The organism is Nocardia sp. NPDC052112, from assembly GCF_040680135.1.
GTDB lineage: Bacteria > Actinomycetota > Actinomycetes > Mycobacteriales > Mycobacteriaceae > Nocardia.
The window spans coordinates 1-95,972 of record NZ_JBFAWD010000023.1 but is presented as its reverse complement, the minus strand read 5'-3'; the positions used below and the strand labels follow the sequence as shown (position 1 = coordinate 95,972).

99 protein-coding genes and 2 tRNA genes are annotated in these 95,972 nt (G+C 65.6%); 67 read left to right on the top strand and 34 right to left on the bottom strand.

Annotated features, from left to right (window positions below; all coding sequences use genetic code 11):
* Positions 1–522 precede the first annotated feature (522 nt).
* Positions 523–1,338, top strand: a complete 816-nt coding sequence (locus AB0L58_RS33900) for a DUF4352 domain-containing protein (RefSeq protein ID WP_364393410.1) — start codon at positions 523–525, stop codon at positions 1,336–1,338.
* On the opposite strand, the gene AB0L58_RS33895 is transcribed toward AB0L58_RS33900, so the two are convergent.
* The 3 genes from AB0L58_RS33895 to AB0L58_RS33885 form a co-directional block, all read right to left on the bottom strand.
* Positions 1,291–2,259, bottom strand: a complete 969-nt coding sequence (locus AB0L58_RS33895) for a patatin family protein (RefSeq protein ID WP_364393408.1) — start codon at positions 2,257–2,259, stop codon at positions 1,291–1,293. The genes AB0L58_RS33900 and AB0L58_RS33895 overlap by 48 nt on opposite strands.
* 74 nt (positions 2,260–2,333) lie before the next feature.
* On the bottom strand, positions 2,334–4,139 hold the full coding sequence (locus AB0L58_RS33890; protein WP_364393406.1) for an acetyl/propionyl/methylcrotonyl-CoA carboxylase subunit alpha: 1,806 nt from the start codon (positions 4,137–4,139) through the stop codon (positions 2,334–2,336).
* Between the two features lie 237 nt (positions 4,140–4,376).
* A complete protein-coding gene (locus AB0L58_RS33885; RefSeq protein WP_364393404.1) occupies positions 4,377–5,288 on the bottom strand; it encodes a sulfurtransferase in 912 nt (303 codons plus the stop codon).
* A gap of 167 nt (positions 5,289–5,455) precedes the next feature.
* Here AB0L58_RS33885 and AB0L58_RS33880 point away from each other — a divergent pair, with 167 nt between their 5' ends.
* Entirely contained in the window at positions 5,456–6,241 is a 786-nt protein-coding gene (locus AB0L58_RS33880) for a transcriptional regulator (RefSeq protein ID WP_364393402.1), read from the top strand.
* On the opposite strand, the gene AB0L58_RS33875 is transcribed toward AB0L58_RS33880, so the two are convergent.
* The 3 genes from AB0L58_RS33875 to AB0L58_RS33865 form a co-directional block, all read right to left on the bottom strand.
* On the bottom strand, positions 6,167–6,802 hold the full coding sequence (locus AB0L58_RS33875) for a nucleoside triphosphate pyrophosphatase (RefSeq protein WP_364393399.1): 636 nt from the start codon (positions 6,800–6,802) through the stop codon (positions 6,167–6,169). The two genes, AB0L58_RS33880 and AB0L58_RS33875, sit on opposite strands and share 75 nt — an antisense overlap.
* 4 nt (positions 6,803–6,806) lie before the next feature.
* Positions 6,807–7,136, bottom strand: a complete 330-nt coding sequence (locus AB0L58_RS33870) for an acyl-CoA carboxylase subunit epsilon (protein WP_364393397.1) — start codon at positions 7,134–7,136, stop codon at positions 6,807–6,809.
* Between the two features lie 137 nt (positions 7,137–7,273).
* Positions 7,274–8,914 carry an acyl-CoA carboxylase subunit beta gene (locus AB0L58_RS33865; protein WP_364393395.1) on the bottom strand — a complete coding sequence of 547 codons (1,641 nt, stop codon included), beginning with the start codon at positions 8,912–8,914 and terminating at the stop codon, positions 7,274–7,276.
* Between the two features lie 304 nt (positions 8,915–9,218).
* Here AB0L58_RS33865 and AB0L58_RS33860 point away from each other — a divergent pair, with 304 nt between their 5' ends.
* Both AB0L58_RS33860 and AB0L58_RS33855 read left to right on the top strand, forming a co-directional pair.
* The gene (locus AB0L58_RS33860; protein ID WP_364393393.1) at positions 9,219–9,404 is read left to right on the top strand and encodes a hypothetical protein; all 186 of its coding nucleotides are present in this window, start codon (positions 9,219–9,221) and stop codon (positions 9,402–9,404) included.
* An 81-nt stretch (positions 9,405–9,485) separates the two neighbouring features.
* Positions 9,486–10,286, top strand: a complete 801-nt coding sequence (locus AB0L58_RS33855; protein ID WP_364393391.1) for a biotin--[acetyl-CoA-carboxylase] ligase — start codon at positions 9,486–9,488, stop codon at positions 10,284–10,286.
* Positions 10,287–10,370: 84 nt separating this feature from the next.
* On the opposite strand, the gene AB0L58_RS33850 is transcribed toward AB0L58_RS33855, so the two are convergent.
* A complete protein-coding gene (locus AB0L58_RS33850; protein WP_364393388.1) occupies positions 10,371–11,324 on the bottom strand; it encodes an acyl-ACP desaturase in 954 nt (317 codons plus the stop codon).
* A gap of 260 nt (positions 11,325–11,584) precedes the next feature.
* Here AB0L58_RS33850 and AB0L58_RS33845 point away from each other — a divergent pair, with 260 nt between their 5' ends.
* From AB0L58_RS33845 to AB0L58_RS33835, 3 genes are read left to right on the top strand one after another with little or no spacing between them, the layout of a single operon-like run.
* Positions 11,585–12,136: a PH domain-containing protein gene (locus AB0L58_RS33845; RefSeq protein WP_364393386.1), complete on the top strand. Its 552-nt coding sequence runs from the start codon at positions 11,585–11,587 to the stop codon at positions 12,134–12,136.
* A gap of 37 nt (positions 12,137–12,173) precedes the next feature.
* Positions 12,174–12,851: a response regulator transcription factor gene (locus tag AB0L58_RS33840; RefSeq protein WP_040686995.1), complete on the top strand. Its 678-nt coding sequence runs from the start codon at positions 12,174–12,176 to the stop codon at positions 12,849–12,851.
* 18 nt (positions 12,852–12,869) lie between these two features.
* Positions 12,870–14,183, top strand: a complete 1,314-nt coding sequence (locus AB0L58_RS33835; protein ID WP_364393383.1) for a HAMP domain-containing sensor histidine kinase — start codon at positions 12,870–12,872, stop codon at positions 14,181–14,183.
* On the opposite strand, the gene AB0L58_RS33830 is transcribed toward AB0L58_RS33835, so the two are convergent.
* Positions 14,180–14,722, bottom strand: coding sequence for a GtrA family protein (locus AB0L58_RS33830; protein ID WP_364393381.1), 543 nt, complete (start codon positions 14,720–14,722; stop codon positions 14,180–14,182). The two genes, AB0L58_RS33835 and AB0L58_RS33830, sit on opposite strands and share 4 nt — an antisense overlap.
* A gap of 167 nt (positions 14,723–14,889) precedes the next feature.
* Between AB0L58_RS33830 and AB0L58_RS33825 the strand changes: the two genes are divergently transcribed.
* The 5 genes from AB0L58_RS33825 (at position 14,890) to AB0L58_RS33805 (ending at position 18,983) form a co-directional block, all read left to right on the top strand.
* Positions 14,890–16,065 carry a 5-(carboxyamino)imidazole ribonucleotide synthase gene (locus AB0L58_RS33825; protein ID WP_364393486.1) on the top strand — a complete coding sequence of 392 codons (1,176 nt, stop codon included), beginning with the start codon at positions 14,890–14,892 and terminating at the stop codon, positions 16,063–16,065.
* Positions 16,049–16,558 carry a 5-(carboxyamino)imidazole ribonucleotide mutase gene (gene purE / locus AB0L58_RS33820; RefSeq protein ID WP_364393484.1) on the top strand — a complete coding sequence of 170 codons (510 nt, stop codon included), beginning with the start codon at positions 16,049–16,051 and terminating at the stop codon, positions 16,556–16,558. The genes AB0L58_RS33825 and purE overlap by 17 nt, the downstream gene beginning before the upstream one ends.
* A gap of 71 nt (positions 16,559–16,629) precedes the next feature.
* Positions 16,630–17,310, top strand: coding sequence for a TetR family transcriptional regulator (locus AB0L58_RS33815; protein WP_364393379.1), 681 nt, complete (start codon positions 16,630–16,632; stop codon positions 17,308–17,310).
* A 160-nt stretch (positions 17,311–17,470) separates the two neighbouring features.
* On the top strand, positions 17,471–18,631 hold the full coding sequence (locus AB0L58_RS33810) for an acyl-CoA dehydrogenase (RefSeq protein ID WP_364393377.1): 1,161 nt from the start codon (positions 17,471–17,473) through the stop codon (positions 18,629–18,631).
* 157 nt (positions 18,632–18,788) lie between these two features.
* Positions 18,789–18,983, top strand: a complete 195-nt coding sequence (locus AB0L58_RS33805) for a hypothetical protein (protein WP_364393375.1) — start codon at positions 18,789–18,791, stop codon at positions 18,981–18,983.
* On the opposite strand, the gene AB0L58_RS33800 is transcribed toward AB0L58_RS33805, so the two are convergent.
* Both AB0L58_RS33800 and AB0L58_RS33795 read right to left on the bottom strand, forming a co-directional pair.
* The gene (locus AB0L58_RS33800; protein WP_364393373.1) at positions 18,980–19,306 is read right to left on the bottom strand and encodes a GNAT family N-acetyltransferase; all 327 of its coding nucleotides are present in this window, start codon (positions 19,304–19,306) and stop codon (positions 18,980–18,982) included. The genes AB0L58_RS33805 and AB0L58_RS33800 overlap by 4 nt on opposite strands.
* Before the next feature lie 38 nt (positions 19,307–19,344).
* Positions 19,345–20,703 carry an FAD-linked oxidase C-terminal domain-containing protein gene (locus AB0L58_RS33795; protein ID WP_364393371.1) on the bottom strand — a complete coding sequence of 453 codons (1,359 nt, stop codon included), beginning with the start codon at positions 20,701–20,703 and terminating at the stop codon, positions 19,345–19,347.
* A gap of 217 nt (positions 20,704–20,920) precedes the next feature.
* On the opposite strand from AB0L58_RS33795, the gene AB0L58_RS33790 reads away from it, so the two are divergent.
* Both AB0L58_RS33790 and AB0L58_RS33785 read left to right on the top strand, forming a co-directional pair.
* On the top strand, positions 20,921–21,232 hold the full coding sequence (locus AB0L58_RS33790) for a hypothetical protein (protein ID WP_364393369.1): 312 nt from the start codon (positions 20,921–20,923) through the stop codon (positions 21,230–21,232).
* Between the two features lie 46 nt (positions 21,233–21,278).
* Positions 21,279–21,797, top strand: a complete 519-nt coding sequence (locus AB0L58_RS33785) for a GtrA family protein (protein ID WP_364393367.1) — start codon at positions 21,279–21,281, stop codon at positions 21,795–21,797.
* Here the strand turns inward: AB0L58_RS33785 and AB0L58_RS33780 are convergent.
* From AB0L58_RS33780 to AB0L58_RS33765, 4 genes are all read right to left on the bottom strand, one after another.
* Complete coding sequence (locus AB0L58_RS33780) at positions 21,778–22,431, bottom strand: class I SAM-dependent methyltransferase (RefSeq protein ID WP_364393364.1); 654 nt, start codon at positions 22,429–22,431, stop codon at positions 21,778–21,780. The genes AB0L58_RS33785 and AB0L58_RS33780 overlap by 20 nt on opposite strands.
* A 92-nt stretch (positions 22,432–22,523) precedes the next feature.
* Complete coding sequence (locus AB0L58_RS33775; RefSeq protein WP_364393362.1) at positions 22,524–23,162, bottom strand: Type 1 glutamine amidotransferase-like domain-containing protein; 639 nt, start codon at positions 23,160–23,162, stop codon at positions 22,524–22,526.
* Positions 23,163–23,168: 6 nt separating this feature from the next.
* Positions 23,169–24,008: a maleylpyruvate isomerase family mycothiol-dependent enzyme gene (locus tag AB0L58_RS33770; RefSeq protein ID WP_364393360.1), complete on the bottom strand. Its 840-nt coding sequence runs from the start codon at positions 24,006–24,008 to the stop codon at positions 23,169–23,171.
* The gene (locus tag AB0L58_RS33765) at positions 24,005–24,469 is read right to left on the bottom strand and encodes an HIT family protein (RefSeq protein WP_364393358.1); all 465 of its coding nucleotides are present in this window, start codon (positions 24,467–24,469) and stop codon (positions 24,005–24,007) included. Before AB0L58_RS33765 ends, AB0L58_RS33770 begins: the two co-directional genes overlap by 4 nt.
* Positions 24,470–24,785: 316 nt before the next feature.
* Here AB0L58_RS33765 and AB0L58_RS33760 point away from each other — a divergent pair, with 316 nt between their 5' ends.
* The 3 genes from AB0L58_RS33760 to AB0L58_RS33750 are packed head-to-tail and all read left to right on the top strand — an operon-like array spanning position 24,786 to position 27,795.
* Positions 24,786–26,027, top strand: a complete 1,242-nt coding sequence (locus AB0L58_RS33760; protein WP_364393356.1) for a Re/Si-specific NAD(P)(+) transhydrogenase subunit alpha — start codon at positions 24,786–24,788, stop codon at positions 26,025–26,027.
* A complete protein-coding gene (locus AB0L58_RS33755) occupies positions 26,027–26,365 on the top strand; it encodes an NAD(P) transhydrogenase subunit alpha (RefSeq protein WP_364393354.1) in 339 nt (112 codons plus the stop codon). Before AB0L58_RS33760 ends, AB0L58_RS33755 begins: the two co-directional genes overlap by 1 nt.
* A complete protein-coding gene (locus AB0L58_RS33750) occupies positions 26,365–27,795 on the top strand; it encodes an NAD(P)(+) transhydrogenase (Re/Si-specific) subunit beta (protein ID WP_364393352.1) in 1,431 nt (476 codons plus the stop codon). Before AB0L58_RS33755 ends, AB0L58_RS33750 begins: the two co-directional genes overlap by 1 nt.
* 61 nt (positions 27,796–27,856) lie before the next feature.
* On the opposite strand, the gene AB0L58_RS33745 is transcribed toward AB0L58_RS33750, so the two are convergent.
* Positions 27,857–28,096: a hypothetical protein gene (locus AB0L58_RS33745; RefSeq protein WP_364393349.1), complete on the bottom strand. Its 240-nt coding sequence runs from the start codon at positions 28,094–28,096 to the stop codon at positions 27,857–27,859.
* 119 nt (positions 28,097–28,215) lie between these two features.
* Here AB0L58_RS33745 and AB0L58_RS33740 point away from each other — a divergent pair, with 119 nt between their 5' ends.
* Positions 28,216–28,734, top strand: a complete 519-nt coding sequence (locus AB0L58_RS33740; RefSeq protein WP_364393347.1) for a DUF5753 domain-containing protein — start codon at positions 28,216–28,218, stop codon at positions 28,732–28,734.
* Positions 28,724–28,921 carry a DUF397 domain-containing protein gene (locus tag AB0L58_RS33735; protein ID WP_364393345.1) on the top strand — a complete coding sequence of 66 codons (198 nt, stop codon included), beginning with the start codon at positions 28,724–28,726 and terminating at the stop codon, positions 28,919–28,921. Before AB0L58_RS33740 ends, AB0L58_RS33735 begins: the two co-directional genes overlap by 11 nt.
* 141 nt (positions 28,922–29,062) lie before the next feature.
* Here the strand turns inward: AB0L58_RS33735 and AB0L58_RS33730 are convergent, their stop codons facing one another.
* Positions 29,063–30,412 (bottom strand): MFS transporter, encoded by a 1,350-nt coding sequence (locus AB0L58_RS33730; RefSeq protein WP_364393481.1) that lies wholly within the window; start codon positions 30,410–30,412, stop codon positions 29,063–29,065.
* A gap of 99 nt (positions 30,413–30,511) precedes the next feature.
* Positions 30,512–31,360: an NAD(P)H-binding protein gene (locus tag AB0L58_RS33725; RefSeq protein WP_364393343.1), complete on the bottom strand. Its 849-nt coding sequence runs from the start codon at positions 31,358–31,360 to the stop codon at positions 30,512–30,514.
* A gap of 81 nt (positions 31,361–31,441) precedes the next feature.
* Here AB0L58_RS33725 and AB0L58_RS33720 point away from each other — a divergent pair, with 81 nt between their 5' ends.
* The 3 genes from AB0L58_RS33720 to AB0L58_RS33710 all read left to right on the top strand — a co-directional run bounded on the left by AB0L58_RS33720 (position 31,442) and on the right by AB0L58_RS33710 (position 33,068).
* Complete coding sequence (locus tag AB0L58_RS33720) at positions 31,442–32,401, top strand: AraC family transcriptional regulator (RefSeq protein ID WP_364393341.1); 960 nt, start codon at positions 31,442–31,444, stop codon at positions 32,399–32,401.
* Between the two features lie 26 nt (positions 32,402–32,427).
* Positions 32,428–32,820, top strand: coding sequence for a thioesterase family protein (locus AB0L58_RS33715; RefSeq protein ID WP_364393479.1), 393 nt, complete (start codon positions 32,428–32,430; stop codon positions 32,818–32,820).
* Positions 32,821–32,897: 77 nt separating this feature from the next.
* A complete protein-coding gene (locus tag AB0L58_RS33710) occupies positions 32,898–33,068 on the top strand; it encodes a hypothetical protein (protein WP_364393339.1) in 171 nt (56 codons plus the stop codon).
* Positions 33,069–33,157: 89 nt separating this feature from the next.
* Here the strand turns inward: AB0L58_RS33710 and AB0L58_RS33705 are convergent, their stop codons facing one another.
* Complete coding sequence (locus AB0L58_RS33705) at positions 33,158–33,670, bottom strand: Lrp/AsnC family transcriptional regulator (protein ID WP_364393336.1); 513 nt, start codon at positions 33,668–33,670, stop codon at positions 33,158–33,160.
* A gap of 145 nt (positions 33,671–33,815) precedes the next feature.
* On the opposite strand from AB0L58_RS33705, the gene pdhA reads away from it, so the two are divergent.
* From pdhA to AB0L58_RS33690, 3 genes are read left to right on the top strand one after another with little or no spacing between them, the layout of a single operon-like run.
* Entirely contained in the window at positions 33,816–34,928 is a 1,113-nt protein-coding gene (gene pdhA / locus AB0L58_RS33700; protein WP_364393334.1) for a pyruvate dehydrogenase (acetyl-transferring) E1 component subunit alpha, read from the top strand.
* Positions 34,925–35,896 (top strand): alpha-ketoacid dehydrogenase subunit beta, encoded by a 972-nt coding sequence (locus tag AB0L58_RS33695; RefSeq protein ID WP_364393331.1) that lies wholly within the window; start codon positions 34,925–34,927, stop codon positions 35,894–35,896. Before pdhA ends, AB0L58_RS33695 begins: the two co-directional genes overlap by 4 nt.
* 21 nt (positions 35,897–35,917) lie before the next feature.
* Positions 35,918–37,276 carry a dihydrolipoamide acetyltransferase family protein gene (locus AB0L58_RS33690; RefSeq protein ID WP_364393328.1) on the top strand — a complete coding sequence of 453 codons (1,359 nt, stop codon included), beginning with the start codon at positions 35,918–35,920 and terminating at the stop codon, positions 37,274–37,276.
* On the opposite strand, the gene AB0L58_RS33685 is transcribed toward AB0L58_RS33690, so the two are convergent.
* On the bottom strand, positions 37,277–37,960 hold the full coding sequence (locus tag AB0L58_RS33685; protein WP_364393325.1) for a DUF899 family protein: 684 nt from the start codon (positions 37,958–37,960) through the stop codon (positions 37,277–37,279).
* A gap of 260 nt (positions 37,961–38,220) precedes the next feature.
* Between AB0L58_RS33685 and AB0L58_RS33680 the strand changes: the two genes are divergently transcribed.
* On the top strand, positions 38,221–38,583 hold the full coding sequence (locus tag AB0L58_RS33680; RefSeq protein WP_364393323.1) for a hypothetical protein: 363 nt from the start codon (positions 38,221–38,223) through the stop codon (positions 38,581–38,583).
* Positions 38,584–38,770: 187 nt separating this feature from the next.
* Positions 38,771–39,403, top strand: coding sequence for an HNH endonuclease family protein (locus tag AB0L58_RS33675; RefSeq protein WP_364393477.1), 633 nt, complete (start codon positions 38,771–38,773; stop codon positions 39,401–39,403).
* Between the two features lie 5 nt (positions 39,404–39,408).
* Here AB0L58_RS33675 and AB0L58_RS33670 read toward each other — a convergent pair whose 3' ends face one another.
* Positions 39,409–40,215, bottom strand: coding sequence for a sulfurtransferase (locus AB0L58_RS33670; protein WP_364393475.1), 807 nt, complete (start codon positions 40,213–40,215; stop codon positions 39,409–39,411).
* Positions 40,216–40,474: 259 nt separating this feature from the next.
* Between AB0L58_RS33670 and AB0L58_RS33665 the strand changes: the two genes are divergently transcribed.
* From AB0L58_RS33665 to AB0L58_RS33640, 6 genes are all read left to right on the top strand, one after another.
* A complete protein-coding gene (locus AB0L58_RS33665) occupies positions 40,475–41,692 on the top strand; it encodes a benzoate/H(+) symporter BenE family transporter (RefSeq protein ID WP_364393321.1) in 1,218 nt (405 codons plus the stop codon).
* Positions 41,693–41,726: 34 nt separating this feature from the next.
* Positions 41,727–42,134 carry a DUF3224 domain-containing protein gene (locus AB0L58_RS33660; protein WP_364393319.1) on the top strand — a complete coding sequence of 136 codons (408 nt, stop codon included), beginning with the start codon at positions 41,727–41,729 and terminating at the stop codon, positions 42,132–42,134.
* A 66-nt stretch (positions 42,135–42,200) separates the two neighbouring features.
* Positions 42,201–45,014, top strand: a complete 2,814-nt coding sequence (locus AB0L58_RS33655) for a DEAD/DEAH box helicase (RefSeq protein WP_364393317.1) — start codon at positions 42,201–42,203, stop codon at positions 45,012–45,014.
* A complete protein-coding gene (locus tag AB0L58_RS33650; protein WP_364393315.1) occupies positions 45,011–45,778 on the top strand; it encodes an SWIM zinc finger family protein in 768 nt (255 codons plus the stop codon). The genes AB0L58_RS33655 and AB0L58_RS33650 overlap by 4 nt, the downstream gene beginning before the upstream one ends.
* The gene (locus AB0L58_RS33645) at positions 45,778–46,098 is read left to right on the top strand and encodes a hypothetical protein (RefSeq protein WP_364393312.1); all 321 of its coding nucleotides are present in this window, start codon (positions 45,778–45,780) and stop codon (positions 46,096–46,098) included. The genes AB0L58_RS33650 and AB0L58_RS33645 overlap by 1 nt, the downstream gene beginning before the upstream one ends.
* Positions 46,095–46,856 carry a helical backbone metal receptor gene (locus AB0L58_RS33640; RefSeq protein WP_364393310.1) on the top strand — a complete coding sequence of 254 codons (762 nt, stop codon included), beginning with the start codon at positions 46,095–46,097 and terminating at the stop codon, positions 46,854–46,856. The genes AB0L58_RS33645 and AB0L58_RS33640 overlap by 4 nt, the downstream gene beginning before the upstream one ends.
* Positions 46,857–46,887: 31 nt before the next feature.
* Here AB0L58_RS33640 and AB0L58_RS33635 read toward each other — a convergent pair whose 3' ends face one another.
* On the bottom strand, positions 46,888–47,961 hold the full coding sequence (locus AB0L58_RS33635) for an amidohydrolase family protein (protein WP_364393308.1): 1,074 nt from the start codon (positions 47,959–47,961) through the stop codon (positions 46,888–46,890).
* A gap of 73 nt (positions 47,962–48,034) precedes the next feature.
* Positions 48,035–48,664 carry a TetR/AcrR family transcriptional regulator gene (locus tag AB0L58_RS33630; protein ID WP_364393305.1) on the bottom strand — a complete coding sequence of 210 codons (630 nt, stop codon included), beginning with the start codon at positions 48,662–48,664 and terminating at the stop codon, positions 48,035–48,037.
* Positions 48,665–48,775: 111 nt separating this feature from the next.
* Between AB0L58_RS33630 and AB0L58_RS33625 the strand changes: the two genes are divergently transcribed.
* Positions 48,776–49,177, top strand: a complete 402-nt coding sequence (locus AB0L58_RS33625) for a Dabb family protein (RefSeq protein ID WP_364393303.1) — start codon at positions 48,776–48,778, stop codon at positions 49,175–49,177.
* Between the two features lie 14 nt (positions 49,178–49,191).
* Here AB0L58_RS33625 and icmF read toward each other — a convergent pair whose 3' ends face one another.
* A complete protein-coding gene (gene icmF, locus AB0L58_RS33620) occupies positions 49,192–52,410 on the bottom strand; it encodes a fused isobutyryl-CoA mutase/GTPase IcmF (protein ID WP_364393301.1) in 3,219 nt (1,072 codons plus the stop codon).
* A 285-nt stretch (positions 52,411–52,695) separates the two neighbouring features.
* Between icmF and AB0L58_RS33615 the strand changes: the two genes are divergently transcribed.
* From AB0L58_RS33615 to AB0L58_RS33590, 6 genes are all read left to right on the top strand, one after another.
* Positions 52,696–53,661, top strand: coding sequence for a DUF2157 domain-containing protein (locus AB0L58_RS33615; protein ID WP_364393298.1), 966 nt, complete (start codon positions 52,696–52,698; stop codon positions 53,659–53,661).
* Positions 53,662–53,784: 123 nt separating this feature from the next.
* The gene (locus tag AB0L58_RS33610; protein WP_364393296.1) at positions 53,785–55,308 is read left to right on the top strand and encodes a CoA-acylating methylmalonate-semialdehyde dehydrogenase; all 1,524 of its coding nucleotides are present in this window, start codon (positions 53,785–53,787) and stop codon (positions 55,306–55,308) included.
* A 28-nt stretch (positions 55,309–55,336) separates the two neighbouring features.
* Entirely contained in the window at positions 55,337–56,476 is a 1,140-nt protein-coding gene (locus tag AB0L58_RS33605) for an acyl-CoA dehydrogenase family protein (RefSeq protein ID WP_364393294.1), read from the top strand.
* Entirely contained in the window at positions 56,473–57,543 is a 1,071-nt protein-coding gene (locus AB0L58_RS33600) for an enoyl-CoA hydratase/isomerase family protein (protein WP_364393292.1), read from the top strand. The genes AB0L58_RS33605 and AB0L58_RS33600 overlap by 4 nt, the downstream gene beginning before the upstream one ends.
* Positions 57,540–58,436, top strand: a complete 897-nt coding sequence (mmsB, locus tag AB0L58_RS33595; protein ID WP_364393290.1) for a 3-hydroxyisobutyrate dehydrogenase — start codon at positions 57,540–57,542, stop codon at positions 58,434–58,436. The genes AB0L58_RS33600 and mmsB overlap by 4 nt, the downstream gene beginning before the upstream one ends.
* 1 nt (position 58,437) lies before the next feature.
* On the top strand, positions 58,438–59,265 hold the full coding sequence (locus tag AB0L58_RS33590) for an enoyl-CoA hydratase (RefSeq protein WP_364393288.1): 828 nt from the start codon (positions 58,438–58,440) through the stop codon (positions 59,263–59,265).
* A 94-nt stretch (positions 59,266–59,359) separates the two neighbouring features.
* Here the strand turns inward: AB0L58_RS33590 and AB0L58_RS33585 are convergent, their stop codons facing one another.
* The 3 genes from AB0L58_RS33585 to AB0L58_RS33575 form a co-directional block, all read right to left on the bottom strand.
* Entirely contained in the window at positions 59,360–59,587 is a 228-nt protein-coding gene (locus AB0L58_RS33585; RefSeq protein ID WP_364393286.1) for a hypothetical protein, read from the bottom strand.
* 47 nt (positions 59,588–59,634) lie between these two features.
* Positions 59,635–60,693, bottom strand: a complete 1,059-nt coding sequence (locus AB0L58_RS33580) for an Hsp70 family protein (protein ID WP_364393284.1) — start codon at positions 60,691–60,693, stop codon at positions 59,635–59,637.
* Positions 60,694–60,821: 128 nt separating this feature from the next.
* Positions 60,822–61,370 (bottom strand): MarR family transcriptional regulator, encoded by a 549-nt coding sequence (locus AB0L58_RS33575; RefSeq protein ID WP_364393282.1) that lies wholly within the window; start codon positions 61,368–61,370, stop codon positions 60,822–60,824.
* 170 nt (positions 61,371–61,540) lie between these two features.
* Between AB0L58_RS33575 and AB0L58_RS33570 the strand changes: the two genes are divergently transcribed.
* Positions 61,541–61,612 (top strand) — tRNA-Cys (locus AB0L58_RS33570).
* 70 nt (positions 61,613–61,682) lie between these two features.
* Here the strand turns inward: AB0L58_RS33570 and AB0L58_RS33565 are convergent.
* The 5 genes from AB0L58_RS33565 to AB0L58_RS33545 form a co-directional block, all read right to left on the bottom strand.
* Entirely contained in the window at positions 61,683–62,732 is a 1,050-nt protein-coding gene (locus AB0L58_RS33565) for an ABC transporter ATP-binding protein (RefSeq protein ID WP_364393279.1), read from the bottom strand.
* Positions 62,729–64,282 carry an iron ABC transporter permease gene (locus AB0L58_RS33560; RefSeq protein WP_364393277.1) on the bottom strand — a complete coding sequence of 518 codons (1,554 nt, stop codon included), beginning with the start codon at positions 64,280–64,282 and terminating at the stop codon, positions 62,729–62,731. The genes AB0L58_RS33565 and AB0L58_RS33560 overlap by 4 nt, the downstream gene beginning before the upstream one ends.
* A gap of 2 nt (positions 64,283–64,284) precedes the next feature.
* The gene (locus AB0L58_RS33555) at positions 64,285–65,304 is read right to left on the bottom strand and encodes an iron ABC transporter substrate-binding protein (protein WP_364393275.1); all 1,020 of its coding nucleotides are present in this window, start codon (positions 65,302–65,304) and stop codon (positions 64,285–64,287) included.
* A 126-nt stretch (positions 65,305–65,430) separates the two neighbouring features.
* Positions 65,431–66,831: a metallophosphoesterase gene (locus tag AB0L58_RS33550; RefSeq protein ID WP_364393273.1), complete on the bottom strand. Its 1,401-nt coding sequence runs from the start codon at positions 66,829–66,831 to the stop codon at positions 65,431–65,433.
* A gap of 15 nt (positions 66,832–66,846) precedes the next feature.
* Positions 66,847–67,560 (bottom strand): hypothetical protein, encoded by a 714-nt coding sequence (locus AB0L58_RS33545; RefSeq protein ID WP_364393271.1) that lies wholly within the window; start codon positions 67,558–67,560, stop codon positions 66,847–66,849.
* 200 nt (positions 67,561–67,760) lie between these two features.
* On the opposite strand from AB0L58_RS33545, the gene AB0L58_RS33540 reads away from it, so the two are divergent.
* Positions 67,761–68,189, top strand: a complete 429-nt coding sequence (locus tag AB0L58_RS33540) for an ester cyclase (protein WP_364393269.1) — start codon at positions 67,761–67,763, stop codon at positions 68,187–68,189.
* A gap of 69 nt (positions 68,190–68,258) precedes the next feature.
* Entirely contained in the window at positions 68,259–68,795 is a 537-nt protein-coding gene (locus tag AB0L58_RS33535) for a DUF4231 domain-containing protein (protein ID WP_364393267.1), read from the top strand.
* 143 nt (positions 68,796–68,938) lie between these two features.
* Here the strand turns inward: AB0L58_RS33535 and AB0L58_RS33530 are convergent.
* The 3 genes from AB0L58_RS33530 to AB0L58_RS33520 form a co-directional block, all read right to left on the bottom strand.
* Positions 68,939–69,011, bottom strand: a tRNA-Arg gene (locus AB0L58_RS33530).
* A 127-nt stretch (positions 69,012–69,138) separates the two neighbouring features.
* A complete protein-coding gene (locus AB0L58_RS33525) occupies positions 69,139–69,861 on the bottom strand; it encodes a DUF305 domain-containing protein (protein WP_364393264.1) in 723 nt (240 codons plus the stop codon).
* Positions 69,862–70,770: a DUF3105 domain-containing protein gene (locus AB0L58_RS33520; RefSeq protein WP_364393261.1), complete on the bottom strand. Its 909-nt coding sequence runs from the start codon at positions 70,768–70,770 to the stop codon at positions 69,862–69,864.
* A gap of 112 nt (positions 70,771–70,882) precedes the next feature.
* Between AB0L58_RS33520 and argS the strand changes: the two genes are divergently transcribed.
* The 24 genes from argS (at position 70,883) to murA (ending at position 95,579) form a co-directional block, all read left to right on the top strand.
* Positions 70,883–72,541 (top strand): arginine--tRNA ligase, encoded by a 1,659-nt coding sequence (gene argS, locus AB0L58_RS33515; protein ID WP_364393259.1) that lies wholly within the window; start codon positions 70,883–70,885, stop codon positions 72,539–72,541.
* On the top strand, positions 72,541–73,959 hold the full coding sequence (gene lysA / locus AB0L58_RS33510; RefSeq protein WP_364393256.1) for a diaminopimelate decarboxylase: 1,419 nt from the start codon (positions 72,541–72,543) through the stop codon (positions 73,957–73,959). Before argS ends, lysA begins: the two co-directional genes overlap by 1 nt.
* Positions 73,956–75,365 carry a homoserine dehydrogenase gene (locus AB0L58_RS33505; protein WP_364393254.1) on the top strand — a complete coding sequence of 470 codons (1,410 nt, stop codon included), beginning with the start codon at positions 73,956–73,958 and terminating at the stop codon, positions 75,363–75,365. Before lysA ends, AB0L58_RS33505 begins: the two co-directional genes overlap by 4 nt.
* A 23-nt stretch (positions 75,366–75,388) precedes the next feature.
* Positions 75,389–76,510: a threonine synthase gene (gene thrC / locus AB0L58_RS33500; RefSeq protein WP_364393473.1), complete on the top strand. Its 1,122-nt coding sequence runs from the start codon at positions 75,389–75,391 to the stop codon at positions 76,508–76,510.
* Positions 76,511–76,535: 25 nt separating this feature from the next.
* Positions 76,536–77,492, top strand: a complete 957-nt coding sequence (gene thrB / locus AB0L58_RS33495) for a homoserine kinase (RefSeq protein ID WP_364393252.1) — start codon at positions 76,536–76,538, stop codon at positions 77,490–77,492.
* Between the two features lie 431 nt (positions 77,493–77,923).
* Positions 77,924–79,855 (top strand): transcription termination factor Rho, encoded by a 1,932-nt coding sequence (rho, locus tag AB0L58_RS33490; RefSeq protein WP_364393250.1) that lies wholly within the window; start codon positions 77,924–77,926, stop codon positions 79,853–79,855.
* A 121-nt stretch (positions 79,856–79,976) separates the two neighbouring features.
* Positions 79,977–80,099 carry a hypothetical protein gene (locus AB0L58_RS33485; protein WP_364393248.1) on the top strand — a complete coding sequence of 41 codons (123 nt, stop codon included), beginning with the start codon at positions 79,977–79,979 and terminating at the stop codon, positions 80,097–80,099.
* A 429-nt stretch (positions 80,100–80,528) separates the two neighbouring features.
* Positions 80,529–80,759 carry a 50S ribosomal protein L31 gene (gene rpmE, locus AB0L58_RS33480; protein WP_062982643.1) on the top strand — a complete coding sequence of 77 codons (231 nt, stop codon included), beginning with the start codon at positions 80,529–80,531 and terminating at the stop codon, positions 80,757–80,759.
* Between the two features lie 84 nt (positions 80,760–80,843).
* Positions 80,844–81,914, top strand: a complete 1,071-nt coding sequence (gene prfA / locus AB0L58_RS33475) for a peptide chain release factor 1 (protein ID WP_364393244.1) — start codon at positions 80,844–80,846, stop codon at positions 81,912–81,914.
* Positions 81,915–81,923: 9 nt separating this feature from the next.
* Entirely contained in the window at positions 81,924–82,796 is an 873-nt protein-coding gene (gene prmC / locus AB0L58_RS33470) for a peptide chain release factor N(5)-glutamine methyltransferase (protein ID WP_364393241.1), read from the top strand.
* 82 nt (positions 82,797–82,878) lie between these two features.
* Positions 82,879–83,544 (top strand): L-threonylcarbamoyladenylate synthase, encoded by a 666-nt coding sequence (locus AB0L58_RS33465; RefSeq protein ID WP_364393239.1) that lies wholly within the window; start codon positions 82,879–82,881, stop codon positions 83,542–83,544.
* A 40-nt stretch (positions 83,545–83,584) separates the two neighbouring features.
* Positions 83,585–84,727, top strand: a complete 1,143-nt coding sequence (locus tag AB0L58_RS33460; RefSeq protein WP_040687108.1) for an MraY family glycosyltransferase — start codon at positions 83,585–83,587, stop codon at positions 84,725–84,727.
* A gap of 25 nt (positions 84,728–84,752) precedes the next feature.
* Entirely contained in the window at positions 84,753–85,208 is a 456-nt protein-coding gene (locus AB0L58_RS33455; RefSeq protein ID WP_364393237.1) for a hypothetical protein, read from the top strand.
* Between the two features lie 244 nt (positions 85,209–85,452).
* Positions 85,453–86,301, top strand: coding sequence for a F0F1 ATP synthase subunit A (gene atpB, locus AB0L58_RS33450; protein WP_354961200.1), 849 nt, complete (start codon positions 85,453–85,455; stop codon positions 86,299–86,301).
* Between the two features lie 72 nt (positions 86,302–86,373).
* Complete coding sequence (locus tag AB0L58_RS33445; protein ID WP_063047767.1) at positions 86,374–86,622, top strand: ATP synthase F0 subunit C; 249 nt, start codon at positions 86,374–86,376, stop codon at positions 86,620–86,622.
* Between the two features lie 7 nt (positions 86,623–86,629).
* Positions 86,630–87,190 (top strand): F0F1 ATP synthase subunit B, encoded by a 561-nt coding sequence (locus AB0L58_RS33440; RefSeq protein ID WP_364393234.1) that lies wholly within the window; start codon positions 86,630–86,632, stop codon positions 87,188–87,190.
* Positions 87,191–87,209: 19 nt separating this feature from the next.
* A complete protein-coding gene (locus tag AB0L58_RS33435; RefSeq protein WP_364393232.1) occupies positions 87,210–88,016 on the top strand; it encodes a F0F1 ATP synthase subunit delta in 807 nt (268 codons plus the stop codon).
* Positions 88,017–88,066: 50 nt separating this feature from the next.
* Entirely contained in the window at positions 88,067–89,704 is a 1,638-nt protein-coding gene (atpA, locus tag AB0L58_RS33430) for a F0F1 ATP synthase subunit alpha (RefSeq protein WP_364393230.1), read from the top strand.
* 131 nt (positions 89,705–89,835) lie between these two features.
* A complete protein-coding gene (locus tag AB0L58_RS33425; protein WP_364393226.1) occupies positions 89,836–90,807 on the top strand; it encodes a F0F1 ATP synthase subunit gamma in 972 nt (323 codons plus the stop codon).
* A gap of 18 nt (positions 90,808–90,825) precedes the next feature.
* Complete coding sequence (atpD, locus tag AB0L58_RS33420) at positions 90,826–92,268, top strand: F0F1 ATP synthase subunit beta (protein ID WP_364393223.1); 1,443 nt, start codon at positions 90,826–90,828, stop codon at positions 92,266–92,268.
* A 6-nt stretch (positions 92,269–92,274) separates the two neighbouring features.
* On the top strand, positions 92,275–92,649 hold the full coding sequence (locus tag AB0L58_RS33415) for a F0F1 ATP synthase subunit epsilon (RefSeq protein ID WP_040687139.1): 375 nt from the start codon (positions 92,275–92,277) through the stop codon (positions 92,647–92,649).
* Between the two features lie 274 nt (positions 92,650–92,923).
* On the top strand, positions 92,924–93,346 hold the full coding sequence (locus AB0L58_RS33410; protein WP_040687141.1) for a DUF2550 domain-containing protein: 423 nt from the start codon (positions 92,924–92,926) through the stop codon (positions 93,344–93,346).
* A gap of 160 nt (positions 93,347–93,506) precedes the next feature.
* Positions 93,507–94,088 (top strand): cob(I)yrinic acid a,c-diamide adenosyltransferase, encoded by a 582-nt coding sequence (locus AB0L58_RS33405; RefSeq protein ID WP_364393220.1) that lies wholly within the window; start codon positions 93,507–93,509, stop codon positions 94,086–94,088.
* A gap of 231 nt (positions 94,089–94,319) precedes the next feature.
* Positions 94,320–95,579 (top strand): UDP-N-acetylglucosamine 1-carboxyvinyltransferase, encoded by a 1,260-nt coding sequence (gene murA, locus AB0L58_RS33400; RefSeq protein ID WP_364393218.1) that lies wholly within the window; start codon positions 94,320–94,322, stop codon positions 95,577–95,579.
* Positions 95,580–95,972 lie beyond the last annotated feature (393 nt).

The window sequence follows — 95,972 nt, the reverse complement described above, 5'->3', positions numbered from 1 at the left end:
GCGCAGGCGCATGCCTCGACCAGGGTCGGCCATCCGGCTCCGGCAGGGGCTGAAACGCGTGCTCCGGCTGGGGCGGTGACGGATGCTTCGGCTGGGGCAGAGATGCTCGTGCCGACGCGGATAGCGACGCAGCTGCCGACCTCGGGGGAGAGGCTTACTCCGGCAGGTGCGGAGATTCATGCTTCGGCTGGGGCGGTGACGCCTGCTCCGGCTGGCGTAGAGAGGCTCGCGCCGACGCGGGCAGAGACGCATGCTCCGCTAGGGGCGCAGGCGCATGCCTCGACCAGGGTCGGCCATCCGGCTCCGGCAGGGGCTGAAACGCGTGCTCCGGCTGGGGCGGTGACGGATGCTTCGGCTGGGGCCGAGAGGCTCGCGCCGACAAGGGCAGAGCTGCCTGTCTCGGCACAGGTACAGACACCTGCACGCACTCCATCGGCAGAATCACCAGCGCCACTGGTCAAGTCGCCGACGCCGCTCAATCCCACCAAGGTTCTCCCCGAGCCCGGTCCAACCCCGACGCTCGTGGCAACCCGACTGGCACCGGGCCCGGTCACACCGCCACAGCATTCACCGTGGTCGCCGCATCATGTTGCGGTCCAACCGACTCCGGTTGTCCGGCCGCGCACTCCGGCAAAACGAGTTGCACCACAACCGAAGCGGGCACGATGGCGCGCGCCGGTCGCGCCCCGCTGGACGGTCTCACAGCGTCGCCCATGGATCGCACCACCGCCACGCAAGCTTCCGCGTCGGCGCCGTAAGTCCTTCCTGTCCAGGCTGATCGGCGCACTCGTCGTCCTATTCCTGACCCCGTTCATGCTGGCGGCGGGCTGTGCCGCGCTGATCGCCTTCGGCAATACCGGCAGTGGTGGCGGCTCGCGCACGGCCGATCCGTCGGTCGCGGTGCGCGACGGCGATACCGCGCAATCGGCCGAGCCGCCCGCGCCGGTACCGGCCGGCCTGAACAGTCCGGTGCGTGATGGCAAGTTCGAATTCGTGGTCACCTCGGTGGATTCCGGTGTCCCGCGGATCGGATTGCAGAACGCCAGCGGCTCCTATTCCGTCGTCACCGTGGCTGTGCGCAATATCTCCGATGAGTCGAAATGGTTCCTGCCCGTCGGCCAACGTCTGGTGGACACCCAGGGCCGCCAGATCGACCACAATGCGATCGCGACCATGTGGCAGACCACCCAGCGCCGCTACGGCTACTCGTTCGAGCTCCAGCCCGGACAGTCGGCCACCACCCAGCTGGTCTTCGATGTCCCGCCGGACGCCACCCCGAGCCGACTCGAACTACACGACTTCATGCTCTCCAACGGCGCCACCGTCGAGCTCAACTAGCGCGGCCAGGGATGTGAGCACGGCTTGCCGCCCGATCGTCAACGCCTCGGAGAGCAGCACGGTGTCGCGCGCGGCGCTGTCGACATCCGGGGAGCCGAGAGGCGGGTGGATCTGCAGCGCCGCAGCGCCGAGGCCCGCCAGGATGCTGTCCTCGACATCCTGTTGATACGGCCGTTGCAGCCAGGCGCGGTAGGCCCCTGGTGCCCGGACGCGCAGATAACTACCCCCGACGATCTGGTGCAGCCGTGGCGCGGGCGGGCGTCGTTCATCGGTGCGTCGGGTGCGCAGCACCAAGGCATGCGTCGCACCGTCGCGCACCGCGGTGCGGATCGGCACAGTTTCGGACAGCCCGCCGTCGAGATATTCGGCACCGCCGAGCGGCACCGGCGGACCCGCGAGAATCGGCAGTCCGGCCGAGGCCCGCAGTGCGGTCATCAGCGTGGGCTTATCGACGATGTGGCGGTGCAGGTCGACGGCGTGCCCGGTGCGGGTATCGGTGCCGATCGGATGAAAGGTGGTGGTATTGGCCAGAATCGCCGGAAAATCCATCGGCACGATGCCGTCGTAGACCTGGTGCACCAGGTAGTCCAGATCGAAGGCGGGCCGACCGCGCAGCAGCCGGGCCGGATCGACCGCGCGTCGCATGATCACCGGATCGGTCCAGGATCGCATGCCCGACAGCGCACGCCCACACAAGAACCACGCGGCGTTGATCGCACCCGCCGAAGTGCCGTACACGGCATCGAAGATCGAGGCGAGGCCGAGTTCCTCCAGCGCCTGCACCATCCCGCTGGAGTAGACGCCACGGCTGCCACCGCCCTCGATGATCAAGGCGAGGCGATATCCGTCGGCGCGGCTGGCTGATTCACGTCGGTCGCGGATAACCTCCGCGACGGTGGGCACGACGGCAGAGCTGGTCACCGGACCACGATACGACAGAGCGGGCGCGGACGTGGGGGTCCAGCGCCCGCTCCGAGACGGTCTTCGCCAGCTGTTTACTTGATCTCTGCCAGCACGGTGCCCTGGGTGATGGCCGCGCCCGCCTCCACGGACAGTCCGGTGACCACACCGGCCTTGTGCGCGTTGACCGGGTTCTCCATCTTCATGGCCTCGAGCACCACGATCAGATCGCCCGGCTCGACCGACTGGCCCTCTTCGACCGCGACCTTCACCACGGTGCCCTGCATCGGCGCGGTGACCGCGTCACCGGAGGCCGCGCCGCCACCGGCGCCGCCACGCTTGCGCGGCTTGGGCTTCTTGCGGATCACCCCGGCGCCATTGCTGCCCGCACCCGCGGCGCCGGCGCCGACGGTGAAGTTGCCCGGCAGCGACACCTCGACCCGACGCCCACCGACCTCGACGACGACCTTCTGCCGCGGCTGCTCCTCGTCCTCGTCAGCGGCGGCACCGGCCGGGGTGTACGGCTCGACGTTGTTGACCCACTCGGTCTCGATCCACTTGGTGTAGACGTCGAACTTCTCGCCGTCACCGATGAATGCCGGATCCTCGACGATCGCGCGGTGGAACGGGATGACCGTCGCCAGCCCCTCGACGTGGAATTCGGCCAGCGCGCGCCGGGCCCGCTGCAGTGCCTGCTCCCGGTTCTCGCCGGTGACGATCAGCTTGGCCAGCATCGAGTCGAACTGCCCGCCGATCACACTGCCCTGCACCACACCGGAATCGACACGCACACCGGGGCCGCTGGGCTCCTCGTACACCGAAACCGGACCCGGTGCGGGCAGGAAGCCGCGGCCGGCGTCCTCACCGTTGATGCGGAACTCGAATGCGTGACCGCGCGGCGTGGGATCCTCGGTGATCTCCAGCTCATGGCCTTCGGCGATGCGGAACTGCTGACGCACCAGGTCGATACCCGCGGTCTCCTCGGTGACCGGGTGCTCGACCTGCAGGCGGGTGTTCACCTCGAGGAAGGACACGGTGTCGCCCTGCACCAGGTACTCCACGGTGCCGGCGCCGTAGTACCCGGCCTCCCTGCAGATGGCCTTGGCCGAAGCGTGGATCCGCGCGCGCTGATCATCGGTAAGGAACGGCGCGGGCGCCTCCTCGACCAGCTTCTGGAACCGGCGCTGCAGCGAGCAGTCGCGGGTGCCGGCGACCACCACGTTGCCGTGCTTGTCCGCGATGACCTGCGCCTCGACGTGGCGGGCCTTGTCCAGGTACTGCTCGACGAAGCATTCACCGCGACCGAAGGCCGCGGTGGCCTCGCGGACGGCGGAGTCGAACAGCTCCGGAATCTCCTCGATGGAGTGCGCGACCTTCATACCGCGACCGCCACCACCGAAGGCGGCCTTGATCGCGACAGGCACGCCGTACTGTTCGGCGAACGCGACCACCTCGGCCGCGTTCTTGACCGGATCCTTGGTGCCGGCCGCCATCGGCGCCTTCGCGCGCTCGGCAATGTGGCGCGCGGTGACTTTGTCACCGAGGTCGCGAATCGACTGCGGGGAGGGACCGATCCAGATCAGCCCGGCGTCGATGACGGCCTGGGCGAAGTCGGCGTTCTCGGAGAGGAATCCGTAGCCGGGGTGGACGGCGTCGGCGCCGGACTTGGCCGCGGCATCGAGAATCTTGTCGAAGACGAGGTATGACTCGGCCGAGGTCTGGCCGCCAAGGGCGAACGCCTCGTCGGCGAGCTTCACGAAGGGGGCATCGGCATCCGGCTCCGCGTACACCGCGACACTGCCGATACCGGCATCCTTGGCCGCCCGGATCACGCGAACGGCGATTTCGCCTCGGTTAGCTACGAGTACCTTCGATATCCGCGCGCTGGCATGGCTGGGCACTGAGCCTCCTGTTAGCAATCTTCTTGGTCGCCCCGTGGTCGACATACTTCCGTCTCGGGGGAGTGTAGGCAGTCTGCCAACAACCGCCGCACTCGGATAGGCCTACTCCACAGTAGGTCACGGATCACACGCGCGGCGTTACCGTCAGGCCCGGCGGCCGCGGCCTGCGTGTCCAGGTTGGACTGGGAAGGCCGCGATCGGATACCGCGGTCGGCTGTGATGCGCCCCTGATCACGCCTATCGGGCTCGCGCCTTGCGGGTACCGGCCGTCCGCGCCGCACCCGGTTCATACCCCTTGGCAATCGGCATGCGAACCGAGTTGCCCCATTCGGTCCAGGACCCGTCGTAATTGCGCACGCTGTCGAAGCCGAGCAGATAGGTCAGCACGAACCAGGTGTGGCTGGATCGCTCGCCGACTCGGCTGTAGACGACCAGATCGTCCGCCGTCGAGAGTGCGCCATAGATATCGTCCAATTCGGCGCGGGAACGGAAGCGGCCGTCACTGCGGCAGGCCTCGGTCCACGGAATGTTCGCCGCGGTCGGAATGTGCCCGCCGCGCAGCGCTGCGTCCTCGGGATCGACCGGTGGTCGGATCAGTTCACCGGAGTACTCTTCGGGGGAGCGCACATCGATCAGCGGCCTGCCGAGATGGGCGAGCACATCTTCCCGGAACGCCCGCACCGAACCGTCGTCGCGCCGAACCGTCGGATATTTGCTGCGCGACAGGTACGGCAGATCGAAGGTGGTATCGCGCACGGAGATCCACGCATCCCGTCCGCCGTCGAGTAGTCGGACATCCGGATGCCCGAACAGGGTGAACACCCAGAACGTGTGCGCGGCCTGCGCGTTGCCGCGATCACCGTAGATCACCACGGTATCGTCGCGCGCGATTCCCTTGGCGCGCATCAACTCCGTGAACCGTGCACCATCGATATAGTCACGCGTAACCGGATCGTTGAGGTCGCCCCGCCAATCGATCTTGGTGGCGCCGGGAACGTGACCGATGTCATAGAGCAGGATGTCCTGGTTGGACTCGATGATTTTGAGTCCCGGCGTGCCGATGTTTGCCGACAGCCACTCTGTGGTTACTAGTCGGTGAGGATGTGCGTACGCACCGAAAGCACGATGAGGGTCCGGGGCAACGGGCACGATATGAGTCCTTCACACGAGGTAGACGGGTGGTAACAGCGGTTCGGGTCTCACGCCGATGTTGGGTGTGAGGCGTTAGTGAAACTCGTTTCAGATCACAAATCGGCTGAATGGGCGAATAAATCGCACCCTCATCCGATAAAGTCTCCCGGGAGGAGGGGTGAGCTATGTCCGATTCTTGGCCGAGGCGTCGACTGCTCGCGATCCTACGTGGCGCCAGCGAACCTCTCGACGCCCAAGAACTGGCCAGAATCACCGGACAGCACGTCACCACTGTTCGGTTCCATCTGGATGTGCTTACCAGGGAATCGCTGGTAAGGCAGTTCCAACAGCCGCCGCGCGGCCGTGGGCGCCCACGCATCGGTTACAGCGCGGTCCAGCGATCGGTTGGTTATCAGGAACTGGCCCAGGTACTCGCCGACCAGCTGGGCCCCGATCCCCGGCGTCGCTCCGAGGCGGCCATTGCCGCCGGACGCGCCTGGGGCGCCAAACTCGACGCGGGTGACCACGCGGTCGAATCATTGGAGGACGCCAGAGACGTCACCATGACGCTGATGTCCGAGCTCGGTTTCGCACCCGAGCGCGATGTCGCCGCCGAGACCGATGATCAGGTCCTGATCCGGCTCACCGCCTGCCCGCTGCGCGAACTGGCGCGCACCCATTCCGAGGTGGTGTGCGGCGTGCACCTGGGCCTGATCAAAGAGGTGCTCGACCGCAATGGCGTGCGCGGCGAGGCGAACGTCCGGCTGCAACCCTTCGTCGAGCCGGAGCTCTGCGTGGTCCGATTGGAACTCATGGCACGGCGGGAGCCGGAGCGCGATACGACACCGGTGCCGATCGGTGCGGAGGCCGGTGCGGAGTCGCGGATCGCGCCGCCGTCAGCTGGGCGAGTGGCGCCACAGTTGCGCAATGCCGACCCCAACGTCGCCAAGCAGTCGGCGCAGCAGTGGTAGTCCGATCCCGATAACACTCGATGGATCGCCATCGATGCGATCGACGAACCAGCCACCCATGCCATCGAGGGTGAAAGCCCCGGCGACCTGCAAGGGCTCGCCGCTGGCGATATAGGCGTCCAGCTCTTCGGATTCGGGCTTGGCGAAATGCACTGTGGTGGAACTGCAGTCGACGGATTCGGCGACGATTTCGCCGTCTCGCATGCGCAACACGCAATGGCCAGTTATGAGATCCGCACTGCGCCCCGCCATCGCGGACCAGCGGGCCCGCGCTACCTCGGGAGTATGCGGCTTGCCCTGTAGTTCGCCGTCGACGAGCAGCATCGAATCACAGCCGACCACAACGCAATCGGCGGCGAAGTCCGGAATCGTGGCGGCCACCGACCGCGCCTTCGCCCGCGCGAGCTCGACCACGACGACTTCGGGTGCCGTACCTGGTGGCAGTGCCGCGGCAACGGCGTCCTCGTCGACATCGGAGATCCGGACGACCGGCTCGATGCCTGCCGAGCGCAATACCGCGCGGCGGGCGGGCGACGCGGAGGCGAGAACGAGTCTCGTCATCCGATCAGTCGCGCAGGTGTGACAGTTGCGGGAAGGCGTACGGAGAGAACGGCGAGGTGCCGCGGTGCATCAGGGTCGGGCGACCCCAGAAGTCGGACGGACCGACCGGCCCGCTGTGCACGGCGCTGTTCGCGGCCGCCGACAGCACACATACCAGCGCCGCGATTTCCTCATCGGACGGCGCACCCTTGATGACTTGGATGAACGGCTGCTCGGCCACCGCTGGTGCCGGGGCTGCCGCCGGTGTGGCCGCCTCGACCGCGTTCGCGATCGGGTCGACTGTGAGATCCAGTTCGACGGCGGTCAACACATCTTCATCTGCCACGGTCGTCACAGTGCCAGATCCTCTCTCTATTTCGATCGAGCCCATGCCCGACTCGAAGACATATGGATCACAAGATCATCATCCTCGAATCGACTCATTGCGTCTCTGCAAACCAGTGTGCGCGGCCCAACGAGGTTATCGCTTGATCACAATGGAATGTTGCCGTGTTTCTTCGGCGGCAGGGTGACCATCTTGCGCTCGAGCAGACGCAGCGCCGAGACGATCTGGCCGCGGGTGTGCGAGGGCGGGATGACCGCGTCGACGTACCCGCGCTCGGCGGCCACGTAGGGGTTCACGAGGGTGTCCTCGTACTCGTTCTGGAGCTCGAGGCGCAGTGCGTCGACATCGTTTCCGCTCTTCGCGGCCTCTTGCAGCTGCTTGCGGTAGACGAAACCGACGGCGCCCGAGGCGCCCATCACCGCGATCTGGGCGCTCGGCCAGGCGAGGTTCACGTCGGCGCCCATATGCTTGGAACCCATGACGTCGTAGGCGCCGCCGTAGGCCTTGCGAGTGATGATCGTGATTTTGCCCACAGTGGCCTCACCGTAGGCGTAGAGCAGCTTCGCACCACGCCGGATGATGCCGTTGTATTCCTGCCCGGTGCCCGGCAGGAAGCCGGGAACGTCGACCAGAGTGATGATCGGGATATTGAAGGCATCGCAGGTGCGCACGAAGCGCGCGGCCTTCTCCGAAGCGTCGATATCGAGGCAGCCCGCGAACTGGGTGGGCTGGTTGGCGACGATGCCGACGCTGCGGCCGTCGATCCGGCCGAAGCCGACGATGATGTTCATCGCGCGCTCGGCCTGCACCTCGAGGAATTCGTCGTCGTCGAGCAGACGACGGATGACCTCGTGCATGTCATAGGGCTGGTTCGGCGAATCCGGGATGATCGTGTCCAGCTCGAGGTCCTCGTCGGTGAGTGAGTCCTCGATGGCCCCGGTGATCGGGTCGGTGGCCGGGAAGCGGGGGGCCTCGGCGCGGTTGTTGCTCGGTAGGTAGCTCAGCAGATCCTTGACGTAGTCCAGCGCGTCCTGCTCGCCGGAGGCGACGTAGTGCGCGACACCGGATTTCGTCATGTGGGTGTGCGCGCCGCCGAGGTCCTCCATGGTGACGTCCTCACCGGTGACCGTCTTGATGACATCCGGTCCGGTGACGAACATCTGGCTGGTGCCGTCGACCATGACGACGAAGTCGGTCAGCGCGGGCGAGTAGACGTGCCCACCGGCGGCCGGGCCCATGATCAGCGAGATCTGCGGGATCACGCCGGAGGCCTGGATATTGCGGTGGAAGATCTCGCCGTAGAGGCCCAGCGAGACGACGCCCTCCTGGATGCGCGCGCCCGCGCCCTCGTTGATGCCGATCAGTGGGCGGCCGGTCTTGAGCGCCAGATCCATCACCTTGACGATCTTCTCGCCGTAGACCTCGCCGAGGCTGCCGCCGAAGACGGTGACGTCCTGGCTGAAGATGCACACGTCGCGGCCGTCGATGGTGCCGTAGCCGGTCACCACGCCGTCGCCGAGCGGCCGGTTGTTCTCCAGGCCGAAGTTCACGCTGCGGTGCCGAGCCAGCGCGTCCAGTTCCACGAAGGAGCCCTCGTCCAGCAGTGCGAGGATGCGCTCACGGGCGGTCATCTTGCCCTTGGCGTGCACCTTGTCGGCCGCGGCCTCACCCATCGGGTGCTTGGCCTCTTCCAACCGATTCCGCAGATCAGCCAGCTTCCCAGCGGTGGTGTGGATATCGGGGGCGCCCGCCGATTCCGATGCGGGCTGGTGCTGGACACTCGTCATGGCTCCGGAGTGTAACCAGTGCCAGTGCTTCTCGGTAACCGAGTGTCGCTTACCGGTCAGTAAAAAACCGCAGCTAGATCATGTTCCAACATGCGAATGGCGGCAAACTTCCTGGTCGATTACCGAACCGCGGCGGGGGCCGCGCGCCGTTCGTCGCCGGGAAAATCGGTGGTGTCTGCCGGGCGGGCCCAGATAGCCTGGGAGCGTCAGTAATTCGATCGAGGGGAGGTCGGCGGAAATGTCGGATCGGAATCGAGTAGCCGCGTACTGAGCACCGCCGAGCGCATCGAGGGGAGGGAAACACATGTGGGAATGGAGTCGTAGCACCGCCGAACGTGCCTCGGCGGCGGCCTGGACCGGCTGGCAGCCGGTGCGGACCGAGCCGACCGTGGTAGAGCCGGAGTCCTGGACCGCTGAAGCAGCCGAGTCCACCACGGCGGAGCAGAGCTCCGGCGCGGTGGCACCCATCGAGTACGACCTCGTCGGATAGCTCCGAGCGCACCGACCTGCCACGGCAACGACCGCGTCGACCTGCCGCGGTAGGTCGATGAGCACCGAGTAGCCTGCCGGTGTGCACAGGCCACCGTTGGATGCAGAGCAGTTGCGGCGCAGTCTCATCGAGTCGCCCGAGCTGTCGTTCTTCTCCCACATCGATGTGGTGGAGTCGACCGGGTCCACCAACGCGGACCTGATCGCTCGGGCCGGTGCGGCCGACGCCGATCACGCGGTACTGCTGGCCGAAACCCAGGAGCACGGCCGGGGTCGGCATGCTCGGACCTGGATCAGCCCGCCGCGCGCACAGATAGCGATGTCGCTGTTGGTGCGGCTGCGCGGCATCGAACCGGCCGCGCTCGGCTGGCTGCCGCTGCTCACCGGTGTCGCCGTGGTGGACGCACTGCGTGCGACCGCCGGTGTGGACGCGAATCTGAAGTGGCCCAACGATGTGCTGATCGATGGCCGCAAGGTGGCGGGCATCCTGGCCGAAGTCGCCTCCGGTGGTGGGGCACCCGCCGTCGTCGTCGGGGTCGGTCTGAACGTCAGTCTCACCGAGGCGGAACTGCCGGTGCCGCATGCCACTTCGCTCACGCTGGCGGGGGCGAAGGTTACCGACCGCACCGAGCTCGTGCGGTCGCTGCTGGCCGAATTCGCCCGCCGCTTCATCGCGTGGCGTGACGCCGGTTGGGATGCCACCGACCTGATCGGCGTCTACCGCGACCGCTGCGCCACTCTGGGTGCAGCCGTCCGCGCCGAACTACCCGGTGGCCAGACCCTCGAGGGCATTGCCACCGATGTCGACATCGCGGGCCGCCTGCGCATCGGCGAGCATATCGTCTCCGCCGCCGATGTAACCCACCTGCGCGCCGACCACTGACCCCGGCCCGGAATCCGCTTGCCGGGACCCGGCGGGGTGCGGATCCCGGCAAGGGATGCTGTTGTGCGGCAACGACATCGGGGATCAGACCGGTTGCATGACACCCCGCGCCGCCTCGCGGGCGAGCAGTCGGTCGCGTTGTTCTTCGAACTTGAGGACGTCCTTCTCCAGCTTCTCCAGGAATTCGGCGAGTTCCTGCCGCGCCTGTTCGCCGTTCGGGCCGAAGTCGTTGCGTTCGAATACATTCCACTTCTTCAGCACCGGCTGCACCACCTCTTCGAGGTGCTGGCGCAGATCGTAGATGCCGTGCTTGGCCATCAGTGCGCCGTTGCGGCGGAAGTTGGGCATGCCGAAGCCGGGCATGATGAAGTTGGTGAGGATCTGGGTGATCGCCGCCATGGCCTGGTCGGGGACCAGATCCAGGCCCGCGCCGCACATGTTGCGGTAGAAGATCATGTGCAGGTTCTCGTCGGCGGCGACGCGCTGCAGCATGCGGTCGGCGATCGGGTCGTTGCAGACCTTGCCGGTATTGCGGTGGCTGACCCGGGTGGCCAGCTCCTGGAAGGTCACGTACGCGACATTGACCAGGAATCCGCCCCAGTCCTTGGGCGAGGGTACGCCGCGGGTCATGTGGATCATGCGCGCCTGTTCGAGCGCGACCGGATCGACGCCACGGGTCACCACGAGGTAGTCGCGCATGACGATGCCGTGGCGGTTCTCCTCGGCGGTCCAGCGTCCCACCCAGGTGCCCCACGCGCCGTTCTGGGAGAAGTGCTCGGCGATCAGTCGGTGGTAGGAGGGCAGGTTGTCCTCGGTGAGCAGGTTGGTGATCATGGCGGCCTTGGCGACCTCGTTCAGCTTGGACTGCTCCGGCGCCCAGTCCGTCCCGCCCATCGCGGCGAAGTTGCGACCCTCGTCCCACGGGACGAAGTCGTGGGGATGCCAGTCCTTGGCCATCGACAGGTGGCGGTTGAGATTCTGTTCGGCCACCGGTTGGAGTTCGGTCAAAATCTGCAGCTGGGTCAGTTCTGTGGTCACACACGCCTCCACTGTTCGTTTTCGACGTCTTGTCAAGCCGGACTTGTCTTTTCACAGGCAGAGCATTGAGCAGAACAAAACGAGAGCTAGTCGAACGACAGAGCCGGGTCGAGCGGTTGCCGTCGGCTCGAGGCCGGGTAGCGATCCTGTGCGGAATCTCGAGGGTACTCGAGGTGGCGACGGCGCAAGGTGCCGATTGTGCAGCACGGCACGCGTCGCTGTCCACGCTTTCCGGCATGTTCTCGCGGTAGGGTTCCGGCATGGGTTATCCGGAGGAGGTGCTCGCCCCGGACGAGCAGTTGATACTCCATCGTCATCCGCACTGGAAAATGCTGTTCTGGCCGATCGTGACGCTCATCGTCGCGACGGCACTGGCCGGATTCGCCGGGGGGCTGATCTGGCGCAGGACCGAGGGCACGACCCGATCGGTACTGCTGATCGTGGTGCTGGTCGTCTGGCTCGGCATCATCGTATGGCGTTGTGTCGCACGGATTATCAGCTGGAAGTCGACGCATTTCATCGTGACCGACCGCCGGGTGCTCATCCGACAGGGCGTGATCACCCACACCGGCATCGATATCCCGATGAGCCGGATTTCGAGTGTGCAGTTCCGGCACGGGCTGTTCGACCGCATGCTCGGCACCGGCACCCTGATCATCGGATCCTCCTCGGACGAACCACTCGAATACGACGACATCCCGCAGGTGCAGAAGGTGCACGCACTGCTGTACCGCCAGGTGTTCGAGGAATCCAGGGACGACGATTCGCGCTGGGACGACCGCGGCCGTAGCGGCACACACGGGGGGCGGTAACCGGTGATCTGTCGGCACGGGTCCGTAATCTGAGCATATGACCGCCGTACTGCTGGCCGAGGACGATGAGGCCATAGCCGCACCGCTGTCGCGTGCGCTCGGACGCGAGGGCTATTCGGTGACTGTGGAACGCTTCGGGCCCGCGGTGCTCGAGCGCGCACTGGAGGGCGATCATGATCTGCTCATCCTCGATCTGGGCCTACCCGGTATGGACGGGCTCGAGGTGTGCCGCCAGGTGCGCGCCCGCGGTGCCGACCTGGCCGTGCTGATGCTCACCGCGCGCACCGATGAGGTGGATTTCGTCGTCGGGTTGGACGCGGGCGCCGATGACTATGTCGGCAAACCGTTCCGGCTGGCCGAGTTGCTCGCCAGGGTGCGAGCGCTGTTGCGGCGCAGCGGAATCGGTGACGAGGCGGTCGAGGTCGGCGGTATCCGGCTGGAGCCCGCGGCGCGGCGGGTGCTGGTGAACGGTGTCGAAGTCGGTTTGGCCAATAAGGAATACGAGCTGCTCAAGGTCTTGATCGATCGGGCGGGCCAGGTAGTGCCGCGCGAGACGATCCTGCGCGAAGTGTGGGGCGACGCCGAGCTGCGTGGTTCGAAGACCTTGGATATGCACATGTCCTGGCTGCGCCGCAAGATCGGCGACGAGGGCCCGATGGCCGAGCGACGCATCGTCACCGTGCGCGGTGTCGGCTTCCGGCTGAACACCGATTGATGGTGTGGCACAGCTGATATGAGACGCAGAATTCTGCGATCGATCCTCACCGTGCTGACCATCACCACGGTGGTGCTCGGCGTCCCGCTGATCTACACCGCGTGGCTCTGGGTCGAGGACATCACCCGCAACGATCTGGAGAACCGGCTGGAGCGGATCGCCGCGGAGATCATCGCCCAGGAACACGGCGACGGCATGGTGCTCGGCGAACTCGACACCCGCCTGGTGCGCCCGCTGATCCCCAAGGACGGCAAGCTCACGATCATCTATCCGGCGCCGCAGGACAATGCCTCCCGGCTCGATATCGGCGCGGAGCAGGTCCACGATCCCGTGGTGGAATCGCTGGCGATGGGCACCGAGGGGTCGCTGCGCCTCGAGGTGCCGTCGGGTCCGATGCATACGCGGCAGATCCAGGCCGTCTCGGTGGTGGCCTTCGCAGTGCTCGCGTCACTGGGCGCGGCGGTGTCGGTGGCGATGATCACCGCGCGCCGGGTCGCCGATCCACTGCGTGACGTGGCGGCCCGCGCCGCCAGACTGGCCATGGGTGACTTCCGGCCGGATCCGCGCCGGCACGGGATTTCCGAACTGGACCGGGTTTCCGATGTGCTCGATTCGGCGACCGTCGAGATCGCCGGGCGGTTGCAGCGTGAGCATGCGCTGGTCGCGGATGTGTCCCATCAGCTGCGCAGTCGCCTGACCGCGGTGCGACTGCGGCTGGACGAGTTGTCGGAGCATGCCGATCCGGCCGTGGTGCACGAGGCCGAGGAGGCGATGGCACAGGTAGACCGGCTGACCGATGCGATCGATGATCTGGTCCGGGCCTCCCGCGACGAGGACGCCGCCGATCGCGATCCGGTGCCGGTCATGGACGAACTGCGCGGCGTCGTCGAGGAATGGTCGCATCCGTTCACCGAGGCGGGCCGGATCCTGCGGCTGATCGGTGACGAATCGCTGCGCGCGCCGATCACCGGTTCCCGGCTGCGTGAAGCACTCGCGGTGCTGGTCGACAATGCGCTGATGCACGGCGGCGGCACCTGCACGGTATCGGTGCGCACGGTGCGCACGGTCAGCGATCGCGAGCCCTTGGTGGTGGTGGAGGTCGCCGACGAGGGTGATGGCATTCGTGACGAACTCGCGCCGCACATCTTCGACCGTGGCTTCTCCGCCGGCGGCTCGACCGGCGTGGGGCTGGCCCTCGCCAGGGCGCTCATCGAGGCCGATGGCGGGCGGTTGGAATTGCAGCGCCGCCGTCCCGCGCTGTTCGCGATGTTCCTGGGATCGAGCGCGTCGCAGCGGACGCCCAACGGCGCGCAGGTACCCGAGCCGCGTTAGCTGCGGCCGAGTTGTTCTTCCTCGAGCAGATCCTCGATTTCCTCGACGAGCTCGCTGATTTCGTCCGGGAACACCCAGCGGCGCATGGCCCAGAAGCGGAACGCCATCTGCAGCAGATTGCCGATGATGAAGGCGCTGATGAAGTCCGCGATGTTCTCGACGGTGAAGCTCACATCGGGTTGGCGGAGGTCGAAGACGTAGCTGGAGATCCACAGCGGCATGAAGCTCAGCACGACGCCGACGCCGCTGACGCCGAAGAACAGCAGTGCCTCATGGTGCTTCTCGCGGCCGCCGCGGTTCTTGAACGACCATTCGCGGTTGAGGATGTAGGAGCAGATGACCGCGATCACACCGGAGATGATCTTCGCGGTGACCGGCTTGGTCTCCAGCACGGTCCACTTGAGCACGTAGAAGATGCCCGAGTCGATGATGAAGGTGGTGGCGCCGACGATGGCGAATTTGATGAGTTCGTGGTGGCGGTAAGCAATCTCCCGCAGGGGCTTGGGGAGGACGTTGACCACGTCGTCGACGAAAGACACAAGGCCCGAGTGTACCGGTAGGGATCCCGGCACTCGGACATGACAAGATTGCACGACGTGAGGGAGCGTAGCGAGCGAACCATCAACACAGCCCCCATGGTGGGGACGCCGGAGCCGAGCGTCAGCGAGGTGGAGGCGTGACCCGCCGTTCATTCGATCCTGCCGCCATGCCCACCGTCACCATGATCGGTGGTGGCCAGCTCGCGCGCATGACGCATCAGGCCGCCATCGCGCTGGGGCAGCGGCTGCGGGTGCTGGCAGAGAAACCGGATGACCCGGCCGCGCAGGTGAGCCCCGAGGTCGTACTCGGCAGCCACACCGATCTGACCGCGCTGCGCAAGGCCGCCGTCGGCTCGCACGCGCTCACCTTCGATCACGAGCATGTGCCGACCGAACATCTGGAGGCGCTGGTCGCCGAGGGCGTGAATGTGCAGCCGCCGCCGCGTGCGCTGGTTTACGCGCAGGACAAATTGGCCATGCGGACCAAGCTGTCCGAGCTCGGGTTGCCGGTGCCCGCCTTCGTGCCCGTGACGGCGGTGGCCGATGCGGTGCGATTCGGTGACGAGCACGACTGGCGGATTGTGCTGAAGGCGGTGCGCGGCGGTTACGACGGGCGCGGTGTCTGGATGCCGGAGTCGGCGGCTGCGGCCGCGGCGATCGTCGCCGATCAGCTGGCGCACGGTGTGCAGTTGCTCGCCGAGGCCAAGGTGGATCTGAAGCGTGAGCTGTCGGCGATGGTGGCACGCTCGCCGTTCGGGCAGGCCGCGACCTGGCCGGTGGTGGAGACGGTGCAGCGCAACGGCCAGTGCGCCGTGGTGATCGCGCCCGCGCCGGATCTGAGCGAAGAATTGGCCGCGCAGGCCGAGACGCTCGCGTTGAACCTGGCCGGGGAACTCGGTGTGGTCGGTGCGATGGCGGTGGAACTCTTCGAGACCAACGACGGCGCCATCCTGATCAACGAACTGGCCATGCGGCCACACAACTCCGGTCACTGGGGTATGGACGGCGCGTGCACCGGCCAGTTCGAACAGCATCTGCGCGCGGTGCTCGACTATCCGCTCGGCGACACCAGTCCGCTGGCGCCGGTCACGGTGATGGCGAATATTCTCGGCGCGGCCGAGGCGCCGGCCATGTCGATGGACGAGCGGCTGCACCACCTCTTCGCGAGATTGCCGCAGGCGAAGGTGCACCTGTACGGCAAGGGCGAACGCCCGGATCGCAAGATCGGGCATGTCAACGTGCTGGGCGACGATGTCGCCGTGGTGCGCGAGCAGGCCGAGCGCGCGGCGCATTGGATGTCGCACGCGATGTGGACCGACGGATGGGATCCCCACGGTGAGTAATGCGCAAGTTGGCCTGATCATGGGCAGCGACTCCGACTGGCCGACCATGGAGGCCGCCGCGATCGCCTTGGCGGAGTTCGATATTCGCTTCGAGGTCGGTGTGGTCTCGGCCCACCGCACGCCGCAGCGCATGCTCGACTATGCCCGTGAGGCGGCGGGTCGGGGGCTGAAGGTCATCATCGCGGGCGCGGGCGGTGCCGCCCACCTGCCCGGCATGGTCGCCTCCGCCACCCCGCTCCCGGTCATCGGCGTTCCCGTCCCACTGAAATATCTCGACGGCATGGACTCGTTGCTGTCCATCGTCCAGATGCCTGCGGGCGTTCCGGTCGCCACCGTCTCCATCGGCGGCGCCCGCAACGCGGGTCTGCTCGCCGTCCGGATCCTCGCCGGTAACGACGTCGCGCTGCGCACCCGCATGGAACAGTTCCAGGCCGGTCTGGAAGCCATGGTCCTGGAGAAGGACGAAGCCCTCCGCACCAAACTCCTCGGCTGACCAACCGCGATTTCGGCATCGATATTCAGCCATGCCGATCCCGCATCGGCCGGGCTCAGTACGGTGATGCGGTGGCGATTGAGGAAACTGTTCGGGGGCGTGCCGGCGACGATGCGGCAAGGTTTCGGCTGACCGTAGTGGATCATGCGCTGCGGTTGTTCGCCGAGCAGGGGTATGAGGCGACGACCGTGGATGAGATCGCGGACGCGGCGGGGATTTCGCGGCGGACGTTCTTTCGGCAGTTCCGGTCGAAGGAGGATGTGATCTTCGCCGATCACGAGTCGCAGTTGGCGCAGGCGGCGGAGTTCTTGATGGCGGCGCAGGGAGATCCGTGGGAGGCGGTCTCTGCCGCGGTGGTGCAGGTGTTCGAGCGGTTCACCCAGTGGCGCGAAATCGCCGAGCGGCGGTATCGGGTGGTGCGGAAGGTGCCCGCGCTGCGCGAGCGCGAGATCGTGACCGTATTCCGGTACGAGCGGTTGTTCACCGACTATCTGCGCGAGCGGCTGCCGGAGGTGCCGGATCTGGCGCGGGTGCAGTTCACGGCGGCGGTGACGGCCACGCACAACTACCTGCTGCGGCGCATGGTGCGCGGCGAATCGGATGCGGGCGCGGCGGATCTGCGCGAGGAGTTGGCGGCGATCCCGCGTGGGCGCGGATCGGGGTCGGCGGAGATGGTGGTTGCGGTGTTTCCGAGGGATATGCCGCCGCGGCAGGTCGCCGATCTGGTCACGCGGCAGCTCGGTAGTCTGTGACGAGAGTCACAATATGCAGTATCTGACACTCAGTGCCAAACTCATAACCCCACTTGATGTCCCATTCTGGGCGTACACTTGATCGGAACGTGGCACTGAGTGCCGAGTGCTGGAACTGTGATCCGGCAAATCACGACCGACAAAACCAGGAGTGTGTCCCATGGCGGGGAACCCCGACTTCAATCTCTTCCAGCTCGAGGACTTCCACGACGAACTGCGTGCGGCCATCCGCGGACTGGCGGAGAAGGAAATCGCTCCGTACGCCAAGGATGTCGACGGCAACGCCCGCTTCCCGGAGGAGGCGCTCACCGCGCTGAACGCCGCGGGCTTCAATGCGGTGCACGTGCCCGAGGCCTACGGCGGCCAGGGTGCGGACTCGGTCGCTACCTGCATCGTGATCGAAGAGGTCGCCCGCGTCTGCGGTTCGTCCTCGCTGATTCCGGCGGTCAACAAGCTCGGCACCATGGGGCTGATCCTCAACGGCGCCGAGGAGCTCAAGCAGAAGGTGCTGCCGGATATCGTCAACGGCGAGATGGCCTCCTATGCGCTGTCCGAGCGTGAGGCGGGCTCCGACGCCGCCGGTATGCGCACCCGCGCCAAGCGGGACGGTGACGACTGGATCATCAACGGCTCCAAGTGCTGGATCACCAACGGCGGCAAGTCCTCCTGGTACACCGTCATGGCCGTGACCGATGCGGAGAAGGGCGCCAACGGCATCTCCGCGTTCATGGTGCACAAGGACGACGCGGGCTTCGTGGTCGGCCCGCTCGAGCACAAGCTCGGCATCAAGGGATCGCCGACCGCCGAACTGTACTTCGAGAACTGCCGGGTGCCGGGCGACCGCATCATCGGCGAGCCGGGCACCGGTTTCAAGACCGCGCTGCAGACCCTCGACCACACCCGCCCGACCATCGGCGCGCAGGCCGTCGGTATCGCGCAGGGCGCACTGGACGCCGCGATCGCGTACACCAAGGACCGCAAGCAGTTCGGCACCGCGATCGCCGACTTCCAGAACACCCAGTTCATGCTCGCCGATATGGCGATGAAGATCGAGGCCGCCCGCCTCATGGTGTACACCTCCGCGGCGCGCGCCGAGCGCGGCGAGAAGAACCTCGGCTTCATCTCCGCGGCCGCCAAGTGCTTCGCCTCCGATGTGGCCATGGAGGTCACCACCAATGCCGTGCAGCTCTTCGGCGGCGCGGGCTACACCACCGACTTCCCGGTGGAGCGGATGATGCGTGACGCCAAGATCACCCAGATCTACGAGGGCACCAACCAGATCCAGCGCGTCGTCATGTCGCGCGCGCTGCTGCGGGGCTGATTACGCATACGACCGGGTGTTCACGCCGCTGCGGTGTGAACACCCGGTCTTTTTTGTGCCATGAATCCACCAATTATTCGGGCGTAGGAGACCGAGATTCTCCTGGTAGGGCGCATAAAATGGCGCCGCGATCGCCATCGACTGCGGTGCAAAGAATGTGGCTTTCGTAAGTGCGGCGCTGTTCTTCAGCAGCACCAACGGTCGACCCGGCTATATCCCCAATGCCGAAACCTGGCGGCCGTATGTCACGGGAACCGTTGCCGACCACCAGGTAGGGCACGAACACAACAAACTCACCAGCTCGCAAGCCCTCGCGGTGATCGGTCCGATCCTCGCGGACTACCTACGCTAGGCGACCAGATCGGCGTATTCGCGGTGTTCGGCGATGTACTTCTCGACGTACCAGCAGGTCGGGACGATGGCGAAGCCCGCGGCGCGCGAATCCCGCAGCGCGTATTCGACCACCTGCGCGGCCACGCCGCGGCCACGGAACTCCGGGAAGGTCATGGTGTGGTGGAAGTCTCTTATCTTCGGGGGATGGCTGTCGGCGGAGCCGACGGGGCGGGTGCGGTCGGCATCGTCGTGTTCGGCGTAGTCGGCGTACCCGGCGAGGGTGTCGTCGATATAGATCTCGAATCGGGTATCGGCGACATTGTGCTCGAGCCTGGTGGTCATGATCGGATGAAACTCCTCAGCGTTCGGGAATGTTCCGTCTACAGAATCGCGCCTGGGTTGAGAATGCCATGCGGATCGAGCGCATCCTTGATCCGGCGGGTGAGTGCCATCACATCGGGACCGAGTTGATCGGGCAGCCACGCCTTCTTCAACCGGCCGACGCCGTGTTCGCCGGTGATGGTGCCGCCGAGTTCGATAGCCAGCTCCATGATCTCGCCGAAGGCGCGGTGCGCGCGCTCGGTCATGTCCGCGTCGGCCGGGTCGTGCACGATGAGCGGATGGGTATTGCCGTCCCCGGCGTGCGCGATCACCGAAACCAGCACGTCGTTGCGTGCCCCGATGTCGGCGATACCGTTGACCAGATCGGCGAGTCGCGGCAGTGGAACACCGACATCCTCGAGCAGCAGCGGCCCGATCTTCTCCACCGCCGGAATGGCGAAACGCCGTGCGGCGGTGAAGGCTTCGCCTTCCTCCGGATCCTCGGTGTGGAAAACCTCGGTGGCACCGGCTTTTTCACAGATGCCTGCCATGATTTCGGCTTCGTGCCTGGCGAATTCGCCCGGCGCGTCGGATCGGGCGACCAGCAGTGCGGCGGCCTCGCGATCAAGTCCCATCCGCATCTCGTCCTCGACCGCATTGATCGCGACGGCATCCATGAACTCGAGCATGGCCGGCCGCAGGGTGCCGGTGATGCCGAGGATGGCCTCGGTGGCGGCGGTCAGCGTCGCGAAGGTCGCGACCACGGTGGACTGCGGCGGTTGTGCGGGCAGCAGCCGCAGGGTGAGTTCGGTGATCACCCCGAGCGTGCCCTCGCTGCCGACGAACATCTTGGTCAGCGACAGGCCCGCCGAATCCTTGAGCCGAGGACCGCCGAGCCGCACCACCGTGCCATCGGCGAGCACCACTTCCATGCCGAGCACGTAATCGGTGGTTACGCCGTATTTGACACAGCACAGGCCGCCCGCGTTGGTGGCCGCATTGCCGCCGATCGAGCAGATTTCGAAGGAGGACGGGTCCGGCGGGTACCACAGGCCGTGCTCGGCGACCGCACGTTTGACCTCCGCATTGAGCAGGCCGGGTTGGACCACCGCGGTCCGGGTGACCGGGTCGACGGTGATCGCGCGCATGCGCTCGGTGCTGAGCACGATGCCGCCGTCGACGGCCGTCGCGCCGCCGGACAGTCCGGATCCGGCCCCGCGCGGCACCACCGCGACCTGGTGTTCGTGCGCCCACCGCAACGTCGCCGCGACATCATCGGTGCCGGTCGCGCGGACCACGGCCAGCGGTGTGCCCGCGCCCGGATCGCGCGCCCAGTCCTGTCGATAGCCTGCCAGCAGGTCGGAATCGGTGAGTGTCGCACCGTCGGGCAGGCGGGAGATCAGGTCATGCAGGTCCACACGGTTCACGCTATACGGCGGGTGCGGGCCAGGGTGAGCGCCTGACTGTAACACCCCGCGCGTCCGGTTCTCCCTGGAGGTTTGCTACAACGCCGAGGCCGACGCGATGTGGGTCGATCCAGTGGTGCCGGGTCCGTGCGCCGATAAGAATTCCGGGCAAGCGCCCGTTGGGGCGTTGTCCATTCCGTTAGGTACGCAGGCGTGCCGAGGAGGTCATATGCAGGTCGTGTCGCCGGATTACCGTGATCTGGTCGCCGCCGTCTTCTCCTACGAAGTCGTCGACGGGGGCATCGACCCGGATTCGATGCGCCGCATCCATGCGGGCGAGGTCACCGAGTGGATCACCGCACTGGATCGCTCGGGCATGTTCGGCAAGACCGCCATCACCACCCTGTCCGACCAGTGGCAGCGCAATCCCCGTTTACTGCTCGATGCGCTCCTCGACGAGGTCGACGACGTCACCCGCCGTCGCTGCCTCGTCGCGTGGTCCGCTCTGGACAGCCGTCCGTCCCTCACTCAGATCGGCTGATCGAGATTCGGATTCCACCTGATCTTGTTTCCTGGACGATCACCTGATGGACACCTGCCGCTGGCATGCTGGCGGCGTGACTAGCACCGAGTCCCTGGTGGCGGACTTCTCGCGCTGGTGCGAAGCGGTTGTCGCGCGGCTGCCCCTGGGGCTGAATCGCCTTGTCGCCCCGACGTTTCTGGGCTTCGCGCTGATCAACGGTTTCACCTTCGCTGTCGATCTGGCGCTGCTCACGGTGCTGCACGGCTGGTTGGGGCTGCCCGTTTGGCTGTCGGTGACGGTGGCCTATATCTGCGCGTTCGGACTCAGCTTCGTGCTCAATCGCACGTTCAACTTCCACTCGCACGCACCGGTCGGCAGGCAGGCCGTGGTGTATGTGGTGGTCGTCGTGATCAACTACCTCGCCTTCATCCTCGGTGTCGGCGGCGGATTGGCCGCGCTGGGTGTGGAATACCACGTGTCGCGGCTGCTGGCGGGGGCCTGCGAGGCGATCTACATGTACAGCGCGATGCGCTGGGTGGTGTTTCGCGGCCGCGACAGCGTCGTCATGTCCCGGTCGTCCTGATCTGTCGCACTTGGTCGGCGGCTACCGTGGCCCGGCCGATGAGGAAGGTCGAAATCGGGCCCGGCACGGGCAGCACACCAGCACCGAGCATGTCGGTATCGAAACCGGCATCCAGCAGTGCGGCCCTGGTGCGGCGGTTGGGGCGGCAGCCGTCGGTGAATGCGCTCCACGGCCCGGCGACGAAGTCCTGGAATTTGCCGTAGCCGGTGTTGTCGGGGGCGCGAACATGTTCCAGCACCAGCAGTTCGCCGCCCGGCCGCAATACCCGTCTGATCTGCGCCAGCGAAGCGGATACGTCGCGGACCGAGCACAATACGACCGAAGTCAGCACGGTGTCGAAACTGTCGTCGGGGAACGGCAGCGACTCGGCCACGCTGTCGATGATTTCCACTGCTGTGTCGAGTCTTTCGGCGCGCCGCAGGGCCACCGCGCGCATCGCCGGGTTCGGTTCCACGGCGGTTACCGAGGTGACACCGGGCGGGATATGCCGTAGGTCGTGGCCAGGGCCGAGGCCAACGATGAGTAGGTCACCGCGCGCGGAGGCGAGCAGTATCGTCCGCAGTGGCCGAATCAGGGTCGGTTCGGTGACGATCATCGCGGCGCTGTACCAGGCGGCGAAAATGCGGCTGCACACGCTCCGGTCTCCCTTCGAAGAATTCGCAGCCAGCGTCCTCGATCGGCGCGGTCGGCAGAACCCCTATTCGCGCCCCCTACTCTTCGTGTCGCCTACCGCAAGATCTCGATATCGTCGCCGTCGACCACGACGACATCGTCGTCGGTGAGCGCCCAGTGCGGGATGCCTTCGGCTCGGTAGCGGGCGGCCAATACCGTGGACGCACCGTCCGGGTCGGTCGCGGAATCCAGATGCGGGACGATGCGATGGTCGACCAGACCCAATCCGTCCCACAGTGGTGTGATACCGCATGCCGGTTCGACCTCGGCCGGGTCATCGGTGGACTCCAGACCGCGCAGGTCCGGAGTCAGCAGACAGGCGCCCGCGCTGTATCCGGCGTATACCAGCGCATCGGCGGCCAGCAGCTTTGGCAGTACGAAATCAGCTCCACTGCGGGCGAATTGGGCGCGCAGTACGAAGGTATTGCCGCCGCGTACCCACACCAGTGGATATTTCGCCAGGGTGTCTTCCAGTTCGGTTGCGCGCCCGACGAATTCGCGCAGATCCAACACGTCGGGGGAGTAGCCGAGTCGGCGCAACGGGGTCACGTCACTGGTGACGGCACCCGCCCAGGCCGCGGGCCAGGCGTCACATGCGTTGGGAATCACCGCGACTCGGCCCGGCTCGCCGACAAGCGCGGCGAGCCGGTCGTAGTGTGCGCCGAATCGGTAGCTGGACAGGAAAAGTCGCACCGCGGCTCAGATGGTGAAGGCCAGGCTGCGCACCAGTCGGTTGCCGAGTTCGGTGTCGCCGGAGATGGTGAACTCGCCCTCGTGCGCATCCGCCGTGGTGCGTCCGCCGCGCAGCCGGGCGAACAGGCAGGAGTCCATCCGAACCACCACGGTGGCGGGCGCATCGAGTTCCTCGACGATATTGGCGCGGCCGTCCACCGCGATGTGCAGCGTCAGCGGTAGTGGGCCGGTCAGTTCGAAGGTGATGCGTGATCCGTCCGGTGCGTGCGCACCCTTCGCCACGGCCCGCCCGATGGAGGCCGTGAGTTCGCCGAATGCCCGCGCGGCCCGCGGGCCGCCCTCGTCGACGGAAACGCCGAGCCCGTCGGCGATATCCAGTTCATGCATCCAGCAGTCGAACAGTCGCACCCGCATGAACCGGCCATAGCTGACCTTGCCGATCGGCGATACGGTCTCGGCCTGCCATTGCGCATCGTCGCACGATGCGAGGGCCGCGCGCCTGCGCTCGATGACCTCGCGGTACAGCTCGAGCAGTCGCTTACCCGACAGCGGCCGCAGCCGGTCGACCCAGATCTCGTTGAGTACACCGGTCTCGTTGCGCACGTGCGGCAGCGTGGTCACATCGGTTTTGGGCCGGATCGGATCGTGCGCCGGCGGGCGCTCGCCGAGCAGCCAGGATTCGGTGCCGACGACGTGTGCGACCACATCGAACAGCGACCAGCCCGGCAGCGGAGATGGTGTGCGCCAATGCTCTTCGTCGAGATCGCCGACCAGGGCCGCGATCGCTTCCCATTGCTCGGACAGCAGGTTGGTCATTTCGGTCCGGTCCTGGGTCGGGTCGGTCATCCTTGCGATCCTTCCTCGGCGCTGGTCTCGTCCGACTGTCCCAATGCCGATATTCCGGCACGGATGGCGGCCGCGGTGGTCTGCGGGTCGTGCGGGCGTCGCAGCAGCAGTCCGGCGGCGAAGCTCAGTTTGTCGCCGTGCCGACGCGGAATCACGTGCAGGTGGACGTGCGGGACGGTCTGGAAGGCCGCGGTGCCGTCGTTGAGCACCAGATTCGCACCGTCCGCGGCCAGGTCGCTGCGTCTGATCGCCAATGCGAGTCGGTGTCCGGCCCGGAAGATGTGCGCGCCCAACTCGGCGTCCAGATCCTCCAGTTGGGATGCGTGTCGCTTCGGGATGACCAGGGTGTGACCGCGGGCGATGGGGCGTATGTCCAGGAACGCGCACAGGGTGTCGTCCTCGTAGACCTTGGTCGCCGGGGCCTGTCCCGCCGCGATGCGGCAGAAGACGCAGTCGTTCACACCGCCGACCATACGGCGTACGACTCTTGGGCAACAGACTCGGGCATGATGCACGTCACTATGGGAAGGTATTGCGCCGCACCGACCAGGATTCGAACCTTGGAGTGGCCGCGAATCCGACATAACGGCGGAATCCGGCCGCAACTTGTGACCGCCATCTCAGCTACGCTCGCCGCTAGCGATTGCTTGCCAGGTCGCTCGAGAGGATCAGCGAGCCGGGTACAGTTGCGTGGATTTGGACGAACTTACTCACAAGTAACATCGTCCGGCCGTCGACCGGTTGCTTGAAGCTCAGCCAGAGAAGGAAGTCTGACCAGTGGAGACAACGCAGAGCGTAGGCGACGAGTCGCCGCGCGGAGCGCGTGTCGGAGTCGTTCGCGAGTCAAACGCGGGCGAGCGGCGTGTCGCTTTGGTGCCGAAGATCATTCCGAGCCTGTTGAAGCAGGGTGTAGAGGTGGTGGTCGAGGCGGGTGCCGGGCTCGGCGCGCTCATTCCGGACGCGGCCTATGCAGATGCGGGTGCGACCATCGGTGATCCGTGGTCGGCCGATGTGATTGTGAAGGTTGCCGCGCCCAGTGACGCCGAGGTGGGCAAGCTGACCAGCGGGCAGACGCTGATCGGTTTCCTGGCCCCGCGCAATGCCGAGAACCAGATTTCGGCGTTGAAGTCGGCCGGCGTGCAGGCCTTCGCCGTGGAGGCGATTCCGCGGATTTCGCGGGCTCAGGTGATGGATGCGTTGTCCTCGCAGGCCAATGTCGCCGGTTATAAGGCGGTGCTGCTGGCCGCGTCGGAATCCACGCGTTTCTTCCCGATGCTGACCACCGCGGCGGGCACGGTGAAGCCGGCGACCGTGCTGGTGCTCGGTGTGGGTGTGGCGGGGTTGCAGGCGTTGGCGACGGCGAAGCGGCTGGGTGGGCGCACCACCGGTTACGACGTGCGGCCCGAGGTGGCCGATCAGGTGCGGTCGGTGGGTGCACAGTGGCTGGATCTGGGTATCGATGCCGCCGGTGAGGGTGGGTATGCCCGCGAGCTCACCGATGAGGAGAAGGCGAAGCAGCAGCAGGCTTTGGAGGATGCGATCAAGGGCTTCGACGTGGTGATCACCACCGCGTTGGTGCCGGGTCGTCCCGCGCCGCGCCTGGTGACCGCCGCGGCGGTGGAGGGGATGAAGCCGGGCAGTGTGATCGTGGATCTGGCCGGTGAGACCGGTGGCAACTGCGAGCTGACCGAACCGGGTGAGACCGTGGTGCGCCATGAGGTGACCATCTGCTCGCCGTTGAATCTGCCCGCGACCATGCCCGAGCACGCCTCGGAGTTGTACTCGAAGAACATCGCGGCGTTGCTGGAGTTGATGCTGGTCGATGGGAAACTCGCGCCGGACTTCTCCGATCAGGTGCTCGCCGATTCCTGCGTCACCCGTGATTCGACCGAATCGGCCGACGCGACCGAATCGGCCGACGCGATAGAGGCGGTGGAGTCGACGGAGACTGCGGAGGCCGCTGACGTGGCGGAGTCCGGCGAGGCGGCGGAGACGACCGAGGCGAAGGTGAAGAACTGATGTATACCGAACTGCTGGCGAATATCGCGATCCTGGTGCTATCCGGGTTCGTCGGGTTCGCTGTCATCTCCAAAGTCCCTAATACCCTGCACACGCCGTTGATGTCGGGTACCAACGCCATTCACGGCATCGTCGTGTTGGGTGCGTTGGTAACCCTTGGCAACGTGGCCGATCCCTCGATCCTGACCCAGATCATTCTGTTCGTCGCGGTCGTGTTCGGAACCCTGAACGTGATCGGTGGTTTCGTGGTGACCGACCGGATGCTTGGGATGTTCAAGGGCAAGAAGGCCGCACCCGTGAAGGCTGCCGCCGCGGAGCGGTCAGAGGGAGCAGCGTGATGCATACCTTCGACAATGTGACCTATCTCGTCAACGGGCTCTACATCATCGCCTTCGGCATGTTCATCTACGGTCTGATGGGTCTGACCGGGCCGAAGACCGCGGTGCGCGGCAATCTGATCGCCGCGGCGGGCATGGTGATCGCTGTGGTGGCCACCTTGATCTCGATCCGCCACACCTCGAACTGGATCCTGATCGTCGCTGGTTTGGTCGTGGGTGTGGTCTTGGGTGTGCCGCCCGCGAAATACACCAAGATGACCGCGATGCCGCAGCTGGTGGCCGCGTTCAACGGTGTCGGTGGCGGCACCGTCGCGTTGATCGCGTGGTCGGAATTCATCAACTCCCAGGGGTTTTCGCATTTCGATGAAGAACCCACCGTGCACATCGTGATCGGTTCGCTGTTCGCGGCGATCATCGGGTCGGTGTCGTTCTGGGGATCTTTGATCGCGTTCGGCAAACTGCAGGAGATCCTGCCGGGTAAGCCGATCGGGATCGGCAAACTCCAGCAGCCGTTGAACCTGCTGCTGCTGGTCGGCGCGATCGCGGCCGCGGTGGTGATCGGTATCGGCGCCACCAAAGACGGTGTGCCCCAGATCTGGATGATCGCGGTACTCGTACTCGCCGGTGTGCTCGGGCTGATGGTCGTGCTACCCATCGGCGGCGCGGACATGCCAGTGGTCATTTCGCTGCTGAACGCGTTGACCGGTTTGTCCGCTGCCGCAGCGGGTTTGGCGTTGAACAACACCGCCATGATCGTGGCGGGCATGATTGTCGGCGCGTCCGGTTCGATCCTGACCAATTTGATGGCCAAGGCCATGAACCGCTCCATCCCCGCGATCGTCGCGGGTGGATTCGGTGGCGGTGGCACCGCCCCGGGTGCTTCCGGTGGTGAGCAGAAACAGGCCAAGGCCACCTCCGCCGCGGATGCCGCGATCCAGATGGCGTATGCCAACCAGGTCATCGTGGTCCCCGGCTACGGTATGGCCGTCGCTCAGGCCCAGCACGCGGTGAAGGAAATGGCGTCGTTGTTGGAAGCCAAGGGTGTGGAGGTCAAATACGCCATCCATCCCGTCGCCGGTCGTATGCCCGGCCACATGAACGTGCTGCTCGCGGAAGCGGAAGTCTCTTATGACGCCATGAAGGAAATGGACGACATCAACGGCGAATTCGGCCGCACCGATGTCGCCCTGGTCATCGGAGCCAACGACGTCACCAACCCGGCCGCCCGCGAGGACTCCTCCTCGCCGATCTACGGCATGCCGGTGCTGAACGTCGACCAAGCCAAGAGCGTGATCGTGCTCAAGCGTTCGATGAACTCCGGCTTCGCCGGTATCGACAACCCATTGTTCTACGCCGACACCACCTCCATGCTGTTCGGCGACGCCAAGAAATCCGTCGGTGCGGTCACCGAAGAACTCAAGGCGCTGTAATACCCGCCTTATCGGAACGGCCTCCTGTTCGAACGGGGGGCCGTTTCCTATTCGTCGGTCGTCACAGGACCCGGCGTTCCCTGGCCTCGACTGCGTCCTTGGCCTCCTTCAGGCTCGCAGCCGGATTGAGCTCGCGATAGCTCTTGATGGCCTGAATCTTCTTGCCCTGCCGGATGAGTTCATCGATCTCGCCGTACACGGAGTTCAGCGAGGGATCGACAATGCCGAGATGTTTGATGATCAGGTCGAGTTTGCGTTCGAGCCGATCGATCTTGCGCTCGAGTCTTTGGTTGCCGAACATTCCACCAACGTACTTGCGGGTGCTCCAGGGACGAGGTACAAGCGCTCATTGGGGAGCCGCGGTAGCCCGGTAGTGTCGCCGGGGAGCACATTTGCCGCGTCGACGTAGTGGCGTGCCCGATGCTCGAGGACTACGCACGCGCATTGATCGGCGACCTCCTCCACGACGGCACTCCCGATGAGATCGAACGGCGCGTCGAGGTCCGGCTCGAGCGGCAGGTGGTTGTCACCCGCAAGGCCAGTCCACTTGCGCTGGAACTGTTCCTCGATGAGTCGGCCCTGCACCGGATGGTCGGCGGGCCACGTGTGATGGCGGCGCAACTCCGACAGCTCGCCGAGGTCAGCAAGCTCGATAATGTGACCCTCCGCATCCACCCGCACACGGCTGGCTTCACCCGTGGCATCTTGCACGGCTCGTTCGTCATCCTGGACTTCGGCACCGACAGCAAGGGCAAGCCGGTGGAACCTCCGGTCGTCTATCTGGACGGCGGGATGAGCAGCGATCTCTACATGGACAAGCCGGAGTTGGTGCAGCGATACGCTGGAATGGCTGACGATATCCGGCGTACGACGCTGGATGAGAAGAGCACGAGAGACCTGCTGCGACAGGTGGCGAAGGAGAAGTACAGTGACCGTTGACCTGTCCGGAGCCCGCTGGTTCAAGAGCAGTCGCAGCGCGTCCAATGGTCAGTGTGTCGAGGTCGCGTTCCTCGATGGGGGCATGTTCGGTGTTCGTGACTCGAAGCCCGATGAGTGGGATGCGTTCGCCGTCGATGTGTACGACGGTGAGTTCGAGCGCCGGTGCGCTGATCGCGAGCGTGCCTGAGGGGCAACGCCCGACGGATGTGGGGGCCGATCGTGTGTGTCTGCAGATGCTCACCACTGATCCGACGGACTTGCCACTGCCGCAATGGCGTGAGCTTGCCACGGCGTTCGTCATTCGGCCGGCCGCAATCGGATAGGTGCGCTACTTCTGTTGTGGGGCAACCGCGCCCGCATAGCGACAGCAGAGCAGAACGGCGATGAGCGGAACGAACATGGCGGTGGTGAGTGGGACCAGGGCGGTCAGCCAGCCGATGATCGAGGGTCCGGCGAGCAGGCCGAGGTAACCGAGGCTGAATACCCGCGACATGTCGGTGGCCGCCGTGGTCGAGCCGAGATTGCCCGCAGCGGTGAAGATTTGCGGGATGCCACCGGAGAGTCCGAGGCCGCACATCGCCCAGCCGAGCAGCGTCAGCGGCACCCAGCCCGACGCCATGATCAGAACCAATCCGAAGGCGGCGAGCAAGGTGCCGTAGCGGACGACAGCGACGCGGCCGAAGGCGCCCGCAACACGGTCGGCGGTGAACCGGCCCGCGGTCATGGTGCAGGAGAATGCGCCGAATGCCAGTGCGGCGGTGGCGTCGTCGACATCGAGGTGGTCGCGGACCTGCAGGGCGCTCCAGTCGGCGGCGACGCCCTCGGTGAGGAGGAGGGCGAAAGCGATTGCGGCCAGCGCCAGGACTTTTCGAGAGCGGTTGCGCGCGGTTGCCGATCGGGCTGTTCCGGCATCGTGCGATGCGGTTGCTCTTGCGGGTGTTTCGGACGCACGATCCGGGCTCGGCGGGACCGGGTCCGCGGTTGTGCCCTCCGGAATGTGGTTCTGCGCTTGCGGCCCGATGTTGTTCGAAGTCGGGGCATCCGAATTCGCTTCGCGCGATCCCGTATCACTCAGCAGACGCGGCACGAGCGCCGCAGTGATCGCCAACCCGGCCACCGCCGCGAGCGACAAACTCAGGCGCACATCCCATTCCGCGCCCTGGGCGGCCGCGCCGAGCAGCGAGCCGAGGAATCCACCACCGGAGAACAACGCGTGGAACGCCGACATGATCGGCCGGTCATAAACCCGTTCGACATGCACCGCCTGGGTATTCATCGAAACGTCCAGGGCACCGTTGCCGAAACCGAAGCAGGCCAATGCGATTGCCAGGCCGACCGGCCCGGTCGCGAGTCCGGGCCCGAGCACGGATACCGAGGTGATCGCGGCGGCGGCCGCAACCACGGTCCGGCTGCCCAATCGGTCGGCGAGCGGGCCCGCGATGCGCATGCCGACAATGCCCGCACCGGCAAGCATGAGAATGAACATGCCGAGCGTGGAATGCGCGATCCCGGTCCGGTCGGTAATGGCCGGGATGTGTACAACCCACATGGCGAGCAGGAAACCGTTCAGCGCGAACACCACGAAAACCGCGGCGCGTGCTACCCGGGTCTGCGGATCGATCGTCGTGGTCGCCACCGATTCGACGGTACCGCCTCGAGGTCGATCTCGTGGCCGCACGGGGAGCCGGTCCGGGACATCGTCGGCCGAAGGCCCGGCTCCGCGGATCTCGCCATTGAGATCGGCGTCCATGCGGCGGTCTTATTCCTCTACAACCATCTACTCGCCTGAGATGTTCCACACACCCGCGGCTGCCGTCTCGTCGGCGTAATCGCGGAAATCTCTCGGTTCCCGGCCGAGAGCACGCCGGACGCCGTCCGCGGTCTTGGAGTTCCTGCCGTCCAATACCCTGCCGAACAGGTAGTCGAGCAGGCTGACGACGTCGGCGGGCAGCTGGTACTCGGTCAGTGCCGCAACGAAATCCGTGCGGGAGATGGGGATAAAGGCGATTTCGCGTCCGGCCGCGGTGGCGATCTCGGCGACGGCCTCGGCGAATGTCAACGACCTGGGTCCGGTCAGTTCGTAGAGTTCGCCGCTGTGCCCGTCCTCGGTCAACGCGGCGACCGCGACATCGGCGATATCGTCGGTGTGCACGAACGGTTCCGGCACATCGCCATTGGGCAACGCCACCGCACCCGCGAGCACATACTCCAGGAATGCGCCCTCGCTGAAGTTCTGTGCGAAGAAGCTGCAGCGCACAATGGTCCAATCCAGACCCGAGCCCTGCACGATCTGCTCACACGCCACAGCCTCCGATTCACCGCGCCCGGACAGCAGCACGAGCTTGCGCACACCGTTGACCTTGGCCGCATTGGTGAAGGCGCGGATGGTCGCGGATGCACCCGGCACCGCCAGATCCGGCTGGTAGGCGATGTACACCGCGTCCACACCGAACAGCGCCGGTGTCCACGTACTGCGGTCGGCCCAGTCGAAGGGGATCTCGGCCGCGCGGGAACCGATCCGGATCGGATGACCGGCCCGCCGGAGCCGGGTCGCGATCCGGCCGCCGGTCTTGCCCGTACCGCCGGTGACGAGGACGAGGCGCTGGTGGGAGGTGCTGTTTGTCATGTATCCAGTACATCGGCGCAGCCGGCGGCGAAACATAGTTCAGCGACTCGTGATCATGCGTCAGCGTCTACTGTTTGTGATGTGGATGCGCTCGCCAGTCTGCTCGAAGGCCCACGCGCCCGTGGTGCGTTCGTCATGTGTTCGCTGCTCGATCCGCCGTGGTCGCTGCGCATCCAGGACCGGGCGCCGCTGACGGTGGTATCGATGGTCTGCGGCACGGCCTGGATCATGACCGATGCGGCGGGCAGCAAGCCACGGCAGGTCGGCGCGGGCGATATCGCGATCTTCCGCGGACCCGATCCGTATACGGTCGCCGACGATCCGGCCACCGCACCGCAGATCTTCATCGATCCGGGCAATGTCACCAAGACCGCCGACGGTGAAATCCTCTGTGAGACATTGAGTCTCGGTGTGCGTCAGTGGGGGACCGATGCGGACGGCGCCACCGTGATGGTGACCGGCACCTATGAGTCGGCGGGCGCGGCAAGCCAGCGGCTGCTGCGGGCCCTGCCGCCCGTGATCATCTTGCGGCGCGGCGATTTCGACACCCGGCTGCTCGACATCCTGGTCGACGAGGCCACCAAGGACGAGCCCGCACAGGGCGTCGTGCTGGACCGGCTGCTCGATATGGTGCTGATCGCGGCGTTGCGCGCCTGGTTCGCGCGCAATGACGCGCCCGCCTGGTACCACGCCTACAGTGATCCGCTCGTCGGCAAGGCACTGCGGCTGTTGCAGCACAACCCGGCGCACGGCTGGACGGTCGCCAGCCTGGCGGAGGCGGTCGGGGTTTCGCGTGCGGCGCTGGCCCGCCGGTTCACCGATCTGGTCGGCGAGCCGCCGATGGCGTTCCTCACCGAATGGCGCCTGGCCCTGGCCGCCGATCTGCTGCAGGAATCCGATGCCACCATCGAATCCATTGCCCGCCAGGTCGGCTACGGCAGTGCGTTCGCACTGAGCACGGCATTCAAACGACACTTCGGTGTGAGTCCACGCGACCACCGGCAGGGCAGCACCCCGGCTGAGCTATCGTCGGCCGGGTGACGCAGCAGTATCCGGTCCTCTGGCCGATGCCGACCCGCTGGGCCGATAACGACCACTACGGCCACGTGAACAACGTGACGTATTACTCGTACTTCGACACCGCCGTCAATGCCTGGCTCATGCACGCCACCGGCACGGATATCCGCGAACTGCCCGCCCTCGGCGTGGTCGCCCAGACCTCCTGCCAGTATCACGGCTCCCTGAGCTTCCCCGACCAACTCCAGGTGGGCCTGCGCATCTCCCGCCTCGGCCGCTCCAGCATCACCTACGACCTGGCCATCTTCCGCGAAGCCGATGATGCTCTCGAACTAGCCGCCACCGGCACCTTCGTCCACGTCTACGTGGACAACGAAACCCGCAAACCCGTAGCGATCCCCGAAATAATCCGCACCGCCGCCACCGCGCTGATCACCGACTGAACATGCCGGGCGATGTCGGCCCAGAACACATTGTGCGACACTGCATCCATGGCTGATCAGCGGTATTGACGGCTGCGGTGCGGAGGGAAGAGGACTGGTATGTCGCGCAGTGTCTCGAGGTCGATGTAGCCAGTCAGGGCCAGACGATCGAGGAGGCGCTGTCCAATCTCCGCGAAGCGGTCGCGCTCTATCTCGCCGAGGCGCCCGAGCCCCAGCTGACCGCCACGCCATTGGTGAAGGCGGAATGACAGCCACCGAGTTCCTCAACCTGCTGTAGGTCCCTCAGCCTTCGGTGGTCCAGACTCCGATTGCACTCGAGGTCAAGAGAATTCGCGGATCAGGCCCGCAGCGAGCGATCGGCGGATCCGGCCAGCCGATCCAGCAGCGGGGCCGTGCGCGGTCCGACGAATTGCTGCATCACCAACGCCATATTGGTGCGTTCCACTCCGGGAATCTTCAATATCTGCCCGGCGATCCGGTACAGATCGTCCGCATCCTGCGCCACCACCCGCACGGTGAGATCGGTCAGTCCGGTCATGCCGCACACTTCGGTCACCTCCGGCACCCGGGCGAGTTCGCCGACCACCGAATCCAAGCGGTGCTGATCGACGACGACAGCGACGAAAGCCGCCAGCGGGTAGCCCAGCGCCTGTGGTTGCACTCGACGTTCGAAGCTGGCGAGCACGCCGCTCGCCTCCCAGCGCGACAGCCGCGCCTGCACGGTATTGCGGGACAACCCGAGCCGGGTCGCCAGCTCGACGCCGGTCGCGCGTGGGTTGGCGACCAGCTCGAGCAATAGCCGCGCGTCGGTGGCGTCCAGGGTCGCGTCGGCGGGTTCTCTACTGGTCATACAACGCAGTATGACATCAATTCGCCGGTCGGATTTGGGCATCCTGCTTACTCGCGTGTCGATCACTTGCGCACTTCGCCTCCTCGTGGATGCTATGTGATATAGGGCACACCAGCCCTGCATCATGGTCAGGAGGCGATCCCGAATGACGAACAAATCCGACTATCCGGTTCAGTTGGTACAACCCGACGGTCGCCGCGTATTCGACCGAGAACACGCGGCCCTGATCGCCGATATCGGGCCCGCACAGCTGCGGGCGATGTACACGGACCTGGTTGTCACCCGCCGGATCGACACCGAGGCAACCGCCCTGCAACGCCAGGGCCAGCTGGGACTCTGGGCGCCGATGCTCGGGCAGGAGGCCGCCCAGGTCGGCTCGGCATACGCGTTGCGCCCCGACGACTATGTCTTCTGCAGCTACCGCGAGCATGCCGTTGCCTATTGTCGTGGCGTCCATCCCACCGAGCTCACCCGGATGTGGCGCGGGGTCGCGCACTCCTGCTGGGATCCCGACGCGGTCAATATGACCAACCCGAATATCATCGTCGGCTCGCAGGGCCTGCACGCGACCGGTTACGCCTACGCCGCCCACCTGGACGGCGCGGAGATCGCGACCATCGCCTACTTCGGTGACGGTGCCTCGAGTCAGGGTGATCTTGCCGAGGCCTTGGGCTTCGCCGCGAGTTGGAGCGCTCCGGTCGTATTCTTCTGCCAGAACAACCACTGGGCGATCAGTTCCCCCGTCCGGATCCAGAGCGCGACCCCGATCGCGCGGCGCGCCTACGGCTATGGAATTCCCGGGCTTCAGGTCGACGGCAACGATGTGCTCGCCGTTCTCGCGGTCACCAGGCAGGCCGCCGCCCGTGCCCGCACCGGAGGCGGACCGTCGTTCATCGAGGCGCTGACCTACCGAATGGGGCCGCACACCACCGCCGACGATCCGACCCGCTACCGCTCCGCCGCCGAGACCGAGGAGTGGGCGCGCCGCGATCCGATCGCGCGGCTGCGCAAGCTGCTGGAACGAGAGGAGCTGTGGGATACGGCATTCGCGCGTCACGTCGATGCGCGCGCCGATGAAGTCGCGCACCAGGTGCGCACCGCGACCATCGATATGCCGGATCCGGCACCGACCCAGCTTTTCGATCACGTCTATGCCACCCCGCATCCGCTGATCAGCCAGGAGCGGAGCGAGTACGCGGCGTATCTGGCCGGCGATCCCGGTGAGATCACCGCGCGACCGGAAGGAGTCCCCACATGATCACGACCTTCGCCGCAGCGCTCAATGCCGGGCTGCGACGGGCCATGGACGACGATCCGAAAGTCGTACTGATGGGTGAGGATATCGGTCGTCTCGGCGGAGTCTTCCGGGTAACCGATACGCTGCAGAAGGATTTCGGGAACAACCGCGTCATCGATACGCCGCTGGCCGAATCCGGCATTGTCGGAACGGCTTTCGGTATGGCGCTGCGCGGTTACCGGCCGGTCTGCGAGATTCAATTCGACGGTTTCGTCTATCCGGCCTTCGACCAGATCGTTTCGCATGTCGCCAAGATCCACTACCGGACGCAGGGAAAGGTGATCGCGCCCATTACGATTCGCATTCCGTTCGGCGGCGGAATCGGTTCGGTGGAGCACCACTCGGAATCGCCGGAGGCATATTTCGCACATACCGCGGGACTGCGCGTCGTAACGCCGAGCAACCCCGCCGACGCGTATTTCATGATCCGCCAGGCGATCGCGCTGGATGATCCGGTGATCTTCTTCGAACCCAAGCGGCGCTACTGGGATAAGGCCGAGGTCGATTTCGATGCCGAGGCCATGCCGCTGGACCGGGCCCGCGTCTGCGTCAGCGGTACCGATGCCACCATCGTCGCCTACGGCGGCACTGTGGCATCGGCCATCGCCGCCGCGAAAATCGCCGCCGAGGAAGGTCATTCGCTCGAGGTGGTCGATCTGCGCAGTTTGTCGCCGATCGATGTCGACACGATCGAGGCTTCGGTGGCCAAGACCGGCAGGTTGATCGTGACGCATGAGGCGCCGGTCTTCGGCGGGCTCGGCGCCGAGATCGCCGCGCGGATCACCGAACGATGCTTCTACTACCTGGAGGCGCCGGTACTGCGCGTCGGTGGCTTCGACATCCCCTATCCCCCGGCTAAGCTCGAAAAGCACCACCTGCCCGATCCGGACCGCATCCTCGCCGCGGTCGATCGCTCACTCGCCGCCTGACCGCTCACTGAGAGGTGCCCAGTGGAAGATCGTGCCCCCGAGGAAGATCAGGGCAATATCCTGGAATTCCGGCTACCCGATCTCGGCGAGGGACTGGCCGATGCGGAGTTGGTGTCGTGGTCGGTGGGTGTCGGCGATACGGTGCAGCTGAATCAGACGATCGCCGATGTGGAGACGGCCAAGGCGGTGGTGTCGCTGCCGTCGCCGTTCTCGGGCACGGTGGTCGAATTGCTGGCTCAGCCCGGCGAGACGGTTGCGGTGGGGGCGCCGCTGATCCGGGTGCGCAATGATCTGTCGGTCCCGTCCGCACCGGAAAGTGCGAACGGACGGACTTCGGTGCTGGTCGGCTATGGCCCCGAAGGGGAGACGGTGTCCAGGCGGCGGCGACCCGTGCCGACGGAACCGACCGCGCCGCAGCCGAGTTCGACTGCCGGGCCGGTCGAGCAGGGAGCGGGCCGCGCCGCGGCGACCCCGGGGGCGCGCAAACTCGCCAAGGAACTCGGCATCGACCTCTGGTACGTCGCGGGTTCCGGCCCCGACGGTGCGGTGACGGTCGAGGATGTGCGCGCCGCGGTGCCGGTATCGCAGCCGCGCGCCGTGCCGACTCCCACCGACGGCTCGACCGCACCACCGACACCAGCGGTCACCGATCCGGATGGGGGCATCAGCCGCCCCGCATCCCGCGAGGAACGCACGCCGATCAGCGGTATCCGCAAACGCACCGCGGCCGCCATGGTCGCGAGCGCGCGCACCATCCCGCAGGCCAGCACCTTCGTCACCATCGACTGCACCGCATCGATGGAACTGCTCGACCACCTGCGCACCACCAAATCCTTCGAGGGACTGGTACTGACACCGCTGGCCCTGGTCGCCAGATCGGTACTCGCCGCCCTCGCGGAATATCCCGGCATCAACGCCGGCTGGGACGAGGCGCATCAGGAGATCGTCACCAAGCACTATGTGAATCTCGGCATCGCGGTCGCCACCGAACGCGGTCTGCTGGTGCCCAATCTCAAGGAAGCCCAGGCACTGAGCCTGCGCGACCTGTGCCGGGAAATCGGCTGGCTCGCCGAAACGGCGCGTTCGGGCGGCGCCACCCCGACCGACCTGCGCGGCGGCACCTTCACCATCACCAATGTCGGCGTTTTCGGTGTCGACGCAGGTGTTCCGCTGGTCAATCCGGGCGAGGCGGCCATCCTGTGTCTGGGCTCGATTCGCAAGCGCCCGTGGGTATTCCGTGACGAACTCGCCGTCCGGTGGGTCACCACCCTCGGCATCAGTTTCGACCACCGGATGATCGACGGTGAACTGGCATCGCGCTTCCTCGCGACCGTCGCCGGATTGCTCGAGGATCCGCTCACACTATTGAGCCGGATGTAGTCACGCCTCCGGGTCGCCGTAGGCCGCGGCGATGTCCTGGGAGCCGCCCCATCGGCTGTAGGTGGGCGACTGTGGCCACCCCTCGGGCGAGTCCTGCCATACCTCCTGCCGCCCGTACGGCAACACGTCGATCAGCGCGAAGCTGTGACTGAGCTGCTCGGTGCCACGGCCGTTGGTGTGCCAGGTGCGATACACCGTATCGCCGTCGCGCAGGAATATGTTGACCGCGAATCCCCCGCCGGGCGGCGCGCCGACATCGGTGCCGAAGGGACTGTTCGCCGTGGAGTACCAGGTCATTTTGTTTCCGACCCGCCGCTTGTACGCGAGTGCCTCCTCGATCGGCCCCTGGGTGACGATGACGAACCGGGCATCGTAGTTGTCCAGGAATCCCAACCGGGTGAATTGCGAGGTGAACCCGGTACAACCACCGCACTGCCACTGCTCGCCCGGGAACCACATGTGGTTGTAGACGATCAGCTGTGACTTACCGTCGAAGATCTCCGCCAGCCGGACCGGTCCGTTCTCGCCCTCGAGGGTGTATTCGGGCATTTCGACCATCGGCAGGCGGCGCCGCTGCGCGGCGATCGCATCGAGTTCTCGGGTCGCTGCCTTCTCCCGGATGCGCAGCTCGTCGAGTTGGCGCTGCCAGGTATCGGCATCGACTACGGGTGGCAGCGCGGTCATGACTGCGCCTCGCTCGTCCTCGGCGCTGTGTCGATTCCTCGCTCGTTGCGCTCGCTCATCGAGATCCTCCCTGATCATGTGACGTTTGCAGATATAGACGCCGCCCGGCGGACGAACTCATCGGTCGCCGGAAAAGTCCCGGAACTCGCCGAGATGGACCAGTTACTACCCCTTGGCACCCTTTTCGGAACATACTGGTATATCCGCTGGTCATCGCATGAGAACCGCAGTTGGGCGTCAACGGAAGCGGAGGGAAAAGCATGACGATTCTGCTCCAGGTACTCGAGCAGAGCTTCACGCCGACCACGCCGTGGGAACGGCGCAAATTCACCTTTGTCAATGCCGCCAAGATCGTCGGCATGCGACTGGACGGACAGTCCGGCGTCTGGCTGGACCTGTCGCGCCCCGGTGAATCACAGCGCCTGGCCCGAACCCTGGACCCACGTGAAGCGGTCACGTTCCTGCTCAATACCTTCGCGAAGATCGCCGAGTGCGAGGAGCGCGGTGGTTCCTGGCTGATCGGGCACGATGGCGCGCACCCGGAGTCCATCTCGGCCACCAGATTCCCGCCGCGGGCGAGTGAAGTCGCCAATGACGATCTGCTGGCTCGCGCCTGGCTGTGAGTCCTGACCGGCTCCATTTCCAGGGCGGTTCAGCGGGGGTCTTCGAATGTCGGTCCATCCGGGTACAGCTATGGCCGTGCCTGCCGACATCCGACGATGGTTGCCTGCCCTGCTCGCGGCGGCGTTGTTCGCACTGCCCGGATGCATCGAGCCGGGCGGCGGATCGGTTACGCCCGCACCACGGAGGATGGCAGGCGACAGGGTGGGTGAACGCGGCACTCCAACCCGTTCTCAGCTCGAACAATTGCTCGCGGAGGTTCGGGTCGTCGCGGCGCGCGGCCATCCCGGCGGTTACGAGCGCGGTTGCCGGGATGGACAGCGGTGCGTATTCGGGCCGTCGTGGACCGACGACTACGACGGTCCCGGCGGACACGACGGCTGCGATACCCGCAACAACGTGTTGAGCGCGCAGCTGACCGGAGTGAGCTTGCGGCCGGGTACCCACGATTGTGTGGTCACCGCGGGCACGCTCGACGATCCGTACACCGGTGCGCGGATCACCTTCGGCAAGGCCGATGCGGGCGATATCCAGATCGATCACGTCTATCCGCTGGCCGCGGCCTGGGATATGGGTGCGGTGCATTGGCCACTCGAGCGGCGGGTGCGTTTCGCCAACGATATCGGTGTGAATCTGCTGGCCACCGCGGCCGACGCCAATCAGGACAAGGGCGACAGCACACCGTCCGAGTGGCTGCCGCCCGCACGCCCGAACCATTGTTTCTATGCGGGCAAATACCTGACGGCGGCGATCCGATACGACCTACCGGTGACCGCCGCCGACAGTGCCGTGCTGCACGATATTGCCCGCTCGTGCCCGTAGCGCGGCTATGCCCCGGTGGCGACCGGGCGTTTCGGGTCGTTCGACCATTGCGACCACGAGCCCGGATACAGGGCCGCCTCGATACCCGCGGCAGCGAGTGCGGCGACCTGGTGTGCCGCGGTCACACCGGATCCGCAGTAGACCGCGACCGGTTCGGACCCGAATGCGGCGAAGCGATCGCGCAAAGCGTCCACACTGCGGAACCGTCCGTCGGAGTCGAGGTTCTCCGTGGTCGGTGCGCTGATCGCGCCAGGAATGTGGCCTGCCTGCGGATCGACCGGCTCCACCTCGCCGCGGTAGCGCTCGCCCGCACGCGCGTCGAGCAGGATGCCGGACCATTTGGCGGCCGCATCGGCATCGATGACCGGCAGCTGACCCGGATTCACCTCGATATCACCGAGTTCGGGATCGGCCTCCTCGCCGGTGGCGATCGCACCGCCGGAACTGGTCCACGCGGGCAGACCGCCGTCGAGAATCCGCACATCCGCGATTCCGGCCCAGCGCAGCAGCCACCAGGCCCGTGCGGCCGCCATGCCGCCGGTCGCGTCGTAGACGACCACCGGATCACCGGAGCGCAAACCCCAACTGCGCGCGCACTTTTCGAGCTGCGTGGGGTCGGGCAGCGGATGCCGCCCGCGCGCTGGGGACGGCGGCGCGGCCAGTTCGGTCTCCAGATCGACGAAGACCGCGCCCGGAATATGTCCGTCCAGATAATGCTGTGGCCCGTCCGGATCACCGAGTGCCCATCGCACGTCGAGTAGATGAACCCGCTTGTCCGCCAATACGTCCCGAAGCTCATCCGCCGAGATCAGTACTGTGCTCAACAAAGCTCTGTTCCGCCTCTCCGAGTATTCAGGCCATATTAGTAAGAGCCACCATGTCTGGGGACAGGTCCTACATCATGGTGGGCGTACCCGGTGAGCTACCGATGTACTCGCCGAATCAGATAGCACATCCGCGTTCGGATGGATGCGGGTTCGGCGATCACCATAGCTGGATGCTGCGCAATTCAGTCCAGTTTCCGGCGACTGGCTGTGACAACTGGACTGATGACCGGGGAGGATTCCAGAAATGTCCAGGCTTTCCCCGACGCTCGTCGATACTTCAGCACCGGTCCGTAGTGAGGTGCGGCTCGCGCAGCCGGTCGGGGCAGGTGTTGTCACCGCGCTGGTCGGTTTCACCAGCTCATTCGCGGTGGTGCTGAGCGGTTTGACGGCGGTCGGGGCCTCCTCGGCGCAGGCGGCGTCGGGACTGCTCGCGCTCTGCGTCACCCAGGCCGTCGGGATGCTGCTGCTGAGTTATCGGTACCGAATGCCGATCACACTGGCCTGGTCGACGCCGGGTGCGGCACTGCTCGCCAGCACCGGCGCGGTCGCCGGTGGCTGGGCCGCGGCCGTCGGGGCGTTCGCGGTTACCGGTGTGCTGATCGTGATCACCGGACTGTGGCAGCGGCTCGGCAATCTGGTGGCCGCGATTCCGGTGGAGATCGCGCAGGCCATGCTCGCCGGCGTGCTGCTGCCGCTGTGTCTCGCACCGGTGAAAGCCGTGCAGGCCAGTCCGGCGGTGGTGGTCCCGGTGATCGTGGTGTGGCTGGTGCTGCAGCGCTTCGCCAAGCGCTGGGCCGTGATCGCGGCCTTCGCGACCGCGGCGATAGGGGCGGCCATCAGTATCGCGGTACAGCACAAGCATCTCGACCTCGCGGCGATGCGCCCCTCGCTCGAACTGACCGTGCCGCATTGGAGCTGGCAGGCGCTGATCGGTATCGCCATTCCGCTCTACATCGTCACCATGGCGTCCCAGAACATTCCGGGCACCGCCGTGATGAAGTCCTTCGATTACCAAGTCCCTTGGCGCGCTGCGATGTCCGTCACGGGTATCGGCACCGTTTTCGGCGCACCGGCGGGTGGGCACGCCATCAATCTGGCCGCGATCAGCGCCGCGCTCTCGGCCGCCCCGCCCGCGCATCCGGATCCGAAGCGCCGCTGGATCGCGGCCTTCACCACGGGTGGCGCCTATCTGATCCTCGCCCTCGGCTCGGCGGCACTGGTCACCCTGATCGCCACCGCGCCCAAGGGCACGCTGGAAACCGTTGCGGGCCTTGCGCTGCTGGCCACCCTCGCGGCCGCCCTCACCGGTGCCCTGAAATCCGAACAGCACCGCGAGGCGGGTGTTGTCACCTTCCTGATCGCCGCGTCCGGTGTCGGGTTCCTCGGCATCGGTGCCGCCTTTTGGGCATTGGTCGCGGGTCTTGTCGTGCGCAAGGTCCTCGCCCATCGCCAAAACTCGTGAGTAGTTGTCGGTACCCATCGTTACGCTGCGCCGCATGAAAGCAATCGGCACGTTCGCCGTCGCCTCCTTCACCCCAACCGATGTCGTGCCGGATCCGGCCATCACCACCGCGCTGCCGGTCGGCATCGCGCAGATCGAGAAGGAGTTCGCGGGCGAGATCACCGGACGGTCCGCGACCCTGTTCACCGCTGCTTTCGACCAGGCGACGGGCGCCGGGACGTATGTCGCGATGGAGTCCTTCGAAGGCGCACTGCACAATCGCACGGGGAGTTTCAACTTCGCGCATTCGGCGACCACCCAGGGCACCGACCGCACCGCCGAATTCTTCACCATCGTGCCGACCAGCGGCACCGGTGAGCTGACCGGTATCACCGGCACCGGCGGTCTCACCGTCGACACCGACGGTGTGCACCACATCTGGTTCGATTACGAACTCGACTGAGCGTCCCGCGATCACTGGCCGAGGATGGCCGCAGCGGCTGTCGGACCCGCCTGATTGGATGGGGTGATGCTGCACGGTCTGTGGTCGCCGGGATCGGGCTTGCTGCTCTGGCAGGAGGCCCCGGTCGCGCTACCCGAACCGTTGGGCGGGGTGCTGGCGGCGTCGAAGTTCCGGCATCGGGCGCACGTGCTGGTCAGCGGGTCGCAGGAGGAGACCGAGCAGGTCAGGGCGCATGCGATGGTGCCCGCGGCGGCCGCGGTCGCACTGCGACAGCGGCTGCCGGTCGACACCGTTTCGGGGGATCTGCGGTTTCTCGCGCATGTGGCGCACGGTATCGAGCGGTGGGTGCGGGCCGGACGGGTGGCGCCCGAACTGCGCCGCGACGACGGGCAGTGGTGGGTGCGCTGGCGGTTGGTCGGTGGTGAGCGGCAGCGGGCCTGGCTGGCGGAATTGGCGGTGGCCATGCCGCCCGCGCTGCGCGTCGCGGGGAAGCCGGGGATGCTGCTCGAGGATATGGTCACCGAACTCGCCGATCCGATCGTCCGGGAGTTGCTGGATCCACCGCCGTCCGCGCATCCGCTGGTGGCCGCACTCATCGATGACGTCGCCCTGGATGGCGGCAGCCATCAGCTGGCCGAGGTGTTGGAACGCTGGCGGGCGAGTCTGACCGGGGACGAGCCCGAGTTGGTGCTGCGGCTGCTGGAGCCCGAGGGTGATATCGCACTCGGCGAGGCCGATACCGATGTCGATGACGTGGTGGCGCTGTGGCGCCTGCAGGTCTGTCTGCGTGCCGCTGGTGAAGCACCGAATCCGGTTCCGCTGCTGGGTGATCCGGTGCTGGTCCGCACCGCGATCGAGAAGTTGGGGGAGGCGACGCGGGCGTATCCGCGCCTGCGCGACCTGCCGAACGATCCGCAGTCGATGGATCTGCTGCTGCCGACCGAGGTGGTCGCGGATCTGGTGGAACACGGCGCGCACGCCCTACAGGCGGCCGGGGTGCGGTTGCTGCTGCCGCGAGCCTGGAATATCAGCGCCCCGACCATGCGGCTACGCGTGGAGAGCGCCGTACCCGCCGCCGAGAGCACGGTGGGCATGCGCGGACTCGTCTCCTACCGTTGGGAACTCGCCCTCGGCGATACCGTACTGACCAAGGCCGAAATGGCACGGTTGGTCCGCTCGAAATCGGATCTGGTGCAGTTGCGCGGCGAATGGGTGCAGGCCGACCACAAGGTGCTGGCCGCCGCCGCCCGCTACGTCGCCGCTCATCTCGACGACAGCGAAATCACCTTCGCCGATCTGGTCGGCGAACTCGTTACCGGACATGTCGAGAAGGTTCCGATCACCGAGGTCAGCGCAACCGGCTGGGCCGCAGACCTTTTGGACCGGACCCGAGAGCCGGTACCGGTGACCGCGCCGGTCGGGCTGAAGGCGCAGTTGCGGCCGTATCAGGAGCGTGGGTTGGCCTGGCTCGCCACCATGAGCCGCTACGGCGTCGGCGGAATCCTGGCCGATGACATGGGGCTGGGTAAAACCGTGCAGGTACTGGCTCTGCTCGTGCACGAGCGCGAGGGCGCCGGAGCCGACGGCGCTGTGCCGACGCTGCTCGTGTGCCCGATGTCGGTCGTCGGCAACTGGCAGCGCGAGGCGGCGCGGTTCGCCCCTGATCTGCGGGTATTGGTGCACCACGGTGTCGGCCGCAAGTCCGGCACGGAACTGGACGAAGCCGTCGCGGCTGCGGATCTGGTGATCACCACATACTCGCTCTTGGCGAGGGACGCAGCCGAATTGGCACGCCAGCAGTGGGATCGGGTGGTGCTCGACGAGGCGCAGCACATCAAGAATGCGGGGACCAGACAGGCGAAGGCGGCACGGGCACTGCCTGCCCGGCATCGGTTGGCACTCACCGGAACTCCGGTGGAGAACCGTCTCGAAGAATTGCGCTCGATTCTGGACTTCACGATGCCGAGGGTGCTCGGTAGCGCACAGACTTTCCGTGCCCGCTTCGCCGTGCCGATCGAACGTGATCGGGACGAGAATGCCATCAGCCGACTGCACACGGTCACGCAGCCGTTCGTGCTGCGGCGGGTGAAAACCGATCCCGCCGTGATCAGCGACCTGCCGGAGAAGCTGGAGATGACGGTGCGCGCCAATCTGACCGTCGAGCAGGCGGCGCTGTACCAGGCGGTCGTCGACGACATGATGGCCAAACTGAAGGATGCGAAGGGCATGGCTCGCAAGGGCGCCGTACTCGGCGCGCTGACCCGGCTCAAACAGGTCTGCAACCATCCCGCGCATTTCCTCGGCGACGGTTCCGGCGTGCTGCACCGCGGCGGCCACCGCTCCGGCAAGCTCGCCCTGGTGGAGGACGTACTCGAGGCGGTACTTGCCGACGGTGAGAAGGCATTGCTGTTCACCCAGTTCCGCGAATTCGGCGATCTCATCACGCCCTATCTGACCGAGCGCTTCGGCGCGGCGATCCCGTTCCTGCACGGTGGCGTGCCGAAGAAGCAGCGCGACAGCATGGTCGAGCGGTTCGGGACACCGGATGGCCCACCGCTGATGTTGCTATCGCTCAAGGCCGGTGGCACCGGCTTGAATCTGACGGCCGCCAACCATGTCGTGCACCTGGACCGTTGGTGGAATCCCGCGGTCGAGAACCAGGCCACCGACCGCGCCTACCGAATCGGTCAGCAGCGCAATGTGCAGGTGCGCAAACTGATCTGCGTCGACACCATCGAGGAGAAGATCGACGAAATGATCAGCGGTAAACGTCAACTCGCCGATCTGGCCATCGGTGCGGGCGAAAACTGGATCACCGAATTGAGCACGGACGAACTGCACCGGCTGTTCGCCCTCGGCGCGGAGGCGGTCGGCGATTGAGTCCCTTCGACGACTACAGCAAGTACGGCAAGCGCCGCCCGGTACGCGGCGGGGTCGAGGCACGCAGCCGCCGTGGCGGATTCGGGCGCACCTGGTGGGGTAAGGCCCTGATCGATGCGGTCGAGCAGATGGCCGAACCCGGTCGGCTCGCCCGCGGCCGCACCTACGCCAGGGCCGGACAGGTCGTGAGCTATCGGATCGAGCCTGGTGCGGTCACCGCGGAAGTGCAAGGGAGCCAGCCGCGTCCGTTCACCTCGGTTTTCGCCATTCGGCCACTGCGCGACGAGGAGCTCGAACTGCTCATCGAGACCATCCGGGCCACGCCGGGTGTACTGGCCGAAATCGCCTCCGGCGCATTGCCGACGAGTCTCGGCGAGCATCTGCTTCCGACCACGGCCGCGGATCTCGACTTCTCCTGCACCTGTCCGGATCCCGGCTGGCCGTGCAAACATGTGGCCGCGGTCTGTTATTTGCTGGCCGAACGTCTCGATGAGCGCCCCCGCGAAATCCTCACCCTGCGCGGCCTCGATCTGGACACCCTCATTGTCGGTATCGAACGTGATGCGACCCCAGCGGTTTCCGACGATCCCTACGGCGACCGCGGCCAACTGCCCGACCTGCCGAAGCTCGAATTCCGCCCCGCCATCGATGACCTCGACCCAACCCTGCTCCGCCGCGCACTGCGCATGAGCGCCGAGGACGAACCGATGGCCGCGGCCGGAATGCGCGATATCCGCGCACTCTACGAAGGCATGGATCGCTGATGATGCGCGGCACGGTCCGGCCGATCGGACGCACGATCGACGAACCGGTTACGGCGACCGGACTCGGCACCCGCTCCTGCTACCACCACTTTTCCGACATGCCCGGCTACAAAACCGCGCTGCTCGCCAACTTCGAGGAGATACACACTACGGAGTACCCGCGCGAGATCGAAGCCGCCGACCTCGATCCGCACGATCGGCTCGATCTGCTCATCGACCTGGTGCTCGAGGATGACGAGCCCGCCAGCATCGAAGTGGCCGTGCGGGCCTGGGCGCTGGACGACCCGATTGCCGCCGCGGCCGAGGCGGTTCTGTCATGACCGACGATCTGGGCGCCTCCGTGCCCATCGACCGCCCGGTGCGTCGGGTGGTGTCGCTGGTGCCTTCGCTGACCGAGGCCGTCGCGGTGAGTCGCCCCGAAGTCCTTGTCGCGGCGACGGATTGGTGCACCCATCCCGCAGACCTGGACCTTGAGCGGGTTCGTGGCACCAAGAATCCGAATGTGCGCCGAATCATCGAGCTAGCACCGGATCTGGTGCTGTGCAATCAGGAAGAGAATCGCCGCATCGATGTGGAGCGGTTGCGGGATGCGGGGATCCCGGTGTGGGTCACCAGCATCGAAACGTTGGCGGACGGCTTCGCCTCGCTGCGCCGACTTTTCACCGAGGCGCTGGACGGTTCGGTGCCGGCTTGGCTCATCGAGGCCGAAATAGCCTGGGCTGCACCGTCTCCCGCATCGCCGCGCAATGTGGTAATCCCGATCTGGCGCAATCCTTGGATGGTGGTCGGGCACAACACCTTCACCGGTGACCTGGCGGCGCGCCTCGGTCTGCGGCTCGTGCACGCCGACCGCGCCGAGCGCTATCCACACGTCTCCGAGGACGAGTTGACTCGCGATGTCGAGCTCGTCCTGCTCCCCGACGAACCGTACGTATTCACCAGATCCGATGGCCCCGATGCCTTCCCGGGCTTGCCGGTCGCCTTGGTCGAAGGCCGCAGCCTCACCTGGTACGGCCCATCCCTTGCCACCGCTCGCGACACCCTGACCCGCGAAATCGCCGCAGCCTTCATCGCCTGAGCGAAGTGCCCACTGCGCCGGGCGACCTGGTTCAGGATTCGATTCGGTAGGTACGTTGGGCGTTGGTACGGAAGATCTGCTCCAACTCTTTATGGCCGCCGCCGTGCTCGATTATCGCGGTGGCGATGACCTCGGCGCTGTCGGCGATGGTCGTAACCGGTTTGTCCACCGGAAAATTGGAGCCCCACAGCAGCCGGTCCGCGCCGAAGACATCGAAAGCGTGCTCGACGAGCGGGCGAATTCGATCCAGCAGCATCGGAATCGGTGTCGACGTGCCACCTGGCGGCACTGGGTGACCGAGGATCGGCATCATCAAGCCACTGACTTTCGCCACCACATTGGGGTTTTCGGCGAGCGCGGTGAGACTGTCGCGCCAGCGGATGAAAAGTTCCCGACGCAGACTCGGATTCGTTCCGGTGCGCTTGCCGACCGGGCCGAAAATCCCTGCGGGTGTGGCTAGGTGGTCGAGCACAATCGGGACTTCCGGATAGCGTTGGGCCAGTGCCGTCACATCGGGTAGTGCATGCGAGTACACCCACGCCTCGAAAGACAGCCCGCGCTCGGCCAATGCCGCGAAGCCGTTCAGGAATTCCTTGGTGCCGAGCGCGCCCGCGTGCTCGGTATACGGCCGGACATCCGGATCGGGATGGTGCGCGACGTGCGCTCGAATGCCGCGCAGCAGCGGCGATGCGGACATATGCGCATCGAGCAGCATCGCGAACTCCGGTGCCGCCGGATCGGCACTCCCGATGATCGCGCCGAGTGCCGGATTGTCGCCGCCGAATGGCAGCCCGGCCACCCATTTGGTCTCATCGGCTCTGGCCAGAGGCCCCGTCCCAGTCCACCCGACCTCGATATGGACGATCGATTCGACCGGGACGCCATCGGCATCCGCACGGTAATTCGTGGGCAGATATGGATTCGTATAGGCGGTCGGATCCCCGACGAATTCTCGGTCCCGCCGTGGTGCCACCCGCTTGGCCAGATCGATCGGAATGGGCAGCATCCGGAGCAATTTCGCGGTCTGGCTGAATTCGCGCGGCGTCCGGAACGGATCCCACTGATGAATGTGCGCATCGATGATCCGGATATCCGAGAGATCCATGTCCGCTGTCCCTACCACGCCGAAGGCCCTGACCTCGCGATTGTCACATGCACGTGGGCGGGCGCGTTCGGATTCAGCGGGAACCGTATGCGGACAGGAACGTCCGCACCGCCGCATCGGCGATATCGCTCAGCTCGGCGTCGTTCACCTCGCGGGTGCCGAGCTGGGATCGCGCCTCGAGCGGCGCGGTGAGCAGGGCGAGCAGCTGTTCGGCGGCCTGCGCCGGATCATCGGTCCGCAGCCGACCCGACAGGGTGAGTCGCGCAAGCCGATCGGCCAGCGCCTCGGCGATGTGCCGCGAGGTGCGCTCCAGCACGGCGTCGGCGAGGTCTGGGAAGGTCGCGAGCTGCGCGTAGGTCAGTGCCCGCAATGAGCGGGCGCGCGCGCCGGAGCATTCCGCGAGCAGTGCGCGCGCCGTTGCGGTGAGGGCGGCGGGCAGATCGTCGGCGGGCGCGCGCAGGCGATCGATGATCGCGAGGGTTTCGGCGGCCACGGCATCGGCGGCGGCCAGCACGGCGTGCCGGAAGAGGGTCTGCTTGTCATTGAGGTGGTTGTAGACCGTCGGTTTGGCGACACCCGCCTCATCCGCGATCTCCTGCACACAGGCCTTGTCGTAGCCGCGGCGCGCGAAGACGGTGAAGGCGACGTCCAGGATCGCCTGCCGTTTATCGATGCGGCCGCGCGCCGTCGTCGTACCCGTCACCCCCGCATATTAGCGCCTCAGTGACTTCGACTGAACTCATGGGTTCACTCTTGTGCATCTACCAGTCAGTTATTTAGATTGAACTAACAGGTTCAATTCAGGGAGGTTTCCATGATCGTTCATCTGCTGCGCTTCGGCTTCCGCGAGGAGACGACCGAGGCACAGAAGGCCGAGGTGCTAGCGCTGATGAAGCGCACCGCATCGGTCGAATCGGTGTCCTTTGCGACCGTCGGCCAAAATCTCGGCGATACGAGCGAAGGGCTGACCCACGCCTATTGCGTCGGCATCGAAGATCTGGCGGCGATGGAGCGCTATCTGCACGATCCGGTCCACCTGGCCGGTGATCCGCAGATCATCCCGCACTTCCAGAAGATCGCCATCGGACCCGACGTCTCGGATGAGCCGGATTCCGAACTGCGCGACAAGATCATGGCGCTGCACGAGGCGAAGCTGGCGAAGTACCCGGAGTGGGCACGTCAGATGGATGCCATTCCGGAGGTGCGAATCTTCTGACGGCCCAGCCTATTTCACACGTTGCGCCGGTACTGGCCGCCGACGGTGAAGAAGGTGTCGGTGATCTGCTGCAGAGTGCAGACCCGTGCGGCGTCCATCAGCACCTCGAAGATGTTGTCGTCGGTGCGGGCCACCGCGTCCAAGCGGGCGAGGGCGGCATGTGCGGCATCGCGGTGGTCGTTCTGGAATTGGCGCACGCGCCGCAACTGGGACTGCTTCTCGGCCTCGGTGCCGCGCGCCAATTCGATGACCTGATGCGGCTCGCCGTGTGGGTTGCGGAAGGTATTGACGCCGATGATCGGCAGCGAGCCATCGTGTTTGCGGTGCTCGTAGCGCATGGATTCGTCTTGGATCTTGCCGCGCTGATAGCCGGTCTCCATGGCGCCGAGCACCCCGCCGCGCTCGCTGATGCGATCGAATTCGGCGAGCACGGCCTCCTCCACGAGGTCGGTGAGTTCATCGATGAGAAAGCTGCCCTGGAGCGGGTTTTCGTTCATCGCGATGCCCCACTCGCGGTTGATGATGAGCTGGATGGCCAGCGCGCGCCGCACCGATTCCTCGGTGGGCGTGGTCACCGCCTCGTCATAGGCGTTGGTGTGCAGGCTGTTGCAGTTGTCGTAGATGGCGATGAGCGCCTGCAGGGTGGTGCGAATGTCGTTGAAGCTCATCTCCTGTGCGTGCAGCGACCGGCCCGAGGTCTGCACGTGGTACTTCAATTTCTGCGAACGCTCGTTGGCGCCGTAGCGATCTCGCATGGCAACGGCCCAGATCCGCCGCGCCACCCGGCCGATGACCGAATATTCCGGATCCATGCCGTTGGAGAAGAAGAACGACAGGTTCGGTGCGAAGTCGTCGATCCGCATGCCGCGCGCGAGATATGCCTCGACATAGGTGAATCCGTTGGCGAGGGTGAAGGCCAGCTGACTGATCGGATTCGCACCGGCCTCGGCGATGTGATAGCCGGAGATCGAGACCGAGTAGAAGTTGCGAACGCCGTTGCGCACGAACCATTCCTGGATATCGGCCATCATGCGCAGGCTGAATTCGGTGGAGAAGATGCAGGTATTCTGGCCCTGATCCTCCTTGAGGATGTCGGCCTGAACGGTGCCGCGCACTGTCGCCAGGGTGCGCGCTGTGATGTCGGTAGCCTCCTCGGCGGTAGGCTCGCGGCCCTCGGCGGCGCAGAAGCGTTCCAGCGCCTGGTCGATGGCGGTGTTGAGGAAATAGGCCAGGATGGTGGGAGCCGGGCCGTTGATGGTCATCGATACCGAGGTGGTCGGCGCGGTCAGGTCGAAGCCGTCGTAGAGCGCCTTCATATCGTCGAGGGAGGCGATCGAGACACCGGAGGTGCCGACCTTGCCGTAGATATCCGGACGTTCGGCAGGATCGTGACCGTAGAGCGTCACCGAATCGAAGGCAGTGGAAAGCCTTGTCGCTTCGGCATGTTCGCTGAGCACCTTGAAGCGCCGGTTGGTGCGGAACGGATCGCCCTGACCGGCGAACATCCGCGCCGGATCCTCGTTATCGCGCTTGAACGCGAAGACGCCCGCGGTGAACGGGAACCGTCCGGGCAGATTCTCCGAGCGCAGGAATCGAAGCAGCTCACCGTGATCGGTGAAGCGCGGCAGTGCGACACGCGGAATGGAATTGCCGGACAGCGTCTCCCGGCGCAGCGGGGTATGGATCTCGCGATCACGAACGCGAACCACCTGCTCTTCGCCCCGATAGGATTCGGCCAGTTCGGGCCAACCCGCGAGCAGTTCGGCGTTGTCGGCATGCAGTGCGTCGCGGGCCTTGTCGGTGAGCTCGGCCACCGCGACGTCATCGGGCAGCTCGGCAGCCACCTGTTCGAGCCGCTGTAGGCGTTGGGCCGCAACAATTTGCGACGCGGTATCGGCGTGATAGTCGCGGACCGTCTCGGCGATTTCGGCGAGATAGCGCACCCTGGCGGGCGGGATGATCTGCGCGAACCTGGTGGAGGAGCGGGTATCCACCGTCGGAAGGACACCGGGCTCCATGTGCAGGCCACGCTCGGCGAGCAATCCGGTGAGGTGCTGGTAGAGCGCGGTCACCCCGTCATCGTTGAACGTGGCCGCGCTGGTGCCGAATACCGGCATCTCCTCGGGCGATCGGCTGAACTCCTCGCGATTGCGAATCAGCTGCCGCGAGACATCACGCAGGGCATCCTCCGCGCCGCGGCGCTCGAACTTATTGATCGCCACCACATCCGCGTAGTCCAGCATGTCGATCTTCTCGAGCTGGGAGGCCGCGCCGAATTCCGGTGTCATCACATACATCGACACGTCGACGTGATCGGTGACCGCGGCATCGCCTTGGCCGATGCCCGGGGTTTCCAGGATGACCAGGTCGTATCCCGCTGCCTTGCAGGCGGTCACGATGGCGTCGATATTCTGCGGCAATTCGTGGCCGCCGCGGGTGGCCAGTGAGCGGAAGAAGATGTGGTCGCCGTCGAGGGCGTTCATCCGGATGCGGTCGCCGAGCAGTGCACCGCCGCCGCGGCGCCGGGTCGGATCGACCGCGAGAATCGCGACGCGCAACTTGTCCTGCTGATCCGAGCGCAGGCGACGCACCAATTCATCAGTGAGCGAGGACTTTCCGGAGCCGCCCGTGCCGGTGATGCCGAGCACCGGCACCCTGCGCGCGGCGGCGGCCGATACCAGGGTCCGCCGATCGGACTCCGGCAGCGTGTCCTGCTGCAGGCAGGTGATCGTGCGGGCGAGCGCGGCCCGCTCACCGGCGAGTACGGCGTCCAGCACCGGTGGCTCGGCGGCGAGATCGACATCGCAGGTGCGGATGAGCTGATTGATCATGCCGGGCAGACCGAGTCGCTGGCCGTCTTCGGGGGAGAAGATGGTCACCCCGGATTCGGCGAGGCGCGCGATCTCCTCGGCGACGATCACCCCGCCGCCACCGCCGAAGATCCGGACATGGTCGGCACCGGCCTTCTTCAGTGCGTCGGCGAGATATTCGAAATACTCGACATGTCCGCCCTGATACGAACTCACCGCGACACCCTGGGCATCCTCGGTGAGCACCGCGTCCACAACCTCGCTGACCGCGCGATTGTGTCCGAGGTGAATGACCTCGGCGCCCTGCGCCTGCAGGATTCTCCGCATGATGTTGATCGCCGCATCATGCCCGTCGAAGAGCGCGGCCGAGGTCACGAATCGGACGGGATGGATGGGAGTGTGGAGCGCGGTGCTGTCGGCCACGGGGTCCTCCGGGGGAGATCCTGTTTGGCGCCCGATACTAGGACGTCAAACTAATTCTACGGTGATGGCTGTCACTGCGCCAGATGAACGCGCCCACATCGGTGGCCGAACGGTTGCCCAGGGATTCCGCTCACCGTGACCGCAACCCGCGACATCCACCCAGGCTCGAGTTCCGATGGAGGCAGCTGCCGGATAGCGAACATTTCCACTGGCAGGATCGCACCCCGAGCCAAGGATCGGTATGGAGCAGTCAACAACTGTCGATGTAGCGGCCATACTCGATACATGGGGATCCACGATCGGTCGGGGGCGGCCTTGCGGCGGCTGGTCGACGAAGGTGTATTGACCGAAGTCCAGCGCGCGGCGGTTGCGAAGGCACTGGCGGCGGAGCGGACGAAGCACGAGTCGCCGGGCAGGCTGTTCGCCGAGATCGCCGCCTATATCGGCGCCGGTTCGATGTTGGGCGCGCTCGCCCTACTGGTCGCGTCTTCCTGGGATGACCTGCAGCGGACCGGCCGCATCGTCATCTTCGGGCTGGTATCCGTCGGTCTCGCACTCGGCGGGATCGCGCTGGCCGGTGGCACCGCCGGATTATTCACGCGCACAACGGTTGCGCGCGCATCCCGCTCGCGGCTCGCCACGGCGCTCTTCGCGCTCGCATCCGTATCGGTGGCCGTGACGGTGGGCTCGGTCTTCGAAGGCGGCGACTCCGACAATGCCTTGGTCTGCGCATGCAGCGCGGGTCTTGTGGTGGCCGTGCTCGGTTACGCGGCCTTGCCGTCGGTCATCGGCATCTTCGCCGCGGCCTGGTACAGCGTTGTTCTGGTCCTGGTGTTGCTCGACGAGGTCTTCGATGTCGACGAGGTCTGGGTCGGCCTCGGCCTGCTCGCCCTCGGCGGGATCTGGTTCGCGCTCACCAGGTTCGGCTTGCTCGTCGAGAACTGGTCGGGGTATGTCATTGCGATCCTCATCGCGGACGCGGGTGCGGTGACCGCCGACACCAGTCCGGGGCATTGGGGGTTCGTGCCGGCCGCGCTGGTAGCCGTTGTTTGTTTTGTCCTGTATGCGACGCAACGTTCGACGGTCCTGGTGATCGGCGGCAGCGTGACGGTCGCGCTCGCCGTCGGCATGGCGGTCGCCACTCGGTTCGATGGCGAAGTCGGAGTAATGGTCGCGATCGTGATCGGTGGCGCGGTAGTACTCGCCGTCGGCGCACTAGTGCTCACCCGCTCCTCGAAGCCCTCTGTCTGACCTGCCGCTCGCGCGGCGGATTGCTCGAGGGTTGCCGTGGGATGAATCACAGTGCCTATATTTACTTGGACATCCAACTATAGGATGACCGTAGATTGCGTCGACTACGAGAACAGGACTGGCATGGTTCGCGAACTCACTCACTTCATAGGCGGACGGCATGTCGCCGGGGCCTCGGGCAACTTCGGCGATGTCTTCGACCCGAATACCGGCCAGGTGCAGGCGCGGGTGCCGCTGGCGAGTCGAGCCGAGGTCGATGCCGTCATCGCGAATGCGGCCGAGGCGCAGCGGGTGTGGGCCGCGTTCAACCCGCAGAAGCGGGCCAGGGTGCTGATGAAGTTCCTGACGCTCGTGCAGGACGAGATGGATTCCCTTGCGGCACTGCTGTCCGCCGAGCACGGCAAGACCATCGCCGACGCCAAGGGGGATATCCAGCGCGGAATCGAGGTCATCGAATTCGCGGCGGGTATTCCGCATCTGCTCAAGGGTGAGTACACCGAGAGCGCGGGCACCGGCATCGACGTCTACTCCATGCGCCAGCCGCTCGGCGTGGTCGCGGGCATCACCCCGTTCAACTTCCCGGCCATGATCCCGCTGTGGAAGGCCGGCCCGGCGCTGGCCTGCGGAAATGCCTTCGTGCTCAAGCCATCCGAGCGTGATCCCTCGGTGCCGTTGCGGCTGGCCGAGTTGTTCCTCCAGGCAGGTCTGCCCGCTGGCGTATTCAACGTGGTCAACGGCGATAAGGAAGCCGTCGACGCGATCCTGCATTCGCCGACCGTCAAGGCCGTCGGCTTCGTCGGCTCCACCCCGATCGCGCAGTACATCTACGAGACCGCGACCGCGAATGGCAAACGTGCGCAATGCTTCGGCGGCGCCAAGAATCATGCGATCGTGATGCCGGACGCCGACCTCGACGATGTCGCCGACCAGCTCATCGGCGCGGGCTACGGCTCGGCGGGCGAGCGCTGTATGGCCATCTCGGTCGCCGTCCCGGTCGGCCAGGAGACCGCGGATCGGCTGCGCGAGAAGCTGATCGAGCGCATCGGCAAGCTGAATGTCGGACGCTCCGACGATGCCGGTGCCGATTTCGGCCCGCTGGTCACCAAGGACGCGCTCGGCCGAGTCGAGAACTACGTCCAGATCGGCGTCGACGAGGGTGCCGAGCTGGTCATCGACGGCCGAGGCCTCGCGGTCGCCGGCGGCGAAGGCGGCTATTTCACCGGCGCGACGCTTTTCGACAACGTCACCCCGGAAATGCGGATCTACCGGGAAGAGATCTTCGGCCCGGTGCTGTCCATCGTGCGGGCCGACAACTACGACGCCGCGCTCGCGCTGCCCAACGAGCACGAATACGGCAACGGCGTCGCGATCTTCACCCGCGACGGCGATACCGCACGGGATTTCGCCGCCCGCGTGCAGGTCGGCATGGTCGGCATCAATGTGCCGATTCCGGTGCCGATCGCGTACCACACCTTCGGTGGTTGGAAGCGTTCCGGATTCGGCGACCTGAACCAGCACGGCCCGGATTCGATTCGCTTCTACACCAAGACCAAGACCGTCACCCAGCGCTGGCCCGGCGGTGTAAAGGACGCTGTGTTCTCCGGTCGCTCCGCGGCCGACCACTTCGTCATTCCGACGATGGACTGAGCAGCTCACCGACGGGAGGTCGACGATCGTGTTCGCACTGAATGACGACGAGCGCGCCATTGCCGAAATGGCGCGCGACTTCGCCGACGAATACCTCGCCCCGAACGCCCTGGAATGGGATGAGCAGAAGCACTTTCCAGTGGATGTGCTGCGCAAGGCGGGTTCGCTCGGCATGGGCGGTATCTATATCGGCGAGGATGTCGGCGGCTCCGGACTGCGCAGGCTCGATGCCGTGCGCATCTTCGAACAGCTGGCCACCGGCTGCCCCGCCATCGCGGCGTATATCTCCATCCACAACATGGTTTCGTGGATGATCGACAACTACGGCAATGCCGAGCAGCGCAGCCATTGGCTGCCCCGGCTGACCTCGATGGAATGGCTCGGCAGCTATGCGCTCACCGAGCCCGGCGTCGGATCGGATGCGGCGGCCTTGAGTACCAAGGCCGTTCGCGACGGTGACGACTACCTGCTCACCGGGGTAAAGCAATTCATCTCCGGTGCGGGTAGCACCGATGTGTACGTCATCATGGCGCGTACCGGCGATGCGGGTGCACGTGGGATTTCGGCATTCATCGTTCCGGCCGGCACTCCGGGAATTTCCTTCGGCGCCAATGAGAAGAAGATGGGGTGGAATGCCCAGCCCACTCGTCAGGTGATGCTGGACAACGTCAGGGTGCCCGCCGCCAATATGCTCGGCGGCGAGGGCAATGGCTTCCGCATCGCCATGAACGGGCTCAATGGCGGTCGGCTCAATATCGCCGCCTGTTCATTGGGCGGCGGCCAGGCGGCGCTGGAGAAATCGGTGGCGTACCTGGCCCAGCGCAAGGCGTTCAACAGCCGTCTGCTGGACAACCCGGCGTTGCAATTCCAGCTCGCGGATATGCGTACCGCGCTGGAGGCGGCGCGGACCCTGCTGTGGCGGGCCGCGGCGGCACTGGATGCGGATGCCGACGACAAAGTCGAATTATGTGCCATGGCAAAGCGATTCACGACCGACGCCGGATTCGAGGTCGCGAACAAGGCGCTGCAGCTGCACGGTGGTTACGGATACCTGGCCGAATACGGCGTGGAGAAGATCGTCCGCGATCTGCGGGTGCACCAGATTCTGGAGGGCACCAACGAAATCATGCGGGTGGTCGTCGCCCGCTCGGTGGTAGGAGCAGCATGACGGAATCCGAAGTTCTCATCGACAAGCGGGACGGACTCGGTCTGATCACGCTGAACCGGCCCAAGGCGATCAATGCGCTGAATCATCCGATGGTCCTCGCCATTTCCGCCGCACTGCGGGTGTGGGCGGATGACGACGAGGTGCGCACCGTCGTCGTCACCGGCGCGGGCGAGCGTGGGCTCTGTGCGGGCGGCGATATCGTCGCCATCCACAACGACGCGGTCGCGTTGCGTGGTCGTTCTGCCGCCAACGCGGATTCGGTCACCGGCGACTTCTGGCGCGACGAGTACATTCTGAACGCCCTGATCGGCCGCTATCCGAAGCCGTATGTCGTGGTCATGGACGGCATCGTGATGGGTGGCGGCGTCGGGCTTTCCGGCCACGGCAGCCATCGGATCGTCACCGAGCGCTCCAAGATCGGTATGCCGGAAGTCGGCATCGGCTTCATACCGGATGTCGGTGGCACCTACCTGCTCGCTCGTACGCCGGGCGAAATCGGTACGCACGTCGCACTGACCACCGCGCGGATGAATGCCGGTGACGCCATTGCCGCGGGTTTCGCCGATTACTACGTGGCCTCGGAACATATTCCGGCACTGCTGGAAACGCTGCGGACCGAGACCGCCGAGATCGCCATCGCCAAATTCGCCACGGACGCACCGGAGTCCGAAATCCTCGCCCAGCAGGACTGGATCGATGCCTGCTACCGCGCCGATACCGTCGAGGAGATCGTCGATCGGCTGCGGGCGCACGGTTCGCCGGAGGCCGCCAAGGCCGCGACCGAGCTGCTCGCGAAATCGCCTGTGGCACTGAAGGTCACGTTGCGCTCGCTGCGCGCGGCCCGGGTCGCGCAGAGTCTCGAGGAGGTGCTCGACGAGGAGTATCGCGTGTCCATCGCCGCGTTGGGCTCGCACGATCTGGTCGAAGGCATCCGCGCGCAGGTGATCGATAAGGACCGCAACCCGCAGTGGTCGCCCGCGATGCTGGCCGATGTCACCGCGGAACAGGTCGACGCGTACTTCGTCGAATTGGGCGATAAGGAACTGGGTTTGGAGGCAAGCGAATGACGAAGAAGATCGGTTTCCTCGGCCTCGGCCATATGGGCGGGCCGATGGCCGCGAACTTGGTCGAGGCCGGATATGACGTGCTGGCCTTCGATCCGGTTCCCGCCGCACAGGAGCAGGCACGCAAAGACGGTGCCACGGTGGTGGATTCGGCCGCCACGGCCGCCGCGGGCCGCGATGTCGTGATCACCATGCTGCCCAATGGCAAGCTGGTCCTCGACGTCTACGCCGACCTGCTCCCCGCCGCGAATCCGGGCACGCTGTTCATCGACTGCTCCACCATCGATGTCGCCGATGCCAAGGCGGCCGCGGCCCGCGCCATCGATGCGGGCCATCGCGCACTGGACGCCCCGGTCTCCGGTGGTGTCGCGGGTGCTGCCGCGGGCACGCTGACCTTCATGGTGGGCGGCGACGCCGCCGACTTCGCCGATGCGCTCGAGGTGCTCCAGGTGATGGGCGGCAAGGTGGTGCACTGCGGTGGCTCCGGCGTCGGCCAGGCCGCGAAGATCTGCAACAACATGCTGCTCGGCATCTCGATGATCGGCCTGTCCGAGGCCCTGGTACTCGGCGAGAAACTGGGCCTGAGCCACCAGTCGTTCTTCGATGTGGTCTCGACCGCATCCGGTCAGAGCTGGGCGCTGACCAGCTACTGTCCGGTCCCCGGACCCGTGCCGACCAGCCCGGCCAACAACGACTACCAGCCCGGTTTCGCCACGGCATTGATGACCAAGGACCTCGGCCTGGCCGCGAACGCCCTGCGCGATAACGACGTCGACGGCCGACTCGGGCTGCTCGCCGCCGAGATCTACACCCGGTTCAACCAGACGGAGGCGGGCAAGGACTTCTCCGCTATCGTCACCGATATCCGTAGCCGTTCTGACCAAGAGGGTGTCTGAGATGACCGCATCGCGAAGCGATTCCATGGGGGGTGGTGGCCAGGTGACGGGTGGGCCCGACTTCGAGACGATTCTGCTGGAGCGCAAGGGACGGGTCGGCTGGATCACGCTGAACCGCCCGAAGGCGCTGAATGCGCTGAACGCTCAGGTCCTCGACGATGTCATCGCCGCGCTCGACGAACTCGAGCACGATGACGCGGTCGGTGCCATCGTCATCACCGGTTCGGAGCGGGCCTTCGCGGCCGGTGCCGATATCAAGGAGATGCAGCCCAAGTCGTACATGGATATGTTCATGAACGACTACTTCGCCCGCTGGGACCGGCTGGCGCAGTTCCGCAAGCCCACCATCGCCGCCGTCGCCGGTTACGCCCTGGGCGGTGGCTGTGAGCTGGCCATGATCTGCGACATTCTGCTCGCTGCCGACAATGCGAAATTCGGTCAGCCGGAAATCAAGCTCGGCGTCATTCCCGGCATCGGCGGCTCGCAGCGCCTGACCCGCGCCATCGGCAAGGCCAAGGCCATGGATCTGGTCCTCACCGGCCGCAATATGGATGCCGAGGAGGCCGAGCGCGCCGGTCTCGTGTCTCGTATCGTGCCCGCCGCCGAACTGCTCGACACCGCGCTCGAGGTCGCCGAAACCATCGCCTCGATGTCACTGCCGGTCACCATGATCGCCAAGGAAGCGGTGAACCGGTCCTTCGAAACGACCCTCGCCGAGGGGCTGCGCTTCGAACGCCGAGTGTTCCACTCGCTGTTCGCGATCGATGATCAGAAGGAAGGTATGAGCGCCTTCGTCGAAAAGCGTCCGGCGAAGTTCACCAACCACTGACGCCTGCAAGCACCGTGCCCGGCCGAGTGAATCTCGGTCGGGCAAAGGTGTATTCGGACCCCTTGCCGACTCCTCGACGGGCATCGTCGGGCCTTTAGAGAATTGCTACGGCGCCAACCAGCACGAGAAATGCAATGGTACAGATGAAATAGGCGGCGTTGAACGAGGTGACCGACGCATCCATTGTCGCCAGGGGCACAACGACCGACAACGCGACCGCAAGGCATGCACAACCTGCCAGCACCGGGAACAACGCCAATGCGGGTCGCGATTTCAGAACTGCGGCACAGGTTTTGAACATATGCCAGGAAACGAACGCCACCGATAACTCCCTACGCCTGCCTCGTCGTAAGGCCGACGATATACGGTTCAGTTGAAGGACTTGGCCGGGATTCCCGCGACTTCGATCGGAGTCGGCGTGTTGACGCCACCAGGTGGCTGGGCGGCGCTGTGGTTCATGGCGAGCAGTCCGGCGATGGTCGCGCCCAATGCGATCGTAACCGCAACGGCGGCAATGAGTTTGCGTCGACCGGTGGTGGTCGGCACCAATGAGCCGGTCAGTGCTCCGCTGCGCAAGCGAGCCATGCGCACATCACCGTTGGGACGTTCGGCGGCGAGCAATACCGCACCGCGGGCCGAAACGTATTCGGGCTCCTCGTCGTAGATCACCGGGAGTTCGATCATTTCGGATAATTCGGCGCGGATATCCGGGTTGCGGGTGCAACCGCCGAGCAAAATCAGGGCTTCCGGTTGGACGCCGGTTTCCTCGATCAGTTGGCGAACGAATGAAGCGGAATGGTGGATGCCCGCGGCGCACAGTTCGGCGAGATCGCTGCGGGTGATCACGGCACGCTCGCCGGAACTGGTATCCATGGCGGTGATTACCCTGGCGCTGCTGAGTTCTTCGCGGTGCCTGCGGCTGGACAGTTTGTCGGTGAGTACCCCGCCGCGGCCCAATTGCCAGCGCAGCAGTGCGTCGTAGCCGTCGCCGCCGAGTACGGTGCTGCGTTTGCTGGACAGGATGGTGTCGGTGCGGCAGTCGGCGTGGGTGATGGTCAGGCCGGAACTGCCGAGGTCGTACAGGATTACCGTGCCGGTGGTGGGTAGGCGGCCGGTGAAGCGCAGGTAGCGCAGCTGGGCCAAGGGTTCGTCGACGATGGTGAGTCGGGTGCGGCCCGCGGTGGTGCGGATCGCGTCGGCGTGCAGCGGGCAGCGGCAGGTCACGGCGGTTCCGGTGATCAGCTCGTCGCGCCGGTCGGCGGCCGCGCGCATCTGCCGGATCGCCTCGAAGACCGGTTCTTCGACCCCACCACCCGCCCGACGCGGCACCTGGCATCGATCGATCGGAGGGAGATGGGGCTGATCGGAATGCGTCAGCATCGCGCGAGCACCACCAGCGCCCGCCGACACCCCCAGGACCAGCACCATGGACTCCATGGTGGACCCTTTCGGGTTCGCTGCCAAGACGACGGGGCGGGTAATTCGCTAGTTGGATGCCAGACCGTTACCGGGCAGTCGTCCGGATCGTGTAAAGACCGACCGGTTCGGGTGTTTTGCTATTGCTCGTGCGCCAACCATCGGGCCGGTTCGTCGCCGGTGTCGAAGTCGCCTGCGGCATGGCGGAATTCCGCGAGCAGCTGCAGCAGAGTATGTAGCCGATCCGGCGGAAGACCGGGAATCGCGAAGACCTTCGCGTTGAGTTCCTCGGTCGCCTCGGCAACCAATTCCCTTCCGGCGGAGGTTATTTCGATCAGGGTGGCGCGTCGATCGCTGGGGTGCGGCACCCGCTCGACGAGCTTCGCGGCCTCGAGTCGATCGACGGTATTCGTCACGCTGGTTGGGTGCACCTGAAGTCGCGCACTGGCCTTCGCCATGGGCAGTGCACCCGTCTTGCTGAAAGCAAGCAGCATGAGGAGTTCATATCGAGAGAATGTCAGACCAGTTGGTTTCAGGGCCTCGTCCACCCGAGCCATCACGATTTGCTGGGCGCGTACCAATGAGGTCACCGCCGCCATTCCGTCGGCGACATCGCCCCAGCCGTGGCCGACCCATTGGCGATGGGCCTCCTCGATCGGATCAAGCGGAAGTGGACGTGGCCGCGACATGACTTTGATCATTCCATGTTCGGCCGTCGCTCCGGACCTTCTCCCATTCGGTGAGCGTCGCAAATGTCGCGTTCGGCACCGGTGGGCGAGGTTCGCGGTGCCATCGGTTCGGATCACACTGAGCGCAACCGTGGGCAATTCGATATGGCGACGGCAATATTCATGGCGAGGCGGGCGTGGCTGAGTGGTTTAGGCAACGGTCTGCAAAGCCGTTTACGCGGGTTCAATTCCCGCCGCTCGCTCCGATAACCGGTGCGCCACCACGGGTGCCCGGCCCGGTGACACGCCACCGCCGGGCCGGGTGTCCGTGGTTCAGGCCGCTTCGAAGGCAACGGCGTTGCCGAGCACCTCCAGGCGGACACGCTGGCCCGCGGTCGGCGCCGCAACGCTGGCACGGCGCACCCGCACCGGATCGACATCGCCGTCCAGTGCGATCGTCAGCATCACATCGGCCCCGCGGAACTCCACATCGCGCACGATTCCGCTCTTCGGTTCACTATCCGTAACCGCCTGCGCCACAAGCTGTTCCGGACGAATCATGATGGTCGCCGGTCCCGTCGGCGCCGACTTCTGCACCGGAATCCGGCCCAGCGCGCATTTGGCCACATCGCCGTCGATCACTGCGTCGAGCAGTACACAATCACCGAGGAATTTGGCGGTGAACAGATCGGTGGGCGCGGCGTAGACCTCTTCCGGCGTGCCGACCTGGGTGAATACCCCCTCGCGCATGACGGCGACCTGTTCGGCGAAGCAGAGCGCCTCCTCTTGGTCGTGGGTGACCAGGATGCTCGTCATCCCCGCCGCGCGCAGCGTATCGGCCACGGCCTGCCTGGTAGTGGCCCGCAATCCGGCATCGAGTGCGCTGAACGGCTCGTCCAGCAGCATCAACCGCGGTTTGCGGGCAAGCGCACGCGCGAGTGCGACGCGTTGTTGCTGGCCGCCGGAGAGCTGATGTGGGCGTCGGTCCGCGTAGGACGGATCGAGCGAGACCATTTCCAGCAGTTCGTTCACCCGATTCCGGCCGCGGCGCAGCCCGCAGAACCCGCTGCGCAGGCCGTAGGCGATATTCTGGCCGACGGTCAGATGCGGAAACAGTGCACCGTCCTGCGCGACGTAACCGACATTGCGTCGCTGTGGCGGTACCGAAAACCGTTCGCGGGTAACGGTTTCCGTGCCGATCGCGACCGAACCCGTATCCGGTGCCTCGAATCCGGCGATCACCCGCAGCAGCGTGGTCTTACCGCAGCCGGACGAGCCGACAACTGCCGTCGAACTACCGTTCGGCACTTCGAGACTGATCCCGCCGAGGACTCGGTGCTGGCCGAATGTCTTCGAAACGTCCGCAACGACAAGCCGACTCATAACCCGGCCGCCTTCCTGGATTGGGTGAACAGTAGATACGTCACCGGCACCGCCGCGACGATCATGATGAGCGCATAGGGTGCGGCGGCGGCATAGTCCAATTCGCCCGACAGCGACCAGAATCGCATCGCCAGCGTGCGAGTTCCGCTGGGCGCCAACAGCAATGTCGCGGTCAGTTCGGTCGCGACCGCGACGAATACCAGCGCGGCGGCGGCGGCCGCGGCGGGCGCGGTCAACCGGAGCGTGACGCGCAGGAAGGTGACCGGTCCCGACTGGCCGAGCGAGCGCGACACTTCCTCCAGTCCGACCGGCACCTGCGCCAATCCGGCCCGCACGCTGACCAGTGCCCGCGGCAGGAACAGCAACACGTAGGCGGCCACGACCATGGTCACCGTCTGATAGAGCGGCGGCGCCCACCGGATGGTGACCGTCACCATGGCCAGCGCGATGACAATGCCGGGCAGTGAACTCGTAATGTAGTTGGCGCCCTCCACGATTCGGGCGAAGGCCGAGGTGGAGCGCACCGCGATCCAGGCCACCGGAAACGCGCACAGCGTGGTGAGCAGCGCGGCCATCGCCGCGAGCGCGATGGTCTGCCCGAGCGCCGTGCCGATCTCGGTGACGTCCCAGACCCGCGCACCGCCGATGCGCAGCCAGCGCACGATGGTCCACAGCGGTACCCCGATCGAACCGGCGACCACCGCGCTCAACGTGAGCAGAACCGGAATCGTGCTGGACCCCAACGCAACCCGGGCAGCGGCCCGCGGTGCACCGCTGCCGATCCTGGCGTAACGCGCCTTACCGCGCGCCCCCGCCTCGGCCGCGAGCAGCACCAGACAGCACAGCACCAGCACACCGGCCAACATGCTGCCCGCCGGCCCGGCGAAGCTGGATTGATACTGCTCGAAGATCGCGGTCGTGAACGTATCGAATCGGATCATGACGAACGCGCCGTATTCGGCCAGCAGATGCAGCGAGATGAGCAGTCCGCCGCCGAGAATCGCCAACCGCAACTGCGGCAAAACGATTCGGGTGAATACCGCGACCGGCCCGGAACCCAGCGCACGCGCCGATTCCTCCACGGCTGGATCGAGACGGCGCAGGGTGGCCGCCGCGGGCAGATACACCAGCGGGAAGTACGACATGGTGGAGATCACCACACCCGCCCACAGCCCGTGCATGGTCGGGAAGACACTGACCCAGCCGTAGCTGTTCACGAACGCGGGCACGGCGAGTGGGGCCGCGAAAACCGGCCCCCACCATGCCGCACCCGGCACACTCGTCCGCTCCACCACCCAGGCCAGCCCGACCCCGAGCACCACGCAGATCGGGACCGTGACGATGACCAGCCCGGCCGTATTGCGCAGCAGATCACCGACTCTCGGACGGAACACCAGTTCCGCCGCCTCGTGCAGGCCGGTGGAGTAGATGGTGGACACGATGTAGCCGAGCGGCACGAATGTCGCCGCCACCAACAGCAGCGCGACCGTCGTGACTAGTGGTCCCGGTCTTCCGACCCGGGGTGCGGCGACAGCGGTCCGGACGGCCATGACTAGAGCAGACCCGCCTCGGTCATGAGCGCCGTCACCTTCTTGGCGTCGAGCTTGCTCGGATCCACGGCCGGGGCCTGCAGCGAGGCCAGCGACGGCAGCGCCGGATTGGCCGCGACATCACTGGCGACCGGGTATTCCAACGAGGTGCCGTCGCGCAGAATCTCCTGTCCGGTCTTGGCGGTGATGAACGCCAGGAACCGCTGCGCCGACTCCTGCTTCTTGCTCGACTTCAGCACGCCACCACCGGAAACCGAGACGAACGCGCCCGGATCCTGGTTCTTGAAGTAGTGCAGCGCGGTGTGGCTGCTGCTCTCCTTGGTATTGGCCTGATCGCGGTACCAGTAGTAGTGGTAGATCACGCCGCCGTCGGGCTGACCGGAGTCGACCGCCTTCATGGTGGCGACATTGTTCGGGAATGCGGTGGCGTTGTTCTTCATGCCCTCGAGCCACGCCTTGGTGGCGTCCTCACCCTTGAGCGCGAGCAGCGCCGCCACGATGGCCTGGAAATCGGCACCGGAAACGCCGGCGCCCCAGCGGCCCTTCCACTGCGGCTGCGCCAGGTCGAGCAGCGACGCGGGCAGCTGATCGGCCGCGATCTTATCCTTGTTGTAAACGAAAACCGTTGAGCGGGCGGCGATTCCGGTCCACTTCCCGGTCGACGGGCGGAACTGCGCTGGCACCTGTTCCAGCGTCTTCTTATCGACATCGGCGAACAGTCCGGCATTCTCCACCAGCGCCATCGCGGGGGAGTTCTCGGTCAGGAAGACATCGGCGGGGGAGGCCGCGCCCTCGGCGACCAGCTGGTTGCCCAGTGCGGTGTCACCGCCCTGGCGCAACGTGACCTTGATGCCGGTCTCCTTGGTGAACGCGTCCACCCATTCCTTGGTCAGGGATTCGTGCTGGGCGTTGTAGACGGTGATCTCGTTCTCGTCGTCCGAGGAATTCGAACAGGCCGTCACGCCGACCGCCGCGACAGCGACTGTCAGCGCTGCGGAAATCGCTTTCCATCTGATCGACATGTTCGAGTCCTTCCGACGCGTGCAAGGGTTCACTTCATATGATGAGGCTTACCTAAGCAAGATACCGCGTCCAAGCTGCGGTGATGGTATCGGTACGGCTGCGGCTGGCCCGGGTCTGCTCGCCGGTCAGGACAACCCCGAGAAGTCCCGCAGCACAACGTGATTGCGGTCGGCGAAGGTGCCGAGCGTGTAATCCGGCAGCAGGCCGAAGTATTCGCCTCGGGTGGTCGCACTCCAGCGGCGGGCGGCCGCGGTGCGGGTCTTGTAGAAGTTGATCATGTACCCGCCCTCGTAGAGGCGCAGCAGGCTGTAGCCGCCCGGATACTCCTTGACCGCCGCCACTTCCAGGAATTCCACCGCACAGCCGGTATCGGGACGAGTGCGGCGGTTGCGGTGGGTATGGCCACTATGCTGCAGGAATACGCCGGGGGCGCGTTCGTAGAGCGTCTGGAGTTCGATGCTGTCGGTGCGATCGAGGACAAAACCCGGTCCGGCGATATTGGTCAGACCGGATTCGACGGTCACCGGGTGATGTCCGAAGACCACCGTCGGGCGATCCGGATCCGCGCGCAGCAGCTCGCCGAGCCGGTCGAATTGCGGGCGTTCGATGCTGCCTCCCGAACCGTCGAGTCGGCTGGTGTCCAGGCCGAGCAGCCGCAGGCCACCCAACTCGTGCTCGATCAGCTGTTGACGCGAACCGAATTCCTCGGCCCAGCAATCGTAGTGATCCGCGGGCGCCGGAATGCAGCCCTGATATTCCGAGCCGACGTGCGGGCGGTCGTGGTTGCCGCGCACGGCGAGGTAGTCGCGGCCCTGTGCGCCCCAGGAGTCCAGATGCCGACGAACCGAACGCGATTCCTCCGGTTTCGCCTCGGCGGTGAGATCGCCCGCGATGAGCAGGATATCGGCGGCGCGGTCGGGGCGGCGCAGATCATCGAGCACCGCGGTCAGCATTACCTCCGGGTAGGGCGCCACGTCGGGCTCCTGCCGGAAACCCGGCGGCAGGTTGTCGACGATGAGGCCGCTGACCTGCTCGCCGTAGTGCACGTCATTGGCGAGTGCGAGCGTGCGTAGTGGGCGGCCCGGCGGCGGTGTCAGGGTGGTGAATTCGCAGGTGGATTCCGGACTTCCGGGGGATCGGGTGGTCAGTGCGAGGGCTGGTGTGGCGCGGGTGCCGTTCGACCACGCCTCGAATCGATAGGGGCGGCCCGGTTCGAGGCCGTCGATCTCCGCATAGTGGAACGGCGTGCGCTCGTCATCGGCATAGACGGTGGCCAGCGATGAATCGGCCGGACCGAGCCGCACTTCGGCATCCGTGTCGACCGGCAGCAGTCGGCCGCTCGAATCCGCAACCACCGTCGTCCAGGTGAGAACCACCGATCGATCGGTGACCGTAACGACCTCGAGATCGGTCGCGAACAGCGGATTCGATTGGGCCCGAGCCGAAACCGGAACCGCGAGGCTCGCGAGCGCGGCCAGCCCGATGGTGCTGAGGAAGGTCCGGCGCGACGGTCCGCAGCAGCTCATTCGAACGAGATTACGTCAGTTCTTACCCGACTCCGCCGAGCAGACCTTCCACTTCCCGTCTTCCTTGCGCAGGTGTTCGGTGGTACCCGTATCGGTATCCGGGGTCTCACCCGGCACGGTCAGCGTGAGTTTGCCGGTGATCCGGGCGGTCGCACGGTCACCGGTGATGACGACGTTGTCGATCTTGTCGATACTGACCTCGACCTTGGCGGTATCGAATTCCTTCTTCTGCTCCTCGGTCAGCGTGTCGAACTCGGCACGGTCGGCCGCGCACGCCTTGGCCGCCGCCGCGGCGAAACCCTGCTTGCCGAGCGTGTCGTAGAAGTCGTGGATGGCCACCTCGATCTTCTTCTCGTCCGAAGCGAGTGGCGTCTTTCCCTGGGCGGTCAACACCACGCCCGCGGCGACCGCACCCGCGATGACGAGCACCAACACCAGGAGTCCGATGATCAGCCCGGTCCGGCGCTTCTTCGGCGGCAGATACCCCGACTGTTGATGACCGCCCGGCGGCGGGTACCCCTGCGGCGGCCCATACCCCTGGCCGCCCTGCTGCGGATATCCCTGGCCGCCCTGCTGCGGATATCCCTGGCCGCCCTGCTGCGGATATCCCTGGCCGCCCTGCTGCGGATACCCCGCCCCGCCCTGCTGCGGATACCCGTACGGCTGCCCCGCCCCCTGCGGATACTGCGGCTCCCCGAACGGCGGCTGCCCACCCGGCGGATATGTCATCGTCCCGTCCTCCCGCTCACCCCATCTGGGTGTGAGATTACGGCAACTCGAGCCCCCGCGACCGAAACACCGATGAGCATCACCGCACCTGGGCTCCGCTGTCCACCGTGCTCGACATGTGCGAAAGGCCGATGCACACTGCGATGAACCGCCACCGTCGTCACGGCCGCCAGCCGAGCAATCGAGGAGGAGGGTTGATCATGTCGCAAGAAGCCAACAAGGCCCTGATCCGCCAGTTCTATCGCGAGATAGACACCGGAAACATCGATGCGATGGACGAACTCGTCGCAGCGGACTACCTCGACCACTCGCCGCCACCCTTTCCCGGCATCGGTCCGGGTCGGGAGGGCCTTAAGCAGGCGTTCCGTATGTTCTGGGATGCCACCCCGGGGCGGCACGAGATCGAGGATCAGATCGCCGAGGGCGACCGGGTCGTCACCCGGATCACCGCCTACGGTCGCCACATCGCAGACCTGCCGGGGATTCCGGCAACCGGTCACGAATTGACGATGACCGGTACCACGATCCACCGGATCGAGGCCGGAAAGATCGCCGAAAAGTGGTCCGATAAGGATGTGCTCGGGTTTTTGCAGCAGCTGGGCGTGCTGCCGCCTGTGGAAGGGCGGTGATCGGTACCGTGCCGCTGATGCGAGGGGCCCTGCCGGATCGTCGGGCGCATCGACGACGGTTCGTCGATAATGAGCGGCGTGCCGTTAACCGAAGGTCGCGATTCCAGCCAGCCCGGTTCTGCGGAACCGCCCACGCCGCTGATGGCACCGGAGGCATACATCGTCGATCGCCTCGAACAGTATCAAGGTTGGTATGACAAGAAGGCCGTCAAGATGAAGGCACGGCATCTGCAGATACGTGTCCTATCTGTTGGTGGCGGCGTGACGGTTCCCGCTCTTGTCAATCTCCCGTTTGCGTGGGCATCGGCCGTCGTGACGGTCGTCAGCCTCGTCGTAGCTGCGTCGGTTTCGCTCGAAAGTGTCTTCAAGTATCGAGAGCAATGGAAGAACTACCGGTCGACCGAGCAACTGCTCGGCCATGAGAAGGTCTACTTCAACACGCGAACAGGTCCGTACGAGCAACTGGACAACAACACTGCCTTTCGGACGCTCGTCGAACGGGTCGAAGGTGCAATCGCCGCTGAGAACGCGGCAACTCTGAACGTCATGACGACGGCCCAGCAGTTGAGCGAACCAGACTATCCGCGGGGTGTGGCATCAGCTTGACCCTTCGTCCCGGACGCAGATTTCGGTTGGCTGCGGCGACGACATCGGGTGCGGTTGTGACAACTCGCGACACCGAGGCGGGATGAAGTCCTCGGATGAGGAAGGCCCTGACCACATGCGCTGGTCAGGGCCTTCTTCGTGGGTGCCCTCGGCAGGATTCGAACCTGCGGCCTTCTGCTCCGGAGGCAGACGCTCTATCCCCTGAGCTACGAGGGCGGGATAGATCTCGAACGGTGCCGGTCAAGGCGGCCGATCGGGCGGGGCCAAGCGTATCGCATTGCTGGGCGTCCGCCAAAAAGTATGTCGGGCCGGGGAGTTTGGGTCTCCCGCCCGACACGATGGATCAGTTCTGTGGCAGTGGTGTCGCGTTGCGAGCGGTGAGCATGGTGGTGATGAGTTGGGCTTCGCCCTGCTGGGTGGTCGCCATGGTGGCGGCCAGGGTGCGCACCGCGGTGGTTTCGGCGTGCTGGGCCGCGTATTGGATCATCGCGAGTCCGCCCTGGTGATGGCGCAGCATCAGCTGCAGGAACATTGTGTCCAGGGCGGGGCCGGTGGCCTGGCGCAGCGCGGTCAGCTCCGCGGTGGTGGCCATGCCCGGCATGGATGCCGATCGGCCGGAGGACATCGTGTGGTCGGCGCCGGAATGCGAATGGCCGGCCTGCTCGGTCATCCAGCCCATGTAGCCGTCGACATTCTGGTTCGGCTTACCCCACATCTGCAGCCAGCCCTGCAACCGGCCGATCTGCCCCTGCTGGGTAGTCAGAATGTCGTAGGCCAACCGGCGCACATCGTTATCGGTGGAGCCGATGAGCGCGATACCGGCCATTTCGACCGCCTGCGCGTGATGTGCCGACATGTCCTGACTGAATCCGATATCGACCGCGCCGGGATCGGGCTCGCTATTGCTGTCCAGCGGCAGCCGAGCCAACACGCCGACCGCGAAGCCGATCAGCAGAATGCCGATCGCGCCGAGCACCAGCAAGGGCGTGCGCTGCCGCCGCGCCTGCGCACCCAACCCCGCGGAATCGCTCGCCACGTCCGGTTCGATTTCGGTATCCACCGGCATCTACTGCCCTTCCGTCGGCTGGGTCGGAATTCCGTTGGGCACACCAGGGATATTCGGCACCCCCGGAATGTTCGGCATACCGGGCAGACCACCCGAGGCGCCGCCGAGTTCGGTCTGGTCCTGGGACAAGCCCTTACCGTCCATCGGCACCGCGTCGGGTCCGGGTGGCGTCGGGTCGTACGGCGTCGGGTTGTTCGCGTCGAACGCCGGATTCGAGCAGCTCGCGCCCACCTCGGGGTAGGCGTACGGGTTCTCGCGCAGGGCGGTGATGAATTGGTTGACCCGCTTGTCGTCGGCACTGTCCAGCTTCAGCTGGTGCCCCCAGGATTGCAGCGTCACCGCCGACGCCAGACCGGGGAATGGCGACATCAACGTGAACGGCTTACCTTCGACCTTCTGCTTCAGCGTGTCGATGCCCGCCGCGTCGACCTTGTCGGGGTTGTAAGCGATCCACACCGCACCGTGTTCGAGCGAATGCACCGCGTTCTCCACCCGGATGGGCTTGCTGTAGACCACACCCATGCAATTCGCCCAGACCTGATCGTGCGGACCACCGAACGGCGGCGTCTGGTCGTATGCGACGCGCTGCGTGCCGGCCACATGCAGGCCCGCCGGATAGTCCTTCTTGGTCACCCCGGCGATCTCTTCCGATGGATCCTTCTTCTGTGCGCTCGGTGTGTACTTCTCGAGTTCGGCCTTGTCCCGATACTTCGGCACCAGGCTGAACGCGAGCGCACCGATCAATGCGATGATCACTACGGCGGCTCCGATGACCAACCAGGGGATCTGGCGCTTCTTCAACGGGCCCTTGCCCATCGGAACCTTGCCGCCGCCCTTTTTTCGCGACGGTGCGACCTTCCCTGCGGCCCGGACGGCCTTGGCCGATTTGGCGCTCGTGCTGCTCGGCATAGCTCGCTTTGCTCTTTCCACGTATTGATCCACGGTGCTGGGTGGTTGCGGAGGGCTCCGCCGAGGTGCCCACTCGAGGCGTACACCTGCCCAGACCATAGGATAGAGACTCGTGACTCCAGCTGACCTTGCAGATCTCCTTCGCGCGACCGCGGCGAAGGTGCTTGTCGAACGTGGACTGGACCCTGCGGTCCTGCCTGACGAGGTCAACGTGGAGCGCCCCCGTAATCCGGAACATGGCGACTATGCCACGAATGTGGCCATGCAGGTAGGTAAGAAGGCCGGAACGAATCCGCGCGACCTGGCAACCTGGCTGGCCGATGCGCTGGCCGACGCGGACGGCATCGCCACTGCCGAGGTCGCCGGTCCCGGCTTCCTCAACATCCGACTCGCCGCCTCCGCGCAGGGCGTGATCCTGCAACAGGTATTGACCGCGGGCGCGGCCTACGGCACCTCGGGCACCCTGAACGGCACGCGGATCAATCTGGAATTCGTGTCGGCCAATCCGACCGGTCCGGTACATCTGGGCGGCACCCGCTGGGCCTCCGTCGGTGATGCGCTCGGCCGCATCCTGGCCGCACAGGGCGCCGACGTGACCCGCGAGTACTACTTCAACGACCACGGCGCACAGATCGACCGCTTCGCCAAATCCCTGGTCGCCGCTGCCACCGGCGCCCCGACCCCGGAGAACGGCTACGCCGGCGAATACATCGGCGAGATCGCCGCCAAGATCGTTGCCGCACATCCGGAGGCGCTGACCGTGCCGGAAAGCGAGCAGCTCGAACTGTTCCGCGCCGAGGGCGTCGAATTGATGTTCGCTCACATCAAGGAGTCGTTGCATGAATTCGGCACCGATTTCGACGTGTACTTCAACGAGAGTTCGCTATTCGAATCCGGTGCGGTCGAACAAGCCGTCACCAAGCTGAAGGATTCCGGTGACCTCTACGAAAAGGATGGGGCGTGGTGGATCGCCAGCTCCGTATACGGAGACGATCAGGACCGCGTCGTCCTCAAGAGCGATGGCAATGCCGCCTATATCGCCGGTGATATCGCCTATTTCCAGAACAAGCGCTCGCGCGGCTTCGACCTGTGCATTTACATGCTCGGCGCGGACCATCACGGCTATATCGGCCGGTTGAAGGCCGCCGCGGCCGCCTTCGGCGACGATCCGGCCACCGTCGAGGTACTCATCGGCCAGATGGTGAATCTCGTCAAGGACGGTGTGGCCGTGCGAATGTCCAAGCGTGCGGGCACCGTGGTGACCCTCGACGACCTGGTCGAGGCCATCGGTGTCGATGCCGCCCGGTACTCGCTGGTGCGCAGCTCGGTCAACTCGAGCATCGATATCGACTTGAACCTGTGGACCAGCCAGAGCAACGAAAACCCGGTCTACTACGTGCAATACGCGCACGCCAGGACCGCGTCCATCGCGCGCAATGCGGCCGAGTTCGAATACGACACGGTGACACCGGATTTCGGTCTGCTGACCGCCGATGAAGAGGGTGAACTCATCCGCACCCTCGGCGAATACCCGCGCACCGTCGCCAGTGCCGCCAGCCTGCGCGAACCGCACCGCGTCGCACGGTATCTGGAGGAACTGGCGGGTACTTATCACCGGTTCCAAACCAATAAGAACCTGCGCGTACTGCCCCTCGGCGACGAACCCGTCACGCCGACCAATGCCGCCAGGCTGGTCCTGGCCAACGCCACCCGTCAGGTGCTGAGCAACGGCCTCGGCCTGCTCGGCGTCAGTGCACCGGAGCGGATGTGATGAGCGCCCATCCTGCCGGTCCCCGGCACGCGGAAATCCCACACGCACCCAGCCTCGCGGAGCGTCCGAGCAGTCCCGAGCAGATGATCGATCTGCCCGCGAATGTCTGGCCGCGCAACGCTTCTCGCGATGCGAACGGCGTTGTGCACCTCGCCGGTGCGCCGGTACCCGAACTCGCCGAGCGGTTCGGCACCCCGCTGTTCGTGGTCGACGAGGACGACTTCCGTTCCCGCTGCCGCGATATGGTCGCCGCCTTCGGCCCGGATGCGCGAGTCCACTACGCCTCCAAGGCATTCCTGTGCGCTGAGATCGCTCGCTGGATTCGCGACGAGGGCCTGTCCCTCGACGTCTGTTCCGGCGGCGAGCTGGCCGTCGCATTGCACGCGGGCTTCCCGGCGAACCGAATCGCATTGCACGGCAACAACAAATCGGTCCCCGAGCTGGCCGCCGCGGTCGAGGCCGGCGTCGGCCACGTGGTGGTCGATTCGCTCATCGAGATCGAGCGCCTGGAGGCCGTCGCGGGCCGCGCCGGAGTGGTGCAGGATGTGCTCGTCCGCGTCACCGTCGGCGTGGAAGCTCATACCCACGAATATATTTCGACCGCACACGAGGATCAGAAGTTCGGTTTCTCGATCGCGGGCGGTGATGCCATGGAGGCGCTCGCTCGCGTCTTCGAGGCCGATAATCTCCGGCTCGTCGGTCTGCACAGTCATATCGGTTCGCAGATCTTCGAAATCGATGGGTTCGAGATCGCCGCACGCCGCATGCTCGGCCTGCTGCGCGAGGCCATCGACAAGTTCGGCATCGAGCGCACCGCGCAGATCGCCACACTGGATCTCGGTGGTGGACTTGGTATTTCGTATCTGCCCAATGACGATCCGCCGCCGCTCGACGAATTCGCGGCGAGCCTGCGCAAGCTGGTCGCCACCGAGGCGAGCCGCGCGGGTCTGCCCGAGCCGAAGATCGCCGTCGAACCCGGCCGCGCCATCGCCGGACCGGGCACGGTCACCCTGTACGAGGTCGGCACCATCAAGGACGTCTCGCTCGACGGCGGACTGCGCAGGCGCTATGTCAGCGTCGACGGCGGCATGAGCGACAACATCCGCCCCGCGCTGTATCAGGCCGACTACGACTGCCGCCTGGTCTCGCGCTCCTCCGACGCCGCGCCCGTGGTCGCTCGAGTCGTCGGAAAGCATTGCGAGAGTGGGGATATCGTCATCCGCGATACCTGGATGCCCGCCGATGTCGGCCCCGGTGATCTGGTCGCCGTCGCCGCGACCGGCGCGTACTGCTACTCGATGTCCAGCCGGTACAACCAGTTGACGCGTCCGGCGGTCGTCGCGGTGCGCGACGGTGTGCCGCGACTCATTCTGCGCCGGGAAACGGTGGCAGATCTGCTCAGCCTGGAGGTGCAATGAACGCAGTATCGCGTAGCGATTCCATCGGAGGCGGTGGTCGGGCGACGGGTGGGCCTGACGCTGCGAAGTTCGGTGTGTGGGGAACCGATCGTCCGATCGGAGTCGCGGTCCTCGGGATGGGCAATGTCGGCACCGAGGTGGTGCGGATTCTGCGCGACCACGCCGATGACCTACGGGCCCGCGTCGGTGCGCCGGTGGTGCTGCGCGGTGTCGCCGTGCGCAACCCGGACGCCGACCGCGGTATCCCGGCCGAACTGCTGACCACCGATGCCGATGCGCTGGTCGCCCGTGACGATGTCGATCTGGTGGTCGAGGTCATCGGCGGCATCGATCCGGCACGCCGCCTCATTCTGGCCGCGCTCAACGCGGGCAAATCCGTGGTGACCGCCAATAAGGCCCTGCTGGCCGACTACACCGGCGAACTCGCCGCCGCCGCCGAGCGCAATCGCGCGGATCTGTATTTCGAGGCCGCCGTCGCGGGTGCGATTCCGGTGGTGCGCCCGCTGATCCAGTCCCTGTCCGGTGACCGGGTGAACAAGGTCGTCGGCATCGTCAATGGCACCACCAACTTCATCCTCTCCGCGATGGACGAGACCGGTGCCGATTACGAGGTGACCCTGAAAGAGGCCACCCGCCTCGGCTACGCGGAGGCCGATCCGACCGCCGACGTCGAGGGTTACGACGCCGCCGCAAAGGCCGCGATCCTGGCCTCGCTGGCCTTCCACACCCGGGTGACCGCGGCCGACGTGTACCGCGAGGGCATTTCGAAGATCACCGCCGAGGATCTCGAGACGGCCTCCGCGCTGGACTGCACGGTCAAGTTGCTCGCGATCTGCGAGCGGGTCGCCGCCGGTCCGGGCGAACCGAGCCCGGAAGAGGGCGGCAAGGAGCGCGTCTCGGTGCGCGTCTACCCGGCCCTGATACCGCGCAAGCACCCCTTGGCCGCGGTTACCGGCGCCTTCAACGCGGTGGTCGTCGAGGCGGAGAACGCCGGTCGGCTGATGTTCTACGGTCAGGGCGCGGGCGGTGCCCCGACGGCGTCGGCGGTACTCGGCGATCTGGTGATGGCGGCGCGCAATAAGTTCTTCGGTGGACGTGCTCCGGGCGAGTCGGTTTATGCTGAGCTACCGATCGCGCCGATGGGCGATACGCCCACGCGCTACCACGTGAACCTGCAGGTCGCGGACCGACCCGGGGTGCTGGCCAAGGTGGCGGGCGAATTCGCCAACCACGAAGTGAGCATCTCCACGGTCCGTCAGGAAGGACACGGCGAGGGTGCGCGCCTGGTCGTGGTCACCCACCACGCTTCGGAGTCGGCGCTCGCGGACACCGTCGCCGCCCTGGCAGAGATGGAATCCGTCACATCCGTGACCAGCGTTCTGAGATTGGAAGGCACCAACGAATGACAACTGCATCGCGCAGCGATTCGATGAGGGGTGGCGGTCGCGCGGCGGGTGGGCGTACGGCTGGCGTTGCGCCGCAGGCCGGGGTGCACTCCCGGTGGCCCGGCCTGATCGCCGCCTATCGCGATCGGCTGGCCGGCGCCGCCGACTGGGAGCCGGTCACCCTGTACGAGGGCGGCACCCCGCTGGTGCCCGCACCGCATCTGTCCGAGCTGACCGGATGTGATGTCTATCTCAAGGTGGAGGGCCTGAACCCGACCGGATCCTTCAAGGACCGCGGGATGACCATGGCCATCACCGACGCGAAGTACCGCGGCCAGCAGGCCGTGCTGTGCGCGTCCACCGGCAACACCTCGGCATCGGCCGCCGCCTATGCGACCCGGGCCGGGATGAGCTGTGCGGTGCTGATTCCGCAGGGCAAGATCGCCATGGGCAAGCTGGCCCAGGCCGTCATGCTCGGCGCGAAGATCATCCAGGTCGACGGCAATTTCGACGACTGTCTCGAGCTGGCGCGCAAGGTCACCGCGGAATTCCCGACCGTCGGTCTGGTGAATTCGGTGAATCCGGCTCGCATCGAGGGCCAGAAGACCGCCTCGTTCGAGATCTGCGATGTGCTCGGCAAGGCACCGGATGTGCATGCCCTTCCGGTGGGTAATGCGGGCAATATCACCGCCTACTGGCGCGGTTACCGCGAGTACTACGCCGACGGCATCACCACCGGGCTGCCGCGCATGCTGGGTGTACAGGCCGCCGGTGCCGCGCCGCTGGTCAATGGCGCCCCGGTGAAGGAGCCGGAGACCATCGCCACCGCCATCCGAATCGGCGCGCCCGCGTCCTGGAACGGCGCGATGGAGGCCAAGGAGCAGTCCGGTGGCGCCTTCCGCGCCGCCACCGATGACGAGATCCTGGAGGCATACCGACTGGTCGCCGCGACCGAGGGTGTTTTCGTCGAGCCCGCGTCGGCGGCCAGCATCGCGGGCCTGCTCGCCGCGCGCAAGGAGGGTTGGCTGGATTCCGGGTTGACCGTCGTATGCACGGTGACCGGCAACGGCCTCAAGGATCCGGATAACGCGCTCGCGGGAATGCCGCAGGTGCAGCCGATTCCGGTCGACCCGATCGCGGTCGCCCACGAACTCGAGCTGGCCTGAGTTGACTTCGCGCGATAGCCAACTGATGACAAGGACACTGCCCGCCGGTCTGTCCGTGACCGCGCGGGTGCCGGGGTCCAGTGCCAATCTCGGCCCCGGATTCGATTCGCTCGGTATGGCTTTGGGCATCTACGACGAGATCGAGGTGCGCACTACCGATTCCGGCCTTACCATCCGAGTGGAGGGTGAGGGTGCCGACGATGTGCCATGGGGCCCTTCGCATCTCGTTGTGCGCGCGATCGAACGCGGTCTGGAGGCGGCGGGCGTCTGGGCCGACGGTCTCGATGTGGTGTGCCGCAACGTGATTCCGCATTCGCGCGGTCTCGGTTCGTCAGCCTCCGCGGTGGTCGGCGGACTTGCCGCGGGGTGCGGGCTCGCCGCGAAACTGGATCCGGCATTGGCCATCGGCAGTGACCAATTGGTCCAGCTCGCATCGGAATTCGAAGGTCATCCGGACAATGCCGCGGCCAGCGTGCTCGGCGGAATCGTGGTGTCCTGGACCGAAACGGCCGCGGACGCGGGCAACGACGGTGCCGTGGCGTCCGATCACGGCCGCGTCTACCGTGCGGTGCGCCTGGATCCGCATCCGACATTGCGTCCGGTGGTGCTTATTCCCGAAGAGCGCTCATCGACCGCGCATACCCGCGGCCTGCTGCCCGAGGTGGTGCCGCATGGCGATGCCGCGTTCAATGTGAGCCGCGCCGCACTCGCGGTCGTCGCCCTGACCCAACGGCCCGACCTGCTCCTGCCGGCAACCGCGGATCGTCTGCACCAGACCCAGCGCGCGCCCGCTCTGCCACTGACCACCCACTGGATCGCCCGGCTGCGTGCGGCCGGGATCGCGGCCACGGTATCCGGTGCCGGACCGACTGTACTGGCCTTGGGTACCAGCGAATTCCCCGCTGAACTCCGTGAACTCGCGGCCATCGAGGGGCTCCGCGTGGTCGAGCCGGGACTCGCGAAAGGCGTCCAGGTCGACTGACGGCGCGTCTGCCTTGCCGAGGTTCCAGGTTGCCAGCTATCCTGAGCACGTCCGTACATCGTGCGCATCAGACGCCGGTGCTTCATCAGGGCAATCGCTCCAGCAGGCTCCAGGCTCGAGCCTCCAGGCCATGGGGGTGCTGCGTAGCTGCGCAACTGGAATGATCTCTCCCACCTTTCAGGAACTGGTGGCGAAGCCGCCGGTCCGGCGGGGCAGGTGATACGGCAAAAGCGCCGGTCCGAGCTGTGTGTTCGGCCCTCGCATCCGAGTCCGGCAGAATGCCCGGACTGCGGGACGAAACCCTCGAAACAGCACACGGCAGTCGAGGGAAGGAAAGGATTTCCGTGACAGATACGGACCTGCTCGCGACACCTGGGGTCGATTCCAACCCGGCAGGGGACCGCGAAAGTGACTCCGGACAGATTTCGAAGATGAGCGAACAAACCGACGTCGCACGATCGGGGCTGACTGGAATGTTGTTGCCGCAATTGCGAGCGCTCGCGGGGGAGCTCGGTATCCGAGGCACCTCTGGAATGCGCAAGGGCGATTTGATCGCCGCCATCAAGGAAAATCAGGCCGGAAAGTCGGCGAAGGCGGAAAAGTCCGCGCGTGGCGAGGTGAAGTCCAATGCGGACGCCGCCAAGGCGGCGCCGGCCAAGGCCGAGCAGGGCACCCTCGACGTGGCGCCCGCCGCTGCCCCGGCGAAGGAGGCGCCCGCTCCGGCGAAGGAAGCCCAGGCCAAGGACGCTCCGGCCAAACAGGCTGTCGCGAAGGATGCCGTCGCCGAGCCCGTGGCGCCGCAGGCGGCCGAGAAGTCGGCCGACTCGAAGTCCGATGCGCAGGCCGAGGCTGCCGCGCCGGCGGAGACCACCGAGGATTCCGGTCGTGAGGGCGGTCAGCGTGGTCGCGGCAGGCAGCGTCGCGGTCGCGACCAGACGCGCGCCGGTGGCGAGGCCACCGCGGCCGAGGGCCGTGGTGACGAGCCCAAGCAGGAGCAGGAGCAGGGCGAACGCCGCCGCGAACGCAACCAGAACGGCAGTGCCAATGGCGGCCGCGGTGGCGAGGGTGGTGGCCGCAGCGAGGCCAGCCGTGGCGGTGACGAGGACGAGGGCGGTCGCGGTCGGCGGGGACGCCGGTTCCGGGAACGTCGTCGTGGTCGCGACCGCGACGGTGGCACCGGTGGCGGTGAGGCCCGCGAGCTCGAGATCCGCGAGGACGATGTCCTGCAGCCCGTTGCGGGCATTCTCGATGTGCTGGACAACTACGCCTTCGTGCGCACCTCCGGCTATCTGGCCGGACCGAACGACGTGTACGTCTCGATGAACCTGGTCCGCAAGAACGGCCTGCGCCGTGGTGACGCGATCACCGGTGCGGTGCGCGCCCCGCGCGACGGTGAGCAGAGCAACCAGCGCCAGAAGTTCGATCCGCTGGTGCGTCTGGATACCGTCAACGGCGGTGAGGTCGAGGCGGCCAAGCGGCGCCCCGAATTCTCCAAGCTCACCCCGCTGTACCCGAACCAGCGCCTGCGCCTGGAGACTCAGCCGAACAAGCTGACCACGCGCGTCATCGACCTGATCATGCCGATCGGTAAGGGCCAGCGCGCCCTGATCGTCTCCCCGCCCAAGGCCGGTAAGACGACGATCATGCAGGACATCGCGAACGCCATCGCCATCAACAACCCGGAGGTCTACCTCATGGTTGTGCTGGTCGACGAGCGTCCGGAAGAGGTCACCGATATGCAGCGTTCGGTGAAGGGTGAGGTCATCGCCTCGACCTTCGACCGTCCGCCGTCAGACCACACCTCGGTCGCCGAACTTGCCATCGAGCGCGCCAAGCGCCTGGTGGAAATGGGCAAGGACGTCGTGGTGCTGCTCGACTCGATCACCCGATTGGGCCGCGCGTACAACAACTCCTCGCCCGCCTCGGGCCGCATCCTCTCCGGTGGTGTCGATTCGACCGCGCTGTACCCGCCCAAGCGGTTCCTCGGTGCGGCGCGCAATATCGAGAACGGTGGCTCGCTCACCATCATCGCGACCGCCATGGTCGAGACCGGTTCCACCGGTGACACGGTGATCTTCGAGGAGTTCAAGGGCACCGGTAACGCCGAACTCAAGCTGGACCGCAAGATCGCGGAACGGCGGGTATTCCCGGCCGTCGACGTCAACCCCTCCGGCACTCGTAAGGACGAGCTACTGCTCAGCCCCGACGAGGCGGCGGTGCTGCACAAGCTGCGCCGCGTACTGTCCGGCCTGGACTCGCACCAGGCGATCGATCTGCTGATCGACCGCCTGAAGAAGTCCAAGAACAACCTCGAGTTCCTGATGCAGGTCAGCAAGACCGCACCGGGCGCGCTCGACGAGTGAATGAACGGGGGCTCCGCTCAGGCGGAGTCCCCGTACTTTTTGCGCATACGCCACGACTGATTCCAGCTGGGAGCCGACGGAGCGTCCTTTCGGCGTCCGTGGGCTGAAGAAGGCGAGACCGATGGCGGCCGCGCCCGCGATCATGAAGGCCAGGATGATCGCAGTCGTGCTGGCCGGGCTCCCGGTGCTCGCCGCGGTATCGGCCGGATCGAACTGTGCGGCGGTGGGTTTCGCGTACGTGTAGGTATCCGGGCGATCCGGAACGGCAAACCAGCCGACCGCGACAGTGAGAATCAACGAAACGAACACCGCCAGCGCGATGCGGCTGTTCATAGGCTTCTCCCTTCTGTCTCGGCACGCCGATGTGCACCACGGCTCCAACTCTATGAACAGGGCTGTTCGCATTCATGAGTAGCGGACTACCCGAATTAAGGGTTCCGTAAGAACACGATCACCGCGTGCCCGTAGTTCAATTGGCAATGAGACTCGGGGACTACCCAGGGCGGGGAACAAACCGGGGGCCGGGGGCGTTTTGGGAGCGTAACCGCCGTTCTGGCATACTGAACGGTCGTTGCGTCTGCTCCGCTGAGCAGGCCTCCCGCCTAAGTCGGCTCCGGTTCACGTCCTCGCGATCTGCGCGGGCGACCCGGCGGCCAATATCGAGAGGACACCCATGAAGGCAGGAATTCACCCGGCATATGTCGAGACCACGGTCGTCTGTGGTTGCGGCAACACCTTCCAGACTCGCAGCACCAAGGAGTCGGGACACATCACCGTCGAGGTCTGCTCGCAGTGCCACCCGTTCTACACCGGCAAGCAGAAGATCCTCGACACCGGTGGTCGCGTGGCCCGCTTCGAGGCTCGCTACGGCAAGCGTGCCGGCAAGAAGGCCGACGCAAAGTAGCTTCCTCGCCGACGCCCGGTCCTGCACTGCAGGCCGGGCGTCGGCGCTTTTGTGTGGCCGGTAGGGATAAAGAGAGGAAGCATCGTGACGCAACCATCCGCGATCGATGACATTCTGGCCGAGCACGCGGGCCTGGAGACGCAGCTCGCGGATCCGGCGCTGCACAGCGATCCGGGTGCCGCGCGCCGGGTCGGCAAACGTTTCGCCGAGCTGGCCCCGATCATGGCCACCTACAACAAGCTGAAGTCCACGCGCGAGGATCTCGCCGCCGCGCAGGAACTCGCGGCCGACGACGCATCCTTTGCCGCCGAGGTGCCGGGCCTGGAACAACAGGTCGACGAGCTGGAGCAGACCCTCGCGGATCTGCTCGCGCCGCGCGACCCGCACGACGGCGACGATGTGGTGCTCGAGGTCAAGTCCGGCGAGGGCGGTGAGGAATCGGCACTGTTCGCCTCGGATCTGGCCCGTATGTACGTCCGCTATGCCGAAAGGCATGGCTGGAAGGTCGAGATTCTCGATGTGAACATCTCCGACCTGGGCGGCTACAAGGAGGCGACCATCTCCATCAAGAGCCGCGACGCCGCGCGCGACGGCGTCTGGTCCCGCTTCAAATTCGAGGGCGGCGTGCACCGCGTCCAGCGGGTTCCGGTGACCGAATCGCAGGGCCGCATCCATACCTCGGCGGCCGGCGTGCTGATCTACCCGGAGCCCGACGAGGTCGAAGAGGTGCAGATCGACGAATCGGATCTGCGCATCGACGTCTACCGCTCCTCCGGTAAGGGCGGCCAGGGCGTCAACACCACCGATTCCGCGGTCCGCATCACCCATCTGCCCTCGGGCATCGTGGTGACCTGTCAGAACGAGCGCTCCCAGCTGCAGAACAAGGCCCGCGCCATGCAGGTGCTCGCGGCTCGATTGCAGGCGCTCGCCGAGGAGCAGGCAGATCAGGAAGCCGCTGCGGGCCGGGCCTCCCAGATCCGCACCGTGGACCGCTCCGAGCGCATCCGCACCTACAACTTCCCGGAGAATCGCATTACCGATCACCGCATCGGCTTCAAGGCGCACAACCTCGACGCCGTACTCGACGGTGATATGGACGCACTCCTGGATGCCCTCGGCAAGGCGGATCGCGAAGCCCGAATGGCCGCCGAGTAAGGACGAGCCATGACGCGTCTGGCATTGCGCCCCGCCATCAACCACGCGGTCGAAACGCTGCGGGCCGCCGGCGTACCCAGTCCGCAGGCCGACGCCGAACATTTGGCCGCCCATCTGCTCGGTGTCGAGCGGACCAGACTGGCGCTGACCCCGCTGGTCGCGCCGGAGCTGCTCGCGGAATACCGCGCGCTGGTGGCACGGCGCGCGCAGCGGATTCCGCTGCAGCACCTGACCGGTACCGCGGCGATCGGCGCGATCGAACTCGCGGTCGGGCCCGGCGTTTTCGTGCCGCGTCCCGAGACCGAGCTGCTGTTCGCCTGGGCACTGGCGCAACTGGAGGCGCTGCCGCACGATCACCGGCCGGTCGTCGTCGATCTGTGCACCGGCTCCGGTGCGCTGGCACTTGCCATTGCCCAGGCGCGCCCGGATGCAGATGTGCGTGCGATCGACATCGATCCCGCGGCCCTGCAATGGGCGCGCCGCAATGCCGACCTGCGGATTGCCGAGGGCGATACCCCGATCACCCTCTACGCCGACGATGTCACCGACCCGAATCTGCTCACCGAACTGAGCGGTGTCGTCGACCTCGTCGTCGCCAATCCGCCGTACATCCCCGAAGGTGCCGAACTCGATCCCGAGGTCGTCGATCACGATCCGCATCTGGCCCTTTTCGGCGGCCCGGACGGACTGGACGTCATCCGTCGGATGATCCCCACCATCACCCGCCTGCTGCGTCCCGGCGGCTCGTGTGCCATCGAACACGACGACACCAACGGCTCCGCTCTCGCCGCTCTACTGGCCGAACGCGGGGATTTCACCGATATCGTCGAGCACCCGGACCTCGCGGGCAAGCCCCGTTTCGTCGCCGCAACCCGCGGTTGATCCGACTCGCCTCGGCGATCGACGGATCGAACCAACCCCGCCGATGGTGGCATCGAGTGGCACCCGTGACAGGATGGTGGCCGTGAGTACCGTCTACGACTGCGCGGATCCCGACTCGCGCGCCGCCGGACTGACCGCGGCCACCAGCGCCCTGAAATCCGGACGTTTGGTCGTACTACCGACCGATACCGTGTACGGCCTGGCCGCCGACGCGTTCGATTCCACCGCGGTGAGCGATCTGCTCGCCGCCAAGCGGCGTGGTCGCGATATGCCGGTACCGGTGCTGGTCGGCTCGTGGCACACCATCGACGGTCTGGTGTTCTCGGTGCGCCCGCAGGCCCGCGAGCTGATTCGGGCATTCTGGCCCGGTGGGCTGAGTCTTGTTGTGCAGCAGGCGCCTTCGCTCGCCTGGGACCTCGGTGACACCCGTGGCACGGTCATGCTGCGGATGCCACTGCACCCGGTCGCACTGGAACTGCTGCGCGAGGTCGGCCCGCTCGCGGTCTCGAGTGCCAATGTCTCCGGACAGCCCCCCGCCAAGACCGCCGCCGAGGCGCGCGATCAGCTCGGTGATCTGGTCGGCACCTATCTCGACGGCGGCCCGGCCGAACACGCGGTCGCGTCCACCATCGTCGACCTCACCGCGGATCAGCCGCGGATCCTGCGCGCGGGCGCGGTGCCGGTCGGTGATATCGCCGATGTGCTCGGGATGTCCCCGGAGGCGCTGACCAGCGTCGCGACGCGGTGACCTCGGGACGCAGTGATCGTATGGCGGATCAGATAATCGGATGATCGGTTCGGGTGCGGTAGTTCCATTGCGCGAGCTGCTGCTCGTGCTTCTCATCTCGGGCACGGTGACCTTTCTGGCCACCGGCGGAATTCGGGTGCTCGCCATCGCCTTCGGCGCGGTGGCGGTGCCGCGCGAGCGCGATGTGCACGTCAAGCCGATTCCGCGCATGGGCGGTGTCGGCATGTATGTCGGGGTAGTCGCGGCCGTGCTGTTCGCACACCAATTGCCCGCGCTGCGAAGAGGTTTCGATTACGCGCCGGATATTCCGGCGGTGCTGGTCGCGGCCACGCTCATCGTGCTCGTCGGTATCGTCGACGACCGCTGGGGCTTGGACGCGCTGACCAAATTCGCGGGTCAGGTCACCGCCGCCGGTGTGATGGCGGTCATGGGCCTGAGCTGGTACGTCATCTACAACCCGTTCAACGACACCACGGTGGTGCTGGACGCGCTGCAGGGCGGCCTGGTCACGGTCGGCATCACTGTGACGCTCGTCAACGCGATGAATTTCGTCGACGGACTCGACGGTCTCGCGGCCGGGTTGGGTCTGATCTGCGCGGGTGCGGTCTTCGTATTCACCGTCGGCCTGCTCTACAGCCAGGGCGGTTCGGTCGACACCTATCCGCCAGCCCTGCTCGCCGCCGCCCTCGCAGGCGCCTGCATGGGATTTCTGCCACACAACTTTTCGCCCGCTCGGATATTCATGGGCGATTCCGGTTCGATGTTGATCGGGCTCATGCTGGCCGCCGTGTCGACGGGCGCCTCGGGCCGAATCAATTTGGCGGGCTACGGACCTCGCGATATCGTCGGTCTGCTTTCACCGCTGCTGCTCGTCGGCGCGGTGATGTTCATTCCGGTATTGGATCTGCTGTTGGCGATCGTGCGCCGGGTTCGTGCCGGTGTGAGTTTCTCGACACCGGACAAAATGCACTTGCATCACCGGCTGTTGCAGATCGGACATTCGCACCGCCGCGTTGTGCTGGTGATCTATTTGTGGGTCGGCGTGCTCGCCTTCGGTGCCGTCGGAACTTCGCTGATCCATGATCGTCGGATTGTGGTCTTGATGATGGCGGGCGGGCTGGTTTTCGCGCTGGTGGTGACCGCCATACCGGGCCTGCGGCGCAAGGAGCCCGCGGATTCCTGAAGCAAGGCCCGGTAAAGTTCAGCTCGTGAGTCTCACTAACCCCGTCCCCGGTCCCGACGCCCCACTCAAGGCGGCGCTGCGCTACGGCGTGATCGGTCTGGCCGTGTTGGTGGTGCTTTCGGTGGCCATTGCCTCCGCCGTCGCGGGCCTGGCCGGACTCTGGGGGGCACTGCTCGGCGCGGCCATCGGCGGCGGCTTCATTCTCACCACCGCGGCCGTGGTGCTGTTCGGCGCGAAGCTGCCGGCGAGCACCGCGGGCCTGGTCATGCTGGTGAGTTGGGTGGGCAAGCTGCTGGTCGCGATGATCGTGATCGCGGTGCTGCAGCGGTTCGACTTCTACGACCGGATGGCACTGTTCCTGACTGTCGTCGGGTCCTTGCTCATCGTGCTCGGCGCGGAGACGTATGGTGTTCTGCGGCAGAAGGTTCCGTACGTAAACGTACCGACCGGTGAGTCCGATTTGCCCTCTGCGCAGCAATAATCGCACCCACCTACACGCTGTCGTAGATAACTTGGTAAAGTGTTGGTAAGCAAGCGACCAAGTGAGGGGGATCACCGAGATCCCGCCGAGTGGCAGCTATGCTTACTGCCGTACCGGGCTCCGAGAGGTTCCGGTTCTGCATGTCGACGAATGTCGCCGACACTACGTACAGACGCCCATGCGGGTTGCCGCACAGCTGCTGACGAATTTTCGAGCCGACCTGAGTCGACCCAATTGATCGTCAATGTCCGATCGAACCGCGGGAATGACCGTACCCGCGGCCCGAACACGGGAGAGAACGCTGAGCGTCACCACTTTGGCGGGCGAGTTCCACGCGCCATCGCTGTCCGACTTCTTCCCTCCAGCAGTGCTGTTCGAGGGTACGCCGTTCGAACTCGACCGTTTGATGCTGATCCGGCTGCTGATGACCGCCGTGCTGGTGCTCGTCATGGTGCTGGCATTCCGCAATCCTCGCATCGTCCCGCGCGGTCTGCAGAACATCGCCGAAACCGGTTTGGTCTTCGTCAAAGATCAGATTGCCGAAGAGGTGCTCGGTAAAGAATCCGGTCGCAAGTACCTCCCGTTGATCGCGACGATCTTCTTCGCGGTTCTCTTTCTCAACTTCTCCGGCATCATTCCGGGACTGAACATCTCGTCGAACGCCCGAATCGGCATGCCGCTGGTGCTGGCCCTCATCGCGTACCTCGCGTTCAACTTCGTGGGTATCAAGAAGTACGGGTTCGTCACCTACATGCGCAGCAGCATCGTCGTTCCGAATGTTCCGCCCGCATTGCACGTGTTGCTGATTCCGATCGAGTTCGTCTCGACGTTCATCCTGCGTCCGTTCACGCTGACCGTCCGACTCATGGCGAATATGCTGGCCGGCCACATCATGCTGGTGCTGTTCTTCAGCGCCACCTGGTTCTTCTTATTCGATGCCGCGGCCTGGATGAAGGTGTTCTCACCGTTCTCGCTGCTGGCCGGACTCGGGTTCACGCTGTTCGAAATGCTGGTCATCTTCCTGCAGGCATACGTTTTCGCGCTGCTGACCGCCGTTTACATCGGACTCGCGCAACACGCCGATTCGCACTGACCGCACAACTACCGGATATCTGCTGCACCACGCCGACCGGCGGGTGAGCAAAAGAAAGGGAATGGAAGACTCATGAGCCTCGCGTACCTGGCCCAGGAAGCCGCCACCACCACCGAGAAGTTCAAGGGCTTCGGCGCCATCGGCTACGGTCTCGCCGCCATCGGCCCCGGCATCGGCGTCGGCATCGTGGTCGGTAAGGCCATCGAGGGCATCGCCCGGCAGCCCGAGCTCCAGGGCACCATCCGCACCAACATGTTCCTCGGTATCGCGTTCACCGAGGCCCTCGCCCTGATCGGCCTTGTGGCCGGCTTCATCTTCTGAGATTGCTATGAGCACGCTTTCTATGCTTGCGGCGGAGACAGGGGAGGACATCAATCCCCTCATCCCCGAGACCTACGACATTGTCTGGTCGGTGGTCTGCATTGCGATCGTCGGCGCCATTTTCTACAAGTACGTCATCCCCCGCCTTATCAAGGTGTTGGATGAACGTGCGGACAAGATCGAGGGTGGAATCCAGCGGGCCGAGGCCGCGCAGGAAGAAGCCCAGCTGACGCTGCAGCAGTACCAGCAGCAGTTGGCTGACGCCCGGCTCGAGGCCGCGCGCATCCGTGAGGACGCACGCACCCAGGGCCAGCAGATCCTCGCGCAGATGCGCGCGGAAGCACAGGCCGAAAGCGACCGCATCGTCGCTGCCGGTCACAGCCAGCTGGAAGCACAGCGCCAGCAGATCCTGACCGAGCTGCGCGCCGAAGTCGGCAAAACTGCCGTCGATTTGGCCGAAAAGATTATCGGACAGTCGGTTTCGGACGAAGCTAAGCAAGCGGCATCGATCGACCGGTTCCTGTCCGAACTCGATCAGTCGGATGCCGGCATCGGGGTCGGAAGGTAGCGACGCGAAAGTGAGAAGCATGTACGCAGCGAGCCGCGAGGCAAGCTCCCGGGCACGGGAGGCACTTCGGGCCGCTCTGACCGGAAGCGACAGTGTTGCGGCCACGACGGGGTCGGAACTGTTCGCCGTTGTCGCCGTGCTGGATGACCAGCGTTCGCTGCGTGTTGCGCTCGCGGACGTGTCGGTGCCCGGCTCGGCGCGCGCCGAACTCAGCGAGCGGGTCTTCAGCGGCAAGGTCAGCCCCGCCACCCTGGCGGTGCTGACCACCGCGGTGGCCCAGAACTGGTCGCGCACCGCCGATTTGGTCGACACCCTGGTGTTGCTCGGCCAAGAGGCGTTGCTGGAGTCCGCTGCCGACAGCGGACGGCTCGGGGCGGTCGAGGACGAATTGTTCCGGCTCGGCCGGATCATCGGCGACAATCCCGAACTCGAGCAGGCACTTTCGGATCGTGCGAAGCCCGCGGCGGCCAAGCGCGAACTGATCGACCGGCTGCTCGCGGGCAAGACCGAGACCATCACCCGGACCCTGGCGGACCAGGTGGTCACCCGGTCGACGAATATCGGCGGCGCGTTCGGCGAGCTGTCCGATCTCGCGGCCGCGCGGCGCGACCAGATCGTCGCGCATGTGCGTGCCGCGGTCACGCTGACCGACCAGCAGCGTGACCATCTCGGGGCGTCGTTGCAGCGCATCTACGGCAAGCCCGTCACGGTGCACGTGCAGGTCGATCCGAGTCTGCTGACCGGCGTCGTGGTGCGGGTCGGTGACGACCTGATCGACGGTAGCGCCACCGGCCGCTTGGAACGGCTGCGTCGGGCCCTGGCCTGACGACTCATCCTCCCCCGACATTCAGACCAGACAGCGAGAGCAGGAAGACTATGGCGGAGCTGACGATCTCCACCGATGAGATCCGTAGCGCGATCGAGAGCTACACCCAGAGCTACACCCCCGAGACCTCCATCGAAGAAGTCGGTGTCGTCACCGACACCAGCGACGGCATCGCGCACGTCAGCGGCCTGCCCTCGGCGATGGCCAATGAATTGCTCGAGTTCCCGGGTGGTGTGCTCGGCGTCGCGCTGAACCTCGAGGACCGTGAGATCGGTGCGGTCATCCTCGGTGAGTTCGCGGAAATCGAAGAGGGCCAGCAGGTTCGCCGCACCGGCGACGTGCTCTCGGTCCCCGTCGGTGACAAGTTCCTCGGCCGCGTGGTCAACCCGCTCGGCCAGCCGATCGACGGCCTCGGCGAGATCGAGTCCGAAGAGCAGCGCGTGCTGGAGCTGCAGGCCGCGACCGTGCTGCAGCGGCAGCCGGTCGAGGAGCCGCTGGCGACCGGCATCACCGCCATCGACGCCCTGACCGCCATCGGTCGTGGTCAGCGTCAGTTGATCATCGGCGACCGCAAGACCGGTAAGACCGCGGTCTGCATCGACGCGATCCTGGCGCAGAAGGCGAACTGGGAGACCGGTGACCCGAGCAAGCAGGTTCGCTGCATCTACGTCGCGATCGGCCAGAAGGGTTCCACCATCGCGGGCGTGAAGACCGCGCTGGAATCGCACGGTGCGATGGAGTACACCACCATTGTCGCGGCCCCCGCTTCGGACTCGGCCGGCTTCAAGTGGCTTGCGCCCTACACCGGTTCGGCGATCGGCCAGCACTGGATGTACCAGGGCAAGCACGTCCTGATCGTGTTCGACGACCTGACCAAGCAGGCCGAGGCCTACCGCGCCATCTCGCTGCTGCTGCGTCGTCCGCCGGGCCGCGAGGCGTACCCGGGTGACGTCTTCTACCTGCACTCGCGTCTGCTGGAGCGTTGCGCGAAGCTGTCCGACGAGATGGGCGCCGGCTCGATGACGGGTCTGCCGATCATCGAGACCAAGGCCAACGACATCTCGGCGTTCATTCCGACCAACGTCATCTCCATCACCGACGGCCAGGTCTTCCTCGAGTCCGACCTGTTCAACAAGGGTGTCCGGCCGGCGATCAACGTCGGTACCTCGGTCTCCCGTGTCGGTGGTGCCGCCCAGACCAAGGGCATGAAGAAGGTCGCCGGTTCGCTGCGTCTGGAAATGGCACAGTATCGCGAGCTGGAGGCGTTCTCCGCCTTCGCCTCCGACCTCGACGCCGCCTCCCTCGCTCAGCTGGAGCGCGGTGCCCGCTGGGTCGAGCTGCTCAAGCAGGACCAGTACTCGCCGGTTCCGGTCGAGGATCAGATCGTTTCGATCTTCCTGGTCGACGCCGGCTACTTCGACTCGGTTCCGGTTGCCGATATCCGTCGCTTCAACGCGGAACTGCTCGAGGATCTGCACCGCAGCGCGGCCGACGCCTTCAAGTCGATCGAGGGCGGCAAGGTCCTCGACAACGAGAACGGTGATGCCATCAAGGCGGCCACCGACAAGTTCAAGCAGGGCTTCCTCGCTTCCGACGGCTCTCGCGTCGTGAACGAGGCCGCCGCCGGTGAGCTCGACCACGAAGAGGTCGAATCGCTGTCGGTGACCCGCAAGCACGTCGAGAAGTAATCGAGCCAGCTGATGCGCTATTGGATCCGCAGCATGAGCGACGGGCACGGAGGCGGCAGCCTGCGTAACCACGTAGTGCCCCGCGAATGCTGCAAATCAGATGCCGCGAATGAAGGGAGTGTGAACCGCTGATGGCAAGCTTGCGTGAATTGCGCTCCCGCATTCGTGGTGTGAGTTCGATCAAGAAGATCACCAAGGCCCAGGAGCTGATCGCGACCTCGCGAATCTCCAAGGCTCAGGCCAGGGTTGCGGCCGCGAAGCCGTTCGCCGAGGAGATCACCAAGGTCCTCAGTGAACTGGCGAGTGCGTCGACGAGTCTGTCGCACCCGCTACTGACCGAGCGGGCCAACCCCCGCCGCGCCGCGGTCCTGGTGATCACCAGCGACAGCGGTATGTGTGGTGGCTACAACTCCAACGTGCTCAAGCGCGCGGAGGAGCTCATGGTCACCCTGCGTGGCGAGGGCAAGGAGCCGGTGCTGTACGTGATGGGCAACAAGGGCCTCACGTACTACACCTTCCGGAATCGGCCCGTGGTCAACGCGTGGACCGGGTTCTCCCAGCAGCCGAAGTACAACGATGCCACGGCCGCGTGCCACCACCTGGTGGACGCGTTCATGGCGGGCTCCGAGCTCGAGATTCCGGCCCCGAACGGGGTGGGCAATATCGAGGGCGTCGACGAGTTGCACATCGTGTACACCCGTTTCGTCTCGATGCTGACCCAGACCCCCGAGGTCCGTCGCCTGGCCCCGATCCAGGTCAGCTATGTCGACGAAGACTACGACATGGGTGAGGACAGCTTCACCGACTCGCCGACCGCGGAACTCACCGCGCAGTACGAGTTCGAGCCCGATGCCGATGTGCTGCTGGCAGCGCTGCTGCCCAAGTACATCAACACGCGCATCTACTCATCGTTGCTCGAGGCAGCGGCATCCGAGTCCGCGGCTCGGCGCACCGCAATGAAGGCAGCCACCGACAACGCCAACGAACTGGCCAATGTGCTTACCCGGCAGGCGAATTCGGTGCGGCAGGCCCAGATCACGCAGGAAATCAGCGAAATCGTCGGCGGCGTCAACGCGCTGGCTTCGAGCTCGGACCGCGACTAAAGGCGCAGGAAGAGAAAAATGACCGCAGCAGTCACACAAGAGAGCCGGACCGGCGCGAAAACAGGTCGCGTCGTCCGCGTCATCGGCCCCGTCGTGGACGTCGAGTTCCCGCGGGGTGCCATCCCTGAGCTGTTCAACGCTCTGCATGCCGAGATCACCTTGACCTCGGTGGCCAAGACCCTGACCCTCGAGGTCGCCCAGCACCTCGGTGACAACATCGTGCGCACCATCTCGATGCAGCCCACTGATGGTCTGGTCCGTGGCGCCGCCGTCACCGACTCCGGCAAGCCGATTTCGGTGCCCGTCGGCGACGTCGTCAAGGGCCACGTCTTCAACGCCCTCGGCGACTGCCTCGACGCGCCGGGTACCGGCCGCGACGGCGAGCAGTGGGGCATCCACCGCAAGCCGCCGAGCTTCGACCAGCTTGAGGGCAAGACCGAGATCCTCGAGACCGGTATCAAGGTCATCGACCTGCTGACCCCGTACGTGAAGGGCGGCAAGATCGGTCTGTTCGGTGGTGCCGGTGTCGGCAAGACCGTGCTGATCCAGGAGATGATCACCCGTATCGCGCGTGAGTTCTCCGGTACGTCGGTGTTCGCCGGCGTCGGTGAGCGCACCCGTGAGGGCACCGACCTGCACCTGGAAATGGAAGAGATGGGCGTCCTCCAGGACACCGCCCTCGTCTTCGGCCAGATGGACGAGCCGCCGGGCACCCGTATGCGCGTCGCGCTCTCGGCCCTGACCATGGCCGAGTACTTCCGTGACGTGCAGCACCAGGACGTGCTGCTGTTCATCGACAACATCTTCCGGTTCACCCAGGCCGGTTCCGAGGTGTCCACCCTGCTCGGGCGCATGCCGTCGGCCGTCGGCTACCAGCCGACGCTGGCCGACGAGATGGGTGAGCTGCAGGAGCGCATCACCTCGACCCGTGGTCGGTCCATCACGTCGCTGCAGGCCATCTACGTGCCCGCCGACGACTACACCGACCCCGCCCCGGCGACCACCTTCGCCCACCTCGACGCGACGACCGAGCTCTCCCGCCCGATCTCGCAGAAGGGTATCTACCCGGCCGTCGACCCGCTGACCTCGACCTCCCGCATCCTGGAGGCATCGATCGTCGGTGCGGAGCACTTCCGGGTCGCCAACGAGGTGAAGCGGATCCTGCAGAAGTACAAGGAACTGCAGGACATCATCGCCATCCTCGGCATGGACGAGCTCTCCGAAGAGGACAAGGTCCTCGTCGGCCGGGCCCGTCGTCTGGAGAAGTTCCTCGGCCAGAACTTCATCGTGGCCGAGAAGTTCACCGGGCAGCCGGGTTCCGTGGTGCCGCTGACCGACACCATCGAGGCGTTCGACCGCGTCTGCAAGGGCGAGTTCGACCACTTCCCGGAGCAGGCGTTCAACTCCTGTGGTGGTCTCGACGACGTCGAGGCGGCCGCGAAGAAGATCGCCGGAAAGTAGTCACCCATGGCGGAGATGTCAGTTGATCTGGTCGCCGTCGAACGCTTGCTCTGGTCCGGCCAGGCGACGTTCGTCAGCGCGCAGACCACCGAGGGTCAGATCGGCATCATGGCGGGTCATGAGCCGCTGCTCGGCCAGCTGGTCGAGGGTGGCATCGTGAGCATCGTGCCCACCGAAGGTGAGCGGATCACCGCGGCGGTGCACGGTGGGTTCTTCTCGGTGACCGCGACGTCGGTACGGGTGCTGGCCGAATCCGCGGAGTTCGCCGACGAGATCGACGTCGAGGCGGCCCGTCGGGTGCTGGCCGACGCCGATGCCTCCGAGGAGGCGAAGATCGCGGCCCAGGGCCAGGTGCGCGCGGTCGAAGAGGCGAAGGCGTAGTACCGCACCAGGATTGGGTACCACCCGGTAGCTCGGCGCTGTCGGCGGCGAAGGAATTCGCCGCCGACAGCGCCGTTTCCGGATTCGAATCTTCAAAGACAAGGCCCCACCATTTGTAAACTCGGGGCCATGGTTGAATGGCCGGACGCGGTGTGAGCATCAGGCCCGGAGACGGCAGCCTGCGTAGCCATGGAGGGCCTGCGAACACCGCCATCGAATACCGCGTCGTCGACACGGCGGCGGAACGAAGGGACGAACGGCATTGCAGACCGGGATGGTTCTCCTGATCATTCTGGTGCTCACGCTCGTTCTCTTGGCGTTGGCCTCCACCTATCGACTGATCATGTTGCGCCGCGGCGGCACCGCCGCGATTCTGCGGGTGCTCCCCGCGCGCGGCGGCCAGGGGTGGCGGCACGGACTGATTCGATATGACGAGGATCGTCTCGTCTTTTACAAACTCTCCAGTCTGAAACTGGGCCCCGATTCCACCATTCGACGCCAGGGCATCGAGATCGGTGATCGGCGCGGCCCGCGTGGTGACGAATACGACATCATGACCGACGAGATCGCGGTGACCGCGGTTTCCGATAATGACGGCAATTACGAACTGGCGCTGGACCGCGGCTCACTCGCGGCCTTTCTGTCCTGGGTCGAATCCCGACCGTCGGATCGCACTCGTCGGCTCCCCGGACTCTAGGCTCGTCCGCCTCCCCGAATCTTTAGGCGCCAGACTCAGACGCGCAACTGTGACATTGGCGGTCAGCGGCAGGGCTGTGGGGCACGTCAGCCCGTCCCCGACGAGTTACCCATGTACTCGCGAAATCAGTTGTGGCGTGTGCAGCGATAGGGTGGGTCACGTGAGTGTGCATCTGACGCGGATCTATACGCGGACCGGCGACGATGGGACAACCGGTCTCAGCGATTTCTCGCGGGTGGCCAAAACCGATCCGCGGCTGGTGGCTTATGCCGACTGTGATGAGACGAATGCCGCCATCGGCGTGGCTGTCGCGCTCGGTGACCCCGCCCCGGAGTTGCTGAAGGTATTGCGTCAGGTGCAGAACGATCTGTTCGACGCGGGCGCGGATCTTTCGACTCCGGTTGTCGCGGAGCCGAAGTATCCGCCACTGCGCATCACCCAGGCGTATATCGACCGTCTCGAAGCGTGGTGCGATGAGTTCAATGCCGAACTGCCCGCGCTGAATTCGTTCATTCTGCCCGGAGGCACGCCGCTGGCTGCTCTGCTGCACACCGCCCGCACGGTGGCACGGCGAGCGGAGCGTTCGGCGTGGGCCGCGGTGCGGGCGCACCCGGACGATACGAACACCCTTCCGGCGAAGTACCTGAACCGTCTCTCCGACCTGCTGTTCATCCTCAGCCGTGTCGCCAATCCGGGCGGTGACGTGTTGTGGAAGCCTGGTGGCGAACAAGGTGGTTCGTGAACTGTCCGATCCGCACGACTGATCTGGTGTCGGTAACTTCTGAGCGAGACCTGTCACAGGGCTGCGACCGGCCGTCCGCCGGCAATTGTGGGCGGCGCGACACACGCAAAAGTTGCTGGACACCCGGAAATGCGTCCCAGCTACCTGGATATAACCCCGGCACTGCTACCACCGGCCCGCAACGCAACTATCCTTTGCACCAACAGTGCGCCGAATACGCGGAGAGGCGGCATGGAACGGTTTTTGGTTACTGGCGGGAATCGACTCGTCGGTGAAGTCTCGGTCGGGGGTGCGAAGAACAGCGTCCTCAAGTTGATGGCGGCTGCATTGCTGGCCGAAGGCACGACCACCATTACGAATTGTCCGGACATCCTCGATGTGCCGTTGATGGGTGATGTGCTGCGCGGCCTCGGCTGCGACGTCACGATCGATGGGTCGATCGTCACGATCAACACGCCCGCGGAGCCCAAGTACCACGCGGATTTTCCGGCGGTGACGCAGTTCCGCGCTTCGGTCTGTGTGCTCGGTCCGCTGATGGCGCGGTGTAAGCGAGCCGTTGTCGCACTGCCCGGCGGTGACGCGATCGGTTCGCGGCCATTGGATATGCATCAGGCGGGTCTGCGTCTGCTCGGCGCGACCAGTGAAATCGAGCATGGTTGTGTGGTCGCGCGCGCGGACGAACTGCAGGGTGCGCGGATCAGACTGGACTTTCCTTCGGTGGGCGCGACGGAGAACATTCTCATGGCGGCCGTGCTGGCCGAGGGGGAGACGGTCATCGACAACGCGGCCCGTGAACCCGACATCGTCGATCTGTGCAACATGCTCGTTCGGATGGGTGCGCGGATCAGTGGCGCGGGTACGTCGGTGCTCACAATTCAGGGGGTCGAGCGCCTCCAACCGACAACCCACCGGGTGATCGGTGACCGGATCGTGGCCGCGACCTGGGGGATCGCCGCAGTGATGACCATGGGTGACGTCCGGGTCTCCGGTGTCAACCCCAAGCATCTGTCCCTCGTACTGGACAAGCTGCGCTCGGCCGGTGCGCGTATTTCGTTCGAACCGGATGGTTTCCGGGTGATCCAGGCCGATCGGCCGCGTGCGGTGAATTTCTCGACATTGCCTTTCCCGGGATTCCCGACCGATCTGCAGCCGATGGCCATCGGTCTCGCGGCGATTGCGGACGGCACCTCGATGATCACCGAGAACATCTTCGAGGCGCGCTTCCGTTTCGTGGAGGAGATGATCCGGCTGGGCGCCGACGCGCGGACCGATGGACATCATGCGGTGGTGCGCGGAATTCCCCGGCTGTCGAGTGCGCCGGTGTGGTCGTCGGATATTCGGGCCGGCGCCGGATTGGTACTTGCCGGTCTGGTTGCCGATGGCACCACCGAGGTGCACGACGTCTTCCACATCGACCGCGGCTATCCGAATTTCGTTGAGCAGCTGCAGGCCTTGGGTGGTCGAGTGGAGCGAGTCGGTGCGGCGGATTGATCATGTGAACGGTAGGCGACTTTCCCCTCTCACCGAAAACCATTCCTGACCAGGCGATTTGACATCGTGCACACCGACACGTAACTTTATTCGAGTCAGAGCGACACGGACACCGACCCGGGGCCAACGCGCTGAGCCGTAAGGCTGTGCGAAGGACCAGGGAAACGAGGTAGGACGTTGAGCGCCTGGCGATCACACTAGCTCGAACGAGACTCCAATTTTGAATTGGGTTCACGGCTGAGCTAAGCTGGAAAAGTTGCCTCACCGATCGACCGGGATCAAACCTGTAAGATGGTGTGTGCGTGTGTTCTTTGAGAACTCAATAGTGTGTCGATGAATGTCAGTGCCAAATATTTTTTGGTTCCGGCTCTCTCATACCCCCGTGTGGTGAGG

What these genes read in the sequence shown, in the direction of transcription:
- AB0L58_RS33880 (WP_364393402.1), top strand. Translation starts at nt 5,456, where the DNA reads ATGTCCGATTCTTGGCCGAGGCGTCGACTGCTCGCGATCCTACGTGGC.
- AB0L58_RS33875 (WP_364393399.1), bottom strand. Translation starts at nt 6,802, where the DNA reads ATGACGAGACTCGTTCTCGCCTCCGCGTCGCCCGCCCGCCGCGCGGTA.
- AB0L58_RS33865 (WP_364393395.1), bottom strand. Translation starts at nt 8,914, where the DNA reads ATGACGAGTGTCCAGCACCAGCCCGCATCGGAATCGGCGGGCGCCCCC.
- AB0L58_RS33860 (WP_364393393.1), top strand. Translation starts at nt 9,219, where the DNA reads ATGTGGGAATGGAGTCGTAGCACCGCCGAACGTGCCTCGGCGGCGGCC.
- AB0L58_RS33845 (WP_364393386.1), top strand. Translation starts at nt 11,585, where the DNA reads ATGGGTTATCCGGAGGAGGTGCTCGCCCCGGACGAGCAGTTGATACTC.
- AB0L58_RS33840 (WP_040686995.1), top strand. Translation starts at nt 12,174, where the DNA reads ATGACCGCCGTACTGCTGGCCGAGGACGATGAGGCCATAGCCGCACCG.
- AB0L58_RS33835 (WP_364393383.1), top strand. Translation starts at nt 12,870, where the DNA reads ATGAGACGCAGAATTCTGCGATCGATCCTCACCGTGCTGACCATCACC.
- AB0L58_RS33825 (WP_364393486.1), top strand. Translation starts at nt 14,890, where the DNA reads ATGCCCACCGTCACCATGATCGGTGGTGGCCAGCTCGCGCGCATGACG.
- AB0L58_RS33810 (WP_364393377.1), top strand. Translation starts at nt 17,471, where the DNA reads ATGGCGGGGAACCCCGACTTCAATCTCTTCCAGCTCGAGGACTTCCAC.
- AB0L58_RS33800 (WP_364393373.1), bottom strand. Translation starts at nt 19,306, where the DNA reads ATGACCACCAGGCTCGAGCACAATGTCGCCGATACCCGATTCGAGATC.
- AB0L58_RS33790 (WP_364393369.1), top strand. Translation starts at nt 20,921, where the DNA reads ATGCAGGTCGTGTCGCCGGATTACCGTGATCTGGTCGCCGCCGTCTTC.
- AB0L58_RS33785 (WP_364393367.1), top strand. Translation starts at nt 21,279, where the DNA reads ATGGACACCTGCCGCTGGCATGCTGGCGGCGTGACTAGCACCGAGTCC.
- AB0L58_RS33770 (WP_364393360.1), bottom strand. Translation starts at nt 24,008, where the DNA reads ATGACCGACCCGACCCAGGACCGGACCGAAATGACCAACCTGCTGTCC.
- AB0L58_RS33755 (WP_364393354.1), top strand. Translation starts at nt 26,027, where the DNA reads ATGTATACCGAACTGCTGGCGAATATCGCGATCCTGGTGCTATCCGGG.
- AB0L58_RS33750 (WP_364393352.1), top strand. Translation starts at nt 26,365, where the DNA reads ATGCATACCTTCGACAATGTGACCTATCTCGTCAACGGGCTCTACATC.
- AB0L58_RS33745 (WP_364393349.1), bottom strand. Translation starts at nt 28,096, where the DNA reads ATGTTCGGCAACCAAAGACTCGAGCGCAAGATCGATCGGCTCGAACGC.
- AB0L58_RS33740 (WP_364393347.1), top strand. Translation starts at nt 28,216, where the DNA reads ATGCTCGAGGACTACGCACGCGCATTGATCGGCGACCTCCTCCACGAC.
- AB0L58_RS33725 (WP_364393343.1), bottom strand. Translation starts at nt 31,360, where the DNA reads ATGACAAACAGCACCTCCCACCAGCGCCTCGTCCTCGTCACCGGCGGT.
- AB0L58_RS33715 (WP_364393479.1), top strand. Translation starts at nt 32,428, where the DNA reads ATGCCGACCCGCTGGGCCGATAACGACCACTACGGCCACGTGAACAAC.
- AB0L58_RS33705 (WP_364393336.1), bottom strand. Translation starts at nt 33,670, where the DNA reads ATGACCAGTAGAGAACCCGCCGACGCGACCCTGGACGCCACCGACGCG.
- pdhA (WP_364393334.1), top strand. Translation starts at nt 33,816, where the DNA reads ATGACGAACAAATCCGACTATCCGGTTCAGTTGGTACAACCCGACGGT.
- AB0L58_RS33695 (WP_364393331.1), top strand. Translation starts at nt 34,925, where the DNA reads ATGATCACGACCTTCGCCGCAGCGCTCAATGCCGGGCTGCGACGGGCC.
- AB0L58_RS33685 (WP_364393325.1), bottom strand. Translation starts at nt 37,960, where the DNA reads ATGACCGCGCTGCCACCCGTAGTCGATGCCGATACCTGGCAGCGCCAA.
- AB0L58_RS33680 (WP_364393323.1), top strand. Translation starts at nt 38,221, where the DNA reads ATGACGATTCTGCTCCAGGTACTCGAGCAGAGCTTCACGCCGACCACG.
- AB0L58_RS33675 (WP_364393477.1), top strand. Translation starts at nt 38,771, where the DNA reads ATGGCAGGCGACAGGGTGGGTGAACGCGGCACTCCAACCCGTTCTCAG.
- AB0L58_RS33665 (WP_364393321.1), top strand. Translation starts at nt 40,475, where the DNA reads ATGTCCAGGCTTTCCCCGACGCTCGTCGATACTTCAGCACCGGTCCGT.
- AB0L58_RS33660 (WP_364393319.1), top strand. Translation starts at nt 41,727, where the DNA reads ATGAAAGCAATCGGCACGTTCGCCGTCGCCTCCTTCACCCCAACCGAT.
- AB0L58_RS33655 (WP_364393317.1), top strand. Translation starts at nt 42,201, where the DNA reads ATGCTGCACGGTCTGTGGTCGCCGGGATCGGGCTTGCTGCTCTGGCAG.
- AB0L58_RS33645 (WP_364393312.1), top strand. Translation starts at nt 45,778, where the DNA reads ATGATGCGCGGCACGGTCCGGCCGATCGGACGCACGATCGACGAACCG.
- AB0L58_RS33640 (WP_364393310.1), top strand. Translation starts at nt 46,095, where the DNA reads ATGACCGACGATCTGGGCGCCTCCGTGCCCATCGACCGCCCGGTGCGT.
- AB0L58_RS33635 (WP_364393308.1), bottom strand. Translation starts at nt 47,961, where the DNA reads ATGGATCTCTCGGATATCCGGATCATCGATGCGCACATTCATCAGTGG.
- AB0L58_RS33625 (WP_364393303.1), top strand. Translation starts at nt 48,776, where the DNA reads ATGATCGTTCATCTGCTGCGCTTCGGCTTCCGCGAGGAGACGACCGAG.
- AB0L58_RS33615 (WP_364393298.1), top strand. Translation starts at nt 52,696, where the DNA reads ATGGGGATCCACGATCGGTCGGGGGCGGCCTTGCGGCGGCTGGTCGAC.
- AB0L58_RS33610 (WP_364393296.1), top strand. Translation starts at nt 53,785, where the DNA reads ATGGTTCGCGAACTCACTCACTTCATAGGCGGACGGCATGTCGCCGGG.
- AB0L58_RS33600 (WP_364393292.1), top strand. Translation starts at nt 56,473, where the DNA reads ATGACGGAATCCGAAGTTCTCATCGACAAGCGGGACGGACTCGGTCTG.
- mmsB (WP_364393290.1), top strand. Translation starts at nt 57,540, where the DNA reads ATGACGAAGAAGATCGGTTTCCTCGGCCTCGGCCATATGGGCGGGCCG.
- AB0L58_RS33590 (WP_364393288.1), top strand. Translation starts at nt 58,438, where the DNA reads ATGACCGCATCGCGAAGCGATTCCATGGGGGGTGGTGGCCAGGTGACG.
- AB0L58_RS33580 (WP_364393284.1), bottom strand. Translation starts at nt 60,693, where the DNA reads ATGGTGCTGGTCCTGGGGGTGTCGGCGGGCGCTGGTGGTGCTCGCGCG.
- AB0L58_RS33575 (WP_364393282.1), bottom strand. Translation starts at nt 61,370, where the DNA reads ATGTCGCGGCCACGTCCACTTCCGCTTGATCCGATCGAGGAGGCCCAT.
- AB0L58_RS33565 (WP_364393279.1), bottom strand. Translation starts at nt 62,732, where the DNA reads ATGAGTCGGCTTGTCGTTGCGGACGTTTCGAAGACATTCGGCCAGCAC.
- AB0L58_RS33560 (WP_364393277.1), bottom strand. Translation starts at nt 64,282, where the DNA reads ATGGCCGTCCGGACCGCTGTCGCCGCACCCCGGGTCGGAAGACCGGGA.
- AB0L58_RS33555 (WP_364393275.1), bottom strand. Translation starts at nt 65,304, where the DNA reads ATGTCGATCAGATGGAAAGCGATTTCCGCAGCGCTGACAGTCGCTGTC.
- AB0L58_RS33550 (WP_364393273.1), bottom strand. Translation starts at nt 66,831, where the DNA reads ATGAGCTGCTGCGGACCGTCGCGCCGGACCTTCCTCAGCACCATCGGG.
- AB0L58_RS33545 (WP_364393271.1), bottom strand. Translation starts at nt 67,560, where the DNA reads ATGACATATCCGCCGGGTGGGCAGCCGCCGTTCGGGGAGCCGCAGTAT.
- AB0L58_RS33540 (WP_364393269.1), top strand. Translation starts at nt 67,761, where the DNA reads ATGTCGCAAGAAGCCAACAAGGCCCTGATCCGCCAGTTCTATCGCGAG.
- AB0L58_RS33535 (WP_364393267.1), top strand. Translation starts at nt 68,259, where the DNA reads ATGAGCGGCGTGCCGTTAACCGAAGGTCGCGATTCCAGCCAGCCCGGT.
- AB0L58_RS33525 (WP_364393264.1), bottom strand. Translation starts at nt 69,861, where the DNA reads ATGCCGGTGGATACCGAAATCGAACCGGACGTGGCGAGCGATTCCGCG.
- AB0L58_RS33520 (WP_364393261.1), bottom strand. Translation starts at nt 70,770, where the DNA reads ATGCCGAGCAGCACGAGCGCCAAATCGGCCAAGGCCGTCCGGGCCGCA.
- lysA (WP_364393256.1), top strand. Translation starts at nt 72,541, where the DNA reads ATGAGCGCCCATCCTGCCGGTCCCCGGCACGCGGAAATCCCACACGCA.
- AB0L58_RS33505 (WP_364393254.1), top strand. Translation starts at nt 73,956, where the DNA reads ATGAACGCAGTATCGCGTAGCGATTCCATCGGAGGCGGTGGTCGGGCG.
- thrC (WP_364393473.1), top strand. Translation starts at nt 75,389, where the DNA reads ATGAGGGGTGGCGGTCGCGCGGCGGGTGGGCGTACGGCTGGCGTTGCG.
- thrB (WP_364393252.1), top strand. Translation starts at nt 76,536, where the DNA reads ATGACAAGGACACTGCCCGCCGGTCTGTCCGTGACCGCGCGGGTGCCG.
- rho (WP_364393250.1), top strand. Translation starts at nt 77,924, where the DNA reads ATGAGCGAACAAACCGACGTCGCACGATCGGGGCTGACTGGAATGTTG.
- AB0L58_RS33485 (WP_364393248.1), top strand. Translation starts at nt 79,977, where the DNA reads ATGGCGGCCGCGCCCGCGATCATGAAGGCCAGGATGATCGCAGTCGTG.
- rpmE (WP_062982643.1), top strand. Translation starts at nt 80,529, where the DNA reads ATGAAGGCAGGAATTCACCCGGCATATGTCGAGACCACGGTCGTCTGT.
- prmC (WP_364393241.1), top strand. Translation starts at nt 81,924, where the DNA reads ATGACGCGTCTGGCATTGCGCCCCGCCATCAACCACGCGGTCGAAACG.
- AB0L58_RS33460 (WP_040687108.1), top strand. Translation starts at nt 83,585, where the DNA reads ATGATCGGTTCGGGTGCGGTAGTTCCATTGCGCGAGCTGCTGCTCGTG.
- atpB (WP_354961200.1), top strand. Translation starts at nt 85,453, where the DNA reads ATGTCCGATCGAACCGCGGGAATGACCGTACCCGCGGCCCGAACACGG.
- AB0L58_RS33445 (WP_063047767.1), top strand. Translation starts at nt 86,374, where the DNA reads ATGAGCCTCGCGTACCTGGCCCAGGAAGCCGCCACCACCACCGAGAAG.
- AB0L58_RS33440 (WP_364393234.1), top strand. Translation starts at nt 86,630, where the DNA reads ATGAGCACGCTTTCTATGCTTGCGGCGGAGACAGGGGAGGACATCAAT.
- AB0L58_RS33435 (WP_364393232.1), top strand. Translation starts at nt 87,210, where the DNA reads ATGTACGCAGCGAGCCGCGAGGCAAGCTCCCGGGCACGGGAGGCACTT.
- atpA (WP_364393230.1), top strand. Translation starts at nt 88,067, where the DNA reads ATGGCGGAGCTGACGATCTCCACCGATGAGATCCGTAGCGCGATCGAG.
- AB0L58_RS33425 (WP_364393226.1), top strand. Translation starts at nt 89,836, where the DNA reads ATGGCAAGCTTGCGTGAATTGCGCTCCCGCATTCGTGGTGTGAGTTCG.
- atpD (WP_364393223.1), top strand. Translation starts at nt 90,826, where the DNA reads ATGACCGCAGCAGTCACACAAGAGAGCCGGACCGGCGCGAAAACAGGT.
- AB0L58_RS33415 (WP_040687139.1), top strand. Translation starts at nt 92,275, where the DNA reads ATGGCGGAGATGTCAGTTGATCTGGTCGCCGTCGAACGCTTGCTCTGG.
- AB0L58_RS33410 (WP_040687141.1), top strand. Translation starts at nt 92,924, where the DNA reads ATGGTTCTCCTGATCATTCTGGTGCTCACGCTCGTTCTCTTGGCGTTG.
- murA (WP_364393218.1), top strand. Translation starts at nt 94,320, where the DNA reads ATGGAACGGTTTTTGGTTACTGGCGGGAATCGACTCGTCGGTGAAGTC.